Origin of the sequence: Mesorhizobium sp. M0923 (assembly GCF_040319365.1) — a bacterium.
GTDB lineage: Bacteria > Pseudomonadota > Alphaproteobacteria > Rhizobiales > Rhizobiaceae > Mesorhizobium.
The window spans coordinates 172,544-285,808 of sequence record NZ_JAMYNW010000006.1 but is presented as its reverse complement, the minus strand read 5'-3'; the positions used below and the strand labels follow the sequence as shown (position 1 = coordinate 285,808).

Here is a 113,265-nt window from a genome sequence, read left to right as displayed (position 1 = left end):
TTTTCCGTGGCTATGCGCGCACCGTCATCCGGCCAACCCTGGCCATGTATCTGCTCTACGGGATCGCCTTTGAGGCGCATCAGCAAAACAGCCTAGTATTGTTCGACCATTCCGGCCAGCCACGAAAGTTGCTGATCCGCGATTTCGGCGACGGCCGCAGTTTTGCGCCCTTGTTCGAGGAACGCGGGCACTGCCTAAAGCCCTTCACCCAGAGAGGGATTTTGCCCACGACGTTCGATGAAGACATCAGCCTCGTGCGCTCGTTCGTGATCGATGCCTGCTTCGTCTGCCACCTCCATGAGATCGCCCTCTGCTTGACGGAGCAATATGGACTGGCGGGCAACAGCCTGTGGCGCATCCTGAGGGAGGAAACCGAAGAGGCATTCGACACGCTTCGGCCGCGCGTGCCGTCCGATGAGTTCTGGCTGCGGGAACGCGCGGCCTTTCCCGAAAATCCGTGGCCGACACGCTCGGTGCTGCGAATGCATCTGGAGCGGTATCGCGACTATCGCGTCGAACACCAACTGCCCAATCCGTTGACGGACGCGGAATGACAAACGCCTCTGCCGCCCTTCGCGGTTTCGGGCCCGTTTTCGCGCTCCTGTTCGCCCTGCAATTCGTTTCCATGGGCGCGATGGAGATGAGTGGCCCTTTCTGGCCAATCCATATCAAGGCGTTGAGCCCCTCCGACAGTGTCTTCGGCCTCGCCGGAATCGGCGTCTATATCTGTCCGATGCTCGGCGTATCGCTCACCAGCGCCTTTTGGGGACGCATGGGGGATCGCCACGGCAACCGGCTGATGATGGTTCGCGCATTAGCCGGTTTGGCGATCACGCAACTGCTCATCGCCTTTGCGCAAGATGTCTGGACAATTTTGGCTCTGCGCTTTCTGCAGGGCGTCTTTGCCGGTTACATTGCCCCGGCGCAGGCTTATGGCGTGCAGGTCACCGGTGGACGCGATCGCGCCGGCCTGTTCGCGTGGCTTCAGGTGGCGACCAATGTCGGCTCGCTTGGCGGGGCGTTTTTGGGCGGGCTGATCCTGGATGAATTGCCCTTTGCCGCCATCAATCTGACGGCCGGCGTGATCTGTGCCCTGTGCGCCGCCACCGCCTGGACAAGTCTGCCCGTGCCGCCAAACGGGATTGTTCCCGTACGGTCAGCAACGGCGACATTTACTGCCCATGCGCCCTCGGGGAGTGCGCCGGTGTCGGGGCTTCTTGTGCTGATGGGCATGCTGCTCGCAAGCCGCATGGTGCTGCAGGTTCCGTTTTCTCTTTACATGACGCAAGTTTTTGGCACCCAGCACTGGGTCACCGGCTTGAGCTACGGGCTTCTCGCGCTGGGCTTTGTCGTGGGCGCGCCTTTGTGGGTGCGGTTCTTTGGGGGGCGCACGAAATCCTATGTGCTCGGCTGGAGTGTGTTGATTTCAGCCAGTTGCCTTGCAATCACCCATTTGGCCGGGATCACCGGGTCCATAGCCTTTTTCGCAACGCTGTATTTTGTCTGGGGCGCTCTCCTGGGAGGAACAACGCCGGCTCTCCTGTCACTCATTTCGACGGCAACGCAAAACGACCGGCAGGGTTCGGTTCTGGGTCTTGCGCAAACCTGCCAGCAGGGCGCCTCGATTATCGGTATCGTCGCCGGCGTTGCGGTCACTCAGTCTTTTGGTCTCGAAGCCGCGTTCCCGCTCGTCTCAACCCTCTACGCCTTATCATTTTTAGTGGCGCTCGGCATATGGCTCAAAGCGCGCCATTCACCCGGCGAAGGAGCTCAACCATGAAGTGGTATCAGTCGCTGTTGCATGCCGCGATCACAGCTCTTGCACTGATCGTGGCTGGCTCCGCGCCGGGATTTGCCGGGGAAACGGCGATGATAGAAGCGCAATCGCCGCTTACTGTCACTGATATTGCCGGACGCAAGGTAAAGCTGAAAGCGCCCGTCAAGCGCATTCTTCTTGGCGAAGGCCGCCAGCTCTATCTGATCGCCTCGCTGGCGCCCGAAGACCCGCTGGCTCATATCGTTGCGTGGCGCAACGATATGATCGAGGCCGATCCGGCCACTTACGCGCAATACCTTGAAGCCTTTCCCGAACTGGCGAAGCTGCCTGCCTTCAAGGGCCAGGAGGACAGTCTGATCGACATTGAGTCGGCCATCATCCAGAAGCCGGATGTGGTTCTGCTAAACCTCGAAGCCATGAGGGCCAATGAGGATGCCCAATATATTGAGAAGCTAGCTGAGCTGAACATCCCCGTCCTCTATATCGACTTCCGCCATCACCCCTTGGAAAATACCGAGCCCACAATTCGCCTCCTGGGCCGGATAATGGGGCGTGATGCGCGCGCACAAGAAATCATCGCGTTCCGCCGTGAAGCTATCAAGCAGGTCACCGAAATCCTTGCCGACGCCAAGCCGGAACGCCCCAAAGTGTTTATCGAGCGTATCGGTGGTTATTCCGACGATTGCTGCCTGTCTTTCGGCGCCGAGAATTTCGGCAAATATGTCGAGCTTGCCGGCGGCCAAAATGTCGGCAGCGGCATCATTCCGGCGACTTTCGGGCAGCTCAATCCCGAACAAGTGATCACCGCCAACCCCGATCACGTGGTCATTACCAGCGCCGACTGGGAGGCCTATGTCCCCGGCGGCCATTGGATTCCCCTCGGTCCCGGCGCGGACCCGCAGGTGACGCGCAAAAAGCTCGAATGGTTCCCAACCCGCAACGCCTATACCGGCATTGCAGCACAAGAGACGCGAAATTTTCACGGCATCTGGCACCAGTTCTACAACAGCCCGTATGAATTCGTAGCAATGCAGCAATTGGCGAAGTGGCTCCATCCAGACCTGTTTGACGATCTGGATCCCGACGCGACATTTGCGGAATACCACCGCCGTTTCCTGCCCATCAAATATCAGCCTGGCTACAGCGTCAGCTTGTCCGATAGCCCGTCATGACGGATGTCCGGTCCGAGACAATGTCCCCGTCGGGACGCGGCGCTTATAAATCGCTCAGCTTCAGGCGGCAGATAATTCTCCTCATGTTGGTCGCCGGGCTTTGCGCTGCCTTTGTCGGCGACATTGCAATCGGACCGGCCAGCTATGGGCTCGGAGAGGTTTTGCGCACCCTCGTTGCGCCGGTTGAAGCGGATGCGCAAATGCGAGTCATTGTCTGGTCGATCCGCCTACCGTCGGCTCTTATGGCGATCGTGGTCGGGATGGCGCTGGCCATCGGCGGCGCGCAGATGCAGACGATACTGAACAACCCGCTGGCGAGCCCTTTCACACTGGGTATTTCGTCCGGTGCAAGCTTTGGAGCCGCACTGGCGCTCGCATTCGGCGTCGCGCTGGTTCCCATGGCGGGCGACTATATCGTCGCCGCCAACGCCTTTGTGATGGCCATGGCCACCGCCTTCCTTATCCATTTGGTCAGCCTCAGACGCGGCGCCTCCGTCCAGACCATCGTGCTCTTGGGCATCGCGCTGGTTTTCAGCTTCAACACGGCACTTGCCATCACCCAATATTTCGCCGCCGAACAGGCGGTTGCCGCCATCGTCTTCTGGACGATGGGAAGTCTGACCAAGGCGACATGGCCGAAACTGGCCATCACCGCGCTCGCCGTGGGGGTGACCCTGCCGATCTTTCTGCACCGCCGGTGGCAATTGACCGCATTGCGGCTCGGCGAGGCTCGTGCAGCGAGCTTCGGCATCCCCGTGCGCCGCCTGCGGCTCGAGACCCTGATCCTCGTCTCACTTCTTTCGGCTATTCCCGTCGCCTTTGTCGGCACCATCGGCTTTATCGGCCTGGTCGGCCCGCATATCGCCCGCATGATGGTCGGCGAAGACCAGCGCTTCCTGCTGCCCGCAAGCGCGCTGACAGGTGCGTTGATCATGTCCCTGAGCTCGGTGCTTGCCAAAATTGCCGTGCCCGGCGCGGTCCTTCCCATAGGCATCGTCACCGCGGCAATCGGCCTGCCGGTTTTCCTTTATCTGATCCTGAAAAGCGGAAGAGAGATATGGTAGTGCTGAGCACCCATCGCCTCGGCGCCCGGTTCGGATCGCGCCAGGTGCTGCGCGATGTGACTCTTCCGCCATGCCATGGCGGCGAGGTGGTGGCCGTCATCGGGCCTAATGCCGCGGGCAAATCCACGCTGTTCCGCCGTATCGCCGCTATCCTTCCGGGCCCCGGCGATTGCCGGCTGGAAGGCGTGCGCGATATCGATGGAGCCATCGCCTACATGCCGCAGGACCAAATGGGCGGCGCGGTGCTGACCGTGTTCGAATCCGTTCTTCTTGCACGCAAGCAGGTCAGCGGCTGGCGTTTGGAGCAGCATGATCTGGTGGCGGTGGACCGGACGCTTACCGCGCTGGACATCGGCGGGCTTGCCAATGAGATCCTTTCTGAGCTGAGCGGCGGCCAGCGCCAGCTCGTCGGGCTTGCCCAGTGTCTCGTACGCGAACCGCAAGTACTGCTTCTGGACGAACCGACCAGCGCCCTCGACATGCACCGCCAGTTGGAGGCCATGCGCCGTGTGCGCAGCCTGGCGCGCGACAGTGGCATGCTGGTTCTGATCGCGCTGCACGACCTCAATCTGGCGCTGAAATTCGCCGACAAGGTCGCCATCCTGTCAGGTGGAACCCTGCATGATTTCGGTCCGGCGGCCAGCGTCCTGACGCCGGAGAATCTCGCCGCAACCTTCCGCATCAGGGCACGTGTCGAACCTTGCTCGCAGGGCAATCTCCATCTGATCGTCGACGATGCGATCTGAAGTCGGACGCTTCACGCGGCTCCCGGCTCAGAAATCGGTGGTCATTGAAAGCTTCACCGTCAGCGGCGCGCCCTGCGCCAGCGTGCCGTAGCTGGCGACGCCTGCCCAGTAGTCATTGTCAAAAACATTCTCGACGGCGGCCCGGAAGGTGACCGGACGATCCTGAATGTCCGTGTGATAGCGGGCACCCAGGTCGAGCCTTGTCCAGGAAGGAATCTTCTGCGTATTCGCCGTGTCGACATATTGCCTGCCCGTGTGAATGACGTTGGCCGCCAGTGTGAGCCCCTGCAGGAAGGGCGTATCCCATTCCGCGCCAAGATTGAACTGGACCGACGGCACGCCGATAGGCGTGTTGCCGAGGGTTGCCGCACTGTTTGTCTTCGTCAACTCGCCTTCGAGCAGCGTAACGCCGCCAAGCAGCCGCGCACCCGGCGTCACTTCCCCGAAGACGTTGAATTCCAGGCCGCGGTTGCGTTGCTCGCCGCCTTCTACGAACACGAGATCGCTCCCGCGGGTTTCAAGCTGCCCAAAAGGCTTTTCTATCTGGAACGCGCTGACCGTCACGGCCAGGCGGCCCAGATCGATCTTGGTTCCAATCTCGATCTGCCTGGACCTGTAAGGCGCCAACGTTTCGCCCGCATTCACGGCCGTCGTCGGCGCCGTATCGCCTATGCTCAGCCCTTCGACATAGTTGGCATAAAGCGACACGTTCTCCCACGGCTTGACGACTAGGCCGACCAGCGGTGTGAATGCGCCTTCGTCGGAGGACGATGTGACGGCGCCGGTGGTCGAGTTGAAATTTTCCGACGCGATATGCTGCCACCGCGCTCCGACGGTTAGCTGCACCCGCTCATCAAGCATCGACAAGGTGTCGGCGATGGCAAATCCGTATAACTCGCTCTCCGATACCTTCGGCACCGAAGCCGGTGCCGGTATGTCCTGCCAGGGCCGGGCGACAGGATTGTAGATATTGGTGAGTTGAGCCGTCCCCGAATTGAAGCCCCGGCCGAGACTCTGATTGAAATGACTTGCCTGGAGCGTGACGGAATGGGCGATTGCGGCAGTGTCAAAGCTGGCGCGCAGGCCCGTTTCCGCAGTGGTCCTGTCAATATCGAAGACGTAATTCTGCGGCGTTATGCTGACGTCCCCGGCCGAGTTCAAGATGACTGGCGTCCCGAAGAGTCGCTCGATGCGCGAGTTGCCCCCGCCGGCAGCGGCAAACACCGTCACCTGGTCGGTGAGATCATATTCGACGCGTCCCAGCAATGACAGATCTTCACTCTTGGACCACTCCCACGGCTGCTGGACGTTAAGCCGGCCATCTGGCGCCTCTGGTATTGCGAAACCGGAAAGCGGAAAGAACGGGCGTTGCGGCGCCTGGAAGTCTTCCCGCTGTCCGATGACGTCGAGCGTCGCCCTGAGCCTCTCGCCCTGATAATCGAGTGCCAGGGCCCCGACCGCCACGTCGCGCGTTTGGTCGTCGATCGGCGTGTCGCCGCCGTGATAGCTGCCGTTGAAGCGGACCCCGAACTGACGCTCAGCGCCGAAGCGTCGGCTCACATCGAGATGCCCGCCGCCCTGCAGGCTCGAGGCATAATCGGCCGTAAACCGTGTTAGATCGACCTCGGCCGCGCGCTTGGGAACGATATTGATGGTGCCGCCGACACTGCTGTTCGGCGCGATGCCGTAAAGCAGCGCCGCGGGTCCTTTGAGAACCTCGATACGCTCGGCATAGTCCGTGAACAGACGATAGGCCGGCGCGACTCCGAACACACCATCGAACGCGACCTCGCCAAAATTGCCTTCGTTGATCGGAAAGCCGCGAATGTAGAAGGAATCCACTATCCCGCCGGTGGAATGGGTGCTCCGCACGGAAGGATCATTGATCATCACGTCGGCCACCGTGCGTGCACCCTGATCCTCGATGGTTTGCGCCGTGTAGCTGCCTATGTTGAACGGCGTATCCATGATGTCGCGATTGCCGAGCAGGCCCAGGCGCCCGCCTCGCGCGACTTGTCCGCCCGGATACGCTTCCGGCAGATTGCCGATCGTTGCGGTCAGGGGCACACCACCCAGCCCCTCCACCACAATGGGCTCAAGCACCGTCGTCTCCTGCGCAGCGGCGTCCTGACCCACAACCACGGCCAGCGCAGCGAACAGCCCAACAGATTTCCTCATGCAAGTCCCCTCATGCCATGGACCAAGAACGTTTTGCCTTGCCTGGCGGGGAGCTGGGTGAGGGTGGTCAGGTGGTCTTGCTAAATAACATGATTATTGCTGTCAACAATGAAACGGACATTCCACGTCGCTGAGCTCAGATGCTATGGGGGGTGAGCGACGAGGGCGCGACAACCTTTGGCGCTGTTGAAAACGACCATAAGGAGTTCCCCTATGTCGCAAGACGTGAACCTACCCGCTGGTGTGTTCCGGCCACTCGGCACCCCCAATCCTGAAGATGGCTTACGTCGAGATGAAGTAGGCGGTCCCCATCCGCGGATCCCCATACCGGCCAGCGGCAACTGAAAGGCCGTATTCAAAGGCCTGACAGAAGGCCGCACTCGATCACACGTTCATAGGTCGGAAGCTCCTTGCATAACGGGCGGCAACCACAGAAGAAATGTCGCATCGGTGCTGCCGTCATCGACGTGAGCACCCGATCGGGCGTCAGCTGGTCGGGGTTGCGCAGCCGCGGGTGCGGTCCAGCGGACACCCTGGGCTTTAACTTTCTCAGCCCGTCAGCGACATGGTGGAGAACCGGAATAACCGACCCATTGCGGCCGTTGGAATCCGTCGCGAAACCGGCCTTCTGCGACGTTGCAAAAACCAGACGCAAATCCAAAATCGAAACTTTAATCGAGATTTTTACGACAGACTGCCGATGAACTATGAAGCGAAGAAAATCCGTCTGACCTGCGGCGAGAACATCGTTCGAAAGTGGGCAGCGTTCATGCTTGCTCACCTCGATGAAGTGTCATCGGCACTCCGGCAGGAAGGCGTGCGGCATGAGATGTGGTTTATGGGAGTCGATGGCACATCGCTGTTTATTATTGGCGTCATGGATGTAGACGACAAAGCCGCTTCGGTTGCCGTTTCTGAGAAGTCGCACCTTTCCGTGGATAACGTTCATAGGCAATTCAAGGCTCATTGGGATCGATCAACCATCGAAGATTTGAAGGTCGATCCGCTTCATGCCCCAACCTTTGGTGACTGCGAATTGCTCTTTGAAGCGCGCGCGAGTTGAACGGGTCGACTTGACTTATGTCGCAAAAATCCTGATTTTCCGAGCTGCCGCACCGCCTCAGTTCAATCAAGGGCTTGGCTGTCGCAAATTCACGCGCGCTAAAGTCGGCGCTGTGCGACCGATTTTTGCAACGGCCCCGAAGGCTGGTATTCAACTCGTTGCCAGATTCTGATCTTCACGGCTCGAACTCTGCTGTGGTCATCGAGGTCGTGGCAGTCAGGATGTTGCCGCATGATCTGCCGCCTGTGATGGATATGGAGGGCGGCGGATCTCGGTCAACAGTGCAAGGACATCGCCGATCCTTCCTTTGTCAAAATCCGCCCCCTTACTTCGCGCCGCGCTTCACATAGCCGTTGTCCTGGCTACGCGTCAGCTCACGTCCGGCCTGCATCTCGGCCACCATCGCAAGCGCTTCGTCCAGGCGCTTGTTCTCGACAATTTCCGGTCTTGCCTTCTTGCCGGCTAGGCTCTTCGCAAACGGGCTCGGATCGAGGATGAACAGCACCTTGTCGTATCGAAGCGTCAAGGCCTGCGACAGTGTGCGGAACTCTTTGCGGCACATGGCGCCGTCCAGGTTCTCATGATTGGCGAGGGGACGGTGCATGTCCTTCGGATTGCGCGGCTCATTGCCGAAACGGGCATTAAAGTCGGCGGCGAACTCGGCGGCATAGGCATTCGCCGCCTCGATCGTGCTGATGCTACGCAGGTGCAACTCCTTCACAAGCCGGTCCTGCAGCGTCTAGTCGGCCCGCTCGACGCGGCCCTCGGCCTGCGGGGTGTTGGGGCGCAGATGATGTCGATGTTCAGCTCGTAGAGCGCACGGCCGAACTGCGTCAGGCCGGTCGTTCGATCCTTCGTAACCGCCCGGTTGTCACCGCCTGCCGGCTATCATCGTGGTGGCCTAAGACACGTGTTTAACGACGTCGTTTGCGACCTGTCTTAGGCGAGGTTTGCGATTGCATTCTGACTCATAAGTCTGCAATCCCCGACCATTGTTTTCAGCTACTTGGCGGGTCACCGCGACTCATAAGTTGAGCCCAATTTCGACCCGTAAGCGTGCAAAAAGAGGAAATTCGACTCGTAAGTCCGACGCGGTTCAGTCCGACCTTCCGATGCCACCTCTGTGGCTATGCCCGATCACTATGGCGGCGGGCAATCCAGCCACGAGGACATCTCACGCGTCCTGCGACCGCCGGTCTCAAGAACGAGTTCCACGTCTTCCACATAAGCGCCTGGAAGTGCTTTCCTGAACATCAGGCAGGCATCCACCCTGAAGCTTCGCTCGCCCGGCCTGTGAATTTCCCAAGCCCACGCTCGAAGCAGTTCTCTGACAAGGTTCGGGTACCCATCTTGGGCGCGCACCCAATCGATCGGAAAGAACGGGTGCATCCATCGAGGGCCTCGTCGCCGGGGATCACGAGCCTGACGAGCCGGGATTCGCCGCGAGACCTGAGGACGTTCACAAGTTCCGGATGGCCGCCGAACTGCAGCAGGCGCCGATCGAACTCCGAGCCTTCGAAGAGGTAGTCTCCTCTGAGCATCTCGGCGCGCGAGATGGCGGCGTGGACCTGGTTCTCGCGATGCCGGAGTTGGCCCTTGTGCATGGCTGCTGTCACGACCGCCTCCGTGAGGGTATCCCGAAGGTCCGGGAACGTTGATCGCAGCCACCCGATGCGATCGCCAATGGACAAGGGACGCAGCCCGTCTCGCTTCAACAGCCGGGCCTCTTCGTCGGTCAGCCTCGTCCCGTGGTATATCGAGTTCGCCCTGATCCAGTCGAGAACGTCGTCGACGACCTGGCTCAGGGATGCGTCGTCGATCAAGGCGTCGAGCGCGTCCTCGTAATACGTTACGCTGGCGGATGGTAGGGATCGCCGGGCGCTCTCGGGAACCGAACAGCGCAGCGCCTCGCCGAGCGGCGCCATCCAGTTGTTGCTGTCAAAGTTGATGATCAAGATCGGCCGTCCGGCTATCACTGAGCGAAGCTTCATCCGCATTCTCGCTGGTTTCGAGCGCGGCCAACGCCCGCCCAACCAAGCTTCGCAGCTCCTCTGCCATCAATCCGTGCGGGTCTTTCAGGAGCGCGACAACGTCTTCCTTGCCGAATTTCGACAAGACGACGGCGGATTTAACTCTGCGCACGATGGTCTGCGACAGATGGCGAGATCGCACCGACACCTCAACGACCGCCATCTGTTCGTCCTGAGGGACAAACGGGACCACGAATTCTTCCTCGGTGCCGTGCTGAAACTGTTTACACAAAAAGCGCTTCGACCGTTCCGCGGACTCGTCGGATACCTCGATGAACCGATGGTCATGCGCGTGCCGAGCCGCCAGCTGTTCCGCGAGATTCGGTATAGCGATATCGAGAGGTTTAGGCGGCGAGGGCAGATCAATGCCAAAGTCGGTCAGAGCATGAAACGTCTCTGGATCGATGAATTGTGCACGCGAACGGATGTCCAGCTCGACAACTACAGCCTCGTCGGGCTTCGTACCAACGTTTTCAACGCGTAATGCGACCGTGCTAACCATAGAAAGCGTCTCCAGGAGGCGCATTAGATCGTCAACGCGCAGAGCTTCGATTTCCCGATCGAACGTCTCCAGCTCTTCAGCGTATCGATCAATTTGCCTACCAGTCACACGCCCAAAGCCGCCGATTTCGAAGTCCAGACCAAACGGCTGTCGGACGACCTGGTGCCGCTGCGCGACCTCACGAGGTGTCGGGAGGTCGTGGCACGCCAGCAAGTTCCGTTTGAGGGCTTCAAAAAAGCCAACAGCGTCAAAAGTTTCGTCGAAACCATCGAATATCCTCTGCTCCGAGATCTCATCAATCCGGGAGATGACCGTGGAAGGATGAGCGCCAAGCCTGGCCTGCAGCTCTCTATTTTCGGCTCTCAGCCGCGCTAGTTCCGGAGTGTCTGGTTCCGCCCGGTCTTGCTCCCATGCATCGGGACGAATGCCCTGCATGCCATGTTGGCGGGCAACTCTCAGTGGCCTCGCGTCGTTCGCCACAAGCGACATACTGACCCGGCGAGCCGTTGCCGCGTGCATCAGCTGCGCAACGATCCTCGAGTCATCTTCTGTCAGGTCGAAGGCTTCGCCGTCGAGTTCTGAATCCCTCGGACGATCAAGGAACACGAATTCGACCTCCGTCGCCCCGGATCGGGAACGATGGACATAACCGTCGTCGGCTTCAGCGGATCGCAGGACTTGCTGATATTGCCTTGTCCGTTTGCGCATGTAGCCTGAGGAAGTGTCTTTGTGGTTGTCCAGTTCCTTCTGGACCTGTGCGCACACATAAACGGTTACGGCCGAGACGCCGGGGAAAAGCTTCTCCCACTTCAGGTCCTCGACGTTCCCGAAATGGAGAAAGATGTTCGTATCCGTGCCGACATGTACGTGCCCCATTAAACCGCCCATTCCCGTCATAGCAACGGTGGATGGTATACACGAAACGAGCTAACACCAAGACGGGTAGGCGTATCCGACAGCTGCGGTAAGAGCGTCCGCTTCTCTGCTAGATCTGCCAACGCAGCAGGGTCAAAGTCGCCGCTGCGTCGGCATCGATGCGAATCCTCGAAAGGCCCAGCGCCTTGGGAGACGTCCCGGCCACTCGAAGGCGCCCGTCGAGGATCGCGCTGATGAGTCCCGCGACGGGAACATCGAGCTCGCGAGCGGCAATCGGCAGCGATAACGACCGCGTGCTCGCCGCCTCGCCACCGTCGAAACGTTTCAGAAGCCTCCGCATGAGCCGGTCGGCTTCGTCTGGCGAGAAGAAGCTGTATGCCGCCCCCGTCGCCTGGGGCAGCGAGCTGGCGACCGATCTCGCGGATTGGAAAGCCGGGAAGATCGACTGGGCTGACGTCGACCGCGGCGTCCTGTTGAGCGGGCCGCGGGGCACGGGCAAGACCACGTTCGCGGGGGCGTTGGCGAGGACTTGCAAGGCTCATCTCGTCCTCGGATCGCTCGGACGCTGGCAGGCGAGGGGGCATCTCGGGGATATGCTGAAGGCCATGCGTGCAGCCTTCGACGAAGCCAACAATAATGCTCCCTCGATCCTCTTTCTCGATGAGATCGACGCGGTGGGCGATCGCGAGAAATTCAGCGGTCACAACGCACAGTATTCCACCGAAGTAGTGGCAGCACTGCTCGAATGCATCAACGGGGCGGAGGGGCGCGAAGGTGTTGTGGTCGTTGGAGCCTGCAATCATCCAAGCCGGCTCGACGCGGCTATCGTCCGGGCTGGCCGCCTCGACAGGCATGTCAGGATTTCCTTGCCCGATCTGAAGGGCCGCGAGGGGATTCTTCGCTGGCATCTGCAAGGTTTGCTTGTCGGCGCCGATCTCTCCAGCGTGGTGAGAAGGACAGAGGGCTGGAGCGGCGCGGCGCTCGAGCAGCTAGTGCGTCAGGGCAGGCGACGGGCAAGGCGGGAGCGCCGGAGCCTGCTGCTCGAAATCGCGGCCGAGCTGCCTGCTCTGGTTTCTCTGCCGGAGAAAATGCGGCGCAGGTTCGCCGTCCACGAAGCCCGGGCATGCGGTGGTCTGTCTTGCCATCGGCGTGGCCGAGATCGTCCGCGTGTCGATCATCGAGACGTTCGACGTCTCAGGCGGACGGGTGCAGGACGGCGGCGGAGTTGTTTCAGCGAACCGGGCCTGCGCGAACGGACGCCGTCGCAGTTCCTTGACCGTATCGCCATGGTTCTGGGCGGGCTTGCCGCCGAGGAGGTTCTGCTCGGAGCGAAATCCGCAGGCGGAGGCGGCACGCGCGGTTCGGACTGCACAACGCAACGCTGTCCGCGCTGACGTTCGAGGCTTCGTACGGGCTTGGTGAGAGCTTGGCTTACATTGCCGCCGACAACGAGGAGGACCTGTTCACGGCCATGCGGTTCGACCGTGGGCTTCAGGAGCGTGTCGACAAGGTGCTGATGGAGCAGTTCGAGAGAGCGAAGCGCATCATCGGAGAGCATCGGAGGGAGGTCGAGGGCATCGCCGAAGCCTTGCTTGCCAAAAGGGGAACTGTCGGCGGCGGTGGTCGAGGAGATCATCGCGCAGCAGCCTCGGCTCAAGCTGGTCGACGAGCCAGACAAGAGGGCGGGTTAGTCATGGCTCGCCCTGCATCTCAGAGCGCGCAGCGGTATCCGCTCACCGCGATGCTCGGGGCCGAAGCCAACGTCCGCGTATCCGATGGTCATCGCCGGGGCGAAGCTCTGCCTCGGCGTCACGGTCACGCCGGAACAGGCGGAGTTCATCGTCGCGCAGCTGCCGGCAACTCTTCGCCTAGGGGCAAAAAACCTGACTGTCTCGAGGGCCGAATCCTTTCGGCGTCCTTCAGGAATCCTGTACACCCGTAACTCTGCCGCGCGGCGACTGTTCGCCGGAGTTCCCACCACGAGCCGAAGCGGCTTAGTCCGCTTCGGCTTTTTTCGTGCCGTTTCAAGCCACGCCAGTTTTATCGCCGCAGTTTGTGCATCGACGGCTTCCGGAGAGGTGTGCGGACTTTCGAGTCGAAATACAAGACTTATGAGTCAAGATACAGCCGGACATTTTAGAACTTAGCTGCTACATGCTAAAGTTGCATAAGATAGATTATGGAACTTAAGCTATTGATATCGCTAACTAATTCGGTTTCTGACTCTCTATCCAGTGAGTTGCCGTTGACCCAACATCCAGATACCGACCAAGCGAACGCAAATAGGCAACGATCTCCAGCTTCAGAAAATCGCGATCGCCGTAAGCTTCATCTATGCGCTGCAGCTCGATCTCCGCGTCGACCATCTCCTCGACGTCTCCGAGCACGTAGGCGTCATGTCCTACGGCACAAATGTCGCATCCGGCCTGGATGATTTCATCTACGAAGGCCGGGATCTCGCTCGCCTGCATTAGTCTCATCCTCGTCTCCTTTGGGCGCGGCCCGATCTAGGTTTCCTCGGCCAATGGATCACGCGCCTTCTCAGCGTATTCCTCGAGATAAACACGCGATGTTTTGTCGGACATTCTTTCCGACAGCTTTTGGACCATCAGATCAACGTCAGCGTTCAAGTCCGTGGCTTCGACTTCACTGGCCGCGTTGACGCTGTCGAAAATCACCTGATTAAAGGCGGCGACGTCGGAATCGAAAGCGTCGCGGATCTCCTGGCGCCGAAGGACCGGCGAACGAATGACCTGCATGTCAGGCTCACCCTCGCGCGCTATAAGCCGTTCCCGCTCTGGATCCTTTTTCTTAAGGATGCCGGCATACTTGTTCCGATCGAGCTTCTCCAGGTCGACCTCTAGATCGTCCTCGTCGGCCTTGCCCTTCTCACCAATTTTCTGGGTTGCGCGCTGTGCGGTGGCTTTATACACTTCGCGTCGATCATCGGAATTCATCTCACTAATTGATCTTTTCCGGCTTGGTTTTGCATCGGATTCCGATTCATCGTCGAGTTTAGGGCGCTCGTCGTTATGACTAAGGGATGCCCTGTTGACTTTAGCGAACTGCTGAGGCCGCTGTTCCTTCTGCCGCTCTCGCCGCAAATCCTCTTCCGTCACGCCGGCCGAACGCTTCTCATCCACATCAAGGCGATGGCGCAGCTCATCGAGGGACGAGATATACACCTGGCGCACGCCATCCTTAAACGAGAAACGAACCTCATGAGCGTTCTGCGGCCGCTCCACGGAAGCGAAATCCACCTCTCCCGTCGCTGCCTTGCCACGCCGGTCTTTGGCATTGCCTGTCGCCTCCTTCGCGGTAGGCCGAGAGCCGTTGAATTTGTCGGTATCCGCAACGGTCCATTCGACCGGTTCCATGCGCGGCTTGGGTAGAGGCTTGAATTTACGAACCTTCGAGAACATGCGCTCGCCGCCCGAATCCAGCTTCATAATCCGCATGAGCGGCATGCCGGTCACCTGCAGGATGGCTTCTTCAGGCTTCATCATCATCAGCGTGTTGACCGGGAGAAGGTCAACGGATACCGGCACCTTAGAAACCGAGCGATCGCGCCGGCCATGACGATGCGTGTATGACGACTGCTCAATCCATCCCGTCGTCTTGCCGGCTGCCGTGGAGACCGCCGTTGCGTCCTCCTGGTTCTGGAAGTTCATATAGAGCTTGATGGTTGAAGCCCCCATGAGGATCTTCTGGCCAGCTTTCTGGTACAGCCGCTCGAGCTGCGCGCCGTCCTGAAGAATAAAGACGAAGCGCGCGCCGTTTTTGCGGATCAATGGCGCAAGGGTCAGAGCCGTATCGATGCGGCCGCCATTGCCGAACTCGTCGAGCATCATCAGAACTTCATGCTCACCGTTCCGCAACTTCCCCATCTGCACCAGCTCGTCCGCCATCTGCTGGATGAAGATCGAGATCAGCCGCTCATAGATCTGGATCGCATTCCAGTCCGCCTGCACGTAGATCACCATCTTGCGCTTCCGGATGGCATCAACCGGGATCGTCGTAATAGAGGTCAAGGCCTCGACGAGAGGGTTCTGCAGGAAATTGAGTTTAGCGACGATCTCGGCCGCGATGCCCTCCCCGAGCTTTTCATGCCGGCCCGCGAATTTGGTCAGCTGCATACGGGTCTGGTCGGAGAGAACGTCTTCGTAGTTCTCGAGCAGCTGCACGATCGCCTTGCGCTCGTCCGACATCGAGTTGAGGATGCGATAGAGCTCACTCAATGATTTTCGCGTATCCGGGCATTCGAGGACGAAACCCAACATGGCTGTCATCAGGATACGGGCGCTTTCCTCCCAAAAATCCGATGAATCGGAGCGAAGACGCTCCGGAAGCAACATTTGCGTCAGCTTCTGAAGGTCGGTGATCCGCTGATTTGGGTCCTTGCTGATCAGATCGAGCGGATTGTAGCCGTCAGTGAGCTTTGAGCCTGGCGCCAGCAAATAGACATCGTACCCCTTGTCTTTCATGTAGCCGGAGGTTTCCTCGAACAGTTCGCCACTCATATCGAGAACGAACTGGGAGCCCTGAAAGCTCATCATCGTCGGGATCACGAAACTGCGCGACTTACCCTGCCCTGGCGAGCCGATGACCATGACATGCTGATCCCCGTCATTGCGCAACAACAGCCCCTGCTTCAGCCCAAGCACGATCCCGCGCTTGTCGCGCAGCCGGAAATCCGCCGCATCCTTCAACGTCGCGAGACGGGCCTTGCCCATGATCATGCGTTGACGCTTCTGCACCGCCGCTCCGATTGGAAAGCCTACAAGAGCGCCGGCCGCTGCAAGCCCCGCTAGTGCAGCCAATACCGTTTGACGCGATGGCCGCTGATAGGCGCCGGCGGCATCAATCGCGCCAAAGGGCGCCTGGTACATGGCCGCGAGATGATTGCCAAAATATTCGGCCGCGGCAGCGTTATTGCCAAACTTCGTCGCGACCAGATAAAAACCGATGCCATAGGCGATCACGCCGACATAGGCGGCCGCGAAAACTAGCGCCGTGTTGGCGATCAGGCTGAACATCGATCGCACATGCACGAGATAAAGAATCTTGCGCGAAAGCGCCCTTCCACCCTTCAGCATCCACAGGCAAAGCCACGCGAAGAGAAAGGGCGCTGCCAGCACAAACGCAAGAACCGACAAGCCAAAGGTGTTACGGATGCCGATGATCGACCAGGTGTATCGGACGCCGTCCAGAAATGGCGCTTTAGAGAGGTAGTCGTAGAAGGAGGCCGTGCCGAACGACGTCACATAGAGATCATAGATGAGCGTGAAAAAGGCAAGCCACAACAAGATCGCCGCGACGATCGCCACCGGGAAAGTGAAGAAGGAAACTTTCTGAAGGCCCGTCCACTTCGGGCGGACAATCTCCACGTCAGTGTACACGCTTGCCATCTTCGTCAACCTCATCGGCAAAATAAACTTCGCTGACGCCGCGGCCGCCGGCAGCATCGCTCTTCTTCAACTGCACTACGATCGGAATGATGGACCGGATGTAACGAATGATATCATCACGCTCCATGCGAACATTGCTGTTCAAAACCAGCGTCGACAACCGATTAAAAGCATGATGGGGCGAATTGGCGTGAATGGTCGACATCGACCCCGGATGACCAGTATTGATCGCATTCAGGAAGTCGAATGCCTCTTCGCCACGCAACTCGCCCATAAAAATCCGATCCGGCCGCAAACGCAGCGCGGTCGCCAGCAGATCCGTCATTGTCACGCGCGCTTCGCCCTGCCCCCCTTTCGAGACAAGCAGTGAGACGACATTCTCCTGGCGTGGTTCGAGCTCGGGCGTGTCCTGCATCAACACGAAGCGTTCGCTATTCGGAATCGCGGTCAGCATGGTGTTGAGAAACGTCGTTTTACCCGTTGAGGTGCCGCCGGAGATCAGCATGCTGCGATGGTTGATGGCCGCCATTTCAAGAAAGGCCCTCACCTTTCCGGCGCGCAAAAGCTTGGACAATTCGACATCGACATCATCGATGTAGTCGTCGCCTGTCACCTTGGTGAATCGGAAGGCGCCCGCCTTCTCATAGTCGTCAAGGTCGAAGTGACGGATGAACTGCTTTCTTATAGAGAAGGCATGTCCGGTCGCAGAAGTTGGGTTCAAGACAAACTGCACACGCTCTCCATCGACGAGCGTTGCCGACAACAGGGGTTTTTCAGCGTTGATGTTCTGCTTGGTGAAGGATGCGGCACGAGACGCCATATGGCGGATGGCCTCCTGTTCGAGGCCTTCAACACTGACCTTTTCCATCGCCAGCTTGCCAATACGCTCAAGCCACACTTCGTTGCGACGCTGGCACGAAATCTCGACGATGCTCGGATCATCGAGAAAAGTCTTAATTGGCTCCAGCGCCTCCGAGAGAAAGTGCTGCTCAGCCGAAATGGACGGACGCGCATTCATTTGTAGACGGGCTCATCTGGTGCGTGGATAGCGCTCTGCCGCGGTTTCTTTTTGTGCAGAAGCCGCTCGTACTCTTCCCGCACCGGGTCGGGATAGAGGTCCGCAAAGTCCAAATCACGGGTGACGAAAACAGTGATATCAGATCCTTGGGCAATATGGATCGTCGGGCGGATGTTGCGGGTGTCTTCGAACGCTTCAGAGGCCATCTGCTGAATCCCTGACGCGATCGTTTCAGCCGCGATTTCTCGCGCCCGGTCTTGGGAACTGTCGCCGTTATCCTGCGGGATGCGCGTGACTGAACCGTCCGAGTTGACGATCGTAATGTACTGCGTTTCCTGCCGGCCAAGTGAGGCAACGTATTGCGCCGCGCCGCCGATCATCGTCATCAATGCTGGCGGGCCGAAGCGTTCCCAATATTTTTTGTTCACTTTGCCCGTCATGCCCGAGCGGCCGAGCCGATCAGTACCATACGAGCCCAACTGCACAGACACGCCGTCGCCACGGATCATGCGGGTCCACACAATGAAAACCCGCTCCTGCCCGCGTTCAACGCCAGACTTGTAGTCGCCGATCAGTGACGAGCCTGCCGGGATCAGAATGCGGCGACCATCGAACGAATAGACGTCCTCACGCACGATGCCCTTCACCATGCCGGCCAGGTCCGAATTGATGGCCGTCTCAAGCGTGCCACGAATCATCGCTCCCTGCGGGATCCACGCATCGGTGCGGCGATTTTCCGTCGCCGTCGAGACTTCAACACCCTGCCCGCCCATGGCCTTCAGGAAAGCTCGATCATTGTCGACAGCGCCACCGCCACCGCCTGCAGCTTGTCCTTCAGCAGCAGACGGCTCGCCACCGCCAAAGCCACCCTGCCCGTTTGCTGTCGCCTGAGTTGCTCCGTTGGTTTGATCGGACTGATCGAAAACCATGGATGACGAACGCACACGCTCAAGCAACTTCGCTTGACGAGCAAGTTCGACGCATTTCGGATGTTCAGGATTGTTGCCGTTGGAGCAATCGACGTCTGCCGGCGTCGCTACCGGCATAGCTGCCGGAACCACGGCGGCCGGTGGAGGCGGCGGTGGCGGAGGTGGGGCCTCTGGAACCTGCACCGTCGGCAACGGTGGAGGCGCTGGCGTGGTAAACCCGTCATTCCTCGGGGCCTGGATCGGCTGAAACTCCTCTCGCGGCGTTGTATCGACGATCGGCGCTTCCTCGCCACCGGACAAAAGGAAATAAAGCACGACACCTACGCCCGCGATCGCGGCAACTACCGCAACCGGCCGCATGATGCCAATGCCAGCTTTTCTGACTGGACCGCCGATCGCTGAATCGCCTTCGATCGAATGATAGTGAGAATCGGACATCTTGCCCCCTACCTTGATCGAGTTTCCGGTTGGAGAGGGCCGCTGCGCGATCCGCCTTTGCCAATCCTCTTAGGACCCACTACGCCTTCGATAGGCGCTGGCGCGTCGGCCGGTGCGGTCCGCAAATTGAAGAGGCAAGTTTCTTCCTCCGTGCCGTAGCGCAGCGTCCATTGCCGCGAAACTGTATCAATGACGATGTAGTCCGCTTCCCTCCGGTAATTTACGAGGCTTTCGCGTCGCTTCCGGTCAACGACAAAAATCGCTGGAACGTCACCAGTGAACTTCATGAAGGTTTTCAGCCCATCATCGAACACCCACAAAGGCTTGGCTGCATCATTGCCTTTGAAACCGTAGTCGTAGTTGACCTTATCCCGGCGGATGTTCTTGATATTAGGGTTTTTTTGGGCGTCCTGTGCCTGCTTCCATAGCTCCGCCGTGCCTTTCAGTCCTGCGTCCTCGGGGTAGGTGAAGCGCAGCTTGTAAGTCTGATTGTGCATCGAGCGGGTGTCGTTAACGCGAAGATCAAAGGAGTAGGTCCGCTTGGATGTGACCACCGACAAATTCGTCGGCGCATCTTTTTCCATCGGCTTCAACGTCAGCGACCGCCGGTCTGCTGATGTCAGTATCTGCCATGACACTGTGTCGCCGGCGACGACCTGGGTGATTTCCTCATCAGCACCGAACAGGATGGTCGTCACTATCCCGTAGGTTCCCATCACCAAAAAAACCTGCTCTGACGAATAGGGCAATGTCCGCACACGCGGATCGAGGCGGCCGGGGCGAGCAACCAGTTCTGCATGAGCCATTGATGTCGTCAAAAGCAGGCTCAAGAGGATAGTGGTCGTTCTCTTCATTGACCCACCAACCCGGAAGGCATGTTTTCAGGTACCTTCACGTACTCGGTCACGACAAAACCGAGCGGGTTGTAAAGCCGCACCCTGTTGCTTGCCTGCAAATTGATCTGCTTGTAGCGAACCGTGGCAGACCACCTGTTCACCACCTCGCCATCACGCTGGCGCTCTCTCGTCTCGAAGCGCACATTCATGGTGTTGGCGTTTAGAGGATTGACTGAAAGGATCTCCGGGCGAATTTCACCGGTTGATCCCAAAGTCTTCACCGGCCCCCGCGGGTTGGATGGATTCATCGACTCCTCATAGTCCTCAAAAGCCTTCGAGCCCGGCTCGGACCAGAGAGCAATCATGTCGAAGTTGTCCGAAAGATAACGTGGGTCGTAGGTCTCACGCCGGATGACATAATTGCCAACAAAGGCGGCTCGGACAGCCTGCATTTCAGCGACGTTTGTCCGGTCCTTCTCGAGCGTCGTCACGGTTTCCATATAGCCGGTGTTCTTATCGACGATGAGGGGCACGACCTCGGTGCGCACCAATGGAAATAGCTGTGCAACCGAGAAGGACAAAATTCCCGCTACTGCCCATCCAGCCACGGAGAAGAACAGCAAAATGAGGCCGATCAGCGTCCTCAGTGATTTGTTCTTCTCGCCCCATGAAAGATGCTGACTATAAGTCTCTTGCGGACCTGGCACCTGGTCGCTTGGCCCCTCGTTCTGCCGCCTCCTAAAGAACGCCACCTTCCAACCTCATATGTCCCAATCGACGCAAACTTTGAGCGTGTGAATTAATCACAATGCACCCTAAAATTACACTCCAGTGCAAGAAAAGGTGATGCCCAACGGCAACAACGCGAATTAGCCGCCGCTGCGCCGTCTGTTTGTCAACATCCGCCCTAACGCACCCGCACCTACGCCCATGCCTCGGCCCATAGCCCCTCCGGCAGCCATTGTTGCCAAGAGGGCACCCTTTGGCCCGCCGGCCATGGCGAGCGCCGCCCCTGCGGCTTGTGCCCCTCTGCTGTTACCCTTGGAAAGTCTGCTCTGAGCACCACGATAGAGTTCTGGCACATACCCGCCGCCTGAAACGCCGCTCATAGCCGCACCAAACGCAAAGGACTTCGCGAAATCCGGCACCTGCAGAATGAAATAGGAAATGATCGCAAGATACAGAACTATGGCGATCGCGATCGCAAGTGCATTCTCCTTAGTTGCCATGCTATCGTTCACCGTCTCCATCATTCCAGCAAGAAAGCCGAAAGCCAGGCCCGCCATGATGTAAGTGAAGAGGAGCATGAACATGCCATAGGCAATTCCTCTCACCCAGGCACCAAAGACGAAATTCGTGATCTGAAAAAAGTAGCAAAGGATCGCAATAGGACCGACAGCTAACATGATAGCCGTAATCATCTTGGCGAAAAGCGTCACTCCCGTCAGGATCAGCAGCATTGGCAACAGACCAAAGCAGAACACGATAAATACAATAACAGCGCCCGTCACATTCGGCATGATGCCAGACTCGAACGAATTAAATAGCTTCATCGTGAAATTGTAGATCTTCAAACACATACTGGCGACTTGCTGCGCCAAATTCGCACCAGCTACGTCTCCTCCCATCTTAGACGATATTGCAGACCCCAACTGCTGAGGAGTTTCCAAGACAAACTGCGCGATGTTGTCGTAAAATATCGCCCACGACATGATTAACGCATATGCTAATGCAACCTTGAATCCAGTTATGGCCATGTCCTGCAAGGTCACGCTGGAAAGCCCGAGCGCTCCCCACAGAAAATACAGGATCAAGAAGAGCGCCAAGATGGCAGAGATCAAATTGCCGTTCTCGGCGAACAATCCCCAGGCTCTCTCCAGGGAGGCAACATTGATCTTGTCGAAATAGCTTAGCGCGTCGCCATAAAAATTGACTGCATAGCTGACCGCGTCCATCGGCCCCCCTTAGAATGGATTCATCGGCCTCATGGGACCGCAATCATCTTCATTTGTCACAGCCAAAAACACGTCACCAGCCTCAGTGCTCTCTTTAGCTTCCGAGACATAGGTCGTACTCGGCACGGGGTTTTCATCGGCCGAACACTTTGCCAACTGCTCATATTTGCCCGCGCAACCGCTTGTGGCCGCGTAGGCCAGTATCAAAAAACCCACAACCCTCACTGATTCTGATCCTCGAAAGCCTTCAATTGATCACGTACCGACGATCCTTGCGGCTGTTGACTGCCACCTCGGATGACACTGTCCGGAAGCGGGGCAAATACCTTCATATTCTGTGACGACGTTGCCAACCCTGCCTTGTACTGCTGATTGAGCAGCATGACTTGGTTGTTGAGCGATCCGACTGCCTCGTTGGCGGTCTGATTGCCCTGCAGCACCATTTGCGTGTTCTGCTCAAGCGCGCCCTTGAGGTCTTTCGCAGTGCCGATCTCCTGTGTTGCCTGCTGGAACGAATTCTGACGATCCTTTGATGCAGCATTCATCGCGTCTGTCAGCGCCGTCATCGTCGTTAGAGCGTTGATACTTTGCGAGTAAGCTTGATTGGCGCCTGACAGGCTCCCGCCATTCACGGTGTCGGTGACCATCTTCACCAAATTGAGCCCATTGATGAGCTTCGCCGCAGCATTCTGGAACTGGCCACCAATTCCCCCGAAAACTGCCGAATTACCCGACAGGATGCTGTCGAATCCAGGCGCCTGTCCCATGCTAAAACCGTTGCCGGTGGCAAGTGATGCGAACTGGCTGGCGTCCTGGGTACGGTCGCCGGTAATGGCCTGCAGGGTCTTTGTTGTGTTGTCCTTGACGACTGACGTATCCTGCTGGATCTGCGCCGATAGCCTCCGAATTTCTTGGTTGATTTTGATATTTGCGGCGTCCGTAACAGGGACCTGCGCATATGCCGACGACATCGTCAGAACGCTCAATGCGCCTGCTATGATGAATTTCTTCATTTTGCCTATCCTCTTTGCCAACTTGCTACTGCGCTACGGCCGGTTATCGACCACGGTTACAAGCCCCAACGCGGGATCTTCCATCACCGCGAAGGTTGCCGCTTCCCCCTTCAAACGGGCTTGCTCCTGCAAACTCGTCAACCAGCCCTGAATTTCCTTCGTAGATGCAGTCGATGGGACCACATAGCAGGCCGTACCTCCCGTATTAAAAACTGACGGCGGGCACTGCACTTGCGCCATAACCAGCGATCCGTCCTGTGCTTGGCTGTTTCCACCGCCGCTACCACGCAGAGCCGCGGAAGACGCCATCAAGCCCGCCTGCAAGCGCTGAAGGTACTGCTGATTTGCTTCCGTCGACTTCTGCACAAACTCGTTCCAGACCTGCCCACGCTCGACTTGCGCTTCTGTGTTCCGGTCGACCGCCTTTTTCAGCTGCTCTCCGCACCCCTGATTATAGCCAACGGTCTCCGGGTCGGGCGTGCTTCCACCCTGTGGTGTCCGATCGCCGTTCTGCGCTTTGTTTCGATTGTAGTAGCCAGAGACCGTTTTGACGTAGTCCTGGGTTTCAGGAATGTTCGGGACCCTGCCGTTCCTGAGCGACTGGCGATATGGTCCCGCATTATAGCCGGCGGCCACAAGATCTGTTCGGTTGCCGAACATGCCCTGCAGCTTCTTGATGTACTTCACGCCGCCGCGGATGTTGTCTCGCGTATCGTACGCGTTGACGCCCAACTCTGCGGCCGTACCCGGCATCAGCTGCATGACGCCAATGGCACCTACACCGGACCTAGCAGATTGCCTGAAACGTGATTCCTGTTCGGCAATCGCCATCGCGAAATTAGGATCGACACCCTGACGGATGGCTTCCTCCTCCACCATGCGCGCAATTTCTTGCTGACTATGCGTGCGCTTTGCTGGTGGCGCCTGTCTCGTATCGCCCGACATGCCCTCCGCCGAGCAGTCCATTGGCGAGCCAGATCCCTGTCCTGGCGCAAAGCTGTCGGTCGTGCCACCTGACGCGCCCTTCACCTTCTTGGTGTCGGCCTCATAGGTCGTATACCAGCCCATCGTCTGCGTCTGGATTTTCACTCGCGCGCCGTCGATAACCGGGACCTGTGCCAGCGCGGCCGAGGACGACAATGCAGTAGCCATTGCCAACGCAACGGCCAATGCCCTGTTCGGTGACATTGCGCTATTCATCCCCTTCTCCATCATTCCAATCACAGAATTTCGACAGCCAGTTCTTCGGATCGTCTCCATATTCGTCGCGAAGAATCTCGACCTCGCGCACGGTTTCCTCGCGACCCGACAGAACCTTGATGAATTGCGGCATGTGAGACATGTCCACTCGGGCGATCACGCTGTCCTTCGCGTGCTTGATAAGCATGAATCGCGACTTTGGATCGCCGTTCTTCACCCAATCAAATTCGGCCTGAGAAAGGCCGAAATGATTCATGTAGGAGCTTTCGTCAGCCTTTGGGTTTGCAAAGAAAATGTTGGTAGATGTCTGCTCGATAATGGTCCGGCTCACGCTCGACCGCACGACGTCGTCGGCCGACTGCGTTCCGAAGATGACAAGACCATTCCGCTTACGGATGGTCTTGAAGTAGTCCTTCATGGTGCGCTTGAATTCATCGTCGTCAAGCAGCTTCCACGCCTCGTCCATAAGGTTGATGATCGGCGATTTGCCGTCATAAATGGCATCCAGCCGATGGAACATGTACAAAAGCGCTGCCGTGCGGACTGTCGGATCATCAAGGATTGACGTCATGTCGAACCCGATCATCGGCTTCGTGACGTCCAGATTGTCCTCCGCATTGTCGAAGAGCCAGGCATACGGGCCTTGGTCAACCCACTTGTCCAGCCGGGCAATAAGGCTTCCTTCGGTGCGCTCGCTACCAGCCAGCAGAGCGCGCAGCGACGACAACCGCCGATACGACTTATCCTTGGTCTTCAAGACCGACCTGATCGCATTGCGGATGATGGACTCTTCCTGAGGCGTGAGGTTTTCGCCCTCCTTCGCCGGCTTGAGCATGAAGCTCAAAAGCCGGTATAGAAACACCCGGTTCCCCTCCGTATCCTTCAGAAGAAGCGGGTTCCAGCCCGACGGCTCACCCGGTTCCAACGTCAGATACGTCCCGCCGGCAGCGCGGACCATAATGTCAAGGCCGCGATCCTTGTCGAACACCACAGTCTTGAGCCGTGGATTGACCCGGTAGGCTTGCAGGATCATGAACGCCATGATCACCGTCTTACCGGAACCGGTAGGACCGAACACGGTCGTGTGCCCGACATCGCCCTGATGGAAGTTGAAGAAGAACGGCGTGCCTGATGTCGTTTCGAAGATCGTGATTGCCGGCCCCCAGTGGTTACCGTCCGGCTTGCCATAAGGATAGGCGTGGAAGCTGCTCAATCCGGCAAAATTGAGCGTGGAGATCAACGCCCGCCGCGCGATATAGGCCTGATTGCCCGGGAGCTGAGCCCAATAGGCCGGTTCGGCATTGAGATCCTCTCGCACGTAAGAAGCGCCAAGGGCGCCCAACTCGTTACCGACAAGTGCAACGGCATCGTCAAGTTGCGCTGTGGTCTTCGCGATCGGCATGACCGTCAAATGATGTTCAGCAAAAGCCACCCGCTTTCGCGCCAACTCATCACGGGCGATATCGAGATTTGCCTGCACACTGGACCCTCCCTCGTCCGCCTTGGAGAGCTGCCGGTCCAACCGCTCAATCCGGTAGCGTGCGGCCATGTCGTCGACGAACGACATCGACTGTGTGACAACCATCTCGAAGGGCAGCTTCAAGATGTAATCGAGCATGCCCGCGCCAGTCTCCGGAGGGTACTCCTTAAGCGAGACTATACCGGCGTACCGATCATCTTCGGGCGTGTCGCCCTGCAGATGAATTATGCGATTGCCGATCGATGTGCGCCGTGCGGGCAGCAATTCATCAATCGGAATATTGCCCAGGCGGATCGGCCTTACCCGACCGCCGTTCAGCAGTGTGTAGAAGAACTCGCACTGCTCCGAGAACCAAACCTTCCTCGCGTCCTCTTCAAGAACCATGTCCTCGGAGATATCGCGGTAAATCCGCTTGCCGTTGCCAAGATCGACCTCGACGCGCTCCACGTCGTGCAGCACCTTCGGCCCATAGGCATCTAATGACTTCTCTATCGCGCGTGTGGCCTCGACGAGCTTGTCCCGCATCAGACGGAACTGCTCTTTCCGAACGACATTGCCGCCCACGCCCATGACGCGCGAAAGCGCAGATCCCTTCTTGAAGAAAGGACGCACGACTAACGATACATAGGTGTCGTTCACAAACATTTCGTTCTTCGAAATGCTCGCCTGATAGATGTCGTCCATTCTTTTCATGAACGGATCGGCGAAATTCGACGGTAACGACGGCGCAACCTTGTGCCGAATGACATGCGTATAGAGTGAAAAATTCCCAATCGACGAGATCGCGCGGAACGCAGAATTGCGTTGCCGCTGAAGCATGTTGATCGTCTCGATATCAGCGGTCTCGAACGAAAAACCGTTCAGTCGCAGCGTCGAGACAAGGCAGTCATTTTTCAGCCGAATGATGCCGTTTTCAATCGGCACGTAGAAGGGGATGTGGGTGGAGATGCTCTTGTCGGCGAAGATCTCCCAACCCTTCGTCAAGGATCCCTTCAAGGAACGCGCCATCGTATTCATCGATCAAACCCCGTAGGTCCGAACGCCGCCCCCAAGCTTGCGGCCCAATGGGTTCACGCCGCACATGCTGAGACGACCGACAATGTCAAAAAACCAAAGATCGAGCTTCACTGTCAGCACATACAGAATGCTGTGGCAGACAATGAAAGAAACCGGGAACCATAAAATTGAACCCAGGATCATGAAAACCATCAGCGAGATGAAGCATTCCGCAAGAAAATATGTGTACGGAATGCCCATCACTGTCGGGGGTCGGGTCAGCGCCAAAATGACGGGGTAAGACTCAATATATTCGTCTTCCCCGCCGTGGCTGTTGCTTCCAGCCGCCATGGATCAGTTACCGCCACCGGCCAGGAAATCGACCAATTCAGCGGCTGCAAACATGCCAGCAAGGCAGCCTGCAACGCGAAGGAGCGCACCCCAGTTCCAGTAGCCGAAGGCGGCCGCAAGGAACATGCCGATGAAGGCGATCGCGCCGACCGAACGGCCAAACGGACCAACAAAGAACTGCACCAGACGATCCGCCGCCTGCTGCAGAGCATCAAGGTTCTGTGCAGCTGCCGGCTCGAACTGGCTAACCAGCAGGACCATGCTGGATACGACAAGCATCGCGCCGTTGACCATCCACTTGCGTCCCTTGGCCGAGTACCAGGCGGACCGGCCATATACGGCAAGCGCCTGCAACGTCCCCACAATCACACTCATTGAAGCACCTCTTCCTTTTTGATCTTCACAGGGCCACTGACGGGAACCTGTCCACTCTCCTGTTCCACACGGTCGCTTGCATCGCCCGTGCTACCAACCGAAAAGACGAGCATTGGCGACTTCGCCCGCTCTGCCCGTCCCGATCTTCCACCCGCTTTCCTTGCCGTCAGCGCAGCCCTAGCACCGCGACCGATCGTTAAAACCTCGTCCGCCGAGCTCGTATTTGCATAGAGCCCCAACACGCGCGTTGCGTAATCCGCCGTTTCCTGGATCAGCGGCAAAGACCGACGAACATCTACCCTCGGTTCACCGGCGTTATAGGCTGACGCGATCAGCACGGGATTGCGGTACTTGTCGACCAGAATGCGAAGAAACCGCGCTCCCGCTCGTATATTCTCAGAGGGCTCCGTGAGGTCCGTTGCGCCAAAGGCCTCTCCAACCTTAGGCATAACCTGCATAAGCCCAATCGCACCTGCGGAGCTGACAGCCTGCGGATCGAACCCGACATTCTCAACCCGCATGATCGACAACATCAAATTCGGATCGACGCCCTCTTCCGCGGATATCGTCGTCACCAATTTTGCATACTCGGCCGGAACGCCCTCCAGCAAATCCGGCCTTGGCTCCTTCCATGATGAAGTCACGGCGTCTTTCAACAGGGTGACTTCGTCAACGGATGGCCCGTTCGCCATTTCCTCTTGCAACGCACCATATGAGAAGACTTCTATGGAGGAGCGCACGGCCTGCTCACGCCCAATCGCCGGTTCAGCTTCCGGTGCATAGGCAACGACCATGCTGCCATCAACCGCCTCCGGCGCCTCTTTAGCTGGCGCAGTATTGTCAACTATATCGACGCTGCTCCATCCCTCGCCAAATCGCTCACTAAAGCGATCTCCCTCAAGCGGCAAAGCCGTTATATCGTCGGCTCGTGCAACCTTTCCGAGAGAGCTAGGCGCGGCTTCCTCCGGTGGAATCTTCACCTTCATCGGTTGGTAGGCAGTCGCCTTAACCGGCTTTAAAGCCTCATCGCCGCCCCGTGCAGCCAATGCCGACTCGCCGACATTCGACACTGTGGCGAAGCTTGTCAGGACAAAAGCTGAGGTAGCGGCAGCCAGCTTAGTGCTCCGCGACCATCCTTTCCCCGATCTTTCCACATGCACTAACGAGTTGCGACCCATCGACTGTGCTATCGTAAGTTCTTATAGTGTAGTAGAACAATCTGAATCTCATTCCAAGCCAAAAATCAACGAGAATCCTTCGTACCCCTAGGCTTTAATGCACTAGGCTGGTCAATGCCAACATTCTAATCTTCTAATGGATTCAGCCACGTAGGCGTGACCAGACGTCCGGTTGCCAACGATATCGAAGCTGCTCGCGGTCCCCCAGGACCTTTGCCAGACGCACGGCAGTCCTTCCCTTTATGAACACCGATCCCGCGTCCGCGCCCGACCGAACTCCATGAATTTCGCACAGATAAATCGGCAGTTGCCGCTGCACTCTTTGCATCGGCAAACACGACGACAGCTGGTATTGATAATCCCCGCTGCTCGCCACATACGGCCGCGACTTTTGCTGCACAGGCCCCAGGCGCTGCCATCCATAACTGCTCCCGTATTCCAACTGACATTCAATAATATTGCTGCCATAGGCCTTGCAGGAATCGAGCCGAAGATAGGCGTAAGGTGCAACTGGCAGTGGTCGCATATGCTGAACCCCGCTTGCGCAACCTGCCAAAAACAGTGCCGCTCCAACCCCGTTGATGAGAGTCTTTCTAATAATCAACGGAATACCACTCCCTATTCATCTTGCTGATACCCCGCGCGGCTCAACGCGCTGAGAAATAAACTTCGGGCAAGCTCGCAATACGGCGATTCGTCTTGCGCCAGATGTAATTGGGTCAACACGAGCCCCAACCCCGTCACATCAGCCACAACCTGTTCCAGATCATCGCTGAAGCCACGGCGCAGCATCTCGCGATCGCCCTGCCCCTTGATAACAACAGCGTAGTCGTTGCGCTCGACGCTGTGCCACAACTCGACCACGCCTTCCCCGCCACTCGTATTTTCAGCGTCACATAGAAGTAAGAGCGAATAGCCACCGCCCTCGATCCCGCTCTCCTGGATCCACGTGCCGCCATGAAACTGCGTCAGAACAACGTTGGACGAGAAGAACATCAGCCGCTCGTTTTTGAGGAGCCTCCGCTGTCCGAGGCGAACAAAGCTGTCCATCGCAGCGACCCGGATCAGCGCCCCCGGCAGACTGTCGCTGCAATGCTCGCACACAGCCTGCAGCCCGCCCTCCTGCATTGCGAACGCACTGTGATAGCGCTTCACAACAAAGCGTTCGACATTCTCCGTTCGCCCTCCAAGTTTCTCCACCAGACCGAACGCCTCCAATGGCTCCCATGGTTTCTCGAAGACATCATTTTCAAGGTCGAAATCGGCGGCATTGGTGAAACTGGACGGCCCGACGATAATCCCGGCCGAACGCGTCTGTGCACCACATCCGGCGCAATCGACCCAAATCGGAACCACGTACCATTCACTGGTCAGCAACGACCGATCATGCTGCGTCACAGAGTTGTCCCCGCCTGGCCGTGTATCACTCGCCTTCGTCCTCGGCCCCCGCTGGCTCCGGAAACACGCTCAGCGCACCTCTCGTTATTCCCACCGACGAGAAAGTCGGCCACGTCAACAGGCGTTCGCTCATGAGAAGCAAGCCCACGACCGGATCGCCTCCGCCGGCATTCAACCAAGCGCTGGCTAAATCAAGAATCTCTGGCGCAACGCCGTCGGCGCTGATTTGCCAGGTTTTCTCCGCACCATCCTCGGCTTCTCCCCCCGATGACTGCCTGTTGTCCTGCTCCATCAAACCGCTTCGGCTCAAAAACATATCACTGCAGTGTAATTTTCTACCGGCGAATAATTGAAAACTCAAGCTTCAAACGGATCAGAACCAACGATTGAAGATCATCTGACAGATAAGTGCCCCTACAAGTAGCGCGGCGACTGCAAGCGCCCACGCCATTCCGCGGCGGTGCGCCTCGAGCCATTGCCAGATTTTGCCCTGTCTCGTGTTTTCGTCGGTTCCAAGATGATCCTCCTGCATCCACAGGGGACTTTCACACCTGGGCCACCACTGTTCGGCAGCCTTCGCCTCCGCCATCCATTCACTGACGCGGAACGTTTCTTCCACACGGCGCAAAACTTCCTATCGCTCAATTCGATCGCACCGTAGTCACCATCTCCTCATAGATCGCGTTGACCAATTGCCCTTCGCGAAAAGATGTCAGTTCGACCCTGCACTCACCGATTGCTGTCCGCGTCACATGAACCACGCGCTCGATGAGCACCAGATTCACTTTCAGCAGCAAGGTGTTTCGCGCATTTCCTCCGGACATAGTGCTTCCGTCCTATAGCTTCTTCCCGTTAGCGACTTTATGCGTCTCCGCACGAAGAGAACGCGCCCCAAGGGGGCCTTCCCCCCTTGCCGTCGCAAAGCGCCTGCCTGGCGGCCCCGGATGCAGCAAGTCGGTCGCACCCTGAGGGGTGCAACCGCGTTGCGCACCCCGTCCGGCAACCGGGCGCTTTTTGCCATCCCCCGCGTCCCTTCGACAGGCGGGAGCAGGCCCAAGAGCCTGCCCCCTTCCTATTCTGGAGCGCAAAATGAAACCTGTCCGCTACACTGGATTCCTCATAGACCCCCTCAATGCGACCATCGGCCCGGTGTAATCGTCGACCCTGTCGATGAGCATCGGCATCAGCCGAAAACGCAATTGCGCCAGCTTCTTGGCGCACGGGCGCTGCACACCCTTGAAATCGAAATCGGAGGCCGTCGTGGCTAGCGAGGAACTGCGACTGTTTGATCTGAAACATAGCCGTCCAATATGGCTCCGTGTCCTGGGCGTCGTGCCAGACCAGATGGCGCCGTCGTGTTCGCTGACGACAACAAAGATGAGAAAGATGAGTTTGACTCTGATGCCCCTCCTTTTGGCATCGAGCCGACAATCTCCATGGCCGAACTTGCACAGTTGACGACTTGCATCAACGACCATCGTCCCCCCTATGCTCGAGGATCAGATGACCGGTCTGGATCTCGCTATCGTCCGCAAGAAACCAACTGTCATTTCCTAGAGCACGGGGAGGACCGTTATGGACGCACGTTGGTGAGCGTCCAGACCGGAAAGGGCGATGCAAGTGAGGAATTGCTGAAAGCCGGTTTGGCCGAGCGGTTCGGCCGCAAGTACGCTGCAGGCTGGTGCTCGAACTGATTAGCAAGGCAGTGCTCGCTCTGGCAACGGCGTGGATCTTCTTTCTAAGGCTGGCATTGTTGCTATGATCGCCGGAACAATCAGGCTGGGCGCGGTGGCTCTTCACTTGGCCGGACATCGACCTCTGGTCGTATGCGGTGTCGGGATCCTGTTTGCCGTGAGCCCGCTCCTGGTGACCGTTCTCGCCTATGACGCGATCACCACTTTCCTCCCCCGCCCTGGGCCTCGATATGGCAGTGGGATCAGCAGCAGCGTCAGAACTGGACCGGAAGCGCAACCGCGGTCTGCCTATCTGCACTGCCCCTCACGACACTCCTGTTCGTGATTGATCATCTTGCACAAAAAGAAGGCGCCCGCGATTACGTGGGCGGCTTTGATCGATCGGATATTTGGTTTGTTCTTCTGAGCCTCGCCATGGCTGCCCTTGCAGGATTGATCGGCTGACCCTCGCCCTCTATCTGAATCGGTTGCCCAAAAATGGCTCTACCTGAACGGCTATCGTGGCAGACCAAGCCCTTCCCGAAACCGCTGTGCCGCCAAGTCATCATTGAGTTGACGATGCCGCTCTTCTTCTTCTCTCCGCCGTCCTTCCGGTGTCCGGCCATCCTTCAAAAAGGCGAAGGGTAATCCTACGAGAAAGGCAAAAGGCGCGACCGTCGCGACGCGGAACCATAGATGTCTATCATAAAGACCTGACGCCCACGCCCACATAGCCTCCGTCCATGCATCCGGCAGGAAGATGTACGAAAACGTCAGCGCAACCCAATAAGCGACGAAGGTGCCGAGCCACAAGCAGAGCACACTGCTGATCAGGAACCCTACGACCTTCACGCTCATCCAGGCAATCCGGAATGGCAGAATCAGAAGTCTGATCGCCTTCTTTAAGGCGGACATTTCGCTGTTCTCCTTCGCTTTTTTCCAGCGCTCGATCCAGGAATATCACAATAGTAGAATTTCCGATACTTGCACTGCAGTATCATTTCGTGCAGGTTTCGCCCTGTCAACAGGTGACGATGGCAATCATGGGCTACATTGTCTGGCGGCCTCACCGCCTCTCCTCTCTGGCGCTTGCGAGCAGCCTATTCGTCCCGCCAGCCATGGCGCAGGACGATGCCGTCTCGAAATTCGTCTCCTATTACCAGAACGCCTATGCGCAAGGCCGGGATTTGGTCCCTGGGCCACAGGCAGCGCTTGACACGTCTTCGATCGCAACCCAGCTCACGTTGAAGACAGTCAAACCCGTGAGCGCTCTCACAGGCAATGCGTTTCTCGATTCCAACAGCGCGGTTATCAAACTCGCCGGTGTCCAGGGCTGCCTTTCAACTGAAATGGTCCAGTTCATGGGCAATCAGGTATCATGTGTCACTGTCTCGTTAGCGGGGCTCGCCTCCAGTCTCGACCTGGCGAAAGCCGACGCCGGCGACGCCTTCCCCTGCCACTTCGTCGGACAAAACCCTGGAAGCCCGACCGTCCGCTTTGCTGAGTGTTTTTTCACCCAGGACGACATGGTGCAATCTCTATCTGAAACCATGATCCGGAAAGGGTTTGCCTTTGCCGCCCGTGATCGCGCTGGCAAGCCGATCTTTCCGGAGTATGAGAAAGCGGAGGAGGACGCGCGGCGGTCAAAGGCTGGCATTTGGGGGAATTCCTATTTCACGCACCCTTACGGTGAACGTTATCGAACCAATCCTTCAACGAATTGATGCGGATCCGACTGTTCATGTTGATTTCCACGATTGCAGCTTCCGGCCTTTATGCAGGCATGTACGTCATGCCAGAGCTTCTTGCCGAAAAATCCTTGAGAGGGACGCCCTCCCCTCCAGTGGTTCAAGTGCAGACGTCGCCAAATCAGACACCGCCGGCTCAGACGCAAGACGGGGGCGCTCAGCAATCAAACTTTACTCCGTTTCCAGCTACAGCCCAGTTCGAGACCGGTGACACGTGGATCTCCGACGGACGTCGTTATCGCTTATATGGACTGCAAACCTGCCTCCGCGGAAGCAACGTCACCGTTTCCCCTGGTGTCGTCCGGGATTGCGGGGAGCTTAATCTGATCATGGCTCAGGCCCTAATCCGCGATACCAAACCAGTCTGCACCACCGTCAAGGATCTCGACCAGAACAATGCCGTCATCGTCTGCCAGACCACGACTGGCGAGCGGGGTTACGACTTAGCCACCTATATGATTGCCCAAGGATGGGGCTTTGCCGCCGCCGACGGCGCTGGCCAGCTGATCGTTCCCGGCTACAGGGTCGCAGAAGAAAGCGCACGCTCGGCGCGCGTCGGTTTATGGGCCTATTCAGATATGCCGCACCCGGTCTCCGTTCTGATGCAGCAACAGAAAGCGCAACACGGACAATGATGCGAACAGCTGCCATCACCTTCGCCCTTCTTGCCGGGCTCCCGACGCATTCACTGGCGCAGAGCCGGCCGGCCGACGTACCGCGACAAATCTACGGTAAAGTGCAGGTGATCGACGGCACGACGCTCGACTTCAAGGATCGCGGACAGATTGTCCGCCTTGCCGGATATGAGGCTCCTCACCTGGAGCAGACTGCCGTCAGCGACGGGATTGAATGGCCAGTAGGTCAAGTTGCCAAGGCATGGATGATCCTCCGGACCCTCAAAAGGGACGTCAACTGCGCTCCGGTCGGTCGGGACTCCAACAAGAATCTCATCGCTCACTGCTTCGTCGGCGAAACCAATCTGGCTGCCACCGCAATCGCGGAAGGCATTGGCTATGCGTTCAACTACCAGAACGAACCGCAAGTCCCGGCCTATTTCGACATAGAGAGGAAAGCCCGCGGTCTTGGTTACGGGGTCTGGTCTTCCAAGGATCTCCTTCCGCCATGGCTCTATGTTTCGGCGCGGGATAAAAAGACACCCGAGCAGGCTCCGGACACGTTCGATCCCGGTCTCCCCTTGCCCCCTCCGGTCACTCCCGACATTCCAGCATCCTCTACAGAATCCCAAGGAGGCTAACATGAACAGTTTGCTCACATACGCGCTTGGTACGGGAGCGCTGCTCCTCGCAGCGGCCCCGATCGCAGCAATGGCGCAGTCCGCCACACAAGATGGCGCCACGCAAAAGCAGGTGGAAGAGCGCGATCCCAACTATTGCGGTGCCGGCGGCGCCGGTTGCGACCCGCAGGACGTTCAGCAATGGAAAATGATCGGCAACAAGCTTGCTGATCTCTCGTCAGCCGATCTCAGCCAATACGCCTATGCCTGCGTCAAACATCCCGATTGGAAGAAGGATTGTGAGAAGGATCCCGCTATCATTCTCAAGCGGCTTGGCATTGAAGGATACTGAGAAGCATCATGCCCAATCCTTACGTTTCCGCAGGTATCGCCGCCGCAGTTGCAGCTCTCGTCGGCTTCGGCGCCGGCTACGAGGTCAACAGCATGACCACGAGCACGAAAATCACGGAGCTCGAGACGAAGGTCACTGAACTTGAGGCAAAAGCGGCCGAAGCGGCGAAACTGGAAGTTCCTACCGACAAGGAGGCCACGACGGCACTTCAAAAAACGACCTTCAAAGGGAGCTCAATGCGCATAACCGAATGTCAGAAGCACCCTATGATTCCTGGCGTGATTTGCAACGGCACAGTCTCGGATTCGTCCGGCTGGTCTATGCCTAAGTCGCTTCCATTCGCAAAAATCGATGGCACTTGGGTCTATGCAAACTGATCGTTTTAATTTCACAGGAGAGGGGAAATGAAATCTCATGGCTTGTTTTCCGCTGCATTGATCGCCACAGGCACACTATCGGCGGCAGCGCCCGCCCAGGCGCATGACGCGTCGTGGGGCTGCCAGGTTCTTCTGTGCGCAGCATCACAAAACCCATCCTGGCACGGCGTTTCCTACTGCGTTCCGCCGATGACGAAACTGATCGCGGCCATGGCGGAACCCGGCTTCAGCTGGCCAATTTGCGAGGAAGCCAAGGCCGGCAAGCCCGGGCGGGAAAATTACGAGCAATGCCCTGAAGGCACAAAGGTCGGGTACAGCGAGCACGGCCGCGACGGCAATCGCCGTGAGCCCGATCGCTGCCTAAAGACGGTCAACGTGTGCAGAGACCGTCTCAGCAATTGGCGCACAGGTAACAATCGTGATTACGGCACAGTTGGCGGCGGCCGCGACGGCGATAGCTGTATCCAAGAAATTTCATCACTGCGCCCCCGCCGCGCCGACCCGTGGTATTTCGACATCCCAAACGAGCAGGGGAAGAAGCAACGCTTCTGGTTCAATCTCAATTACTGGTGAAGTCGATCTAGAGGCTTGCCCGGGATAAAACCCGGGCAACGCTCGCTCATGCGCACTCCGCATAATGACGCTCAGTCGTCTTTTTTTTTGACTTTCGCCTCTTTTCCTCCTGCCCTGGCGGCTGGAGGTCCTCCTCGCTGACCTCGAATAGATCGCAGATCGAGACCTGGAGTTCACGGGTCATTTTATCGAGCATCGTCAGTTTGACGTCCCGCATTCCGCGGCCGACCTGCGACATATATCCTTCAGTCACATCAAGCTTCGCGGCGAGATCCTTGTTCTTCCAACCCCGCTGCGCCTTGATCCGTTCCAGGCCAAACACGAGTCGCTCCTGAAACGTCAATTCCTTCAAATCCTTGATGGTCGTCTCTTCGCCTTTGTTTTCGCCCTGGAACCGAGGCATGAGCGTATTTTCACCTTCTTAGCCCGAGAATGATTGGCGTGTGTTCTTGATTCGCCGCCGCTAACTTTGACTCCAATGATTCGAGAATTAAGAGTCCTCGTTCATGGCACGCCCCTCCGCCCGATGCACGGTATAGCTGATTGAAGTGGTTCAGCTTTTTCCGAATCCCTTACGCTAAGGCGGCTAACCACTTTGTGCAGTTACCTTATTTTAGGTAACCCGAATGCACAAGAATCTTTTACCATTTTGACATGGAACGTGCGGCTACTTGCGCTTGCCCGAACATTCCGCGGCTCGACGGGAGCCTGAATGTCATAGCCGAGCAGCGCGTACCAAAGACGCTGCGGTAAGGGCACAGTATGCGACGGACGTCGTTGGATCCCGTGTGCGTCGCCGTGTCCGCCATTGTCGACGTCATCGCCCAATGCGACGAAGCCTTTCTCAAAACCAACGGCATCAGCAAGGGTGCGATGAACCTCATCGACACAAGGCGCGCCGAACTGCTCTACAGCCGCATGGGCCCGGCGATCGAGGCCTCGGGCGGCAGCGCCGGCAACTTGGCGGCCGCGCCGCCTTCTTCGGCAAGCTTTCGAACGATGCGCTCGGCGAAATCTGCGCGCATGACATCCACGCACAGGGCGTCGCCTTCGACACCAGGCCGCTCAAGGGCCAGCCGCCGACGGCGCGCTCGATGATCTTCGTCACTCCCGACGGCGAACGCTTGATGAACACCTATCTCGGCGCCTGCGTCGAGCTCAGGCCGGAGGATGTCGAGGCCGACAAGCGCCAAGGTCACCTCTTTCGGGGGCTATCTGTGGGACCCGCCGCGCGCTAAGGAAGCGATCCGTCAGACGGCCAAGCTGGCACATGCCGCGGGCCGCGAAGTCTCGATGACGCTGTCGGATTCGTTCTGCGTCGACCGCTACCGCGACGAGTTCCTCGAGCTGATGCGCTCGGGCACCGTCGATATCGTCTTCGCCAACAGCCACGAGATCAAATCGCTCTACCAGACCTCTTCCTTCGAAGACGCGCTGGCGCGGATTCGCAAGGACTGCAAGATCGCCGCCGTGACCGCTCGGAAAGCCAAGCAAGTGCCTTTTCGTCCGCTGCACGGACCGGGTGGTTGCTTTTCACAAAGCTAAGGCAGGCTCGAAAACTTACGGCCTGAACCCAAACGTGAGTCTGGTGGGTCTTCCAAGCGCCGATTTGGCCGGTTAGGGTTTGCAGGGGCGCGAACAACCGGATGAACAAACGGGATGCTGCTGGAAAAACTGCAGGCCTGTTGGGGGTTTACCCCGACCGTCGATAGGAACGTCGCCTTGGTCGAAGGGTTTCTGAAGGGCAAGCGCTTCGCCGACCTGGCGCAGGAACATGGCTTGTCGACAACGAGAGTGCGCCAAATCATCGAGAGGGCCGATCGGCTCGTGGGCGGCGGCATCCTGACCAAGGCTCAACCGTCCAAGGCCGCGCCTCGATCCGATTTCATGGTCGACTATTCGTATGTGTGGAACCTGGCCGAGATGCACCGGCTCGGCAGCGTCACGCCGCATCATTTCTTTAAGGAGCTGGAATGCGCGGGATCCCTGGAGCGGCTGGTTGACAAGATGAAGCGGTTGCCGAGGCGCGCACGAACAACCCGTGAGCTGGCGCGCCTCGTGTGGCAAAAGGAGAGGGGCGAGAGCCCATGGCCTGCAATGAAGCGATCAAGCATTGCGATCGTGGAACCAAGCTGCCCAGTCGACCATCGGGACCGCGGCCTTCAATGCCAGCTCGCCTTGGAACCGGCCTTCCAGGAATTGGCGGATCGCGCAGCGGGATCCAGCTGGACCGACGACGAGATAGCCTACGCGCTCCTCGAGCTCGCCGACGCGCGCCTCAAGAGCAACTCTGCCAATTGCGCGACTGAGAGGGCGATTGACCGCGCGAGGAGATGAGCAGCATCTCCCGCAAAAGCAGGCCGTTGCGTTCCCAGCAGGTGGCACGTGATGATTTCGAGGATCGGCGCGAACGACAACGCCAAGGTATCGAGTAAGGCGAACGGCAGGTATGTCGGCCGACAGGCGGCATTGCCGATGCAAAGCACGTCATAATCCGGCATCAATGTCTCCACGATGAACCCGCCGGCTTTCTGCCACGCCGGCCGGGCGCGGGTCTAGCGCTTCGTTGCGATCTCGCTCACGAAGATGCGTCCATGGCAGTTCTTTCGTTTCGGAATTTTGCTAATGGATAAGTGCGAGGAGGCAGGTCGATGGAAAGTTTCAAAGTCGAAGAGATGGACGGCACAAAGATCGTCCGTAGCGTGTCAGTCGAGGCACAAAGCCATGTTCACGCAGTGGTGAAAGCGATACCGCGACCGCTCAAGCCTGGTCGCGTACCCGGTAGGCCGTGGATACGCGTTACCGACGCCAATCGTATATCCAGAGAGTTTTCTAGCGGAGACTAAACCGACTCGTGTCGCTCCCTCGCTCACGAACTTCTTGATATTGCTGCTATTGTGCTGTGGAATTCTTACGCTTGGAGGAATGCGAGGTTACGACTTGTTCGAAGATGGGAAATCTGGCCGAAACAGAGATCAGGTGTGTATGTTCTGGATCGTCATAACCGTTTTCGCGATAGGATTCGCCACTTGGTGGACAGTGTAGTATGTTTAGAAATTGCATTAGTCATTCACTTTTCTCGAACGAGATGCTTTCTCTTGTGGAACCTTTCAGGGTCTGCCAGAAAACGCTCGATTCCAGACTCTGAGAACTGTTTGGAAACTTTTGTGCCAGCCAATGCGACCTCCGAATCGGCCATCCTGCATCTGTGGATCGCAGTAAAGAGACGCGCCTGCGCAAGGCAGAGGGCAGGAGATAAATAGCAGCGCCAAGTAGATGCATTCCTGCTAATGCAATTGCCCTCGGTCTGACGACCGCTGCTGCGGCGCCTTTGTTCACCCTTGCGGCATCCGCAACAACCAAGACATACGGCCCGAAAGAGGGCAAGGAGATTGCGCCCGGTGTCAGGGTGGTTGAGGTCGGCACCGGCAATGCCGACATTCCCGCCTACAAGAGTATCGCCATTGTCGACGTGGTGTTTCAGCCCGGCGCACACGCGCCTCAGACCGTGATGGACAACGACATGGTCTGCACGATTACTTCCGGCGCATTCACGATCAAGAAGGCGGACAAGGAATTCAAGCTCAAGGTGGGTGACATGTATACCTGTTCCAAGGGCGCAAGACCGACGAGGCGACGAATACAAGCAAGGAGGTCGGCGTGCATCGCATCGCCGTCCTGATACCTGCCTAGCAGATGGGATTCGGCCGGACGATTGAGGCCGGCCGAGGCGTTGCTAATCCACGCGCCAGATACCGCACGGGTGCAGAATAGCTACAGCAAGGCCAAGGACGGGCGACGAATGACAAGCCGGTGACGACCTACATCGCGTCTGCAGGCGCGAAGAAGCAGTTTTCGTGTTCCTCGGTCGGGTGCAGGCACGTTGCACGAGCGCCAGTCGTGACGGAGCATGAAGGGTACAACTCGTCGGAACAGCAATAAGACGGATGCCGCGGACGTGGCGCGACACTGAGCCATTTACCAATGAGAAGCGGTTCTCTCTGAGGAGCGGATCTACCCCGAAGATCAATACGCGCGCGCGCTGGGCGCGTCGCTCAATTGGCAAAATACTCCTGGCGGGGCTTTATTGCTTTTAGGGATAACCGCCACTATGAAACGATATTTCGCCGACTGTGTTTCAAGCCACCCGGAGAGATTCATGATAGAAGAAGCCGACAACAACATTGACGCCATCATCGAGCTCACCGCCGATGTCGTCTCAGCCTATGTCTCCAACAATCCGGTCCCGGTGGGTGATCTCCCTGCCCTGATCGGCCAGGTGCACGCTGCACTGAAAGGCACTGCCGGCAGTGTTTCCGCAGAAAAGCCGGAGGCTCTCAAGCCTGCTGCACCGATCAAGAAGTCGGTGACGCCGGACTACATCGTCTGCCTTGAGGATGGGAAGAAATTCAAGTCGCTAAAGCGCCATCTGTCGACCCACTATGGCCTGACGCCCGACGAATACCGTGCCAAATGGGGTCTGCCGGCGGATTATCCGATGGTCGCGCCGAATTACGCCGCGGCGCGCTCGGCATTGGCCAAGACGATGGGGCTCGGCCGCAAACCGAAAGAGCCCGAAAAGCCGGCGCCGGCAAAGCAGACCCGCAAGAAGGCCGCAGCCTGACTTTATCTCTCGAGGTCTGTTCTGGCGTGCAGCCATCGGCTTAACCTGCGCGGAAGATGAAAAGGCGGGGCCCAACCCCGCTTCCATCGCGCACAGTCTGGTGGGGTGTCATATTGGCTCTCCGGAGGCTTGCAGCAATCTGCGGCCCCGGGTTGAGTATCTTCCCGCACGCTCTCATCGAGCCGCCGACATTCCGAGACTTGCCCGTCTCGGCCGTTGCCGCGGCGAAATCAACCGGCCTTGCTGAGATTGCCCGCGGAGGACTTGCCGGTGCGGCGGTCCTGTTCGATCTCATAATTGATCTTCTGGCCGTCAGCGAGGGTCGAGAGGCCGGCGCGTTCGACAGCGGAAATGTGGACGAAAACATCCTGACCGCCATTGTCGGGCTGGATAAATCCAAATCCCTTGCTGCTGTTGAACCACTTCACGGTTCCGGTCGCCATATATTCGTATTCCTCCGTAGCAATTGTAACCTGGGCAGGCCGTCAGACCGTTCCGGTTCATAGTAGAGGTGGGAGTTAAAAGCACCAAAGGCGAAATTGCAAGGCTCGGTTCGATCCCGCTGCTTCCTGAGCGGCGCAAACGTCGTGGGCGAAATTGCATCCGCCTCTGCGCCCGCCACCTTGCTCATATTCCGCGAGCCTTTGTGTTCCGTGTGGTCGCATTGACTCGAATATGCGAAGGTCAAAAGCAATTTGGTAGTATAGACAGTTGAGTTGGGCCAAGAGTAAGTGCCGGCCCTGACGTCAAAACCGCGCACCCGTTTTGCCGATCATGTGAAGCGCCTCCGTGTCCCGTGTTGACGAGATCATTGAACAGCGTTTTTCTGAATTGTCATCGTAAAGGCCATCCGCGAGAGCTGCAGTGCAGGACAGCGTTTCCTGGCGATAGACAACCAGCGGCAGCAGCGCGACGATCATAATGGGGAGTGAACGAGCCCACAACAACGATTCTTAATCGACACGGTCGCGTGATCCGTACCGAATGACCGCGGGTGGCTTACAACGGGCTGCGCCCGATCCGCCATTGATATGGTGGTGGCGTGCCATTGACTGCGTAGTCGCCGACGATGCGATCCTTATAGATGCGTGGGTTGTGTGAAGACAGGGTACGAGCATTGCGCCAATGACGATCGAGGCCAATCGGTTTCCTGGTTGAGGACGCACCCAGCGCATCGAAGATGATCGTCGACGCTTCAAGAACCAGATTCGTAACGACCGTCACCGCTTGCGACGTCTCGAGTTCGGCGATGGCGTTGGCCTTTTCCTCGGCATCGGCATCGTCGGCAAAGTGTGCCTGATAAGCGCGTTCGATGGCTTGCGCGACCTGCAGAACGATGGCGCCAGCTGCATAGGCGTTGCTGCGAATGCGGCCGACGACCTGAAGCACCTGCGGATCCTGGCTCGAGCGCGAACCGGCGGCATTGGAGTATGAGCGCTTGCGCGCGGCAACGGCGGCAGCGGTCTCGTTGGCCATCGCCCGACCGATACCGGCGAGAGTAGCAAGATGCACCAGTTGGTAGAAGGCAGCGCCATAGCGGAACTTGTCATCGTCGACGACGACATCGTCCGGGTCGACTGTGGCGTCGGTAAAGATCGTGGTGCCGCTGGCCGTGAGCGTTTGGCCAAAACCGTCCCAGTCGTCGATGACATCGACGCCCGGATCGTCGCGACGCACTTGCAAGACGATGCCTTCCCCATCGAGCCCCGTCGCACCGACATCGATCCAGTCGGCAAACAGCGAGCCGGTGGTGTAGTATTTGGTGCCGTTGAGTACCAGCTTGTCGCCCTTGTTCGAGATGCGGGTCGAGAAGACGTCCTGTTTGGCATCGCCGATCTCGGTCCAGGCATTACCGGCGATCTCACCGCGGGCTATCCGCTCTGCCCAGCGCTTGCGGCTCTCGCCGGCCGTCTTGTTGACAACATCCTCGACAAAGCCAAAATGACCGCGCAGCGCCTGCGTGATATTGGAATCGGCCGCCGAGAGCTCGATCAGGATGTTGGCGAGTTCGGGCAGCGTCGCGCCAAGACCACCTTCGGCTTCGGGTATGCGCAGCGCGCCCAGGCCCGCCTGCTTCAACGTCGCAATCTCGGCTGCCGGCAGTTCGCGGCCAAGCTCCCGCTCGACCGCGCCGGCAGCGATCTGCGCAAATATCGGCCGGAACCGTTCGGCCAGTGTCTCATAGCGAGCGCTGGGGCCTGCACCCCAGGCCGTATCGATCTGTGTCATTTTGCATTGTCCTGAAATTAACCCTCCCGCCCAGCGCGGGCGAGGCGGTCAGTGTGGTTTGGCAACATTGGCACCGCCCAGGTAAAAGTCCTGGACATCCTCACGGGCTCGCAATTCCTCTGCCGTTCCCGACAGAACGACGCGACCGTTTTCGAGGATGTAGCCGAAGTCGGCATAGCGAAGTGCGAGATTGGCGTTCTGCTCGGCAAGCAGGAAGCTGACGCCCTGCTCACTGTTCAGAATGCGGATGATCTCGAAGATTTCCTGCACGATGATCGGCGCGAGACCCATTGACGGCTCGTCCAGCAGCACAAGGCTCGGCCTGGTCATCAGCGCGCGGCCGATTGCCAACATCTGCTGTTCGCCCCCGGAGGTCAGGCCGGCCTTGACCTTGCGCTTTTCCTTGAGGCGCGGAAACCATGTGTAGATCCGTTCGACGTCGCGCTGCAGATCTGCCCTGCTCGGCTTGCGAACGAAACCACCGGAGAGGATATTTTCTTCGACCGTCAATTGCGCAAAGCAATGGCGGCCCTCCAACACCTGCACGACACCTTTGGCGACGAGCCGAGACGCCGATAGGCCGCTGACAGGCTGGCCCTGCCAGAGGATGCTGCCGCGGCTGACCTTGCCGCGCTCTGGTCCAAGCAGATTGGAAACCGCCTTCAGAGTCGTTGTCTTGCCCGCGCCATTGGCACCGAGCAGGGCAACGATCTTGCCCTGCTCGACCTTGAGCGACACGTCGCGCACAGCAAGGATCGCTTGACCATAGAGCGCTTCCATATTCTGGATCTCGAGGAAGCCTTTTCCTGCAATGGTCATGGGTCGATCCTGTCAGTGCGGTTTGGTGTCAGTTCGTTACAACGCGGGGCTCGATGCCCTTTTCCTTGGCGTAGGCGGCTGCCTTTGCCTTGATGACGTCGGCAAACAGCGAGGCGTCGGCCTTTATCCAGTCGGTCCGGGTGTCCCAGGACTGACCGTTCCACTGAATGATCTTGGCGGCGATGGTTTCGCCCTTGTGGTTGTCTATGGAGGTCTTCAGCGGGCTGATGAGGCCTTCCGCGCCAAGCTCGGCGATCCGCTTCTGATCGATGTCGAGGTGTTCGAGCGCCCACTGGCCTTCGGCGGCGGTCAATGGCCTGTTGCCGAACTTCTTATGCCCGGTGCGCAGCGCCTCGACGAAGGTGATGGCTTCGATCACGCCGTAATTGTAGTAAACCGTGCCGAACTTCGAATTGTCCTTCAGATCGGACTTGCCCTTGTCGAGGATATTTTCCTTGAGCGTCTTCAAGATGCCGTAGTTGGTGCCCGGCGGGAAGACGGAGACGGCGAGATAGCCCTTGGCGGCAGCGCCCGCCGGGCGGGCGTCGTCTTCCGAACCGCTCCAGATATCGCCGATGATCCGATCGGCGGGGAAGCCGACGCGAGCCGCTGTCTTGATCGCCACCGGCGTCATGACGCCCCAGCCGCGCAGAAAGACCCAGTCGGCGCTTGCACGACGAATTTGCTGCCACTGTGTCTGCTGCTGTTCGCCGGGATGCGGGACGGGGATCTGGATATCCTCGAATCCATATTTCTTGGCCAGGATGCCGAGCGGCTCGATCGTGTCGCGGCCATAGCCGCTATCGTGATAGAGCGTGGCGATCTTCAGCCCCTTGAGCTTGTCATGGCCGCCGGCCTGCTGGGCGATGTAATCGACGATGATCTGGGCTTCGCTCCAGTAGTCGAACACCAGCGGATACTGGTAGGGAAAGACGCGACCGTCGGTGGCGATGTTCTGGCCACCGCCAGGGCTGACGATCGGGATCTTGTCGATGCGAGCCTTGTCGGTGAGGGCCACGTCGAGGCCGCTCGAATGCGGATAGATTGCCGCCGTCAGGGCGCCGTTATAACCGTTCTTGTAGCGTTCGTAGCATTCGATGCCGCGCTCGATCGTGTAGGCCGTCTCGCATTCCTGGACCAGGATCTTGACGCCATCGACGCCGCCCTCGACCTCGTTGATGTAGCGGAGATAGTCGATGTTGCCGGCGCCGAAGGGAATGAACGATGGAGCATAGGGCCCGGTGCGGTAGGTAAACAGCGGATAGAGCTGTTGGCCAGTGCCATCTTCGGCGGAGGACGCGCTGCTCATAAGCGTGACAGCCATCGCGGCAGCGGCCGCCAGCGACATGGTCTTGGTTAACAATGACATTGTGCAACCCTTGTTTGAGTGGTTTTGAGAAAGTGACGACTGATGCTTGGGAGGAGGCGAAAGACCCGGCGTCGAGGTGTTTCGTCTGTCTGAGTTCAGTTGGGTGATCGTGCTCGCGAGCGAAGGGCTTCCACGCCGCGCCTTCTGAGACCGGACAATCCATCCGGTTCCTTGATCAGCAGCACGATGATGATCGTGCCGAAGATGATGTGCTGCAGGTTTGCCAGCGCGCCCTGATCGCCGAGAAATGACAAGTCGATGATCAGCGACAGCGGGTCGAGCAGGATTGGCGTCAGCACGATGAAGGCGGCACCGAGAAAATTGCCGAAGATGGTCGCCACGCCGCCGATGATAACGATGAACAGGATCTGGAACGATTTATCGAGATTGAACGCATGTGCATCCGAGGTGCCGAGATATCCGAAGGCCCAGAGCGCGCCGGCGATACCCAGGAAAAACGAGCTTATGCCGAAGGACAGCAGCTTGCGGCGCGCAACGCGGATGCCGATGACCGAGGCGGCGACATCCATGTCGCGGATCGCCATCCATTCGCGGCCGACGCGGCTTTTGAGACGATGGCGAAGGCCAGCGCGATGAGCAGCGCCGTGGTTGCCATCACCAGATAGTTGCGGCCGGTGGCCGACTGGAGGTCATAGTCGAGGATCTGCAGTCGAGGCGCCGAGATGGTCAGCGACTGGCTGTCATTCGAGAACCAGCTGAAATTGGTGAACAGCCATTCGAAGAAGAACTGCGCGCCGAGGGTCGAGGCGCCGAGATAGAAGCCCTTGATGCGGAGCGACGGCAGCCCGAAGATGACGCCGGCAATCGCCGCGATCAGGCCGGCAATGATCAGAACCGCCGGCAGCGGCAAGAATGGCGCGCGCAGCAGCAGATTGTAGGTCGAGAAGGCGCCTATCGACATGAAGGCAGCCGAACCAATCGAGACCAGCCCGGTGTAGCCCATCAGCAGATTCAGGCCGATGCCGGCAAGTCCCATGATCACCATCGGGATGATGATCGAGCTCAGCCAGTAGTCGTCGGCAATGGCCGGCACCGCGAAGGCGGCGATCAGGCCAGCGACGACGGCGAGGGTGCCAACCCCAAATGCAGGCTGGCGCAGCGACTTGGACGGACCGGATTCCTGCAGCGTGGTCATGATCACACCCTTTCGATCTCGCGGTCGCCGAACAGGCCGGCCGGACGCACCAGGAGGAAGCCGACAGCGAGGATGTAGGCAAACCAGGTGGAAACGCTGCCATTGACCAGCGGCCCGACGTAGATGTCGGCCAACGCCTCGGTCGCGCCGACAAGCAGGCCGCCGGCAATGGCGCCCGGGATGGAGGAGAAGCCGCCGATGATCAGTACCGGCAGCGCCTTGAGCGTCACCAGCGACAACGAATATTGCACGCCCTGGCGCGATCCCCAGACAAGACCGGCAACCAGCGCCACGATGCCGGCGACGCTCCAGACGATGCGCCAGATGACAGGCAGGCGGATGCCGATTGACTGCGCCGCAAGCGTGTCGGAAGCCACCGCCCGAAGCGAGATGCCCATGCGCGTCTTGTTGAAAGCGATGGCCAGCGTGGCGACCAGTGTTAGCGCAATCAACGAGGCAATGATGTCGAACTGGCTGACGTAGATGCCGCCGACCTGTACGGCGACATCGGGGATGTCGAGATCGAGCATGTGAACATCCATGCCCATCAGCAGTTGGGCAAGGCCCTCGATGACATAGCTCAATCCCAGAGTGGCCATGAACAGGGTCAATGGGTCGCGGTTTCGCAAGGGCCGCAGCACCAGCCACTCGATCAGCATCGCCATCACCACCATGACAAGCGCTGTGACGATGAAGGCCAGGACGAATGGCATGCCTTTCTCGGTCAGGGTGACGAACGTCAGGGCCGAAAACAGCAGCATCGCGCCTTGCGCGAAATTGAAGACTCCGGATGCCTTGTAGATGAGCACGAAGCCGATCGCGACGAGTGAGTACATCACTCCGGCAAACAGGCCGCTGACCAATGTTTCAAAGAAATAGGACATGAGTTCCTCAGTGAACCGTGCCGAGATAGGCGGCTATCACGTCGGGATTCTTGCGTACCTCGTCGGGAGCCCCGTCCGCGAGCTTGCGGCCGTAGTCGAGAACCACCACGTGGCTGGCGAGGTTGAGCACAATGCCGACATCGTGCTCGATCAGCACCACAGTCGAGCCGAAGACGCGATTGACCTCGCGTATGACGCGGCTCATCTCCTCCTTCTCTTCCTGATTCATGCCGGCCATCGGTTCGTCGAGCAGCAGCAGCTTGGGGCCGGAGACCAATGCTCGTGCAAGATCAACGCGTTTCTGCAGCCCGTAAGGAAGTGTCGAAACTATCTTGTCCGCGTGGCGGTTGAGCCCAAGGAAAGACATTGTGCGCTCAGCGTGGACATGGAAGCCGCTGCGCTCGGCGCCGTCCCTGCCCAGCCGGAAGATGTTTTCGAAAAAGCTCGCGGTGCCATGACGAGAAAGACCGGCCAGCACGTTTTCGCGCACCGACAAGCGGCGAAACAACGCATTGTGCTGGAAGGTCCGGCCGATGCCGAGGTGGGCTGCCTTCTGAGGATGAATCGCCTCGAAGCGCAACCCGTCGAAGACAACGTCGCCGGCGTCGGCGCGATAGACGCCGTTGATGACATTGAGAAGCGAGCTTTTGCCGGCGCCATTCGGGCCGATCAAGGCACAGATTTCACCCTTGGCGACGCTGAAACTCAGCGCATTCAGGGCTCGCACACCCTTGAAGGACAGCGACACGTCGTGGAGTTCCAGCAGACTGGTCATCACGCGTTCACGGATTTCAGACGGGACGCCGAGGCACGTTCGGCTTCGCGACGCTTGACGGCCTCGATATCACGGTACCCGTCAGCAGGATGCGTCCTGGGAAGATAGGGTCCGTCGCCGAACAGCTTTTCGCGCAACGTGCCGGGCTTGTAGGCGGTGGGATAGACGCCGCGCTTCTGCAATTCCGGCACCAGCAGGTCGACGGCGGCCTCGAAGCTTTCGGGCGTCACCGCATAAGCAAGGTTGAAGCCGTCTACATCAGTTTCATCGACCCATTCCTGCAGGATATCGGCGATGGTGCTGGGCGAGCCGACGAAGACAGGCCCAATACCGCCGATGCCGCCCCACTTCGCCAGTTCCTCGACGGTCCAGGCCTTGTCCTTGCCGGCGAAGTGCTCGACCATCGAAACGATGGCGTTGGTCTCGACCTTCTTGAGCGCGTCGGTCGGCGCGTACTGGCCGAAGTCGATGCCGCTCCAGCCAGACATGAACACCAGTGAGCCGTCATAGGACGCATAGCTCTGATACTCCTCGAAGCGCTTCTGGGCCTTTTCATCCGTTTCATCGATGATCAGCGTGGTGAGATTGTAGATCAGGACATTCTTCGGATTGCGGCCGGCGGCGGCGGCCTTTTGGCGGATTTCGGAAACATAGGCTTCGAGCAGCGATTTGGTCGGCGCACCGACGAAAACGCACTCGGCGTGCGCGGCAGCGAATGCCTTGCCAGGACCCGAGGCGCCCGCCTGATAGAGAACCGGGGTGCGCTGTGGCGACGGCTCTGACAGATGGTAGCCGGGCACCTCGAAGAATTTGCCCTTGTGGCCAATCTCGTGGACCTTGCTGGGATCGGTGAAGATGCCGCGAACCGTATCGCGCTGCACCGCGTCCTCCTCCCAACTGCCTTCGAACAGCTTGTAAAGTACCTCGACATATTCGGCGGCAACCTCATATCGGTTGTCATGGCTTTTCAAACCGGCCTGGCCAACGTTCTTGGCGCCACTTTCGAGATATGAGGTAACGATGTTCCAGCCGACGCGACCCTTGGTGTGGTGGTCGGCAGTCGAAAGGCGGCGGGCGAATGTGTAAGGGTGCTCGAACGAGGTCGAAGCAGTAATGCCGATGCCGAGATGTTCGGTGGCAAGCGCGATCGGCGCGGCCAACTGTAGGGGATCATTGACTGGGATCTGCGCCGCCTGCTCGATCGCGTGGTAATTCGAGCCCTTGTAAACGTCGTAGTAGCCGATGACGTCTGCGATGAATATGCCGTCGAAAATACCGCGTTCCAGAGTTCGAGCCAAATCCTGCCAGTAGTCCAGATCCTTGTATTTCCACGACTGATCGCGTGGATGCTTCCAGAGACCGGGGGATTGATGGCCAACACAATTCATGTCGAAAGCGTTGAAGCGAATATGACGACCCATCCGTCACTCCTTTGATAGCCCTGCCGGGCGACTGCGGAGGACACTACCGACAAGGCGAGCGCCGACTAAGATAGAATATATTCTCTATAGATTTTATAGAGAATTATTATTCTGTCTTTGGATTGGATCGTGGTATCGATAAGCGCGGTCTCGAAGAGGCGGTATCGCGAACATATCCACGTCGGCTGACGCTTTGCGTCCAGAATATGACGTTTTCCGCAGACACGGCCAGGATTCGCATTCAAAGCGAATGAGCATGGAGCGTTCGGTCTGGTGGAGAAGCTTGGAGGGCGAACGGAGAATTGTCGAGCGCTTTGTTGTGAAGCGCTATCACAGTGCGTTCACAATGCAGGAGGACTGGCTGAAGGCTGTGTGCGAGCATTGCAGCGACAGTCTGCCGGGGGCGCTGATCCGGGTCGCTGCGATGGACAGCTTTGTTCGCCTCGGTGCAGCGGTCGCGCTCGCAGCGATGTCGCAGTCCGCCACACAAGATGGCGTCACGCAAAAGCAGGTGGAAGAACGCGATCCCCACTATTGCGGTGCCGGCGGCGCCGGTTGCGACCCGCAGGACGTTCAGCAATGGAAAATGATCGGCAACAAGCTTGCCGATCTCTCGTCAGCCGATCTCAGCCAATACGCCTATGCCTGCGTCAAACATCCCGATCGGCAGGGCCTGTCGCTGTCGGCGATCGCCAGGAGAGCGGCATCGACCGCAAGACGGTGCGCAAATACATTGAGCGCGGGCTCGAGGCCCGGCTTACGGGCCGCGCAAGCCGCGTCAGACGGTGATCGATCCCTTCACGGCCTATCTTTGCGAACGCGTCACGCGATCCCGGACCCACCGGCAGCCGGCTTTTCCGGGAACTGAAGGACCTCGGCTATGGCGGCGGCTACACGGCCGTCACCGACTTCCTGCGCGACGTCCGTCCTGCCGCGGCGGAGCGTGGATACGAGGTTCGCTTCGAGACCCCGCCCGGCGAGCAGGCGCAGGTCGACTTCGCCCAGTTCAATGTCGTCTTTACCGATGAGCCGACCACGCCGAGAATCGTCTGGCTATTCTCCATGGTGCTTGGCTTCAGTCGCCTTATCTGGGCACGCTTCGTCGTCCACCAGGATCTGCCGACTGTCTTGCGCTGCCATGCTGGGGCTTTTCGAGGCGCTGGGCGGCGCTCCTCGCGAAGTGCTTTACGACCGTATGAAGACGGCTGTGATCGGCGAAGGCGATACCGGCGGCATCGTCTACAACCGTGCCCTCGTCGATCTTGCCCGCCACTATGGTTGCCATCCCAAGGCCTGCCGGCCTTACCGCGCCACGACCGTTCCGCTACATTCGCGAGGACTTCTTCCTGGCCCGGTCCTTTCGCAATCTCGAAGATCTGAACGCGCAGATGCGTCACTGGCTGGACACGGTCGCAAACCCGAGAGTTCACGCCACCACAAGGCGTGTCGTCAACGAAGCTTTCGCCGGGGAGCGGGCAGCGCTGCGGCCGCTGCCGTTGGCTCCGTTCCGATCGGTCCTGAAGCTCGAGCGACGCATCAGCCGGGAGGGCATGGTCAGCGTGGGCGGCAATTTCTACAGCGTGCCCGACGCCACCAGGCGCCGTGTCGTCGAGGTACACACTCTGGCCGAAGAGGTACGCATCTTCGAGGACCGCGCTGATTGCCACCCATCCCATTCTCGAAAGCCGGCATCAGCGTCATGTCGAGCCCGGTCATCGCAACATCCACGTCCACAAGCGCCGACAAAGACTGAGGAACGACGAGGTCATTCTTCATGGCTCGGGCGACAGGGTCACTCAGCGCCCGTTGGCCTTCTACGATGCCGTCGCCCAGGTGATGGCGAAGGAGCAGCGTCCATGACGAACGCGCTCGATACCACGCCATCCACGATCCACCGAATCCGGCACGACCTCGTCGGCCTGAAGATGCCGCGTCTCCCTCCGCGACAGCCTGAGCGGCGAGACTGGGGAATTTACTTCGGCACTTTTGGGGAAAATTCGAGCGGCATTGACAGGTGGCGGCAATTGCGCTCGCCTTGGGCGGCGCGGGTTGGGTCACCGCCTGGTCCGGGTTGGCGTAAGCGTGCAGCTGGCGAGCCCGCGCTGGGTCGTGGGGCGTACCATTTCTATCTATTATGCCTTGATCGATGGCGGCATCGCGCTCGGCAGCTGGGTGTGAGGCACGGTGGCCGAAAACCATTCGCTGACCTGGGCGCTGGAGGGCTCCGCTGGGCCCTGTTGCTCGTCGCCGCAGCGGGCGTTCTGTTTCCTCTTCGCGAGCGCCGCGAGTCCGAGCCCGATCCTTTGGAGGAATTCGACGCCCCGGCAGTCGCTCTCAATTTGAAGCCGAGAAGCGGCCCGATCGTGGTCAAGGTCGAATATCTGATAGCCGAGAGAAATGTCGAGGCCTTCCTCGACCTCATGCGGCAGCGGCGTCATGTACACAGCCGCGTCGGTGCTCGGAACTGGACGCTCCAGCGCAACGCTTCAGAAGCCTATGCAATGGACAGAAACGTTCCGCACGCCGACCTGGACGGACTACCTTCGGTTATCCGATCGAAATCGTGACCCGTGCTGTCTGGCTCTACTTCCGCTTCAATCTGAGCCTGCGCGATGTCGAGGAAATGCTGCGATCGCCGGATCGTCGTTTCCTACGAGACCATCCGCCGATGGTGCCGAAAGCCTGGCCCTGATTATGCGCGCCGCATACGCCGCACGGCGCCGACGAAAGACGGTGTCGGCACCTCGCCGACGGTCGAGGAAGCGTGGGATCCGGAGGCATCGCACGCATCGCCTGCAGTCAGACGGACCGGTAGAAGGAAGCGGCGGCAGGAACATGTGCCTTGCGACGAGGGGACGATGGAAGTGGCGCCTACCATGGGGTGCTGCGCCAAAGCCGGCGTGGGCGGTAGGGCCGACCGCGTCAGGATTGAAAGCTGCCCTTTGTCGAGCCGTCACATGACGGGCTAGTCATGGAGGATTCCGGCCGAACAACATTGTAGTTCGGATCGCACCCATACCGACAGACCTCCACGCCGAGTTATTCCGCCACAAATCCCAAAGTGACCTCCGGAATAAACTCTACGCGTCGGATCAAGGCGGCCGGGACAGCGAAGTGCGCAGAACTGAAAGCAGGCCCAGTCGGGTGTCATCGAGGTGACCGTCAGCGCCTGCAAGCGGGCCTTGGAACCAGCGCCGATGGCTACCCGACCCGGGCGTTTCTTTCGCCTCTCATCGCAGCTTCAAGGTCCGCGCCCAGAGGGCGCCGCGCTATCAACGGTTGACGGCGACACAGTCAATACCAGCTGCTTCTGCTTGTTGGCCACCCAAATCGCGCACAAGTTGCGCAGCATTCCCTTTTGGGCGCCACGGGCGGCAGAATCGTTGCGTTAAATCGCACCTTACGCATTCACAAAACCGCCCCCTTGGAGTACTGGGAGCGCAGAGAAATCTCCGGTCGCAGCCTTACCCGGTCAAAACAAGGACTCAAACCATGAATGCCCTCGTCATCTGCTCCGGCGGATTGGATTCTGTTTCGCTCGCTCACAAGGTGGCAACCGAGCAGAAACTCATTGGCCTGCTTTCGTTCGATTACGGCCAGAGGCACAAAAAGGAACTCGGCTTTGCCTCTATCTGCGCCAAACGGCTGGGTGTTCCGCACCAGATCGTCGATATCCGCGATGTCGGCCGCAACCTGAGCGGCTCGGCGCTGACTGATGCTGTGGACGTGCCCGACGGGCACTATGCCGAAGACTCCATGAGGATCACGGTGGTGCCGAACAGAAATGCCATCATGCTGGCTATCGCCTTCGGGGTTGCCGCCGCGCAGAAGGCCGATGCGGTGGCCACTGCCGTCCACGGCGGAGATCATTTCATCTATCCCGATTGCCGGCCCGCTTTTATCGACGCGTTTCAGACGATGCAGAACCATGCGCTCGCAGGCTACGCCGATATCCGCCTTTACGCTCCCTATGTGAATATGTCGAAGGCCGACATCGTCAGCGAGGGGGCAAAGTACGGTACGCCGTTCGAGGCGACGTGGTCCTGCTACAAGGGCGGTGAACGTCACTGCGGTCGCTGCGGCACATGCGTCGAACGGCGCGAAGCATTCGATTTGGCCGGCATTGCCGACCCGACAGACTATGAGGATGCGGACTTCTGGCTCCACGCTATCCAGATAAGGAGCGCGTGATGTTCCGCATCACCAAAGAGTTCCACTTCTCGGCCTCGCATCAGCTTACCTCTTTGCCCCTCGACCATCAGTGTGCGCGTCTGCACGGGCATAACTATATCGTCGTGGTGGAGCTTTCAGGTGGCAAACTGGACGAACATGGCTTTGTGCGCGACTATCATGACCTCGGCGCACTCAAGCATTACATCGACAAGACGCTCGACCATCGTCATCTGAACGACGTGCTGGGACATGATCATGTCACGGCGGAATGTCTCGCCAAACATTTGTACGAGTGGTGCAAGAGACTGCTACCGGAAACCTCCGCTGTGCGGGTGAGCGAGACACCGAAAACCTGGGCGGAATACCGGCCATGACCTGCACGTTGGATCCCGGAATCCGCGTGAGCGAGATCTTCGGGCCGACCATCCAGGGCGAAGGCATGCTTGTCGGCTTGCCGACGGTGTTCGTTCGAACGGGCGGATGCGATTATCGCTGTTCCTGGTGCGACAGCCTGCATGCCGTGGACAATCGCTTCCGCCATGAATGGAAGACCATGTCCACAGACGAGATCTGGCAAGAGGTCAATGCGCTTTCGGGTGGCCGACCAATAATGGTGTCGCTATCAGGCGGCAATCCGGCCATCCAGCCGCTCGGCGCGCTGATCGAACACGGACATCGTAACGGCTACCGCTTCGCATTGGAAACCCAAGGTTCCGTGGCCAGGGACTGGTTTGCCGAGCTTGATGTCCTGATTCTAAGCCCAAAGCCGCCATCGAGCGAAATGACGACCGATTGGGCTGCGTTCGAGGCGTGCGTCGAGGCGGCGAGGGATAAGCCGCAAATCGTGCTCAAGCTCGTCGTGTTCGACGAAAGAGACTACGCCTATGCCAAGGATGCCGCCGCGCGTTATCCGCAACTGCCTGTGTATCTGCAGCCCGGCAATCACACACCGCCGCGCCCTTATGACGAAGAAGCGCTCATTGACATGGACGGCATAATGAAACGCATGGAATGGCTGGTGGAAACGGTGACCCGTGACAGATGGTTTGATTGGCCGCCGATCACCGCCGCGGGCCGAATGCGCTTGACAAGATAGTCGCCAGCCCATTCAATTCGACGCATTCACCAGGGGAGTCCCGGCAAGGGGCTGAGATACTGCTGGCTTAGCGGCGCAGTGACCCGTTGAACCTGATCCAGTTCATACTGGCGTAGGGACGGTGCAAGCGCTTTGCGGGAGTTTACGCCCGAGGTCCTGTTTCGGCAGGTCGACCAGAGCGACTTTTCATCCTTCCGGCACAGAACTGGGTCTCCAATGCATGAGCAAAGGAGCCTCAAAATGGATGCCATTTCCCCCGCCGTGTCGACGGGACCGCTGCCCGCCTCAAGGAAAATCCACAGACCCGGCATGATTCACCCGCAGATCAGGGTGCCGATGCGGGAAATCGCCGTCCATCCGACGGCGGGCGAACCGCCTGTCACCGTTTACGATCCGTCCGGCCCCTATACGGACCCGACTGTCGAAACCAGCATCGAAAAGGGCCTCGCCAGGCTTCGCCATGAATGGGTGACGGCGCGCGGCGATGTCGAGGCCTATGACGGCCGTCATGTCCGGCCGGAAGACAACGGATTCGCGGTGGGCGAGCGCCTGACACCGGAATTTCCCATTCGCAACCGGCCGCTAAAGGCAAAAACGGGCAAAGCGGTGACGCAGCTTGCCTATGCGCGCGCCGGGATCATCACCCCCGAAATGGAGTTCGTCGCCATCCGCGAAAACCTCGGCCGCGAGATCCTGCGCGGCAAGCTCGAGCGCGACGGCGAAGCCTTCGGCGCGGCGATCCCCGACTTCGTCACGCCGGAATTCGTCCGCGACGAGGTGGCTCGTGGACGGGCGATCATTCCCGCCAACATCAATCATCCAGAGAGCGAGCCGATGATCATCGGCCGCAATTTCCTGGTCAAGATCAACGCCAACATCGGTAACTCGGCCGTCACCTCCTCGATGGCCGAGGAAGTCGAAAAGATGGTCTGGGCGATCCGCTGGGGCGCCGATACGGTGATGGACCTCTCGACCGGCCGCAACATCCACAATATCCGCGACTGGATCGTGCGCAATTCACCGGTGCCGATCGGTACGGTGCCGCTTTACCAGGCGCTCGAAAAGGTCGGCGGCATCGCCGAGGATCTGACCTGGGAGGTGTACCGCGACACACTGATCGAACAGGCCGAACAGGGCGTCGACTATTTTACCATCCACGCCGGCGTGCGGCTGCACTACATCCCGCTGACTGTCGACCGGGTCACGGGCATCGTCTCACGCGGTGGCTCGATCATGGCCAAATGGTGCCTGCACCATCACCGGGAAAGCTTCCTCTACGAGCATTTCGCGGAGATCTGCGACATCTGCCGCGCCTATGATGTGTCCTTCTCGCTCGGCGACGGCCTTCGTCCCGGCTCGATCGCCGATGCCAACGACGCGGCGCAATTCGCCGAGCTGGAAACGCTCGGCGAGCTGACGCAGATCGCCTGGGCGAAGGATTGCCAGGTGATGATCGAGGGGCCCGGCCACGTGCCAATGCACAAGATCAAGGAGAACATGGACAAGCAGCTCGCCGTCTGCGGCGAGGCGCCCTTCTATACGCTTGGACCGCTGACGACCGACATCGCGCCGGGTTACGACCATATCACCTCAGGCATTGGTGCTGCCATGATCGGCTGGTTCGGCACCGCCATGCTCTGCTACGTCACGCCAAAGGAGCATCTCGGCCTTCCCGATCGCAACGATGTCAAGATTGGCGTGATCACGTACAAGATCGCCGCGCATGCTGCCGACCTGGCGAAGGGTCATCCGGCGGCGAAGTTCAGGGATGACGCCCTTTCCCGCGCGCGCTTCGAGTTTCGCTGGGAGGACCAGTTCAACCTGTCGCTCGATCCCGAAACGGCGCGGTCCTTCCACGACCAGACCTTGCCCAAGGAGGCACACAAGGTGGCACATTTCTGCTCGATGTGCGGGCCGAAATTCTGCTCGATGCGCATCTCCCACGACATTCGCGCCGAAGCGCAGAAGGAGGGCATGGCTGCGATGGCGGCGAAATACCGCGAGGGTGGCGATCTCTACATGCCTGCTGACGAGACCGGAGCACCGTTCTTGCCACAGGCGCCGGAACCATCATGAAGGTTCTGGTCAAAGGGGCCGGCGTCGCCGGCCTCACCGCTGCCTTCGAACTCGCCACCCGCGGCGCGACGGTCACAGTCGCCGAGATCCGGTATGGCCTCGGTGGCAACGCGTCGTGGTTTGCCGGCGGCATGCTGGCGCCATGGTGCGAGCGTGAAAGTGCCGAGCAGCTAGTGCTGGATCTCGGACGCGACGCCGCCGACTGGTGGGACGCGGCAACTCCAGGCCAGGTGACGCGGGCCGGAACACTGGTCGTGGCCGCGCCGCGCGACGCGGGCGAGCTTGACCGGTTCGCCAGTCGCACCTCGGGCCACCGGCATGTCGATGAAGATCAAATCGCGTTGCTGGAGCCCGACCTCGCCGGTCGCTTCCGGCGCGGATTGCTCTTCCCCGGTGAGGCCCATCTCGACCCGCGCCAGGCGATGGCGGCACTTCATGAAAAGCTCGCAGCCATGGGTGTCGAGTTCCACTTCGACGTCGACGCCCGGCATGGTTCCGGTTTCGATCGTCAGATCGACTGCACGGGAATGGCAGCAGCCGATGACAGGCTGCGCGGCGTTCGCGGCGAAATGCTGATCCTGCGCACCGCTGATATCTCGCTGTCGCGACCGGTCAGGCTACTGCATCCGCGCTTTCCACTCTATGCAGTGCCGCGCACCGACCACAGTTTCATGATCGGCGCGACGATGATTGAGAGCCAGTCCGCCGGACCAGTCACGGCGCGTTCCATGATGGAGCTGCTGGGTGCCGCCTATGCCCTCCATCCGGCCTTTGGCGAGGCCGAGATCGTTGAAACCGGTGTCGGCGTCCGTCCAGCCTTCCCCGACAACCTGCCGCGCGTCGAGGCACGTGGAACTACCGTCGCGATCAATGGACTCTATCGCCATGGTTTTCTTCTGGCGCCCGCCATGGCGCGCCCGGCAGCCGAAATTCTCTTCAGTCACGACAAATCAATGGAGCTTGCCAATGAAACTGATCGTCAACGGCGAAGTGCTTGAGATTGACGCCTCAACGCTGGCGGCGCTGCTTGCCGCGCTTGATTATGAAGGCGATTGGCTGGCGACCGCCGTCAACAGCGACCTCGTGCACAAGGCCAGCCGGTCGGAGTTCCAGTTGAACGACGGCGACCGGATCGAGATCCTCTCGCCCATGCAGGGAGGCTAGCATGTTCGAACTTCTCGGGACGACGCTCCCGTCTCGCCTGCTTCTGGGCACGGCTCAATATCCCTCGCCCGCGATCCTTGCCGATGCGGTCGAGGCGTCGGGCGCGTCGATGGTGACGGTCTCCTTGCGGCGTGAGATGGCGGGCGGCAGGAGCGGCGGAAAATTCTGGACGTTGATCCGCTCGCTCGGCACGAGAGTCCTGCCCAACACGGCCGGATGCCACTCCGTCAAGGAAGCGGTCACCACCGCGAACATGGCGCGCGAAGTGTTCGGCACGAGCTGGATCAAGCTCGAAGTGATCGGCAACCAGGATACGCTGCAACCGGACGTGTTCGGCCTTGTCGAGGCCGCGCGCATCCTGTGCGAAGACGGCTTTGCAGTATTTCCCTACACCACCGATGACCTTGTCGTCGCCGAGCGGCTGCTGGATGCGGGCTGCAAGGTCTTGATGCCGTGGTGCGCGCCGATCGGTTCCGCGCTCGGGCCGGTCAACATCCCGGCGCTGCGCTCGATGCGTCGACATTTGCCTGGCGTCCCGCTGATTGTGGATGCCGGGCTCGGACGACCGTCGCACGCGGCGACCGTCATGGAACTCGGTTTTGACGCTGTGCTCCTGAATACGGCGGTCGCCAAGGCGGCCGACCCCATCGGCATGGCGCGTGCGTTCGGCAAGGCGGTCGAAGCCGGTCGCGAAGCTTTTGCTTCGGGAATGCTCGAACCGCGCGATGTCGCGGCGCCGTCGACGCCGACATTCGGCAAGGCGGTTTTCTCATGAAGCTCGATCCCTTCTACCTGATCGTCGACAGCGCTGACTGGGTCGAGCGGCTGGTGCCGCTAGGGGTCAAGCTGGTACAGTTGCGCATCAAGGATCAGGACGAGGCCACGCTGCGGACGGAAATCCGCCGCGCGAACCACGTCTGCGCTGTCCATGGTTGCCAACTGATCGTCAACGACTATTGGCGGCTCGCCATCGTGGAAGGCTGCGACTTCGTCCATCTTGGCCAGGAGGATTTGGCTGAAGCCGACTTGCTGGCGATTAAGTACGCCGGATTGAAGCTCGGACTTTCGACCCATGATCACGCCGAACTGGAAACAGCTCTCGCGGCCGAGCCGGACTATGTGGCGCTGGGGCCCATCTACCCGACCATCCTGAAGCAGATGAAATGGGCGCCGCAAGGGGTCGAACGGATCGGCGAGTGGAAGCGCCGGGTCGCACCCATTCCATTGGTCGCCATTGGCGGCCTCAACCCCGACCGGCTCGACGGTGTTTTCGCGGCTGGTGCGGACACCGCGGCGGTGGTCACCGACATCACGTTGAATGCCGATCCCGAAGCGCGCACGCGAGAATGGATCGAAAAGACAAAGCCATGGCGCTGAGGCGAGACCCTTATGTGCTCGTCGTCGGCGGATCAGACTCCAGCGGTGGGGCTGGAATTGCACGCGACATCGAGACGATCTCTTCCATTGGCGTGCGCACCTGCCTGGCTGTCACCGCGTTAACGGTGCAGACGCACGACGCCGTCATGGAAATCCATCCTTCGCAGCCCGATCTTATGGCCGATCAGATGCGCGCCGCGCTGCAGGCCAACGAGGTGACGGCCATCAAGATCGGCATGCTTGCAACGGCCGAGATCGTCGTAGCCGTCGCGGCTGTGCTACGCGAAAATCCACAGGTGCCGGCAGTACTCGACCCGGTGCTGGCCTCGACCTCAGGCCGGGCGCTGCTGGACGCAAGGGCCATTGCCGCCATGAAACGCGACCTGATGCCCCTTTGCCGCCTCGTCACACCCAATCTCATCGAGCTGGCGCTTCTTGTTGGCTTAGAGCCAGCGGTGGATGGAGACGGCGCAGTGTGGCAAGGCCAGGAATTGCTGGTGGCCGGGATGCAGGCCCTGCTGATCAAGGGCGGCCACGCGACGGGACCCCGATCGACCGATATTCTGTTGCGCTTGGATCAAGGACCAATCCGCTTTGACATGCCGCGCCTTGCCGTATCGATGCGCGGGACGGGCTGCATGCTGGCTAGCGCGATTGCAGCGCATCTGGCAAAGGCGAGATCACTTGAAGACGGCGTGCGCGAAGGCAAGCTGTTTGTCTTCAGGAGGCTGCGAAAGAATGCAGTCGGACGAAATTGACTTTGCCTCGGTCAATCTAATCGCGGCCCCCCAATCACGATATCCACGCCATGTCCGCGCATCGCAAGATGTCCGCCATCCTATGCAAAGCCTCGAGAATGGCGATATCGATCCTGTCCAGCGGCATTTTTCGTGACTCGTGCGAAAATCCTTTGGTTTCGCGCAACGATTATCGAAACACGCGATCCGGCGCAAGCGCATTCGCAAACACCTGCGCAGCGATTCGTGGTTCACTCCACCAATACAGGGAAACGAGCCCCAAGGGCCGGATCAGGAGAAGAATATGCGCGTCGGCTGCCCCAAGGAAATCAAGAACCATGAATACCGCGTCGGTCTGACGCCGGGCTCGGTCCGCGAATATGTCGCCCATGGCCACGAGGTGCTGGTCGAAACCGGCGCCGGTGCCGGCATCGGCGCCGACGACAACGCCTACCGCGCCGCCGGCGCCACCATCGCCAAGACGGCCGCCGATGTGTTCGCCAGGTCGGACATGATCGTCAAGGTCAAGGAGCCGCAGCCCAGCGAATGGGCGCAGCTGCGCGAAGGCCAGATCCTCTACACCTATCTCCATTTGGCTCCGGATCCGGAGCAGACCAAGGGCTTGCTTGCTTCCGGCGTCACCGCGATTGCCTACGAGACCGTGACCGACGACCGTGGCGGCCTGCCGCTCTTGGCGCCGATGTCGGAAGTTGCCGGCCGCCTGTCGATCCAGGCCGGCGCAACGGCGCTGCAGAAGGCCAATGGCGGCCGCGGCGTGCTGCTCGGCGGCGTGCCCGGCGTGCTGCCCGGCAAGGTCACGGTGCTCGGCGGCGGCGTCGTCGGCCTGCACGGGGCCCGCATGGCGGTCGGCCTCGGCGCCGACGTCACCATCATCGACCGCTCGATCCCTCGCCTGCGCCAGCTCGACGATATTTTCGGCGGCCGCGTTCACACCCGCTACTCGACTGTCGAGGCGCTGGAAGAGGAATGTTTTTCGGCTGACATCGTCGTCGGTGCCGTGCTGATCCCGGGTGCCGCCGCGCCGAAACTCGTTACGCGCGAAATGCTGTCGGGCATGAAGAAAGGCGCCGTGCTGGTCGACGTCGCCATCGACCAGGGCGGCTGCTTCGAGACCTCGCACGCCACAACTCATGCCGAGCCGACCTATGAGGTCGACGGCGTCATCCACTATTGCGTCGCCAACATGCCAGGCGCGGTGCCGGTGACTTCGGCTCATGCGCTCAACAATGCGACGCTGCACTATGGCTTGCAGCTCGCCGACAAGGGCCTCAAGGCGCTGGTCGACGACCACCATCTGCGCAACGGGCTGAACGTCCACAAGGGCAAGATCACCAATCGCGCAGTGGCCGAAGCACTCGGTTACGAACTGGTCGAGCCGAGGGCCGTTCTCGCCGCCTGATTCCAGTTACAACCGTTTCCTCCCGTCTCGCCCGCCGGTTCGTTCCGGCGGGCTTTTTTTGCCGACGATTGGCCAGAGGCGTGCTCCCCTTTCCGTCAATGTCCGCGGTGAAGCTCGTCGGCGCGACACCCTAGTCGACGATGAAGCTGAACGCGTCCGAAACTAGATATCGCCTGCCGAAATCCCCAGTCCCTTCCCCGTGAGCATCAGCTTTGGCGTCTCTGGGTGGTCGGTGCAATCGTTTCCGGTCTCCAGATCGTTACTGACGAAAAGGAGAACCTGCCCCCACCGGCGAGTCCGATTTCTGCTGCTTACATGGCCAGCTCTGCTCGTAAGGGCGCCATGCTTTGATGTCGACAGCCCACATAAACACAGATGAGCTGTCGCTGTGACACCAGCATGCGCGGTGCCTTTGCCGCCAATGCTTTCACGGCGGTCAAGATCCGCATGCTCGGGTCGGCGGGAGCGACCGTAGCGGTCGGCTCTGCCCTGTCGAACAGCCCCCAGGCATCGGCAGTGCTCGACCCGGTCCAGGCATCAATCTTGGGATGAGCGTTGCTGAGGGACGATACCATCGATGCCCTGCGTCGCAGTCGGCAACATTTGAACGACGCGTGCCCCAAATGAGCATTGGAGGCGAACAGCGTTTCTCTCGGGTGGCAAAGAACAGCATCCGATACTTTATCGTCTATATAATTGATAGACATACTGAACAGCGAAAGTAGGGCCATTTCCAAAATTGGAGCAAGACGATGATGTTAGCTGTGAAGAGATTTTCGAGAAGGCGGTTTGGTGTATTGGCGACCGCTTTGGCGGTAACCCTGATCGCTTCTTCCTCCCCTTTCAGTGCCGAGGCGGGCAGTCCGGACGCGGGTAAACTGCCGACCAGGATCCCGGAGGGCACCGTGCTTCGTATCGGCGATCCCGAGACGCAAAGAGCCCTGGAACTCTCGGGCCTGATCGATCAACTACCCTTCAACGTCGAATGGGCCAACATCAGCGGCGGCCCACAGACAATCGAAGCCTTTCGCGCCAATGCATTGGACGTCGGATCCGTTGCCGACATTCCGCCCATCCACGCGACCTGGACGGGGCTCAAGGTCAAGATCATTGCTGCGAAGTTCCGCAAGGATCCGGTTGAGCACCCGATTTATCAACTCGGCATTGCGCCGGGCGTCGAGGTCAAGACGCTCGCGGATTTGCGCGGCAAACGGATCGCCTTCAGCCCCGGACAGGCGCAAGGCGCGCTGGTGCTGAGGGTCCTGCAGGCCGCCGGCCTGAACAAGGAGGATGTAAATCTCATTGAACTGCCCAGCAAAGGCGATGCCTATCCGGTGGCACTTGCCAGCAAGCAAGTCGATGTCGCACCGATCTGGGGCGTCCTCGTCAAGCATTATCTGCGACAGTATGGTGCCGACGGCGCGACAATCATCCCACACGGCTTGCGCGACGATCCAGCCCATCTCTATGCCCCACAGGCCGTGCTTGACGACCCGGCCAAAGCTGCCGCTCTCGGCGAATATGTGCGCTACTGGGCACTTGCGGCCCGATGGGTGGAGGAGCATCCCAAAGAGTGGATCGAAGGCTACTACGTCGCCACCCAGGGCCTCAACAGCGAAGATGGCCAGTATCTCGTCGAGGCCGACGGACGGTTCGACATTCCGTCCGACTGGAACGATGTGATCGCGCGCCAGCAAGCGACGATCGACCTCCTGGCCAAGGAACTGAACAAGCCCCCCATCAAGGCAGAGGATCTTTTCGACAGGCGCTTCGAGAGGATTGCCACAAATGCGCTGAACGCGTCCTGACGACCTGCTTCCCAGCACTGGAGACGATGCAGATGAACGCAATCTCACATACCGCCGCAGTTGCACTCCCCATTCCCTACGCATCGGATGAAAGGGGGTTGATTGCGCCCGCTGTACAGGCCCGCAAGACCGCTCCTAGGCGTCGCCTCGCACTTGGGCGGCCGATCCCGTTTGGCGCGCTGATCGGTCCCGCACTTCTTCTCGTGATCTGGTCCATCGGCAGCATCGCCGGCCTGATCGATCCAAGAACGCTGCCGGCGCCCTGGTCGGTTGTCGGCACTGCCATCGATCTCATCGCCGCAGGGAAGCTTCAGGATCATTTGATGACGTCTGCCTGGCGGGCAGCACAGGGTCTGGTGTTTGGTATCCTGATCGGGACCGTGCTTGCTCTCATTTCAGGTTTGTCCCGGCTTGGCGAGGCAATCATTGACGGCCCCGTTCAGATCAAGCGGGCGATACCGACGCTCGCTCTGATCCCGCTGCTGATGCTCTGGTTCGGCATTGGCGAGGGCATGAAGGTGACGGCCATCGCGCTGGCCGTCCTGATCCCGATCTATATCCAGACCCACAGCAGCTTGCGCAGCATAGACAGCCGTTATGTCGAACTGGCCCAGACCTTGCGAATGGGCTACGGCGAATTCATCCGCCAGGTCATCCTGCCGGGCGCGCTTCCGGGCTTCTTCCTCGGCCTGCGTTTCGCGGTGACCTACGCCTGGCTGTCTCTGGTGGTGGTCGAACAGGTCAATGCCACGAGCGGCATTGGGTACATGGTCGACCTCGCACGCAATTACGGCCAGACCGACATCATCATCGTCGGCCTCGTCGTCTACGCGTTGCTTGGTCTCATGTCCGATGGCATTGTCCGCTTCTTCCAGGAAAGGTCCTTGTCATGGCGTCGCACCCTGGCGGATTGAGCGGCGCGCCCGCGGTGCGGGTCAAGGGCCTTGTGAGGCGTTTCGGGCCGCGAACCATCCTCGACGGCCTCAGTCTCGACATCGAGAAGGGGGAGTTCGTCGCCCTTCTCGGCCGTAGCGGGTCGGGCAAGAGTACATTGTTGCGCGCGCTCGCCGATCTCGACGACAAAGTCTCCGGATCCGGCCGACTCGATACGCCGGATAAGAAATCGGTAGTGTTCCAGGATGCCCGATTGTTGCCCTGGAAACGAGTGCTGGAGAATGTGGTTCTCGGTCTCGGCCTGCCGGACGCCGCCGAACGCGGACGGGTAGCTCTCGAAGAGGTTGGCCTGAGCGGCCGCGAGACCGCATGGCCGGTCGAACTCTCTGGTGGCGAGCAGCAGCGGGTGGCGTTGGCGCGCTCGCTTGTTCGTGATCCTGAACTGCTGCTGGCGGACGAGCCGTTCGGCGCACTCGACGCGCTGACCCGCCTGCGCATGCACGATCTGCTGCGCCAGCTCTGCACCCGTCACCAGCCGGCCGTCCTGCTGGTCACCCATGATGTCGACGAAGCTGTGACGCTGGCGGACCGGGTTTTGGTGCTCCACAATGGTGCAATCATCGCCGACATCGCGATCAGTATCCCCAGGCCACGCGATCATGGCGATCGCCGATTCGGCGAGATTCGCTCCGAACTTCTGCGTCATCTCGGCGTCGAGACAAAGCCTCTGCTGCCCGTCTGAGCGGCCGAAGACGTGCGGCTCCGTGTCACTACCCAGGAGGACCAACAGATGCCCGCCAAATCACGACAGTTGAACCTCAACCTTTTCATCTATCCTGGCGGCCATCATGAAGCCGGCTGGCGCTACAAGGATTCCGCACCTGAGAGAGTGTTGGACATCGCCTATTATCAGGAACTGGCGAAAAAGGCCGAGGCGAGCAAGTTCGACGCGCTGTTCTTTGCCGATGGCCCCGCACTTGCCGATAACATCCGCTACGCAAGCCGCTTCAGGCTAGAGCCGCTGACATGGATTTCGGCGCTCGCCGCTGTGACGGAACGCATCGGCTTCATCGCTACCGCCTCGACCACCTACAACGAACCCTACAACCTGGCCCGGCTGTTTGCTTCTGTCGATCATTTGAGTGGCGGGCGCGCCGGCTGGAACATCGTCACCACGGGCGATGCGTCCGCAGCGTTGAATTTCGGCTTTGATCGACATCCGACCCACGCCGACCGTTACGAGCGCGCAAGCGAATTCGTTGATGTGGTGACGAAGCTCTGGGACAGCTGGGAGGACGACGCGCTCGTCGCGGACCGGGAATCCGGAATTTTTGCCGACACCGACAAGATCCACCCAATCAACCACATCGGCAAATACCATCGGGTGAAGGGGCCGCTGACGCTGCCGCGCTCGCCGCAGGGGCGGCCGGTCTATGTCCAGGCGGGTTCGTCTGAAGACGGACGGTCATTCGCAAGCCGCTATGCCGAGGCGATATTCACAGCACATCAGACACTCGGCAACGCGCAGGAATTTTATGCTGACATCAAAGCGCGCGTGAAGTCGGTTGGCCGCAACCCTGACCACGTCAAGGTGTTGCCTGGTATCAGTCCCTTCATCGGTTCAACCGAGGCTGAAGCCCGCGCACTGCATGACGAGTTCAACGAGCTGACGCAGCCGGAATATTCGCTCGATCAGCTACGGCGCATCGTAGACGCCGACCTTTCCAGCTACGATCTGGACGGGCCATTTCCGCGCGAGCTCATCAGTGGCGAGGGCGAGCGCGGTGCGAGCAGCCGCTTCCACGTCGTACTCGACATCATCGAGCGCGAGAATCCGACCATCCGCCAGTTGCTCCACCGTCTCGCCGGCGCGCGCGGGCATTGGGTCCAGGCCGGGACGCCCGAACAGATCGCCGACAAGATCCAGGAATGGTTCGACAACGGTGCCGCAGATGGCTTCAATGTCATGCCGCCCTATCTTCAGGGCGGGTTCGACGTATTCGCCGACGAGGTGGTGCCGATCTTGCGCAAGCGCGGACTTTTCCGGCACGACTATGACGGGGTAACGCTGAGGGACCATTTCGGTCTGCCCCGCCCTGACAATACGTTCAGCCAGCCGCAAAAGGCGACCGCCTGAGCTACCTTCGCATCGAGCGTTCGACCTTGAAGCGATTCGATAACATCCTGCAGTCGATGTTGTTGGAACGAAATTCGAAACGGCAAGGTACGGTCGACAGTCCGGCCGAGACCGACGCCGGGCTTGTCTTCATCGGCGAATTCGCACCCGCGGACATCGCGCCTTGTCACGCAGCGCGGTCGGTATAGGCTCGTTGGCGCACTGCTCCGCAGTTCTTTTCATCCAAGCAAAAACACTATCAACAAAGTCTATCAAATTAGTAGAATATTCTTTGAGAACCCTCAGCCGGCCCGGTACGCTCATTGAGACTGGGCAATCCCCGACTGCGCTTCAGAATTCGCGGGTGCAGTGTGAGGCATGTTTCGTGCCCGCCGATTCAAAGTCCAGAGCGACCATGGGAAGAGGAGTCCGATTTGATGAATGCCTTCATACGATATGTTGCCAAGCTCGCACTCGCCGTCAGCATTGCGCTGGGCGCCGCCACGGCAACCCATGCGGAAGACAAGATCGTCCGTATCGGGTTTCAGAAGTACGGCACACTCATTCTGCTGAAGACGAAGGGGTTGCTCGAGGAAAAACTGAAGCCGCAGGGCTACACGGTCGAGTGGACCGAGTTCCCGGCGGGGCCGCAACTCCTGGAGGCGCTCAATATCGGCTCCATCGACTTCGGCACGACCGGCGAGGCGCCGCCGATCTTCGCGCAGGCTGCTGGCGCTCCCCTCGTCTATGTCGGCTACGAGCCGCCGGCGCCGGAAGCCGAAGCGATTCTGGTCCCGAAGGACAGCCCGCTCAAGACCGTCGCGGACTTGAAGGGCAAGAAGGTGGCGCTGAACAAGGGTTCGAACGTCCATTATCTGCTCGTCAAGGCGCTGGAGAAAGCCGGGCTCGCCTATACTGACGTGGAAGTCTCGTTCCTGCCGCCGGCTGACGCACGCGCCGCATTCGAGAAGCAGGCTGTCGATGCCTGGGTGATCTGGGAGCCATTTCTCGCGGCCGCGGAAGCAGCTACCGGTGCCCGCCAGTTGGCAAACGGCAGCGGCGTGGTGGACAACCACGAATTCTATCTCGCCTCGCGCGACTTCGTCGACACCCAGCCCGAAGTGGTCGACACCGTCGTGGCATCCCTCGGTGAGATCGACACCTGGATCAACGCCAACCGCGACGATGTGGCCGAACAGTTTTCGCCGGCGCTCGGCATTCCCGCGGACGTTCTCGCAGTCGCCGTCCAGCGGCGTTCCTACGGCGTGAAGCCGATCACACCGGAGGTGGTGGCCGCGCAGCAGAAGATCGCCGACGTGTTCCATGAACTCGGCCTTATCCCGACCGCAATCCGGATCGCCGATGCAGTGAAAAAGCCGCAGTCGTGACCGTCGCTGCTGAGCTTTCTCCCGACCGCGTAAGCGTGCTGTGGTTCCTGCCGACTCACGGAGACGGCAGGTACCTCGGCACTGCCGTCGGCGGCCGCGCTACCGACCTGCCGTATCTGCGCCAGATCGCCCAGGCTGCCGACCAGCTCGGCTACTACGGCGTGCTGTTGCCCACGGGAAAGAGCTGCGAGGATTCCTGGATCGTCGCCTCGGCGATGCTGACGTCCACTGAGCGGCTGAAGTTCCTGGTTGCCGTGCGGCCCGGGTTGCAGCCGCCGGCGGTGGCGGCGCGCATGACCGCGACACTCGACCGGCTGTCGAACGGCCGCCTGCTCATCAATGTGGTGACCGGCGGTGATCCGATCGAGAACAAGGGCGACGGCATTTTCGCGAGCCATGCAGACCGCTACGAGATCACCCGCGAGTTTCTCCATGCCTACAAGGCGCTGCTTGCCGGCGAGACGGTCAACACTTCGGGCAAGCACATCCGCCTGGAAGGCGGGCAGCTGCTGTTTCCACCTGTCCAGGCGCCGCATCCGCCGCTTTACTTCGGCGGGTCCTCTGAAGAAGGGATCGGGGTCGCCGCCGAGACAGTCGACAAATACCTGACCTGGGGCGAGCCGCCGGCGCTCATCGCGGAGAAGATCGCGAAGGTCAAGGCGGCAGCCCGAAAGCACGGGCGCAAGCTCAGCTTCGGCATCCGGCTCCATGTCATCGTCCGCGAGACGTCCGAAGAAGCCTGGGTGGCTGCCGACCGCCTCATAGCGCATCTCGACGACGAAACGATCGCCAAGGCGCAGTCGGTGTTCGCGCGCATGGTCTCTGTCGGGCAGAGCCGGATGAGCGCCCTGCATGGCGGCCGCCGCGATAAGCTGTTGGTCAGCCCGAACCTGTGGGCAGGCGTCGGTCTGGTCCGCGGCGGCGCCGGGACCGCGCTGGTCGGCTCGCCCGAGGAGGTCGCGGCCCGGATGGAAGAGTATCGGGCGATCGGCATCGATACCTTCATCCTCTCCGGCTATCCGCATCTCGAGGAGGCCTACCGCTTCGCCGAACTCGTTTTTCCCCTGCTTCCGCTCGCCCACGCGCCGGAGAAGGCGAACCTTTCCGTCAACACGGGCCCGTTCGGCGAGACCATCGCCAGCGAGATCCGGCCGGCGGCGCCTTGGGTATCTTGAAGATGGCGCAGCCGTCGCAGCTTCAAAACGCAGGCACAGCGGCACTCAAGCTCCTGGCGTCGTGGGCGTTGCCGATCGGCATTGTGGTCGTATGGGAAATTGCTTCGCGCAGCGGAATAATGTCGACCCGCCTGCTGCCAGCTCCGAGCGCGGTGGCCGCCGCTTTTTGGGAAAGCCTGCGCAATGGGACGCTTCTCACCCATGCCGCCATCTCGACGGAACGGGCGCTGAAGGGGCTTGCTATCGGCGGCAGTATCGGCTTCGTCCTCGGCGTACTGGCCGGAATTTCGCGGCCGGCCGAGACCGTGTTCGACTCGTCGATGCAGATGCTGCGCAACGTGCCGCACCTGGCCATGATTCCCCTCGTCATCCTCTGGTTCGGGATCGGTGAGGAGGCGAAGATCTTTCTGGTGGCGGTCGGAACCGCCTTTCCGATCTACCTGAATACGTTTCATGGCATCCGCACCGTCGACGTCAGGCTGATCGAGATGGCGCGCGTCTACGGGCTCGGCCCGCTCGCGCTGTTCTGGCGGGTGATCCTGCCGGGTGCACTGCCGTCGATCCTTGTCGGCCTGCGCTTCTCGCTCGGCATCATGTGGCTGACGCTGATCGTCGCCGAGACGATCTCGGCCTCCTCGGGCATCGGCTACATGACAATGAATGCGCGGGAATTCCTGCAGACCGACATCGTTGTCCTCGGCATCATCGTCTACGCGCTGCTCGGCAAGCTCGCCGACGCGATCACCCGGCTGATCGAGGCGCGCGCTCTCGCCTGGCATCCGGCGTACCAACCCGCCGCCACCAGGGCAGCACCATGAGAGAAGTTGCAACCGCGCTCCGGCTGCGCGAAGGCGCAGTATTCCAGGAAACCGATACAGCTCCAGACGGAGCAAACACGCTCCGCGAGGCTGTGCGACGGAAGCATGAAGAGCGCCCGGCGAATGGACAGGCTGTGTTGCTTGACGGCTTGTCCAAGTCGTTTGGCGACAGGCGGGTGTTGTCCAAGCTCGACCTTGCTATCCCTGCCGGCCAGTTGCTGGCGATTGTCGGTCGCTCCGGCTGCGGCAAGTCCACGCTCCTTCGCCTGATCGCCGGCCTCGACCGCCCGACGAGCGGGACCGTCTCGGTCGGCGGCGCGGAGGTCCAATCGCTGCAGTCGAACGTCCGGCTGCTCTTCCAGGACGCGCGGCTTCTCCCTTGGCATCGCGTTCTCAGCAATGTCGGCATCGCACGGGCGTACGGCTGGCGCGAGACCGCCACGGCAGCGCTCGCCGATGTCGGACTTGCGGATCGGGCGAATGATTGGCCCGCGGTCTTGTCGGGCGGCCAGAGTCAGCGCGTCGCCCTTGCTCGTGCCTTGGTGAGCCGGCCCGGTGTCCTTCTCCTCGATGAGCCGTTCGGGGCTCTCGACGCGCTGACGCGAATGGAGATGCACCGCCTGCTCGAGCGTATATGGCGCGAGCACGGTTTCACGACGGTTCTCATCACCCACGATGTCGCCGAGGCGGTGGCCCTTGCCGACCGGGTGATCGTGATCCGCGACGGCGCCATAGCGCTCGACATTCCTGTCGATCTTACTCGCCCTCGACGCGAGGCCGCGGACATGTCGGCCGTCGCCCTGCAAGCGCGAATTCTCGAAGAGGTATAGGGCGCGGCATTGCCTTCGATCAATGCAGCGCTTCGGCGAAACATGGAGATCGCAATGACGCACTGGGATCACGGATCAGAAGCCAAAGGCCGGACCGGCCGTGAGGCCTCCGCGCCGGATAGGGCAGATGTCCACAATGGCGGCCGCCGCCGGTTTCTTGGAGCGGCCGGAGGCGTCGCAGCGATAGCGGTTACAGGGTTACCTCCCCTCGCAGCCGTCGGCTCGGCCAGTGCGCATGCCGGCGAGGAGGAGACCGACGCCCACCTTGTTTTCCGCAAACACGCCTATGTCGCGCGGAGCGCCGCGGCGGACACCGATTTCGCGGTGGCGATCGCGCCGCATCCGGTTAATGGCGACGAAGAGAAATACCCAAACCGCATCGGTTCCGATACGCGCGGTCTGCCGCACGACGAACGCGGCGAAGTCGACCGACCAGCCTTCGACGCGACGCTGAAGGCCTACGCCTCGGGTGATCCGGCCGACTTCGAGGCGATACCGCTCGGCGGCAAGCGCAAGCAGCTCAATCCGATGGGCTCGCTTGCCGTGAACCTGACGGGCTGCGTCGGCCCGCAGTTCGCGATTCCGCCGGCACCTGCGCTTGACAGCGCGACGCGGGCTGGCGAGGCCGTCGAGCTCTATTGGCAGTCGATCCTGCGCGACGTTCCGCTGTCCGAGCTGACGGACGACACCAGCAATAAGGACGTGCTCGCCGCGGTCAACGAGTTGAGCAAGCTCGCCGCCTTCAACGGGCCGCGCACGGATGGAGGCGTTACACCGCAAACACTATTCCGCGGGACGGCGCTCTACGTCGACGCGGCCGGTCTGTCAGGAAGAACCGGTCGCTATGTGACGCCGCCCGGCACGCTCCATGGTCCCTACATCTCGCAGTTCCTGCTCAAGGATGCTCCTTACGGCAGCCAGCTCATCCCCGCCCGCATTCGCACCGCCGCGGCCGGGACCGATTTCCTCACCGGCTACGACGAGTGGCTCGCCATCCAGAACGGCAATCCGCCCGCCAAGCCGACCAGCTTCGACCCGACGCCGCGCTACATCGCGACCGGCCGCGATCTCGCGGAATACGTCCACAACAATCCGGCCGCCTTCTGGTCGGCAGCCCTGCTCCTTGGTGTAGCACCCGACAAGGCCAATCCGGACTATGGCGGTTTTGGAATCCCGTTCAGCAAATCCAATCCGTATGTGAAGTCGAAGACGCAGACCGGCGGTTACGGCACGTTTGGCCTGCCCTACGCGCAGAGCCTGCTGCCGATCACCGCCTCGCTGGCCATCCGCGTGGCTTACTGGCAGAAGTTCTATGTCCACCGCACCTTACGGCCGGAAGCGTATGGCGGGCTGATCCATCACCGGATCGCCAACAAGGTGGACGCCTATCCTGTTCACGGCGACGTCCTGAACTCAACTGCGTTGGCACGAAGCGTCGCCAAGTTCGGCAGCCATCTCCTGTCGCACGTCTACCCCGAGGGCGCGCCGATCCACTCGAGCTATCCGGGCGGAGCCGCCCAGATCGCCGCGTCCAACGTGACGATCCTCAAGGCACTGTTCGATGAGGATGCGGCTATTCCCAATCCGGTTCAGCCCGATCCGAAGGATCCGACGAAACTCATCCCCTACCAAGGCGAGCAGCTCACGGTCGGCGGCGAGCTCAACAAGCTCGCCTGGAACTACGGCGTCGGCCGCGATTGGGCCGGCATCCATTGGCGCTCGGATTTCTCGGCGTCGCTGGCGCTCGGCGAGGAGCTCGCGATCAGCATTCTCCGCAACGAGCGGCAAACATATCGCGAGCCGTTCGAGGGGTTCAGCTTCACCCGTTTCGACGGGACGAAGGCCGATGTCTAGCGAGATCCAATGCTGCCCACGGCAATTGCAGTTGCGGCACCATTCGATGTCGCGCCTCGCGTTGTCCTAGGGAACTCATGCCACACGATCCCATAGTCGAGCCCGCCGCACTGCCATCGCTTGGCGGGTTTCGTCTGCTCGACGTGCGGGAGCCTGCGGCCTTCGAGGCCGATCACCCGGCGATGGCCGTTCGCGTGCCGATCGAAGCATGGGAGGCCGCCGCGAAGTCGGGCGAGACCTCCTTTGAGAACGTCACCTACTGGGAGCAGGCGATCACCGATCTCGGCGTCGGCGGCCCACGGCCCGCTGTGATCTATGACGACGGGCGCATGACGGAGGCCGCCCGCGTCTGGTTCATCCTGCAATATTTCGGCGCGGAGGCGCTGATCGTGAACGGCGGATGGCCTGCCATCCGCGGACAGAGGGAACCGCTTGCGCAGGCAAGTGGACTTTCAGGTCCGACGACATTCAAGGCTCGACCGGGAGTGGGATCGGTCGGGTTGGTTGACCGGCAGACGCTGAAGGCCGACCTGGACGGCGTCCAACTTCTCGACGCTCGAACAACGGATGAGTTCGCCGGCACGGACCTGCGGCGCAACGCTCGGGGTGGCCATCTGCCCGGCGCGCGCCTGCTTCCGCATGCGAGCCTGCTCGACGATGGCCGCCTGAAGCCAGCGGGCGCTCTACGCAATCTTCTGTCCGCAGCCGGGTTCCGGGCCGGCGATCACGTGGTCACCCATTGCGACGGTGGTGGCCGCGCCGCACTTGCGGCCGCCGCCGCGGTCCGGGCAGGATATGATGACGTCCGCGCCTACTATCTGAGCTTCGCCGACTGGGCGAAGGACGAGAGCTGCCCGGTCGTACTGAACCCGCAAACCCGGTGACCGCCATGACAAACCCCACCGTCGTCGGCTTCTCAGGCAATCTCACGCGGCCATCCAAGACGCGCGGTTTCGTCGAGCAGTTCGTCAGGGAGATTGCGCATCGGCACGGTCTTGCGGCGGTGACCTTCGATCTGGACGATGTCGGCTCCTCGCTTGGGACGGCACGCTGGTCGCGCGATCTCGACGAAGCAGGTCAAAGGGTGCTTGACGCGGTCGTCTCGGCCGAGGTGCTCGTCGTCGGCTCGCCAACATACAAGGGCAGCTACACCGGCCTGTTCAAGCATTTCTTCGACCTCGTCGATCCGGCTGCCTTGCGCGGCAAGCCGGTACTTCTGACCGCGACCGGCGGCGGTGAGCGCCATGCGCTGATGATCGAACATCAGCTCAGGCCTCTCTTTGCCTTCTTCGAGGCGCTCGTCTTGCCGACCGCCGTTTATGCGACGGACAAGGACTTTCTGGATGGTGCGCTTGCCTCTGAGGCCATTCGCAAGCGCGGCGAACAGGCGATCGACGATGCGAGCTCTCTCCTGATCTCCCGCCGACGCAGCGTCGAACGCGCTTCTTTAACCTGACGACTATTCGAAAAATCGATTCTTGGGACGTGCCAAACCAAGATTTTCGCGGAGCGTTGACCCCTCATATTCGCGTCGGAACAGCCCGCGCCGTTGAAGTTCCGGCACCACTCTGTCGACGACCTCGTCGAGCACGGCTGGCAGAAAAGGGAACATCACGTTGAACCCGTCCGACCCCTCCTCGACAAGCCACTCTTCCATCTCATCGGCTATCGTTTTTGCTGTGCCGACAAACGCCAGGCCGGAATAGCCTCCCAGACGTTGGGCAAGCTGCCTGACGGTCAGGTTCTCCAAGCGTGCAAGCTCGACTACGCGTTCGCGCCCGCTTTTGCTGGCATTGGTCTCCGGAATGTCTGGCAGCGGCCTTTCGGGATCGAAATTGGACGCATCGTGGCCTATCGCGATAGAAAGCGAGGCGATCCCGCTTTCGTAATAAACCAGGCTGTCGAGCGTGGCGCGCTTGGCACGGGCTTCCTCGACCGTGTCCCCGACGATCACAAAGGCGCCGGGCAACATCTTGATCTGATCACGAGCGCGTCCTGCTTGTTCCGCCCGGCTTTTCACGTCTGCATAAAAACGTTGACCGGCCGCCAGATTCGCATGTGCGGCGAAAACTACCTCGGCCGTCTCGGCGGCAAGCTGCCGCCCCGCCTCCGATGCACCCGCCTGGACGATCACCGGCCAGCCTTGAGGCGGCCGGGCGATGTTGAGCGGCCCGCGCACCGCGAGTTGCGGTCCCTTGTGATCAAGGACATGAAGTCGGGATGGATCAAAATAGAGCCCGCTTTGCTGATCGCGAACAAAGGCGTCATCCGCGAAACTGTCCCATAGGCCGGTCACCACGTCGTAGAACTCACGGGCGCGGCGATAGCGTTCGCCATGTTCGACGTGATCCTCCAGCCCGAAATTCAGTGCAGCATCCGGGTTGGACGTCGTCACGATATTCCAGCCGGCCCGTCCGCCGCTGATGTGGTCCAGCGACGCAAAGCGTCGGGCGACGTGGTAGGGCGCATCGAAGGTCGTCGAAGCCGTGGCTACCAGTCCAAGGTGGTCTGTCACTGCCGCTAACGCCGACAGCAACGTGAATGGCTCGAACGAGGTGACGGTGTGGCTCCGTTTCAGGGCTTCGATGGGCATATTGAGGACGGCCAGATGGTCCGCCATGAAGAACGCATCGAACTTGGCGGCTTCAAGCGTCTGCGCGAAACGCTTTAGGTGAGCGAAGTTGAAGTTCGCATCTGGGAAAGCGCCGGGGTAACGCCAGGCACCCGTATGAAGACTGACGGGGCGCATGAACGCGCCGAGCCGCAACTGCCGTTTCTGTATCATGGAAATGAGGTCCCGGATAAACGCTCAGGTCATAGGAATGTCGGCTGAGGCAAAATTTCCATTCACGCGTTTCCGGCCGCCTCGGCGATGGCCATATCCCTCGCGCGCAGGAAGACGCTCTCCATCCGCCAGTGCTCGTTGGTGTAGCGGGGATCGGACCCCCATTCATCCCAACCGTGATTGCGGCGGAATTCGCCCAGCAGGCTGGAGGCGAGAATGTCGTCTTTATCGACCACGGTGGGGCTTTCGCAGTCCGGAGCGACATAAATCGCATCCCCACGGCAATAGAGCTCGCACATGAAGCAGGTTTGGCAGTCCTCCTGCCGGGCGATGCGCGGCGTGTCGCCGGAAACCGCTTCGAGCACGTTGGTCGGGCAGACTTCGACGCAGGCGTTGCAGCCCGTGCAACGCTCGGCGATGACGAGTTCGATCATGATGCAAGTTCCAATGCGTGGCCGTAGTCCGACCTCGTCCAGACCCTGTCCAGGCCGCCGACAATAATGCGCCGGTTATAGCGGGGATCGGTCTCCGGCCGGTCCTCGCGCTGGTGCATGCCGCGGCTTTCGTCGCGCGCCAGCGCCGACGCGGCACACCAGCGCGCCGTGGCCAGCATCGCGGCGGTTTCTCGAGTTCTCAACAGACCGCCGCCAACACCCCCTGCGTGCGCATCAAACTCCGCCCAGGCACCTTCAAGTGCCTCGGCGGAGTGCCGGAGCTTTTCCCCGCTGCGGAAGATGTTCTTGTCGTAAGCCAGCATCTCGCTCTGAATGGCGGACAGCGTCGCACCAAGGTCGACATCGCGCTGCACACTGGCAGGGCGCAGGCCCGCCTGCCCGATAGGCCTGCCCCCCACTCCGGCACGATTTTCGGCGGCATGGCGCGCCGCACCCTTCCCGGCCCATTGGCCGGACGAGACCGCCCAGGCAGAATTGATGTTGCCGCCGCCTGAAATCGCACCGGCAACCAGTTCACGCGTCGCCGCATCGCCCGCCGCGTAGAGGCCCGGAACCGAAGTCACGCAATCCTCGCCGACAATGCGCAGCCCGCCGATGCCGCGGATCGTCCCTTCCCCGTGCAAGGTCACTTCGAACCGGTCCTTGTATGGGTCGATGCCCCAGCGCCGGAACGGGAGCATGAAATTGGGCGAGATCGTCGGCACCTGCGCGCGGATATCCTCCGGCGTGCGGGCGAGATCGCAGAAGACGCGGCCCTTCAGCATTGCCCGTGCCAATGGCCGTGACGTCTCCGGCCCCGGCGGCATCGGAATGACTGCACCGTCCTCGTCGTAATAGGTGGCGAAGGCGTAGGACATCGAGCGTGTCATCGTCGAGCGCACCGGAGCGACAGTATAGTAGGTGGTGAACTCCATCCCAGAGAGTTCGGCGCCGGCTTCCGCCGCCATGAGATAGCCGTCACCCGTGTTGGTGTGCGAGCCAAGCAGGCGCGACAGGAACGAGGTGCCACCGGTGGCGATCACGACCGCGCCGGCATTGACCTGCCAATCGCCACCCGCCTGCCGCCGGATGCCGCGCGCGCCTGACACCGAGCCATCGGAACGCTGCAGCAGCTCCAGCGCCGGGCTGTGGTCGAGGATGGTCACGCCGAGACTGTCGACCAGCTTGCGCAGGGCGCGCATGTACTCCGGGCCGCGCAGGGCGCGATATTGCTTCGCGCCGTTTTCATCTTTGGAGAAGTCGTAAAAACCTTCGAGCGTCGGTAGGCTTTCCCAGGTTAGCGCCAGGATGCGCGCCATCCACCCCGGCTCGTTCAGGCCTGCCCCTGTCTTTCTCCTGTTGCAAATAGCCGTCTCACGCAATTCGGAAGGGTGCGGCGGTATCCACCAATGGCCTGGCCCGGCAGTTGCGGTGACGCCGCTGGTGCCGCAATAGCCCTTGTCGGCGAGGATGACGGAGGCACCGGTGCGCCGCGCCGCCGAAGCAGCCCAGGTTCCGGCAAGCCCGCCGCCAATGATCAGCACGTCGGCGGTCAGTTCGAGGGTTTCGCCATGCGACCTGCTCATCGTCTGATATCCTCAGGCATTGCCATGAGTGCCATGGCGCACGCCCAGCCAGTCGAGAAGACTGCCGCGTATCCTGGCGAAGACCGGATCGGCGACATCGCGCGGACGCGGCAGATCGATGCGCTCCTCATGCGCGATGACTCCGTCCTTCATGACCAGAACCCGGTCGGCGAGAAGCACCGCCTCCTCGACGTCGTGCGTGACCAGCAGGATGGCGCAGCCATGCCGCTGCCAGAGCTCGCCGACCAAATCCTGCGCCTTGATGCGGGTCAGCGCATCGAGCGCGGCAAAGGGTTCGTCGAGCAGCAGCAGGTCGGGTTCGCGCACCAGCGCCCGCGCCAGCGAGGTGCGCTGCGCCTCTCCGCCGGACAGAACCTTCGGCCACACGTCGGCCCGGTGGCCGATGCCGACCTCTTCCAGTGCGGCGAGAGCACGCGTCTTGTTGGGACGTTCCGGCAGGCCGAGGACGACATTGCGCCACACCTTCTTCCACGGCATTAGCCGCGGCGCCTGGAAGGCGACGGCACGGCGCACCGGCACGTCGACCTCGCCGACGATCTCGCGGTCGAGATCGGCGAGAATGCGCAGCAGCGTGCTCTTGCCGCAGCCGCTGGCGCCGAGTAGTGCCACGAACTCGCCCGCCGCGATGTCGACATTGAGGTTCTTCAAAACCTCGCGCTCCCCGAAGCGGCGTGTGAGCCCGCGAACCCTGACTGCAGGCAGCGGGGCTTTCGAGTGTTTCGCGACAGGCGGAGGCGCGACCGCCTCGACCACGTTCAAGTTCCGCTGAAAGCTGGCCGCCATGCGAGAAACACCTTTTCTAGAGTTCGGACGGTGAAATCGACGCCAAGGCCGAGCAATGCATAGACGACGAGACACACGACGATGACGTCGGTCTGGAACATCTCCCGCGCATTGGCCATCAGATAGCCGATGCCGGCGGTGGCGTTGATCTGCTCGCCGAAGACCAGCGCCAGCCAGGCGATACCGAGCGAATAGCGCAGACCGACCAGCGCGCTCGGCAGCGCACCCGGCAACACCACGTGGCGGATCATCGCCGTGCGTGACAGGCCGAGCGTCCGGCCGGCTTCGATCAGCGTCGAATCGACGTTGCGGATGCCGGCATAGACGTTGAGATAGAGCGGAAAGGCGGTGCCGAGCGCGATCAGCGCAATCTTCGGCGCCTCGCCGATGCCGAACCAGATGATCAGCAAGGGGATCAGCGCGATATTGGGCACGGTGCGCAGCATCTGCATCGTGGCGTCGACCAGATCCTCGCCGAGCCGAAACAGTCCGGCGAGGACAGAGAGCGTCACGCCAATTGTGCCGCCAATCGCCAGGCCCGCCAAGGCGCGGCTGAGCGAGATGACCATCGCATCCTGAAGCTCGCCGGTCTCAATGAGCTTGGCGGCGCTGCCGATCACCGTGGACGGGCCGGCAAGCACCTCGCCCGGCAGCACGCCGGTTTGCGACGCGACATGCCAAAGCAGGACCAGAAGCACGGGGCCTGACAGACGCCGCAACCAGCGCGGCATTCCCTGCCCGGCGGCCGAGGCCGGCTCGATGCGCTGCCGCGCCAGCGAACCCTGCGACTTGGGCGCATGGTCCGCGGGCTGCCTTTCGATGGCGCCCGGCGTGATGGTGATCGTGGCGATCGAACTCATCGGCTTGTTCCCTTTCGAAACCGGCGTCAGTTCGTGGGCAGCCCGCGATAGACGTAGTCGGCAAGCTTGAGGTCGCCGCTCAGCACACCGGCTTCCTTCCAGGTCTCGAAAACGTTCTGGAGTGAAGCGACGAAAGCGTCGTCGATCGGCGTGCGCTCGAAAGCAGCCTCGTCCGGATAAAGGCTCTCGACCGTCGCCTTGTCCTGTTTCGTGAAGGCCGCGTAATAGTCGAGATAAGCCTCCTTGTTCTCCTTCGACCATTTGTAGGCACGGTCGGTGCGGGCCGAGAAATCGGCAATCGCAGCCACCTTTGCCGGATCCGACAGCGCCTTGTCCGTGGCGCTAAGCACGCCATTGCCGGTATTGATGCCGGGGCCATCGATCAGCACGGTGGCCTTTAGCGTTCCGATCGAACGTGCCTTGTAGATACCCCAGGTTGCCCATGCGTCGATGCTGCCGGCCTGGAAGGCGGCGCTGGCATCGGATGGGTTGAGGAAGGCAAGCTTCACATCGTCCTGGGCAAGGCCGGCTTTCTTCAGCACGCCGAGCACGAGGTAGTGCGCGACGCTGCCGCGCGTCGTCGGCGAAATGGTCTTGCCCTTGAGGTCCTGGATGGTCTTGATCGGGCTATTGGCGGGGATTATCAGCGAACTGCCGAGACCGCCGTTCGACCAACTGGCGACGATCTTGATCTTGGAACCGCCGGCAATGGCGCTGACCGTCGGCGCATCCGCCGCCGACCCGATGTCGACGGCATCCGCCTTCAGCGCCTCATGCAGATTGACGGCGGCTGCAAAGACCGACCACTCAATCTGATAGGGGACGTCGTCGAGCAAGCCGGCCGCTTCGAATTTCGCCCTGGTGGCGCCGGTCTGGTCGCCGACGCGCAGAACGACCTTGCTGAGATCTTCGGCGGCGAGAGCTGGCAGCGCTGTGAGGCCGGCAATTGCGGCCAGCCCGCCTAAGAGGAGATTGAACATGCGGCGGGAGACGATGGTCATGGCAGGGTTCGCTTTCAGTTTGTGGGAGGGACTTGTTCGGGAATGAGTAAGTTCACTCGGCCGCCACGGCGACGGTGTTCCTGGCGTATCGGTTGGGTGGAACGGGAATGCCGAGATTGCCGCGGAAGGTCTCGCTTTCGTATCCGGTGCGGTAGATGCCGCGCTTTTGCAGGATCGGAACGACGGTCTCGGCGAAGACTTCGAGAGTTCCCTGGGCAGCGACACGTTGACCACGAAGCCGTCGGAGCCGCGTTGCTCCAGCCAGCGCTGGAACGCGTCGGCGACCTGTTCCGGCGACGAAGAGGAAATCGAACTTCGCCGCCTCGGCGAGTTGCGCCTGCTTCTTGTAGTATTCAAAGCTCGTGCTCGCAGTCGCGTCGGCATCCGGATGGCGCCAGTCGCCCCTTCCAATGCCGACGCCGTGGAGCATGAAGCCGAGTTTCAGCTTGACGTTTTTGGGACATGACGGACTCCCTGGCTGTGAACCGGAGACGACGGTCGTTCGTCTCAAGGATGTCCGTCAGAGTAATTTCTACTAATTTAGTAGACTAGGCACAGCGTGCTGAACTTTCCCCCGATTGGAGAGTCGAATTCTCCTTTTCGGCCCATGCCGGGCATGTTGTCTGGGGGTGTGGAAATCGGCTGCCAAGCTTATCGCGATACTTTACGGACGTCGAAGACCTCCATGAGCGTGACCGAACGAAAATCCGATACGAGGACCGTGACGCGAACGATCCAGAAGCCATCCAGCGGCAGCACGAAGCCATCCGCATGATAGATTCCATCGCCGGCCCGGCGCGCTTCCCGCGTGAACGGGCCGATGCCGTAGGACGGCTTGTCGAGATCGACGCTGACGCTGATCGGCTCAAACGGCTTTCCATTGAGAAGCAAATTGCCGACCTCTACCCTGACCGAGCCGACGATCGGCGGATGGATCGACAGCGCAGCACTGACACTCTCCTTCCGCGCACGGACTTCCTGTACTGCGAACAAAGCAGGGTTTGCCGCAATCGCGCGCGGAGGCGGCGTGAATCGCCATAGACCGAGCACGGCGATGACGGCGGTCGCAAGGACGATTTCAGCACCAACGCTGCGCCTCAAACGCCGCGTCGCGCTTGCGTCGCCAGCGGCTGCGGGAGCGGTCAGATAGAAGCGGTTGAGCGCCGCTAGCAGTAGCAGCGCGACGACCAATGCGAGCTTGGCCAAGAGCACACGGCCATAGTCGGTGTCCCAGAGCGCCGGAACGCTTTGCACCTGCACGATCGCCAGCAGCAGTCCGGACAGCGCCAGCACCGCCACGATCGCCGGAATGACGCGGGAGAACAGCCGCAGCACGATCGGCAACGCTGCGCCGCCGCGGACAAGCACCGCTCCGAGCGGAATCAGGGCACCGATCCATAGCACGACCGTTATGGCATGGAGAAACACTGCCGGCACCGTGAGATATCGCGACGGCGCGGTCGAGGCGTGGCCGGCAGAAGCGACCGCCACACCGACCAGAAGCGTCGCTGCGGCGGCGAGCGAGAGTCCAAGACGGGACCGGGAGCCGGCCTGCCCGGCCGCGTAGGCGATGCAGATCGCCGTCGCTGCCAGCAGCGTCGAACGGCCATAACTCGTCGCCCACAATCCGGCCTCCCAGACATCGGCCGTCGCCACATCGGAAAACGGCGCGCCCAGCGCATCGAGCCCCTGGAAGCCGACCAGCAACGGCGCAGCAATCAGGCCCGCGAACAGCGCGCTCGTCACGATGCGGGCTCCCGGCGCCGGATTGGAACGGCCAATCAAGGCGTTGAATGCCACGCCGCCGACACCGACGATAAGGCCGACGAGCAGCACGAAGCGCGCCGACCAGAGCCCGATGCCGACTATCAGGCCGGATTGCTCAACCGTCGCTGGCGCAGCCGCGCTCGGCGCGCCGACCGAAAATACCAGGCCGCCGCCGATCGGATGGCCGTCGGACGAGGCGACTCGCCAGGAAAGGACATGCGTGCCGTTTTCCAGGCCGGACGGCAAGGTCAGCACGATCACCGAACCTTTTTCACCGATCTCCTTGAGGATTTCGGTGCGCCCGCCCGGATGGATCAACCGCGCCACCAGCGGCCGGGCCGGTTCGGAGAACCGCAAGGTGACGGTTCGCGGCGCGGCTGCCACGATCGCCCCATCGGCCGGCTCGGCGGCGATCAGCGTCGCGTGGGCAAAAGCCGATCCCGTGCAAAAGCCCGACATGAAAACGGCGGTGAAGATCGCCGCCGCCAGCCGCAACAGCAAGACACGAAGCCGGATCACGACCCGGCGCGTATCTTTATCGACGGCGCCGGGAATTTGAGATCGTCGGATGAGGCGCCGGCCGGCGGGATCTCGATCCAGCGCTCCACGCCAGACTCGCATTCCTGGACGATCGGAACAAAGATCGCCGCCACCGCGATGTCTTCCGCCACCTTCGCGCGGAAGACGAACTCTTCATAATGGGCGTCTTCGAGTTTTCCGCCCGACCAGGCGATCTCCTTGATGACGGTGTCGTCATGCCCGCCATGAGCGTCGTGCCCGGCTTCGCCGGAGCCGTCGCCCTGGGCTTCGACCCTTGTGATGTCGAGCGTCCAGCCGGGCTTTGGTCGCGGCTTGGCCTCCGTCAATTCCTCCGGCAGCGCGATCCTGACCGCCGTGGTCGGAGAACCAGCGCAGCCATGCGGCACCCGAAGTACGAACTTGACCGTAGTGCCCGCCTTCACCTCCTTGTTCTCGAAAGTGATATGGGCATGGGCGGGAAGCGATACCGCAAACGCCGCCACAGCGAGGGTAGCGCGCAGGCCGTAGTTGAGGATTTTCATTTGAAGGATTCCGATCGGTTTACCACGTAGCGGCAAGGCCGAGATGGCCGAGCGCCTCGCGCCTAAGCTCTGCCAGGCGCGGATCGCCGCGGTGGCGTGGATAAGGAAGATCGACCTCGATGTCGGCGACGATGCGCGCCGGCCGCGGGCCGAAGATCAGCACGCGTTGCGTCAGGAACAGCGCTTCCTCGACATCGTGGGTGACGAGGACGGCGGTCAGTCCCGCGCGCTGCCACAGGCCGACGAGTTCGGTCTGCATGGTCAGCCGCGTCAGCGAGTCGAGCTTGCCGAGCGGCTCGTCGAGCAGCAGCAGGCGCGGCTCGTTCACCAGCGCGCGGGCCAGCGCCACGCGCTGCGCCATGCCGCCTGAGAGCTGATGCGGATAGGCCTTGTCGAAACCGTCGAGCCCGACAAGCTGGATTGCGTCGTCGACGCGCTGGCGCGCCTTTTTCAGGATTCCCCTGGCTTCGAGACCAAGCGCCACATTGTCCCATACCGTTCGCCATGGAAACAGCGTCGGGTCCTGGAAGACCATGATGCGCGAGGGATCGGGCTCGCCGACATTTTCACCATCGACCTTCAAGTCGCCTTTGGTCGGATGATCAAGACCGGCGAGCAGTCGAAGCAGCGTCGACTTCCCGCATCCCGAGGGTCCGAGCAGTGCCACGAACGATCCCGGCTCGACAGAGAAATCGATGCCGTCGAGCACCGGAAGCGGCTCACCCTCGAGTTCGAATTGATGGAAGACGTGTCTGATGTCGATCTTCTGGCCGGCAGCGGTGGATGCCGCTGCCGGGTTCGTTGCAAGAGCTACCATCTGACGAGACCCTTCTGCCAGGACAGCGTCCAGTCGCGCACCCTGAAGAGGATGGTGATCAGGCTCGAGCACATCAGCGCCATGACGAGAAGTGCAGCATACATATTGGCATAGGCCGCCCATCCTTGCGCCCATTGCAGATACCAGCCGAGGCCGGCCTTGACGCCGAGCATTTCGGCGACGACGAGCACCGCGAAGGAGGTGCCGAGACCCATGAAAAGCCCGACGAAAACATGCGGCAATGCCGCCGGTATCGCCACCTTCAGGATCAGGAAGGATGGCTTTGCGCCAAGCGTGCGGGCGATGTCGTAATAGTCCCGGTTGACGCTGGCGATGCCCGACCAGGTGAGAATGGTCACCGGGAAGGCGGTCGCAAGAGCAATCAGGAATACGCTTGCCGATCCGCTGGTCGGGAAAATGAAGAAGGCGAGCGGCAGCCAGGCCGTGGCAGGCAGCGGCCCGACCAGGCGCAGCAGCGGATGTACCCAATAGCTGGCCGCCCGCGACCAGCCGATGGTGACCCCGGTGATGAAGCCGGAGAGTGCGCCGAAAAAGTACCCCTTGGCGAGCAATGCAACGGAATACCAGACGCTGAGACCAAGCCGGCTCCAATCGTCGAAGAACACTTCCAGGATGCTCTGCGGCGAGGAGAAGAACGGCACCGGGAGCCAGCCGGTCTTCGCCGTCACCACCTCCCAGATCGCGACGACGAGCGCGGCGGCAATCGCCCAGGGCCCATAATAGCGGATGGTGGAGGCGACAGCTCCGAAGAGCCGCCCCGTTGCGGCGAAAACGATCAACCCGAGCGCGATCACCAGCGAGATGACCGCCAGTTCCCGGCCATATGGCTGCGGGATGATCTCCGGCCACAGCTCGACCAGCGCGGCGACGCCGATCCAACCGGCTGCGGCGACGAGCCCAAGTATCCAGATTCCTGCCCCGGTCGGCGCCGAAGCGCCTTCCAGGGCAGAGGTTTCAGCGTGCCGGGAAATCGCCGGGTCGATTGAAGTCATCGTCCAGCCCCTTATGCCGTCAGCACGTCGGCATAGACGCGCTCAGCGAATTCCTGCGGATCGGTCGAGTTCTTGAAGACCTGCACGTCGCGCAGTTCCTGCGCATAGAGCGCGATCTCCTGCTTGAGGTCGGCCCCTGTCGGGTTGTGGCCGTGCGTCTGGTCGAGCAGCACGCCCACCAATTGCTCGATGGTCTTGTCCTTCGGCGCGTTGGGCAAGAACGCCTTGGCGGCGATCTCCGGCTTGGCGACGGTCAGATCCTGCGCTTCCAGCAGCGCGCGGGTCAGCGCCGATGCGGTCGGCAGGTCGTCGCGGACAAGGCTGCCCGTCAGGCCGACGATGCAGCAGACGCGGTTCTCGAAGCCGTGATCGAGATTGGACGCGATCTGAAGGTATTTGGGATCCTGCAGCCAGAAATAGGCCTTGGGGTCACCATCGGCGATGGCGTGGATTTCACCCTTCTCGGCGGCAAGCTGCAGCAGCTCGCCCGGATATTGACGCCATTCGACGTCGGCGACCGGATCGAGGCCTTCCTTGTGGAGCAGGATCGAGAAGAAGTTCTTGCCGGGACTGGCGAGATCGGAAATGCCGATCGTCTTTCCCTTGAGCTGCTTGAGGTCCGTGATGCCGGCCGATTTCAGCGCCACGAGACGCGAGCAGCCGCCATGGGTGCCGGCCGTGATCTTGACATCAAAGCCCTGTTCCAGCGCCTTCAGCCAGCGCAGCGCCATGCCGACGCCGCCATCTGCCTTGCCGGTTGCGATGGCTTCGAGCAGCGCTTCGGTCGAGGCGCCGAAATTGATCAGTTCGACCTCCAGCCCGTATTTCTTGAAGATGCCCTGCTCCTGCGCGACGAACACCGGCGCGAGGCAGATCGCCGAGGCGTTGGTCGCGAACTTTATCTTCTTCAGCTCGCCGGCCGGTGCGACGGCCTGCGCCCAGAGGCTGCTTGCGGACACCGCGCCAAGCGGCAGGGCAAGCCCGAGCGCTCCCGCCGTCTTGAGGAACGAGCGGCGGTCAAGCCCGCCGATAAGGGAACTGCTGCCTGCCGGTGCAAAAGTCTTCCGGATCATGTTCGATTCTCCTTGAGGATGCCGCGCTGGGTTAACGGGGGCCGCCAACCTTGCGCCCGGGAACTATTCGGCCGCCTGGACATGCGGCGCGGCGCGGTCCCGCGCCGCGACGAGCGTCCGCACGCGCGGGATGAGATCGCGGCCATAGCGGAAAGCGTCTTCGAGCGGATCGAAGCCGCGGATCAGGAAGGTGGTGACGCCGAGGCCGTAGTAGTCGAGCATGGCGTCGGCGACCTGGTCGGGCGTGCCGACCAGCGAGGTCGAATTGCCGGCCGCGCCGGTCAGAGCAGCGATTTCCGTCCAAAGCCGCTTATCGAGCCGCGCGCCTTGCGCGGCTGCTGCCAGCAGCCTGCGCGAGCCTTCGTTCGGTGGCTGGCCAGAACCGCTTTTCGCGTTGACGCTTATCAGGCGCTCGCCAGACGCGCGCAGGGCCTTGGCCCGCTGTAGGATGCGGTCGGCCTTCGCCCACGCTTCCTCCTCGGTCTCGGCAAGGATCGGACGCAGCGACAGGCTGAAGCGTGGCGAGCGGCCATGGGAAGCCGCCGCAGCGCGGATGCGCTGGATCGTCTGCGACACCTGCGCGTAGGTCTCGCCCCACAACGCGTAGATGTCGGCATGCTTGCCGGCGACCGCGATCGCCGCGTCGGACGAGCCGCCGAAATAGATTGGAATGCCGTCCAGACCCTGCGGCTTGACCTCCGAGAAGCCGCCGGTGACACGGTAGTATTTACCGTCATAGTCGAACGGTTTTTCGCTGGTCCATTCCTGCCGCACGATGTCGAGATATTCGCTGGTGCGGGCGTAGCGTTCGTCCTTGGTCAGGTGGTCGCCGTCCTGCGCCAGTTCCTGATCGTTGCCGCCGGTGATGATGTGGACAGAGACCCGGCCGTCGCTCAGGTGGTTGAGCGTCGCCAGTTGGCGCGCGGCCAGAGTCGGTGCGGTAAATCCCGGCCGATGGGCGATCATCAGCTTCAGATTTCGCGTGATGCTGGTCACATACTGTCCGACCAGAATGCTTTCCGGCGACGTCGAATGGAAAGCGAGAAGCACCCGGTCGAAGCCGCCATTTTCATGAATGGCGGCAGCCGCCGCGATATGATTGCGGTCAACGATCGGGCCGGAGCGCGCGATCGTCTCCGAGGCGTTGAAATTTCCGATATAACCGATGAATTCGACTGGCATGAAAACCTCCGTCAATTGTTTGTCAAATGCCCAGGGCGAGACGGCCCGCACCGAGACGGACCGTGTCTTCCTGGGGGCTGTGAATGCGGCCGCACAGCACATCGCGATGATGGCGCTCGAGCGGGTTGTGGCGTGAGATGCCATGATTGCCGGTGAGCTTCAGCGCTTTTTCCACGGCCGCGATCGCGTTTTCCGTGGTGACGACCTTGATCAAGCCGGCTTCAGACAAGCTGAAAGGGCGGCCCTCGTCGACATCGCGCGCCGCCGACGAAATCAGCCGGCGGTTCACAGCGATCAATTCCTCGATCTCACCGACCGCCTGCTGGATGCGAGGAACGGTCGCCAGCGGCTGGCCAAGATTGGTCGGCACGCGCTCCTTGAGAAAACGCACCAGCCAGTCGCGCGCGGCCTCCGCGACGCCGGTGTAGAGCGCGCCAGGCAGCGTACCGAACCAAGCCGCCTGTCCCTCGCCGCGCGTGTCCCACTCGGACGGAAGTCGGATATCGGCGGCGTGATCGAGCGGAACGCGCACATTTTCCAGGACGGCGTCGTGGCTTCCGGTGGCGCGCATACCGAGCGGATTCCAGGTCTTCTCGATCCGTAGACCAGGAGCATTGGCGGGAACCAAAAAGCCGCCGACGCGCGGCTCGGCTTCGTCCGTACGCGCCCAGATAATCGCCCAACTCAGGCCTTCCGCGCCGGTCGAATAGATTTTTCGACCGCTAATCGACCAGCCGTCGGCCGTACGACGCGCAGTGGTGACGGGCAGCCCTCCCCGCACAGGGGTACCGAGCTCAGGCTCGACGCGGAACGCGTTGATCAGGGCGCCGTTTTCGACAGCGTCACTCACCACCTTGCGCACGAGATGCTCCGGCCAGCGGCTCTTGGGCAGCGTTGCAAGATTGATGTACTGCATGACCAGGATGAGCGCGGTCGACGGCTCGCCACGCGCGATTTCGCGGATCACTTCGGATGCTTCGGCGAGGCCGGCACCCGCGCCGCCGAGTTCAACCGGCGCCGTCAGGGCGATAAGGCCGGCATCATGCAACCGGAATATGTTTTCGTGCGGGAATGCCGCATCTTCGTCATAATCGCCGGCTGTTTCGGCAAAGACGCCTGCCAGTTCAGCGGCAATCTCCACAGCGCTGGGAGTAGCCGTGCTCGACTTTGGACGAAGCGGCGTGACCGTCATTTTGGCATGCCCGCTGTGAAAGAAGAGGGTCTCATTCGGCAGCCATCGCCGTATGATTCGAAATCGAGGAAAAGAAAGCCCCAAGCTCCGCAACGGCCTGTTCGGCACGGCGGCGGATGGGCTCGGAGACGAGGCGATAGTCGGCGAAATCGCGGTCGGCGGCATAGACAGCACTCGGCAGCGTATGTGCCATGAAGAAGCCGAAGAGCGGGCGCAGCTGATGCTCGACGATCAGCGCATGGCGATCGCCGCCGCCCGTCGCGGTCAGGATGACCGGCTTGCCTTGCAGGGCGAGTGGGTCGACCAGATCGAAGAAATGCTTGAACAGACCGGTGTAGCTACCCTTATAAGTCGGCGATCCGACCACAAGCACATCAGCCGAAACGATGTTCTGCACTGCCTGTCGTGCAACTCCATCGAGGTCATTGGAATGACGAGCATTACCCAGAGAAGGACCGATATCGGTCAGGTCGTGGAGCTGCGTGCGAAAGCCGTATTGCTCGGCTGCAAGGCCGGCAACCGTCTCCACCAGCGCATAAGTTTTGGAGGGGCGACTGAAATTTCCGACCAGGCCGACCAATGTTGCACCAGACATGCAAGTTCCCTTCACCGTTGAAATTCCAGCACTTTTTCAAGATCGTGGCGTGTTACGCCAATTCAAATCAGGCGTTCGATGTCTCAATGTCTACTATATTTATAGAATTTGAAGACAAGGAGTCCGGGACGTTCCGAATGTTCGCGGTCCGTTAGAAAATCATGCTTGGTACGGAGCCGTTCATGGAACCGCGGGCATCCGCTTTCCGACGCACTGCGTGCCGGACCGGAGCAGTGTTCGCCGTGCCTTGGCTTGCCGATTTCGGTTGCCTGCCGATCAAGGTTCGGCAAAACGCCGCGATCTGTCCGCTCGAATTAGACAATTCGTTGCGCGGAGAAATCTTCCGCGCAATTTTTTATCTCGCGCCGGGACATTGCAACTTTATCCTGAGTGGAACGCGATGGGCTCGCCATCGCCTGTACCGCTTCGGCGGCCAATCCTCACCGACGGAGAAGAACCGATGGCACAAGCGCAATCGCTCAACCAGACGCTCGCTAAATTCCAGGCCAAACGGGCGCTGACGATGCCCGCCGACAGACTGAAGATCAATGTCGACCAGCGGCGCCTGCTCGTCGAAACCGCTGACCGCTCGGCCTTCGTGAAGGCGGGCGACACCGTTGGGCCTTTCGAATTGACGGAAGTGGATGCCGGTCCGCTGTCGCTCTCTGAGCTTCTGAAGAACGGGCCGCTCGTCCTGATCTTCTTCCGCTTTGCCGGCTGCCCCGTCTGCAACATCGCCCTGCCCTATTACAGCCAGCATCTCGGCCCCGAACTGCGCAGGCTGGGTACGACGCTGGTTGGCGTCAGCCCGCAGGTTCCCCAAAAGCTGCGCGACATCAAGGATCGCCACCAACTCGATTTCCTGATCGCGACCGACGCGGGCAATTCACTGGGGCGCCGCTTCGGCATCCTCTATTCATTCGACGAAGCCTCGCGCCGTCTTTCGGTCGAGAGCCGAAGCCCGATCGGCGAGGTTACCGGAACGGGAACCTGGGAGCTTCCGATGCCGACTGCGATCGTTATCGATCAGGCGGGCACTGTGCGATTTGCCGATGTCAGTCCGGACTGGCTTGTGCGCACCGAACCGGCCGATATCATCGCGGCCGTCCAGGCCATCACGGCGCGCACCGCTGCCTGACCAGAGCCGGCACAGAGAAAGACGAGGTGACTTTGACCAAGGACCACGGCCGCGACGGCCATCATCACGATCACGACCATGATCACGCGCCGGTCGACTGGCGCGAGAATGGGGTAAAAGTCATCCCCGGAAATTCGCTTGACCCCAACACCGCGCAGACACCCGGCATGAATCGGGCGACGGCGATCAACAAGGCACGGGCGGGCGCCGAAAAGATCTGGGCTGGCACGGTGACCATTCACGCCAACGCCAAGACCGGCGCGCATCACCATGGTGACCTGGAAAGCATCATCTACGTCGTCAAGGGCAAGGCGCGCATGCGCTGGGGCGAGAGCCTGGAATATGTCGCGGAAGCCGGTCCCGGCGACTTCATCTACGTGCCGCCCTACGTGCCGCATCAGGAGATCAATGCCAGCCGCGACGAGACGCTGGAATGCGTTCTTGTCAGGTCGGGCCAGGCACCGGTGGTCGTCAATCTCGACATCGAACCTGTGGAAGCACCCGAGGAGGTGCTGTGGATAGATCCGATCCACCGGTGAACTGCCGAGCTACAGCGCTGATGAGTTGACTGGCGCCAGGCGAGATCGCGGCGGGCAACGACACTGATCCCGGTAGGTTCGGCGACATCGCCGCCGTGCTCGGTCTGCCCGAATAGGCGCTACTCAGTTGCTGAGGGCCTTATGGCTGCAGGCGTCGACTACACGAATGAGCGCAGACGGCGGTTCTGTAAAGCGCTCCAGACTTCGTCCCGCGAACTGCGCGGGCGCCAGACTGCGGATGGCAGCGGCATTGTGGAGGGCAAGCTATCCTCCAATTGCCTTCCGATTCGACGGTTCATGTCCGGACCTGCCTAGGTTTTAGAACGAGGCCTAATCATGCCGGATCGCAGACCTCATCTGGTGGCCATAGCCGGAAGCGTGCATCGACCGTCGAGGTCGCGCGCGTTGGCGGAACCGGTTGCGGCGACCATGCACCGAATCGACCTTCGGGTCAGCATTTTCGATCTCATCGATGCCGGCTCCGGCCTTGGCGCGGCATTCTCACGCGGCGAACAGTCGATGAGGCTCTTTCCATCATCGAGGTCGTCGAGGCCGATGCGATTTGCGAGCGATCACGAATTTGCGGACGGGTTTCCGGCCGACCCCGTGGTGAAGGAGCGCACAGACCTGGCCGGCGCACAATTGACCGCATTGTTGTTGCAGCGTCGCCCTGTCCCGTCGAATGTGCGGGAGTCCAACATCCGGGCAGCGACGGCGGGCTGAAAAACAACGAAAAATCAACGTTTGTCGGGTTGTATATAATGTCACTAGAACTTATGTGTCATGCACGGCCGGGCGCGGTGGGGACGAACCGAGGAGCCAGGCGATCTCAACAAGCGGCACTCCGCTGCCGCACGCCAGGACGACGTTCGTCAAATGCTCACCAGGAAAGGCAAGTACGGCCTCAAGGCGCTCGTGCATCTCGCACATCTGCCGACCGGACAACTCGCATTCGTCAACGACATCGCGACCAGCAACAACATTTCGAAGAAGTTTCTCGACGCCATTCTCGGCGAGCTTCGCAATGCCGGCTTCGTCGAGAGCCGGAAGGGAAAGGAAGGCGGATATCGCCTGGCGCGTCCAGCCACGGATATCAAGGTCGGCCATGTCGTGCGTGTTCTCGACGGACCTCTGGCGCCGATCCCGTGTGCGAGCCGCACGCGCTACGCGCGATGCGAAGATTGCGATGAGGCGACATGCCAAGTTCGTCATATGATGCTGGAAGTGCGGCACGCCATCGCCGAGGTTCTGGACAACCGCAGTCTCGCCGAAATGCGGGGCTCCGCGAACGACGATCTAGCAGCAACCCTGAAATATCAGGCCTGATTCCTGGGGCGCCCCGCTATAGGCGGCGCTCATGACGGAGCGCAGCCGCAACTCCATCATCATCGTCGGCGGAGGCGCGAGCGGCGTCATCCTGGCCGGACATCTTCTGCGTTCTCCGGATCCGAATCTACGGGTCACGCTGGTCGAAAAGCGCGCGTCATTCGGCCCTGGCATTGCCTATTCAACGTCGCTGCCGGATCACCTGCTCAACGTAAGCGCGATGGGCATGAGCGCGCTTGCGGACGACCCGGAGCATTTCTGGCGTTGGCTGCGGGGCAAAGGGCTGGCGAAGGAGGAAGCCTTCCCAGTCTATGCGCCGCGCAGTGTCTACGGCCTCTACCTCCAGGAGCTTCTCATGGAAATCGCCGAGCGTGAACCGGGCCGACTCCGTCTCGTTCAGGAAGAAGGCGTCTCGGTCTCGCCCACTCCCGCCGGCGTGGAGCTACGGCTGGCCAATGGAACGAGCATCGTCGGGCATGTCGCGGTACTCGCGGCCGGGCATGACGAAGAGCCTGCATCGGAGCAGGGTTTTGCAGTTCGCATCGGTTCGGCCGAAGACACACAAATCGATCTGGATTCCCGCGTGCTCATCCTCGGCACCGGGCTGAGCATGGTCGACGCCTGGCTTACTTTGGAGCATCGCGGCCATCGCGGCGAAATCGTCGCCGTGTCCCGGCGCGGACTGTTGCCTTCGCCGCACCGGAAGGGTAGCCCGATTCGGCTGGACAGCGCGGACATCCTGCTTGGCACCGAGCTTTCCTACTTTGTCGGCTGGTTCCGCGACCTCGTCCGCGCAACCGAGAAGGCCGGCGGCAACTGGCGCGATGTCGTCGACGGACTAAGGCCCTTCAATCAGCGCATCTGGCAAAGTTGGCCGGTGAGCGCAAAGCGCCGCTTTCTCAAGCACACCAAGGCGTGGTGGGACATCCACCGCCATCGGATGGCGCCGGAGATCCATGCAAGAATAAGCGAGGCGGTGCGGTCGGGCCGGCTCCGGCTCATTGCCGGCCGGGTTCTGGGTGCCCATCGGGAAGGTCGAACCCTGACGGCCAATCTGCAACTTCGGCAGTCGCAGGCTGTTGAAAACCTGGAAGTCGGCGTCGCCTACGACTGCACCGGCATCGTCAAGGACGTCTCGACCGGAGCGATCGCAGTCGTCCGCTCGCTGACCGACCGTGGGCTCGCGCGCCCGGATCCGCTTCGGCTCAGCCTCGACGTGACCCCGGACTGCGCGGTGATCGATGCGGACGGCTCGCCCTCCGACAAGCTGTTCGCCGTCGGTCCGCTCACCCGCGGCACGTTCTTCGAAATCGACGCCATCCCCGACATCCGGGTCCAGTGCGCGAGATTGGCGGAGCAACTGGCTGGATAGGCGCCTTTGAATCGCCTTGGAGCAGCGGGAGCACGCTCAAGCGCGGGACCGCCTGCCCATCGTCGATGCCCCCGACAGCCCCGGCGCGGGCAATATGGCGCGCCGTTCCTCGCGAGCGAGGGAATTGCGCAACGGCGCTACTGCCTGGCCGAATCTCCGTATCTTCTCCGAATCGTATGGACCGGTCACCATGAATTCCGAGACGCCGGCTTCGGCATAAGCGATCAGGGAAAGCGCCGACCGCGCGGGAAGACCGGGCGCGTGAACCGCGTCCGCACGGCTGACCGGCCAGTCGCGCGCGAAGCTCACAGGCATTGCGAAACGAACCTTCCCGGACCTTCCGTACTGAGCCGCTGCGGCGCGCACGCGCGCAATCAGCACCCGCACATCCTCCGGCGCGCCGGGCGCCAGTTCGAATATGTCGGCATGCCGGCCGGCGACCTTTAGGGAAGTTCCGGAAAGCCCGCTCATCCGGATCGGTATTCCGAAGCCACGCGGACCCTTGTTCGGAATGAACCCGCCACGGACGCTGTAGAACGGACCCTCATGGTCGAACGGCTTGTCGTTCGACCACAGTCTCTTCAACAGCGTCAGGTATTCGTCCGTCCGCTGCCAGGTCGCGAGATGGCTCGCGTGCGAATCTGTAGCGACGTCGTTTTCGGCAATGCCGTCGGCCAGAATCCTTAGAGCCAGACGGCCTCCGCTTGCCACACCGAGCGACGCCAGCTGCCGTGCCGCCACCGCCGGGGCGACGACCCCTGCCCAATGTGTAAGAACAATCTGAAGCGACGACGTCACCGCCGCCGCCTTGGCCGCCAGATCGAAGTTGGTCAAAAGTCCGGCGGAATCATCGATCACGACGCTTTGAAAGCCCGCTTCCTCGACTTGTGCGAGGGCTGCCGCCGATGCGTGCGTATCAAAAAAGAACGGCGCCGCGCCTGCCGCCGAAAGCTCGTTCGAATCGGTACCGGGTACGAAAGTGAACTCGATGGCCATCGCATTTCCTCCTTCGTTCAGGGGTTCCGCCACGGTCGGCGAAAAGATCAAATCCTGCCCCTCCGTGGTTATAGGGAAGCCGTTCAGGGAATGAGCCCGAGCACGATCGCGGACGCGAAGCCGAATGAGAGTGCAAAAGCCGCGTATGCGGCCACCTTGGTCGAGGCGCCCGCGGGCGCCGTCACGCCGCCTGGTCGTCTTGCCGTCCTGCGAGTGTTCTCGGTATGGATGTAAGCCATATCATCCTCCAATATCGGCATTAGTCTATAAAATCAGTAGACTTTGTCGATTGCGAATTTCGCGTGGGATGTGGGAAATGGTTCTCCGGAAGCGGCGCTCAGCGGAAACTTCCTCTACGCCGCCTGGTCCCGGAGACGCTCGACACACATTGCACGGAGGACGACCGCGGTTTCGGCGAAGGTGCTTTGACCGCCGTTGTTGATCTCCGATGCTCGCTCGCCGATGATGTCGGCCACGGTGGCGCGCAAGCGCTCTGGCACAATGTCGAAGCATGTCCGCATGCGCCCGAAAATCGAACTGATCGGAACGTTCTTCTCCTCGAACATCACGGTAGGCTCATCCATGTTCAGGCCCCAGGCTTCATAGGCGTCGAGTGCGTCGGCGAACGCCTGGTGCAGATAGATGGAGGCATGGCCCTCGTGGAGGGCAGGAAGCACACGTGTCATCACCAGTCTCCTCATCAGGTCAAAACACGATATGGACTGCCATCGTCGGCAATTCCGAACAGCGAAAGTCGGCTTAACGCATGTCTTCGCAATTGGTTGTCGCCGACGTACGGGAGCCGGGAACGACCTACCAATGGCCGTGCATACACCAGCCCCAATAAAAGCTTTCGTCATGCTCGGGCAGGCGGTCACGCTCCGCCCTGGAGAGGCTTTCGCCTGTCCAGGCTTGGGGCCGGTTTGTTGTCCTTCGGCACGGGAGAGCCCGGATAGATGTCCAGATATGGCTCAGAAATGTCTGTTTCATCGTCACCTCCTGGTCATGCGAGCACGAGTGGGTGGTAGGCGGTCAGGCATTTAGAAGGCCAGTATGACTCAACCCGGCAGAATGTCAATAATGTCTACGGTTTTTATATACATTAACGCCGCCGGGGCCGGCTGAAGCTCACCAGGCCGTTACAACGGAACCCTTGAAAGTCTGCTCGACGAACGTCGTCACCTCAGGGGAGTCCCTGGGAACGCAGGCCATCGTAAATCTCGTGGGCGGCGGCCTTGGCGTAGCGCTCGTTCCCAAAATCCAGTGTGATACGGATCGATGCGGCGTGACGTTTCGCGAGTGGACTAGGCCCGCCACGCCGATCAGCTACGAACTTGCCATGGCATATGATGCGCCTTCCCCCTTGAGAGATGCTTTCGTGTCCACAGCGCGGACAAAGGTCGAAGAACTCTAGCTTCGTGCCGGGCAAGCCAATTTCGCGAAGCCCGAGAACAGGCGCTTTTTTGGCGCGCGGCAGTTCGCTGCTTCCTCGCTCAAGCGTCATGATCGGCCGGGAATATCGCCAGTAATCCGAGATCAATCGATGCGCACCAATTGCTTGCCTATGTTTTGGCCGCGAAGGAGGCCGATCAAGGCCAAGGGTGCTTGCTCCAGCCCCGTCGCAATCGTTTCCCTGTAAATTCACCACTCCCGAGCGCACCCAGCCCTCGAGATCGGCGATTGCGTGAGGCCAGAGCGAGGCATGATCGGAAACTATGAAGCCTGAAGAAGCGTTCGATTGGCGATGGCCGTGTAGAGATTCGTTATGCCATAGGGACAATCATTGTTGTAGTCGGTAATCATTCCGCAGAGTGCTATCCTGGAGAAGGGATTTCCCAGTTTCAGCACCGCGTTTAGCACCACGCCGCCTACTGTGTCGAAGTAAACATCAATCCCAATCGGGACGGCTTGCGCAAGCTTCTCCGGGAAATCGGCAGCGCGGTGGTCCACGCATTCGTCGAATCCGAGATCGACAACAACATGCCGACACTTTTGCTCTCCACCGGCAATGGATCGACCGCGTAGAATTTGCACTGCGGGATGAATTTTGTGCGTTGCAATATCTGGCGCAATTGCTATCATGAGGTGGTCGGCTACCCACTCCTCCCGGATGCGATGCCGACGTTGAACGCGGTGCACCTCCTCCCGCGCCGTTTTCGAAATCAAGCCCGCTGCCACCTCCTCCCGGCAGCGGGCTTTTTCTTTCAGGATCCAGCATTTTCGCCGCCATGATCTGTCCGATGAACTCGAAAGAGCGCCGAGCGGGCAGCTCCGCTTGGACGAAGGGGGCGCGGAGTGCGCAACCGCGACGATGGTCTCGAGCGCACCTCGTGGGAGGCCGTCGGTCTTAAAGGCGCGTACCGACCGATGATCGAGCAAACGTGTTGAGCGTCTCGTTCCACAACATCCAGCGTTCGGAACTGCCTCCCGATATCGGCTATAAAGCGCCCGATGCACATCCCGCACGAAGCGCTCGTCGGCAAGTGGAGCATGAGCAATGCGATTCATGCGCGCTCGAGCGACAGCGCGAATGCCTTCAACAGCCGGATGGCAACGTCGGTTGCTTTAGCCTGCCAGGCAAGCACGGTCGTGCGCAGGCTTGGCTGGCGTGTCGGCCAGAGGTTCGGCCCTTGCAGACGCGTCCAGGCGGGCGTGCCGGGCCGCTGGGGAACAGCTTCACGCTCGACGCCGAAATCGAGCTGCTCGCGCCAGTCGGCAAGTCCCTGCGTGCGTTCCCCACCGACCCTTGTATAGCCGCGGAATTGCGGCGAGTTGACCATCTCGATCGCACGCTTTTCCGATTCAGGAAGCGCGAAAAAGCATTTCGCCTCGGCAAACAGCGTGTGTATGTCAGCATGGGAGATGCCATGGCCGCCAAGATAGAAGAATCCGATGTCGCGCGCGGCTGATCGCAGATCCGCAAGGAAGGCCATGTGTGCAGAACCACCCTCTTCAAAGCGGTTGAGATCGAGAATTGGCAAGATCCTTGGCATTATACACCTCGTAGCTTCTGAGACCCGCGCGCCACGTATTCCTCATCGTCGTGCGATAGTGCCGTAGTCGCCGTTTGCGACAAAGAAACACACGAGCGCAGACGGAAGGAGAAGGAGACAGTTGCTGTCCAACTCGGCGCGAGAGGGGAATGTTTTTCCTTCCCGCGCCTTTACTTTCTCTCCGATGCGTTGAGACGACTTTCGAGCCACTGGCTGTAGCGCGAACCGCCAAAGCCGAAGACGAAGTAGACCATGGCCGCCACCAGATAGGCTTCGTCATAAAAACCGAGCCAGTTTGGATCGGTTGCGGACGCCTTCGCAGCATTGAGCAGGTCGAAGATGCCGATGACCGCGAGCAAGGAGGTGGCCAGCAGGAAACCGATGGCCAGGTTGACGAGGCCAGGGATAACGACACGAAGCGCCTGCGGCAGCACGACCAACTGCATGGCGCGCCAATAGCCTAATCCGAGCGCTGAGGCCGCTTCCTCCTGTCCGGGCGGGATTGCCTGGAGGCCGCCGCGTACCACCTCGGCCGTATAGGCCGTCCAGAACAGAGCCACCATGATCATCGCCCGCAGGGTCTTGTCCATCGATTGGCCCTCCGGCAGCGCCATCGGCAAGATCAACATGGCGATATAAAGGATGGCGACCATGGGCGTGCCGCGCAGCAATTCGATGTAAATGACCGAAAGCAGGCGCAGTCCGGTCATATCCGAGCGCCGCGCGAGCGCCAGGAGGACCGCCAGCGGCAGGGACGTCGCAAAGCAAACGGTCCAGACTAGCAGCGTGACGGGTAGGCCGCCCCACTGGTTCGATGAAACCGGCGCTCCACCAAGCGCTCCCGCCATCAGCAGCCAGCACAGTACGATGACCGCCGGCCATGCAAACAGCAGTTCGCGCCGCCAGAAACGCGGGATTGCGGTTGCGCCGAGGAGTGCGAGCAGCAGCAAGATAACCAGAGCTGGCCGCCAATGCAGCTCGGGCGGATAAAAGGCGAATAGGAAGAAGCGGAATTTTGCGGCCACGAAAGCCCAGCACGCTCCATCGCGCGCCGCACAATCGGCGGAAGTGCCGCTCCAAGTGGCATCAAGAATCGTCCAGCGCAGCAGCGGCGGCACGATCCACACGAGCAGAGAAACGGTCAGGACCGTGACGATGGCATTGAACGGCGTCCCGAACAGGCCAGTCCTGAGGCGATCCCATATGGGGGCGCGCGCGATGACGAGAGGGGCGCCGACTTCGGCCACAGTCATGCCGGCCGCCCTCCCCTAAGCGCTACGCGCCTGTTGTAGACGTTCATGAGCGCCGACACAGAGAGATTGAGGATGAGGTAGATGACGATGAGGATCAGCAGGGCCTCGAATGCCTGGCCCGTGGTGTTGGCGGTCGTGTTGACGATGCTGACGAGGTCCGGATAGCCTATTGCTACCGCGAGGCTCGAATCCTTGACCAGATCGAGATAGTTGGAGGTCGTCAGCGGCGTAATCACCCGCAGCGCCTGGGGCAGGACGATGAACCGCATAATCTGCCCATCGTGCAGACCCATGGCGCGGGCCGCCTCCCATTGTCCGCGTTTGACCGACTGGATGCCGGCCCGTACGATCTCGGCGATGGAAGCGGAGAATTTCACCACCAGTCCCGTCAGCAGCGCAGCGAATTCGGGCGTGAGGCTGTAGCCGCCGCGGATGTTGAAGCCAGAGAGCGCCGGGACTTCGAGCGAGACGCTGGCTCCGGTGAGTGGGATGCCGAGAGCGACGCCCGCGACCGCGAGAACGCCGGCGAGCAGCCCGGACCGGAGCGTCAGCTTTCCCTGCCGGCGGGCTGTCCATAGGAACGTCGCCCATGCGACGAAGACGAGGCCGGCCACAAGCAGGGTGGGGAAGGACAGACCCTGAAAGATCGGGCCAGGGACGAAGACGCCGCGATTGGTCAAATAGAAGGCGTCCAGCAGCGGGAGCGCCCTGCGTGGTGCGGGAAGCGCCTGAGCCAGCGATATCCAGAAGAAGAGCTGGAGCAGCAAGGGCGTATTGCGCACGATCTCGACATACCAGCGCACAATGCCGGACAGCAGCAGATTGCCAGACAGCCGGGCGATGCCGAGCCCCACGCCAAGGATGGTGGCGAGGATACAGCCCAGAACGGCGACCTTCACCGTGTTGAGAATGCCCACCAGGATGGCGCGCGCATAGATGTCGCCGGCGCGGAAGGCGATCAGACTTTCGCCGATCTCGAAATTCGCGGAGCGCTGGAGAAAGCCGAAGCCGGGAATTACGCCGATACGGCTCATCGTCACCGACGTGTTGTGGCCTAACACGTAAAACAGCGCGACCACAGCGATGATCACCACGACCTGAGTAAAGGGGCGCGGGCCCCACCACATGCTTATTCTGCGGACAGTGCCGGGACCTTTCGGACCCGGCACAACGATGGACGTCATGGTCTTGAAACCGGTAGAAGAGCTTAGCGGAAGGGCGGCGAATAGAGCAGTCCGCCGTTGGTCCAGAGGCTGTTGTAGCCACGTTCCCATCCCAGCGGCTTCAGGTGCTTGTCGAACAGCTCGCCATAGTTGCCGACCGTCTTGATGATGTTGTAGGCGAACTTCGGATCAAGGCCGATCGCCTGGCCTAGCGATGGATCGACACCGAGGAAGCGCTGGATCGCCGGATCTTCCGACTTCAGGAACTCGTCGACATTGGCGCTGGTGATACCCCATTCCTCGGCCTGGATTGTGGCGTTCACCGTCCAGTTAACGATCTCCAGCCATTGGTCGTCGCCGCCAGCGATCGCGGGAGCCAGCGGCTCCTTGGAAAGGCGCTCTGGCAGGACGATATAGTCGTCCGGCTTCTTGAGCTGGGTCAGCTTGCCCACGAGGTCGGACGAATCTTGCGTGATCGCGTCGACGCGGCCTGATTCCAGCGCATTGAGGAACTCGCCGGTGTCCTCGATCGTCACGGGCGTGAACTTCTTGCCGGTCTTGCGGAAGAAGTCGGCAATGTTGAGCTCGCCCGTCGTGCCGCTCTGGACGCCGATGGTCGCGCCGTCGAGTTCGGCTGCGGTCGTCACGCCGATATCCTTGCGCACCAGGATGCCCTGGCCGTCATAGAAAATGGTTGGCCCGAAATGGAAGCCGAGCTGAAAGGCGCGGGTCACGGTGACGGTGACACCGGACAGCAGCACGTCGAACTCGCCGGCCTGCAACGCCGGCAGACGCTGCTGCGGCGACGAATTCGTGAACTCGACCTTTTCCGGGTCACCGAAAACGGCGATCGCCAGCGCCCGGCCGTAGTCGATGAAGAAGCCCTGCCACTTGCCGTTGCTGTCCGGCGCGAAGAAGCCCGGCGTGGTACCGACGCCGACCTTGATGGTGCCGCGTTCCTTGATCTTGTCGAGCGTCGGACCTGCGAACGTCGCAGTCGAGAAGACGCCGGCGGCAAGGACGAGCGATGTAGCCAGCACCGTCCTCCAACGGGCGCCGGATCGAATTTTGGAAGTCATATTGATTGCTCCTGAGATTGTCGTTGCAGTCGACCCTGAGGCCGGTCGTCCCCCGCCTTGATCGACTACCTCGAACATAACTCTATAAATTCTATAGACTAAGGAATCTTCGTCCATTTTTGCGATGCAATACGAAGCAAATTGCTCATGGATTGTGCAGACTGCCCACGCATTACTGGTCTGGCCAATCTGCCCGACGAATGGACGTGGTCCCGCGCTCGATCCAGTCGTCCGGCAGCGCTTCAATTGTTCTGGCGACTTGTCCTGGAGACGCCAAAGCATCCCGTCGCGGATTCCACGCTCGGCGAGACGAACGGAACTGCGGTAGAGATAGTGAGCACAGCTTCCGCCATGCCCAGCAGCTGTCGCTACCATCGATGCAACCAGGTCGAGATCGAGATCGCCAGCATAGTCCGTGGAGTCACGGTTCGCTGTGAATGCCGAGGCAGATATCCGGCCGCCCGGTGTAAAGATCTTGATCCAGCGTGGTACAGTGGCACATGGATCGTCGCTGATTTCCCTCTCCAGAAGCGCCCGCAGATCATCCTCCAGCCTGAGCGGGTTGATCCTCTAAGCGATGCCGCGGCAACTCCCGCCTCTATCCAGGGCTAGCATCAGGCCCGGACGGTCCGGCGTACCGCACCATCGCGTGAGCTGGAGGCGAAACGACCGGCGCCAACCGAATGTTACGGCCGAGCGCTCTTCGAATGCGTCGAAGGCAGGCTTCCAGATGTGAGCCGTAAGAGAAGACCCAGAAGGGCGTATCGGGCGTACGCCCCTCAAGGAGCAGTCTCAGCCAGCGCTCGCGCGTCTCCTCGGAGAGATCGAAGTTGCCGTAATGCGGCCCGGGATCGGGTTCTTTGCGCTCGACCCTCGCCACCAGCGCCGCAGTCAGCGCCATGTTCGAGATCGGCATGGATCGGAGCGCTATCGACTGTGCCATCACCCCGCAATCCTTTCAGGCGTGACCTCCCGGAGTGCGGTGTCCGTTCGCCGCCAGCCGAGCACGGGCGCGATGGCATGGACGAAGTCATGCATGACCTGCCGATAGTCCCCTTCGGGGAAGTCATAGGGGAGCTCCATCCGGAACTCGTCGACCAGCGGCAGGATGGGGTCGTCGGCCAGTTGGTCGAGGATCTCCTCCGAGGTGCCTATGATGTCGCGCGCAAACAACGTCCGTCGCTCGCCATTGGGCTGCAGCGTTCGCGCGTGGCGGCTTGCGGCATAGGCGCGGTAGCGTTCGCGCGTCTGACGATCGGCGCTGTCAAAGGGAACGATCACGCGGCCAAACCCGATGCGCGGCCGGTGCGCGATATTCCAGTTCCTACAGTAGAGTTGGAGCTGGTTGAGCTGTGCCTCGAAGAAATCATCGGTCTTCTCGCCGGTGGTGACGTTGCCGATCAAAAGATTGAAGCCGTTCTTGGCGGCCCACTCGGCCGAACGCAGCGATCCGCCGCCATACCAAAGGCGCTCGGTCAGGCCGACGGCAACCGGCTGGACGCGTGGGCGGTAATCGCCGAGGGCCGAGGACAAGACCGTTTTGTCGTCCCCGAGCAGGTCGCTGCGCAGGCTTTCAGCTAGGCGCTCCGCGCGGGCATGGGAATAGTCGACACTCGACGGATCGCCATCGAGAAACAGACGGCCGAGAAGTTTCGCATGCGGCGGAGAACCGGCGCTCAAGCCCACATTGAGCCGGCCGCCGGACAGCACGTCGACCATCGCCAGATCCTCCGCCAGCCGGAACGGGTTCTCGTACCCCATCTGGATGACGGCCGATCCAAGTTGGATATCGGTCGTTCTTTGTGTCGCGGCGGCGAGAAAGACGGGCGCGGAAGAGACGCCGCGCTCGAGATGCCTGTGCCTGATCCAGGCGCTGTCGAAACCGAGCGATTCCCCAAATTCGAACAGCTTCAGCGTGTCTTCCAGCCCGGCCAGTGGCCGGTCTTCCGGATAGTTACCAGGAGTCAGGAAGCCGATGTGATCGATCTTGAAGTGTTGAGGCATCACTTGGCCGCTTTCGGGTCGATCTTGGAAGAATGTGACGGGGGCTTCCCCCGCGGTCGCCCCCGTCACGGCCGCATCAAAACTTTGGCAGGCCGGGAGGATTCGTCTCCGACCGCTCCAGGGCTTCCTCGGTGAGATTCCAGCGCGCCAGCGCCTTGCCATAGAGACCATTCTCGATTAGCCCGTTGGTGGCGATCGTCAGCGCATCGACCAGGCCGCTGCCTTTGCGGGTGGCAATGGCAACATCCGATTTCAGCGGCCAGCCGGCGCTCAGCGTGCCGATGCGTTTGATGGTCTTGTCGCGCGCCGCGATGAAGACGAGTTGCGCATGCGGCTGGACAATGACGTCGGCCCGGCCCGCAGTCAGCGCCACCAGACGCGTGGCTTCGTCATCGAAATACTGAAGCTCCAGCGGCTTCAGCCCGGCAGCCACATTCTGCTTGTCCCACTCCAGCAGGATACGCTCCTGATTGGTGCCTGCGCCGACAATAATGCGAAGGCCGGCGGCATCCTTCGGCTCCTCGATGGAGGCGATGCCGCTATCCGATTTGACGAAGAAGCCGTGCAGGCCCTGCCTGTAGCTGGTGAAATCGAACTTCTCCTTGCGCTCTTCCGTCACGCCGACATTCGAGATCACGGCGTCGTATTTGCCAGAGACGAGGCCGAGCGGCCAATCGGCCCAGGCGACGGCAACGAGATCGAGCTGCAGGCCAAGGCTGTCGGCAACCAGTTGCGCATAGTCAGGGTCGGCGCCGACAACAGCCTTGGCGTCGGTGGCGTAGGTGCCGAGCGGCGGGCCGCCAGGACTGACGGCGACCGTCAGATGTCCTGGCTGGACGAATTTGAAGTTCGGGGGAACTGCGCGGATGGCTGCCTCAATCGGCGCGGCCCGGACACGCTCTTTCTGCTCGGGCGAGAAATCGAAACCGGCTTGCGCGGCGGCTGGACCCGTCGCGAAGAGGAGGCCGAGCAGGCTGGCGGCAAATGCAAAGGATGGGATCTTCATTTGTTTTCTCGAATGGTTGAAATTATAGGAACCGGGAGCGGCCTCCGCCCGGTCTGGATCAAGGCCCTCCGGATCAGCTCTTGGGAAGGCCCGCGGGATTGGTCTCGGATTTCGTGATCGCTTCGGAGACGAGATTCCAGCGCTCCAGCGCTTTCGTGTAGTTGCCGTTCGCGATCTGCGCGTTGAGCGCGGCGGTGATTGCGTCTGCGATACCGGACCCCTTGCGCGTTGTGACCGCAATCTGTGCCGTCAGCGGCCAGCCGCCGGAAAAGGTGCCGACAAGCTTGGTCTTGCCATCGCGGGCCTCGTAAGCTCCGAACGCGTTGGGACCGAGATAGGCGTCCGCCCTGCCCGACTGGATGGCAAGTCGCTGCACAACATCGTCATCGTAGTACTGTACTTCGACCGGCTTCAGCCCGGCCTTGACGTTCTGGTCGTTCCAGCGCAGCAAGATCTGCTCCTGGTTAGTGCTGGCCCCGACGATCACCTTGAGGCCAGCGATATCCTTCGGTTCTTTGACCTCGGTGATCGGACTGTCGGACTTGACGTAGATGCCGAGAAGGTCGTCGCGATAGGTGGAGAAGTCGAACTTTTCCTTGCGAAGTTCCGTGACGGTCACGTTCGATATGACCGCATCGTACTTGCCCGACTCCAGCCCGAGCGGCCAATCGGCCCAGGCAACGGGTATGAGATTCAGTTCGAGGCCCAAACTGTCGGCGACAAGTTGCGCGATATCCGGTTCTGACCCGACCGGCGTCTTGGTGTCGCTCGCATACGTACCGAGAGGCAAGCGCCCCGGCGCGGTTGCGACGGTGAATTTGCCTGGCTGGGCAAACTTGAAGACGGCAGAAATGAGTTTGATTGCCTCGTCGTTGCGCTCTGCGCGTACGCGGCCCGCTTGCTCAGGACTGAGATCGGGTTCCTCCGACGACGCCGGGGATGCAAACAGCCCAAGGGTGATGGCGATAGCGCCGAGGGGACGAACGAGGGAACGGATGGAAACGGTCATGTGCGAATTCCTGTCATGTTGCGTTGAGAGTCGCGGTTCCCTTTGGAAGTTGTTTTCTTCCGCGTTTTTTGATCACAGCACCTTGGCGAGGAAAGCCGCGGTACGGGGATGCGTTGGCGCGTTGAAGACCTTGTCGGGCGTGCCAGTTTCCAGCACCTGGCCTTGTTCCATAAAGACGATGGTGTCAGCGACCTCGCGCGCAAAGCCGATCTCGTGAGTGACGATCACCAGAGTGGTGCCGGAGCTGGCGAGTTCCTTGATGACGTCCAGTACCTCGTTGACAAGCTCGGGATCCAGCGCCGAAGTCGGTTCGTCGAACAGCAAAACCTTGGGCTTGAGCGCCAGCGCTCGTGCGATCGCGACCCGTTGCTGCTGGCCGCCTGAAAGCTGGCGCGGATAGGCATGGGCCTTGTCCGAAAGCCCCACGCGCGCCAACAGGTCGTAGGCCAGTTCTTCCGCGTCGGGACGAGGCAGGCCACGCACCGTGACGGGTGCTTCGACGATGTTTTCGAGAACCGTCAAATGCGGAAAAAGGTTGAAGTTCTGGAATACCATGCCGACATCCACCCGACGGCGCAGGATATCCGCTTCCTTCAGCTCATAGAGCGTCTCGCCCTCCTGGCGATAGCCGATCAGCTCGCCATCGACCGAGATGAAGCCGTCATCGACGCGCTCCAGATGGTTGATGGTACGCAGGAGCGTCGACTTGCCGGAGCCCGACTGCCCCAGGATCGCCGTCACGCTGCCGGCCGGCAATGCCAGCGTCACATCGCGCAGAACGCGCAGCTCGCCAAAGCTCTTGGAGACGTTGTGGATATTGAGCTCGCCGCCTTTGACGCCACCTTCCTTCCAGCGGCCGGACACGACCGCAGCCGGGCTAGATGATACCTCTGGCGAAACGGCGGCAGCCGCAGCCGGGCGTGCCCTGACGCGATTGAAAAGCGCGGTGAAGATCGAAGGCGGCGGATTGCGCAGCGCGCCTTTCGCATAATGCCGCTCGATCTGGTGCTGAACGGCCGACAGGACGGTGAGGATGATCAGATACCAGATCGTCGCCACCATCAGCAGCGGGATGACCTCCAGATTGCGCCTGTAGATGACCTGGATGGTATAGAAGAGTTCGGGCAGCGCGAGGATGTAGACCTGCGAGGTGCCCTTGGCCAGCATGATTATTTCGTTGAAGGCGGTGGGCAGGATCGACCGCATGGCCTGCGGCAGGACGATGCGAGAGGCCTGCCGGCGTCGCGGCAGGCCGAGGGCCGCGGCGGCTTCGAGCTGTCCCTGATCGACCGAAAGGATGCCGCCGCGAACGATTTCAGAAGAGAAGGCCGCCGCATGCAGTGTAAGGCCCAGCACCGCGGCGAAGAATGGCGTGATGAGCTGCGTTGTCGACCAGCTGTAGAAGCTGATCTCGGTATAGGGCACCCCGATCCAGATCGTCTCGTAGAGATAGCCGAGATTGTTGAGGATCAGCAGGAGCACGATCAGCGGTATCGAACGGAATATCCAGACATAGGTCCAGGAAACACCGGCAAGCAGCGGCGAACCGGACACGCGGGCCAGTGCCAGCGCGGTGCCGAGGGCAAAACCAAAGATCGTGCCAAGCGCGGTCAGCAGCAGCGTGCGGCCGAGCCCGACGAGCACCGGCTCGGCGAAGAACCACTCGGCAAAGACAGGCCAGCCCCAGCGTTCGTTGGTGAGCGTCGAATGGGCTACCGCAAGGATGATCAGGATCGCCAGGACCGTTCCGAACGTGCGCGCGGGATAACGCGCCGGGACGATCTTGAAATGGGAATAATCACCCTTTGCAACAGGTTTGGCCGGGAACACATCAGGGCGGCCGAAGTCCGTGGTAATCGTCATGAGCGAGCCCTCCGTTGCGGGTGGATCAACCGGTGCGCGCGGCGCTCCGGGCAGCGTGCGTTTCGTCACGACGCGGCAGAAAGCTCTCCACTCTCGATTTGCCGATGAACTTCTCGAAAGGGAGGTGCCGGTAGGTTTCCGGGTCGGCCGTCGTGTCGAACAGAGCCGTGTAGCCATGGCCGAGATAGAGGCCGACGGCTTCCGGCTGACGGAAACCTGTCGTCAGGTAGATGCGCCGGTAGCCCTGCCTTTCTGCCTGCGCCTCAAGTTCGACGAGCACTTTGCGAGCAAGTCCCTGTCGGCGCAGGTCCCGGCGCGTCCATACGCGCTTGAACTCCGCCGTCGTGTCGTCGTACCGCTTGAAGGCGCCACCGCCGATGGTCTCGCCGCCGCGGATGAGGAGGAGGAAGTTCCCGTGCGGCGGAGCGAACGCCTCCGGCGGATAACGGTTCAGTTCGGCTGCGGCACCTTCGCGATCGAAGATGTCGCCGTAGCGGCTGTCGTATTCGAAGATGAGCTCGTCGATCAGCGGCTTTGCACGGTCATCGAGCGGGGTGGTGTAGAGAAAAAAGTCGTCGCTCATGGGCTTGGACCTGCGCTAGGATGCGTTGAGATAAGTTTCAGCCAGCGCTACCCAGTAGGCGGCTGCGGGAGCGATGATTGCGTCGTTGAAGTCGTAGAGCGGGCTATGAAGCGGCGCGCTTTCGCCGTTGCCGACAAAAACGTAGCTGCCCGGCCGCGCCTCGAGCATGAAAGCGAAGTCCTCGCTCGCGGTTCTTGGCCGGAAATCCTCCTCCACGGCAGCGCGCCCGAAGGAGCGCTGCGCCACCTGGCGGGCGAAGCTCGTCTCGGCGGGATGATTGATGACGCTCGGAAAGCCGAGCCGATAGTGGACTTCGGCCGTGGCGCCGAAGCTTTCTGCCTGCGCCCTGGCGAGTGCCGGGATGCGCCGCTGCAGTTCGGCCCGGAGGTCGGGCCGATACGTCCGCACGGTCAGCTTGAGCTCGACGCTGTCGGGGATGACATTGGAGGCCGCTCCGCCGTGGATCGAGCCCACCGTGACGACGGCCATGTCGCGCGGGTCGACATTGCGCGCCACGACGCTCTGAAGCGCCGTCACGATATGGGCTGCCGCCAGGACCGGATCGACAGTGTTGTGCGGTTCGGCGCCGTGCCCGCCTTTGCCGACGACGCGGATGACGGCCTGATCGACGGATGCCATCGCGGCGCCTTCCACGAAACCGAATTGTGCCTCTTGCACACCGGGCCAGTTGTGGAGCCCGAAGACCGCGTCGCAGGGAAAACGCTCGAACAGCCGCTCGGAGATCATCTTCTTCGCGCCTGCTCCGATTTCTTCGGCGGGCTGGAAGATCAGGTTCAAGGTGCCGGCGATAGTGCCACGTTCGGCTAGATAGCGCGCGGCAGCCAGCAGGATCGTCGTGTGGCCGTCATGGCCGCAGGCGTGCATCACGCCGGGATGGACACTGGCATAGGAGAGCCCGGTCCGCTCGTCGATGGGCAAGGCGTCCATGTCGGCGCGGATGCCCAGGGTTTTTCCGTCACCACGCCGCAAGGTACCGATCACGCCGGTTCCTGCCAAGCCGGTGGAGACCTCGTACCCCCAGCCGGCAAGCAAGGATGCCACGCGCGAACTCGTTCGTTCCTCTTTGAAGGCCAGTTCCGGATGGCGATGGAGATCGTGGCGCAGGTCGATGAATTCGTCGACAAAATTGCCGATGCCGGCAATGATCCTGACGGCGTCCTTGACAGAGGCGTGAGTGTTCATGCGCTGCAGCTCGTCATCGGGCGAGCTGACGCAACGCGCCACCATCGCCTTGTTGGGAATAGCGGCTCTCACGGCGTGGGAGACCGAGATGATCGCGCAACGTCTTGCCTGCAAGGACGCGCTCATAACGGCCGCGCGCTTCCAAGATCGGGATGACGTGACGGATGAAATCGTCCAGTCCCTCGGCCACCACCGGGAAGCCGAGTATGAAGCCGTCAGCGGCGCCTTCTTCGATCCAGCGGATGAGTTCGGCGGCAACGTCTTCGCCGGTTCCGATGAAATGCGGCTTCGGCGTCGCAACCTCCAACGCCACTTGCCGCAGCGTCGACCCCTTTGATTTGGCGTCGGCCTTGATCCGGTCGGTGGTCGACCGGAAGCTGTTCTGGCCGATATCGCCCAGCTCCGGGAATGGTTCGTCGAGGGCATACCGGCTGAAGTCGTGATGGTCAAAGAAGCGGCCGAGATAGGCGAGCGCCTCGTCGACGTTCAGCAAGTCGCGGATGGCGGCATATTTTGCCTCGGCCTCCTCGCGCGTGGCGCCGACGATCGGCCCGATGCCGGGGAAGATTTGGACGGCGCCGGCGGAGCGGCCGTGCGCGACCGCGCTTGCCTTGACCTGGTTGCGAAAAGTCCGTGTCGCCTCGAAGGATGGGGCATTGGCGAAGACGGCGTCCGCATATTTGCCGGCGAGTTTTATCCCGTCGTCGGAGGAGCCGGCCTGAAAGATGATCGGCTGGCCCTGGGGAGAACGCTGGATGTTGAGTGGGCCCTCGACCTGGAAGAAGCGCCCCTTGTGATCGAGGCGATGGAGTTTTTCCTTCTCGAAGAACTTTCCCGTCGCACGGTCCCGCGGAAACGCGTCGTCATCCCAGGAGTCCCAGAGGCCCTGGGTAACGCTCAGGTATTCGTCGGCGATCTCGTAACGTAGCGCATGGTCGGGATGCAGCCGGCTGTAGTTCCTGCCGGAGCCCTCGAGCGGAGAGGTGACGACGTTCCAGCCGGCACGCCCGCCGCTGATCAGGTCAAGCGAACCGAACTGGCGAGCGACCGTGAAGGGATCGCTGTAGGAGGTCGAAACAGTGCCGGCGACACCGATCTTCGAGGTGACCGTGGCGAGCGCCGACAGGATAGAGATCGGCTCGAAGCGGTTGAGGAAATGCGGGATCGACTTCTCGTTGATATAGAGGCCGTCGGCGACGAAGGCGAATGCGATGCCTGCAGCTTCGGCTTTGCGCGCGGTGTCGATGTAGAATTGCAGGTTGACGCTGGCGTCGGCGGGACCGCTCGGATGTTTCCAGGCGTTCATATGCCCGCCCGCCCCGTGCAGCATGACGCCGAACCTAATGCTCTTTTCGCTCATGGCATTGCTCCTTCAGGCAGCCGCGCTCTGGTAGGCGCCGACAAGAAGTTCGATCGAGGCGAGGCGCTCGGCGTAGCCGGCGACTGGCGTGTCGATGACGAATTCCTTGACGCCGAAGCGCTGGTGAAGCCGGTCCAGCTCGCGGCGGACGTGGTCGGGCGTCCCGGCGATCACGCTCGGACGGTTCTCCTCGACGCGGTATTCGCTTACGCCTGCCTGCCTCGCAAATTCCGCGGCGGCCTCAAGCGAAGGAAGGTTGACGCTCTGGCCCGTGGCGAGATGAACCTTGAAGACGCGCAGTTCACTCACCTGGCGTTCGGCCGCCTCGGTCGTCTCCGCTACGAAAGCGAAGAGAGCCAGCAGCGGCACGCGGCCGGTGGACTTCTCATAGACTTCGAATGCGCTTTGCACCTTGGCAAGGTCGCCATTGAGGTGGGCGGCAAAGCAGAATTGCCATCCATGGCGGACAGCCAGCGCGGCGCTATTGTCGCTGGCGCCGAGCAGTATGCGTTCCGGCGGAGCGGGCGGTACAGGTGTGGCGGCAACGCCCGCGAGGGGGTGACCCTCAGGAAGCGTACCCACAAGAAAAGAATCGAGTTCGGCAAGCTGATCGGCGAAGTCTCGCTTGACGTCGGCGCCACGTCCGGCCTGGAGCGCCTTGGTCGAAAGCGGCAGCCCGCCAGGAGCCTTACCGACACCGAGGTCGACACGCCCCGGCGCCAGCGCCGACAGCACGTTGAAGACTTCCGCGACCTTGTAAGGCGCATAGTGCTGGAGCATGACGCCACCGGAGCCGATACGGATGTGGCTGGTGTTTGCAAGCAGAGAGGCAACGACCACTTCCGGCGCCGAACTGGCCAGGCCCGGCGAGCTGTGATGCTCGGCAACCCAGTACCGATTGTAGCCAAGTTGTTCGGCTTTCTGCGCCAGCGCGACCGTCCTGCTGAGCGCTTCGGTTGCGTTCGATCCCTCGGGAACGGGACTCTTGTCCAGCAAGCTCAGGAGATATGACATTCTCGACATCCAGACCGCCGCGCCGGATCGCACCAATTAATCGGCCGCTTCATGTTGATAATATCGACAGAATTTATAGACTTAAGAAATCTGATCCCTTTCTACTTTGCTGAAGCGAAAAAATCGGCTTCAAAAGGCAGTCGAATGGCTAAGGAGAAACCCTGGCAGTGCTATCTGGCGGCGGTGTAAGGTACGCGCGATGTGGCAACACTGGGTTTCACACGACGCGTCCGGCACAGGTCACGCTCGTGCGCTCTCAGCGAAGGGCCTGGTCGAAACGATCTCGTCAGTATCGGTGACACGTAGGTCGACTCGTTGCTGCCGCGGTCGTCAGTTGGAGCTTCTGCAACATCACAAAAAAGCCGGGCCGATCAGGCCCGGCAAAGTGAAGGTCGAAACCTCCAGAGGGGAACATCGGCCGGCAACAATGGGAGGAAAACTGCCGACCGACGCCACATCAATGCACACGTTCGAGACATTTCGACACGAATGGAATGTCAAAAAATCACACGTTCCGGCAAAAATCTGTTCGGTCGGCATTCACCTGCTATCCACACGTGTCGTGACGCATGTGCCCACTTGGATATCGCACGCGGCTATCAAGCTCGCATCGCACTTGCGAGGAAAACGGCGGCCCCGCACCGGGAAACGGCGGCGCTCACCTGTGAATTGGCCCCGAAGCATGACCCCATCCATCCGAATTTGGGCAAACCCGTTGATTTTTCTGCGCATGTGGGAAAAGCAGAGGGGGCACGGTCGACGCCGACGTGACCCTATCTCGTTGGACACTTTTGCACGATATCAAGAGCATAGCAGCGAATTGCGTGGGGGTCACGCTTCGGAGCGGATTCACAGCTAGGCAGACCGCCGCAGTTTCCACTCTGATCCACCTCATTCATTTTCGAATGAGCGGATACAGCTTGACGGTCTCTCTAGTCTGCCGAGACCAGTCGTCTTTCCATGCTCGGCAGCGGCCTGCTCGTTGCCTCGACGCCTAGCAGCTCTAGTACCTCGTCGCGGAGGCGAATGAAATCTACGCACGACCGGTCGAAGCGCGCCGACGAGGGGACCGGCAGCACGGCTGCAATCCGTCCGGGGTGCGGTTGCATCACCACGACCCGATGTCCGAGGTGCACCGCCTCGTCGACGTCATGCGTGACAAGAACGGCCGTCGTGCCTTCGTGCTGGACGATACGCTTGAGTTCGTCCTGAAGCCTGAGCCGTGTCAATGCGTCGAGCGCGCCCAGAGGCTCATCAAGGAGCAGAAAGCGGGGGCGGTTGACCAGTGCGCGGGCGATCGCGACGCGTTGCGCCATGCCGCCGGAAAGCTGCGCGGGATAAGCCTTGGCGAATTGTTCGAGGCCGACGAGCTCCAGATGCTCTCGGACGGCCTCCTCCTTCTTCGCCCGGCTCGACGGACTCCGTCGAAGCGCAGCAGCCACATTGGCTTCGACGGTCAGCCAGGGAAGCAGGCGGTGGTCTTGGAAGACGATCGAACGGTCGATTCCCGGGCGCTCCACGGGCCGGCCGTCGATCCGGATCTCGCCCTGATAGTCGAGGTCGAGCCCAAGAATGAGCCGCAAGAGCGTGGACTTGCCGCAACCGGAGGCCCCGACGATGCCGAGGAATTCGCCCGGGCTCACCATCAGGTCGATACCCGCAAGAACAAGGACATCTCGCCCGGCAACCCTGAAAGTCTTGTCGACACCGCGAATCTCGAGAGCCGGCGCGACATCGCCGACCAAGGCGGGAGCAGTTACGATCTTGTTCATCGGGTTCTCCGTCGAAGAAGCCAGTTTTCCAGCCAAAGGGCTAAGCTGTTGTAGAAAAGGCCAATCGCGCCAAGCACGATGATCCCGAGGAAGAGGAGGTCTGTCTCGAAGAGCTGGCTTCCTTCGTTCAATCGTCCGCCGATGCCGGGCGTGACGTTCAGGAAGAGCTCGGAACCGAGCGTCGCGAGCCATGCATAGATCAGCGCGGCATGGAGGCCAGTGAAGATCGCCGGGAGCGCGCCCGGAATGGCGACGAGCCGGGCAAAATCCACACGACTGAAAAGCAGCGCATCGGAAAGCTCGCGATAGCTCGCCGGGATGCCGCGCACGCCTTGCCACGTATTGATCACGACGGGCTGGAACGCGGCGACCGCGATGAAGGCGATCTTGCCGGCGTCCGCTCCGCCGAACCAGACCGAGATTAGCGGTACCCAAGCGAAGAGGGCGACCTGGCGCGAGGCGAGCAAGGTAGGGCCGACGACCCGCTCCACGGTGCGTGAAAAGCCGAGGACAAGGCCGAGCAGCAGGCCGGCCGAGGCACCGATCGTGAACCCCGTCAGATTGCGCCTGAGACTTTCCGCGATATCGAAGAGGAGCGTGCCCGTCGTGAACTCGGTTCGGGCCCGATCGAACACCGCGCCCGGCGATGGCACAAAGCGGAGATCGACCCAGCCAAAACGCGTCGACGCCACCCAAAGCAGAAAGACGGCGATAAACGAGATAACGGTCCGCCAATGGCGGCTCGTGGCACTATCGACGATGCGCCGGATGACTTCAGCGGCCATCGCTGGTCTCCAGTTCCCACGGCTGGACGAAGCGCTCGAGCACCTGAAGGACCGCGTTCAGCGCGAGCCCGATCGCGGCGATCACCAGCATGGCGACGATCACCAGCTCAAGCTGGAAGAGCTGCCGTCCCCAGGTCATCAGGTATCCGAGCCCTTCGAACGAGGCGAAAAGCTCGACGATGACGAGGTTCTGCCAGGCCGCCGCCAGCCCCTCGCGAAGGCCGGTGAAGAGCGACGGCAAGGACGCCGGAAGCACGATGATGCCCAGATTCTGGCGCCGGCTGAAATTCAGGACACGGCCGAGCTCGACCAGCGCGGGCGGGATATTGGCTATCCCGCGCGATGTGCCGAGGATAATCGGGATTGCCGCGGACCAGCCGATGCACACATATTTCAGTTCCTCGTCTATGCCGATGAGGAGAATGAGCAGTGGCAGCCAGGCGAGCACATTTACCTGGGTGATCGCGGTCAAGACAGGCCAGACATAGGCGCGA

General features: G+C 60.8%; 107 protein-coding genes, 8 pseudogenes and 1 riboswitch (2 of these 116 only partly in view). Of the genes and pseudogenes, 47 read left to right on the top strand and 68 right to left on the bottom strand.

Annotated elements, in window-relative coordinates:
* The 5 genes in view from NKH89_RS13390 to NKH89_RS13370 are tightly spaced (each overlapping or abutting the next) and all read left to right on the top strand, a layout consistent with a single transcriptional unit that may run on beyond the window.
* Window positions 1–554, top strand: the final stretch of a protein-coding gene (locus NKH89_RS13390; RefSeq protein ID WP_023802450.1) for an IucA/IucC family protein. It extends 1,336 nt beyond the left edge of the window; only the last 554 of its 1,890 coding nucleotides appear in the window; the start codon falls outside the window, past its left edge; its stop codon occupies window positions 552–554.
* On the top strand, window positions 551–1,780 hold the full coding sequence (locus tag NKH89_RS13385; RefSeq protein WP_352909059.1) for an MFS transporter: 1,230 nt from the start codon (window positions 551–553) through the stop codon (window positions 1,778–1,780). Before NKH89_RS13390 ends, NKH89_RS13385 begins: the two co-directional genes overlap by 4 nt.
* Window positions 1,777–2,949, top strand: a complete 1,173-nt coding sequence (locus NKH89_RS13380) for an ABC transporter substrate-binding protein (protein ID WP_023802452.1) — start codon at window positions 1,777–1,779, stop codon at window positions 2,947–2,949. The genes NKH89_RS13385 and NKH89_RS13380 overlap by 4 nt, the downstream gene beginning before the upstream one ends.
* Window positions 2,946–4,013, top strand: coding sequence for a FecCD family ABC transporter permease (locus NKH89_RS13375; protein WP_198032894.1), 1,068 nt, complete (start codon window positions 2,946–2,948; stop codon window positions 4,011–4,013). The genes NKH89_RS13380 and NKH89_RS13375 overlap by 4 nt, the downstream gene beginning before the upstream one ends.
* Complete coding sequence (locus NKH89_RS13370) at window positions 4,007–4,759, top strand: ABC transporter ATP-binding protein (protein ID WP_023802454.1); 753 nt, start codon at window positions 4,007–4,009, stop codon at window positions 4,757–4,759. The genes NKH89_RS13375 and NKH89_RS13370 overlap by 7 nt, the downstream gene beginning before the upstream one ends.
* Window positions 4,760–4,786: 27 nt before the next feature.
* Here NKH89_RS13370 and NKH89_RS13365 read toward each other — a convergent pair whose 3' ends face one another.
* Window positions 4,787–6,937, bottom strand: coding sequence for a TonB-dependent receptor (locus NKH89_RS13365; RefSeq protein ID WP_023802455.1), 2,151 nt, complete (start codon window positions 6,935–6,937; stop codon window positions 4,787–4,789).
* A gap of 700 nt (window positions 6,938–7,637) precedes the next feature.
* Between NKH89_RS13365 and NKH89_RS13360 the strand changes: the two genes are divergently transcribed.
* Complete coding sequence (locus NKH89_RS13360) at window positions 7,638–8,000, top strand: DUF6176 family protein (protein WP_023802456.1); 363 nt, start codon at window positions 7,638–7,640, stop codon at window positions 7,998–8,000.
* A 328-nt stretch (window positions 8,001–8,328) separates the two neighbouring features.
* Here NKH89_RS13360 and NKH89_RS13355 read toward each other — a convergent pair.
* The 4 genes and pseudogenes from NKH89_RS13355 to NKH89_RS13340 form a co-directional block, all read right to left on the bottom strand.
* Window positions 8,329–8,864 (bottom strand): annotated as a pseudogene (locus tag NKH89_RS13355) (transposase family protein); the annotation flags it as partial.
* Between the two features lie 389 nt (window positions 8,865–9,253).
* The gene (locus NKH89_RS13350; RefSeq protein WP_156942695.1) at window positions 9,254–9,955 is read right to left on the bottom strand and encodes a hypothetical protein; all 702 of its coding nucleotides are present in this window, start codon (window positions 9,953–9,955) and stop codon (window positions 9,254–9,256) included.
* The gene (locus NKH89_RS13345; protein WP_023802459.1) at window positions 9,939–11,408 is read right to left on the bottom strand and encodes a PIN domain-containing protein; all 1,470 of its coding nucleotides are present in this window, start codon (window positions 11,406–11,408) and stop codon (window positions 9,939–9,941) included. The genes NKH89_RS13350 and NKH89_RS13345 overlap by 17 nt, the downstream gene beginning before the upstream one ends.
* Before the next feature lie 109 nt (window positions 11,409–11,517).
* On the bottom strand, window positions 11,518–11,748 hold the full coding sequence (locus NKH89_RS13340) for a hypothetical protein (RefSeq protein ID WP_023802460.1): 231 nt from the start codon (window positions 11,746–11,748) through the stop codon (window positions 11,518–11,520).
* Here NKH89_RS13340 and NKH89_RS13335 point away from each other — a divergent pair.
* Window positions 11,747–12,802 (top strand): AAA family ATPase, encoded by a 1,056-nt coding sequence (locus tag NKH89_RS13335; RefSeq protein ID WP_023802461.1) that lies wholly within the window; start codon window positions 11,747–11,749, stop codon window positions 12,800–12,802. The two genes, NKH89_RS13340 and NKH89_RS13335, sit on opposite strands and share 2 nt — an antisense overlap.
* Before the next feature lie 813 nt (window positions 12,803–13,615).
* Here the strand turns inward: NKH89_RS13335 and NKH89_RS13330 are convergent.
* The 17 genes from NKH89_RS13330 to NKH89_RS13250 form a co-directional block, all read right to left on the bottom strand.
* The gene (locus NKH89_RS13330; protein ID WP_352909054.1) at window positions 13,616–13,879 is read right to left on the bottom strand and encodes a Y4lK-related protein; all 264 of its coding nucleotides are present in this window, start codon (window positions 13,877–13,879) and stop codon (window positions 13,616–13,618) included.
* 36 nt (window positions 13,880–13,915) lie between these two features.
* Window positions 13,916–16,873 (bottom strand): type IV secretory system conjugative DNA transfer family protein, encoded by a 2,958-nt coding sequence (locus tag NKH89_RS13325; RefSeq protein WP_352909053.1) that lies wholly within the window; start codon window positions 16,871–16,873, stop codon window positions 13,916–13,918.
* Complete coding sequence (gene virB11 / locus NKH89_RS13320; RefSeq protein WP_023802466.1) at window positions 16,797–17,834, bottom strand: P-type DNA transfer ATPase VirB11; 1,038 nt, start codon at window positions 17,832–17,834, stop codon at window positions 16,797–16,799. The genes NKH89_RS13325 and virB11 overlap by 77 nt, the downstream gene beginning before the upstream one ends.
* A complete protein-coding gene (gene virB10 / locus NKH89_RS13315) occupies window positions 17,831–19,201 on the bottom strand; it encodes a type IV secretion system protein VirB10 (protein ID WP_023802467.1) in 1,371 nt (456 codons plus the stop codon). The genes virB11 and virB10 overlap by 4 nt, the downstream gene beginning before the upstream one ends.
* An 8-nt stretch (window positions 19,202–19,209) precedes the next feature.
* Entirely contained in the window at window positions 19,210–20,055 is an 846-nt protein-coding gene (locus NKH89_RS13310) for a TrbG/VirB9 family P-type conjugative transfer protein (protein ID WP_023802468.1), read from the bottom strand.
* Window positions 20,052–20,789 (bottom strand): VirB8 family type IV secretion system protein, encoded by a 738-nt coding sequence (locus NKH89_RS13305; RefSeq protein ID WP_023802469.1) that lies wholly within the window; start codon window positions 20,787–20,789, stop codon window positions 20,052–20,054. The genes NKH89_RS13310 and NKH89_RS13305 overlap by 4 nt, the downstream gene beginning before the upstream one ends.
* A gap of 117 nt (window positions 20,790–20,906) precedes the next feature.
* Window positions 20,907–21,992, bottom strand: coding sequence for a TrbL/VirB6 family protein (locus NKH89_RS13300; RefSeq protein ID WP_023802470.1), 1,086 nt, complete (start codon window positions 21,990–21,992; stop codon window positions 20,907–20,909).
* A gap of 221 nt (window positions 21,993–22,213) precedes the next feature.
* Window positions 22,214–23,005, bottom strand: a complete 792-nt coding sequence (locus NKH89_RS13295; RefSeq protein ID WP_023802471.1) for a hypothetical protein — start codon at window positions 23,003–23,005, stop codon at window positions 22,214–22,216.
* A gap of 33 nt (window positions 23,006–23,038) precedes the next feature.
* Window positions 23,039–24,205 (bottom strand): lytic transglycosylase domain-containing protein, encoded by a 1,167-nt coding sequence (locus NKH89_RS13290; protein ID WP_023802472.1) that lies wholly within the window; start codon window positions 24,203–24,205, stop codon window positions 23,039–23,041.
* Window positions 24,198–26,702 (bottom strand): VirB4 family type IV secretion/conjugal transfer ATPase, encoded by a 2,505-nt coding sequence (locus NKH89_RS13285; RefSeq protein ID WP_031256330.1) that lies wholly within the window; start codon window positions 26,700–26,702, stop codon window positions 24,198–24,200. Before NKH89_RS13285 ends, NKH89_RS13290 begins: the two co-directional genes overlap by 8 nt.
* Window positions 26,703–26,705: 3 nt before the next feature.
* Window positions 26,706–27,032, bottom strand: coding sequence for a VirB3 family type IV secretion system protein (locus tag NKH89_RS13280; protein WP_023802474.1), 327 nt, complete (start codon window positions 27,030–27,032; stop codon window positions 26,706–26,708).
* A gap of 3 nt (window positions 27,033–27,035) precedes the next feature.
* The gene (locus NKH89_RS13275; RefSeq protein WP_245277799.1) at window positions 27,036–27,326 is read right to left on the bottom strand and encodes a TrbC/VirB2 family protein; all 291 of its coding nucleotides are present in this window, start codon (window positions 27,324–27,326) and stop codon (window positions 27,036–27,038) included.
* 77 nt (window positions 27,327–27,403) lie between these two features.
* Window positions 27,404–28,393: a lytic transglycosylase domain-containing protein gene (locus tag NKH89_RS13270; protein ID WP_084833873.1), complete on the bottom strand. Its 990-nt coding sequence runs from the start codon at window positions 28,391–28,393 to the stop codon at window positions 27,404–27,406.
* 810 nt (window positions 28,394–29,203) lie between these two features.
* On the bottom strand, window positions 29,204–29,983 hold the full coding sequence (locus tag NKH89_RS13265; RefSeq protein WP_352909046.1) for a hypothetical protein: 780 nt from the start codon (window positions 29,981–29,983) through the stop codon (window positions 29,204–29,206).
* Window positions 29,984–30,008: 25 nt separating this feature from the next.
* Window positions 30,009–30,275, bottom strand: coding sequence for a hypothetical protein (locus NKH89_RS13260; RefSeq protein ID WP_352909044.1), 267 nt, complete (start codon window positions 30,273–30,275; stop codon window positions 30,009–30,011).
* 81 nt (window positions 30,276–30,356) lie between these two features.
* The gene (locus NKH89_RS13255; protein ID WP_031256333.1) at window positions 30,357–30,602 is read right to left on the bottom strand and encodes a hypothetical protein; all 246 of its coding nucleotides are present in this window, start codon (window positions 30,600–30,602) and stop codon (window positions 30,357–30,359) included.
* 22 nt (window positions 30,603–30,624) lie between these two features.
* Window positions 30,625–30,807: a hypothetical protein gene (locus NKH89_RS13250; RefSeq protein ID WP_023802480.1), complete on the bottom strand. Its 183-nt coding sequence runs from the start codon at window positions 30,805–30,807 to the stop codon at window positions 30,625–30,627.
* A 531-nt stretch (window positions 30,808–31,338) separates the two neighbouring features.
* Between NKH89_RS13250 and NKH89_RS13245 the strand changes: the two genes are divergently transcribed.
* A complete protein-coding gene (locus tag NKH89_RS13245) occupies window positions 31,339–31,677 on the top strand; it encodes a thermonuclease family protein (protein WP_198032895.1) in 339 nt (112 codons plus the stop codon).
* A 321-nt stretch (window positions 31,678–31,998) separates the two neighbouring features.
* A complete protein-coding gene (locus NKH89_RS13240; RefSeq protein WP_280811257.1) occupies window positions 31,999–32,121 on the top strand; it encodes a hypothetical protein in 123 nt (40 codons plus the stop codon).
* Window positions 32,122–32,172: 51 nt separating this feature from the next.
* On the opposite strand, the gene NKH89_RS13235 is transcribed toward NKH89_RS13240, so the two are convergent.
* On the bottom strand, window positions 32,173–32,571 hold the full coding sequence (locus NKH89_RS13235) for a hypothetical protein (RefSeq protein ID WP_023802482.1): 399 nt from the start codon (window positions 32,569–32,571) through the stop codon (window positions 32,173–32,175).
* Between the two features lie 128 nt (window positions 32,572–32,699).
* On the opposite strand from NKH89_RS13235, the gene NKH89_RS13230 reads away from it, so the two are divergent.
* The 6 genes from NKH89_RS13230 to NKH89_RS13205 all read left to right on the top strand — a co-directional run bounded on the left by NKH89_RS13230 (window position 32,700) and on the right by NKH89_RS13205 (window position 35,940).
* Window positions 32,700–33,380, top strand: a complete 681-nt coding sequence (locus NKH89_RS13230) for a thermonuclease family protein (RefSeq protein WP_031256334.1) — start codon at window positions 32,700–32,702, stop codon at window positions 33,378–33,380.
* A 17-nt stretch (window positions 33,381–33,397) separates the two neighbouring features.
* Window positions 33,398–34,039 carry a thermonuclease family protein gene (locus tag NKH89_RS13225; protein WP_036270238.1) on the top strand — a complete coding sequence of 214 codons (642 nt, stop codon included), beginning with the start codon at window positions 33,398–33,400 and terminating at the stop codon, window positions 34,037–34,039.
* A complete protein-coding gene (locus NKH89_RS13220; RefSeq protein WP_023802485.1) occupies window positions 34,036–34,659 on the top strand; it encodes a thermonuclease family protein in 624 nt (207 codons plus the stop codon). Before NKH89_RS13225 ends, NKH89_RS13220 begins: the two co-directional genes overlap by 4 nt.
* Window positions 34,660–34,729: 70 nt before the next feature.
* The gene (locus NKH89_RS13215; protein WP_352909039.1) at window positions 34,730–34,990 is read left to right on the top strand and encodes a hypothetical protein; all 261 of its coding nucleotides are present in this window, start codon (window positions 34,730–34,732) and stop codon (window positions 34,988–34,990) included.
* An 8-nt stretch (window positions 34,991–34,998) separates the two neighbouring features.
* Entirely contained in the window at window positions 34,999–35,367 is a 369-nt protein-coding gene (locus NKH89_RS13210; RefSeq protein WP_023802487.1) for a hypothetical protein, read from the top strand.
* Between the two features lie 27 nt (window positions 35,368–35,394).
* The gene (locus NKH89_RS13205) at window positions 35,395–35,940 is read left to right on the top strand and encodes a hypothetical protein (protein WP_023802488.1); all 546 of its coding nucleotides are present in this window, start codon (window positions 35,395–35,397) and stop codon (window positions 35,938–35,940) included.
* A gap of 46 nt (window positions 35,941–35,986) precedes the next feature.
* On the opposite strand, the gene NKH89_RS13200 is transcribed toward NKH89_RS13205, so the two are convergent.
* Window positions 35,987–36,343: a helix-turn-helix domain-containing protein gene (locus NKH89_RS13200; RefSeq protein WP_023802489.1), complete on the bottom strand. Its 357-nt coding sequence runs from the start codon at window positions 36,341–36,343 to the stop codon at window positions 35,987–35,989.
* Between the two features lie 359 nt (window positions 36,344–36,702).
* Here NKH89_RS13200 and NKH89_RS13195 point away from each other — a divergent pair.
* The 4 genes and pseudogenes from NKH89_RS13195 to NKH89_RS13180 all read left to right on the top strand — a co-directional run.
* A pseudogene (locus NKH89_RS13195) lies at window positions 36,703–37,446 on the top strand (adenosine kinase); the annotation flags it as partial.
* Between the two features lie 153 nt (window positions 37,447–37,599).
* Window positions 37,600–38,277: a hypothetical protein gene (locus tag NKH89_RS13190; RefSeq protein ID WP_352909038.1), complete on the top strand. Its 678-nt coding sequence runs from the start codon at window positions 37,600–37,602 to the stop codon at window positions 38,275–38,277.
* 994 nt (window positions 38,278–39,271) lie between these two features.
* Window positions 39,272–39,622, top strand: a complete 351-nt coding sequence (locus NKH89_RS13185) for a hypothetical protein (protein ID WP_023802493.1) — start codon at window positions 39,272–39,274, stop codon at window positions 39,620–39,622.
* A 477-nt stretch (window positions 39,623–40,099) separates the two neighbouring features.
* Window positions 40,100–40,564 carry a Ros/MucR family transcriptional regulator gene (locus NKH89_RS13180; protein ID WP_023802494.1) on the top strand — a complete coding sequence of 155 codons (465 nt, stop codon included), beginning with the start codon at window positions 40,100–40,102 and terminating at the stop codon, window positions 40,562–40,564.
* 230 nt (window positions 40,565–40,794) lie between these two features.
* Here NKH89_RS13180 and NKH89_RS13175 read toward each other — a convergent pair whose 3' ends face one another.
* From NKH89_RS13175 to NKH89_RS13135, 8 genes and pseudogenes are all read right to left on the bottom strand, one after another.
* Complete coding sequence (locus NKH89_RS13175; RefSeq protein ID WP_023802495.1) at window positions 40,795–41,007, bottom strand: cold-shock protein; 213 nt, start codon at window positions 41,005–41,007, stop codon at window positions 40,795–40,797.
* 556 nt (window positions 41,008–41,563) lie between these two features.
* Window positions 41,564–42,793 carry an acyl-CoA dehydrogenase family protein gene (locus tag NKH89_RS13170; protein WP_023802497.1) on the bottom strand — a complete coding sequence of 410 codons (1,230 nt, stop codon included), beginning with the start codon at window positions 42,791–42,793 and terminating at the stop codon, window positions 41,564–41,566.
* A 48-nt stretch (window positions 42,794–42,841) separates the two neighbouring features.
* Complete coding sequence (locus NKH89_RS13165) at window positions 42,842–43,612, bottom strand: ABC transporter ATP-binding protein (protein WP_023802498.1); 771 nt, start codon at window positions 43,610–43,612, stop codon at window positions 42,842–42,844.
* Between the two features lie 28 nt (window positions 43,613–43,640).
* On the bottom strand, window positions 43,641–44,981 hold the full coding sequence (locus NKH89_RS13160) for an ABC transporter substrate-binding protein (RefSeq protein ID WP_023802499.1): 1,341 nt from the start codon (window positions 44,979–44,981) through the stop codon (window positions 43,641–43,643).
* 95 nt (window positions 44,982–45,076) lie between these two features.
* Window positions 45,077–46,137, bottom strand: a pseudogene (locus tag NKH89_RS13150) (branched-chain amino acid ABC transporter permease).
* 2 nt (window positions 46,138–46,139) lie between these two features.
* Window positions 46,140–47,021, bottom strand: coding sequence for a branched-chain amino acid ABC transporter permease (locus tag NKH89_RS13145; RefSeq protein ID WP_023802502.1), 882 nt, complete (start codon window positions 47,019–47,021; stop codon window positions 46,140–46,142).
* Window positions 47,022–47,028: 7 nt separating this feature from the next.
* The gene (locus NKH89_RS13140; RefSeq protein ID WP_023802503.1) at window positions 47,029–47,796 is read right to left on the bottom strand and encodes an ABC transporter ATP-binding protein; all 768 of its coding nucleotides are present in this window, start codon (window positions 47,794–47,796) and stop codon (window positions 47,029–47,031) included.
* The gene (locus tag NKH89_RS13135) at window positions 47,796–49,217 is read right to left on the bottom strand and encodes an LLM class flavin-dependent oxidoreductase (protein ID WP_023802504.1); all 1,422 of its coding nucleotides are present in this window, start codon (window positions 49,215–49,217) and stop codon (window positions 47,796–47,798) included. Before NKH89_RS13135 ends, NKH89_RS13140 begins: the two co-directional genes overlap by 1 nt.
* A 673-nt stretch (window positions 49,218–49,890) precedes the next feature.
* Between NKH89_RS13135 and istA the strand changes: the two are divergent.
* The 24 genes and pseudogenes from istA (at window position 49,891) to msuE (NKH89_RS13015) (ending at window position 73,599) form a co-directional block, all read left to right on the top strand.
* Window positions 49,891–51,077: pseudogene (istA, locus tag NKH89_RS13130) on the top strand (IS21 family transposase).
* 154 nt (window positions 51,078–51,231) lie between these two features.
* Window positions 51,232–51,776 (top strand): annotated as a pseudogene (locus NKH89_RS13125) (MFS transporter); the annotation flags it as partial.
* A pseudogene (locus NKH89_RS13120) lies at window positions 51,772–51,940 on the top strand (IS6 family transposase); the annotation flags it as partial. The pseudogenes NKH89_RS13125 and NKH89_RS13120, both read left to right, overlap by 5 nt.
* A 769-nt stretch (window positions 51,941–52,709) precedes the next feature.
* The gene (gene queC, locus NKH89_RS13115; protein ID WP_023802510.1) at window positions 52,710–53,408 is read left to right on the top strand and encodes a 7-cyano-7-deazaguanine synthase QueC; all 699 of its coding nucleotides are present in this window, start codon (window positions 52,710–52,712) and stop codon (window positions 53,406–53,408) included.
* A complete protein-coding gene (gene queD / locus NKH89_RS13110; protein ID WP_023802511.1) occupies window positions 53,408–53,764 on the top strand; it encodes a 6-carboxytetrahydropterin synthase QueD in 357 nt (118 codons plus the stop codon). The genes queC and queD overlap by 1 nt, the downstream gene beginning before the upstream one ends.
* Window positions 53,761–54,486: a 7-carboxy-7-deazaguanine synthase QueE gene (gene queE, locus NKH89_RS13105; protein WP_023802512.1), complete on the top strand. Its 726-nt coding sequence runs from the start codon at window positions 53,761–53,763 to the stop codon at window positions 54,484–54,486. Before queD ends, queE begins: the two co-directional genes overlap by 4 nt.
* A gap of 21 nt (window positions 54,487–54,507) precedes the next feature.
* Window positions 54,508–54,623, top strand: a riboswitch (TPP riboswitch).
* 103 nt (window positions 54,624–54,726) lie between these two features.
* Window positions 54,727–56,562 (top strand): phosphomethylpyrimidine synthase ThiC, encoded by a 1,836-nt coding sequence (gene thiC, locus NKH89_RS13100; protein ID WP_352909031.1) that lies wholly within the window; start codon window positions 54,727–54,729, stop codon window positions 56,560–56,562.
* Window positions 56,559–57,560, top strand: a complete 1,002-nt coding sequence (gene thiO, locus NKH89_RS13095; protein ID WP_023802515.1) for a glycine oxidase ThiO — start codon at window positions 56,559–56,561, stop codon at window positions 57,558–57,560. Before thiC ends, thiO begins: the two co-directional genes overlap by 4 nt.
* Window positions 57,529–57,726 (top strand): sulfur carrier protein ThiS, encoded by a 198-nt coding sequence (gene thiS, locus NKH89_RS13090; RefSeq protein ID WP_023802516.1) that lies wholly within the window; start codon window positions 57,529–57,531, stop codon window positions 57,724–57,726. The genes thiO and thiS overlap by 32 nt, the downstream gene beginning before the upstream one ends.
* A gap of 1 nt (window position 57,727) precedes the next feature.
* Entirely contained in the window at window positions 57,728–58,501 is a 774-nt protein-coding gene (locus NKH89_RS13085; protein WP_023802517.1) for a thiazole synthase, read from the top strand.
* Complete coding sequence (locus NKH89_RS13080; protein ID WP_023802518.1) at window positions 58,498–59,103, top strand: thiamine phosphate synthase; 606 nt, start codon at window positions 58,498–58,500, stop codon at window positions 59,101–59,103. The genes NKH89_RS13085 and NKH89_RS13080 overlap by 4 nt, the downstream gene beginning before the upstream one ends.
* Window positions 59,094–59,861, top strand: coding sequence for a hydroxymethylpyrimidine/phosphomethylpyrimidine kinase (locus tag NKH89_RS13075; RefSeq protein WP_023802519.1), 768 nt, complete (start codon window positions 59,094–59,096; stop codon window positions 59,859–59,861). The genes NKH89_RS13080 and NKH89_RS13075 overlap by 10 nt, the downstream gene beginning before the upstream one ends.
* Window positions 59,862–60,144: 283 nt before the next feature.
* The gene (gene ald, locus NKH89_RS13070; protein WP_352909028.1) at window positions 60,145–61,260 is read left to right on the top strand and encodes an alanine dehydrogenase; all 1,116 of its coding nucleotides are present in this window, start codon (window positions 60,145–60,147) and stop codon (window positions 61,258–61,260) included.
* Between the two features lie 755 nt (window positions 61,261–62,015).
* Window positions 62,016–63,068 (top strand): ABC transporter substrate-binding protein, encoded by a 1,053-nt coding sequence (locus NKH89_RS13065; protein WP_031256353.1) that lies wholly within the window; start codon window positions 62,016–62,018, stop codon window positions 63,066–63,068.
* Between the two features lie 32 nt (window positions 63,069–63,100).
* Window positions 63,101–63,982, top strand: coding sequence for an ABC transporter permease (locus tag NKH89_RS13060; protein WP_031256355.1), 882 nt, complete (start codon window positions 63,101–63,103; stop codon window positions 63,980–63,982).
* Window positions 63,958–64,704, top strand: coding sequence for an ABC transporter ATP-binding protein (locus tag NKH89_RS13055; RefSeq protein WP_023802525.1), 747 nt, complete (start codon window positions 63,958–63,960; stop codon window positions 64,702–64,704). Before NKH89_RS13060 ends, NKH89_RS13055 begins: the two co-directional genes overlap by 25 nt.
* 48 nt (window positions 64,705–64,752) lie before the next feature.
* Complete coding sequence (locus NKH89_RS13050; RefSeq protein WP_023802526.1) at window positions 64,753–66,099, top strand: LLM class flavin-dependent oxidoreductase; 1,347 nt, start codon at window positions 64,753–64,755, stop codon at window positions 66,097–66,099.
* Window positions 66,100–66,515: 416 nt separating this feature from the next.
* A complete protein-coding gene (locus NKH89_RS13045; RefSeq protein ID WP_352909025.1) occupies window positions 66,516–67,466 on the top strand; it encodes a sulfonate ABC transporter substrate-binding protein in 951 nt (316 codons plus the stop codon).
* Window positions 67,463–68,641, top strand: coding sequence for an FMNH2-dependent alkanesulfonate monooxygenase (gene ssuD, locus NKH89_RS13040; protein ID WP_352909024.1), 1,179 nt, complete (start codon window positions 67,463–67,465; stop codon window positions 68,639–68,641). Before NKH89_RS13045 ends, ssuD begins: the two co-directional genes overlap by 4 nt.
* A 2-nt stretch (window positions 68,642–68,643) precedes the next feature.
* A complete protein-coding gene (gene ssuC, locus NKH89_RS13035) occupies window positions 68,644–69,459 on the top strand; it encodes an aliphatic sulfonate ABC transporter permease SsuC (protein ID WP_023802531.1) in 816 nt (271 codons plus the stop codon).
* Window positions 69,456–70,289, top strand: coding sequence for an ATP-binding cassette domain-containing protein (locus NKH89_RS13030; protein WP_352909021.1), 834 nt, complete (start codon window positions 69,456–69,458; stop codon window positions 70,287–70,289). The genes ssuC and NKH89_RS13030 overlap by 4 nt, the downstream gene beginning before the upstream one ends.
* Before the next feature lie 54 nt (window positions 70,290–70,343).
* Window positions 70,344–72,143, top strand: coding sequence for a vanadium-dependent haloperoxidase (locus NKH89_RS13025; RefSeq protein WP_352909019.1), 1,800 nt, complete (start codon window positions 70,344–70,346; stop codon window positions 72,141–72,143).
* Window positions 72,144–72,220: 77 nt separating this feature from the next.
* Window positions 72,221–73,027: a sulfurtransferase gene (locus NKH89_RS13020; RefSeq protein ID WP_352909017.1), complete on the top strand. Its 807-nt coding sequence runs from the start codon at window positions 72,221–72,223 to the stop codon at window positions 73,025–73,027.
* A gap of 5 nt (window positions 73,028–73,032) precedes the next feature.
* Complete coding sequence (gene msuE / locus NKH89_RS13015; RefSeq protein WP_031257105.1) at window positions 73,033–73,599, top strand: FMN reductase; 567 nt, start codon at window positions 73,033–73,035, stop codon at window positions 73,597–73,599.
* Between the two features lie 3 nt (window positions 73,600–73,602).
* On the opposite strand, the gene NKH89_RS13010 is transcribed toward msuE (NKH89_RS13015), so the two are convergent.
* The 15 genes from NKH89_RS13010 to msuE (NKH89_RS12940) form a co-directional block, all read right to left on the bottom strand.
* Window positions 73,603–74,928, bottom strand: coding sequence for an LLM class flavin-dependent oxidoreductase (locus NKH89_RS13010; RefSeq protein WP_023804056.1), 1,326 nt, complete (start codon window positions 74,926–74,928; stop codon window positions 73,603–73,605).
* Between the two features lie 62 nt (window positions 74,929–74,990).
* The gene (locus tag NKH89_RS13005) at window positions 74,991–75,362 is read right to left on the bottom strand and encodes a 4Fe-4S dicluster domain-containing protein (protein ID WP_023804055.1); all 372 of its coding nucleotides are present in this window, start codon (window positions 75,360–75,362) and stop codon (window positions 74,991–74,993) included.
* Window positions 75,359–76,948: an FAD-binding protein gene (locus NKH89_RS13000; RefSeq protein WP_352909015.1), complete on the bottom strand. Its 1,590-nt coding sequence runs from the start codon at window positions 76,946–76,948 to the stop codon at window positions 75,359–75,361. Before NKH89_RS13000 ends, NKH89_RS13005 begins: the two co-directional genes overlap by 4 nt.
* 12 nt (window positions 76,949–76,960) lie before the next feature.
* Window positions 76,961–77,752, bottom strand: coding sequence for an ABC transporter ATP-binding protein (locus NKH89_RS12995; RefSeq protein WP_373420507.1), 792 nt, complete (start codon window positions 77,750–77,752; stop codon window positions 76,961–76,963).
* On the bottom strand, window positions 77,725–78,612 hold the full coding sequence (locus NKH89_RS12990) for an ABC transporter permease subunit (protein ID WP_352909013.1): 888 nt from the start codon (window positions 78,610–78,612) through the stop codon (window positions 77,725–77,727). The genes NKH89_RS12995 and NKH89_RS12990 overlap by 28 nt, the downstream gene beginning before the upstream one ends.
* Before the next feature lie 26 nt (window positions 78,613–78,638).
* A complete protein-coding gene (locus NKH89_RS12985; RefSeq protein ID WP_023804050.1) occupies window positions 78,639–79,613 on the bottom strand; it encodes an ABC transporter substrate-binding protein in 975 nt (324 codons plus the stop codon).
* A gap of 52 nt (window positions 79,614–79,665) precedes the next feature.
* The gene (locus tag NKH89_RS12980) at window positions 79,666–80,043 is read right to left on the bottom strand and encodes a hypothetical protein (protein ID WP_023804049.1); all 378 of its coding nucleotides are present in this window, start codon (window positions 80,041–80,043) and stop codon (window positions 79,666–79,668) included.
* A 221-nt stretch (window positions 80,044–80,264) separates the two neighbouring features.
* Window positions 80,265–81,899 (bottom strand): copper resistance CopC/CopD family protein, encoded by a 1,635-nt coding sequence (locus tag NKH89_RS12975; protein WP_023804048.1) that lies wholly within the window; start codon window positions 81,897–81,899, stop codon window positions 80,265–80,267.
* Window positions 81,896–82,441: a YcnI family copper-binding membrane protein gene (locus NKH89_RS12970; protein WP_023804047.1), complete on the bottom strand. Its 546-nt coding sequence runs from the start codon at window positions 82,439–82,441 to the stop codon at window positions 81,896–81,898. Before NKH89_RS12970 ends, NKH89_RS12975 begins: the two co-directional genes overlap by 4 nt.
* Before the next feature lie 19 nt (window positions 82,442–82,460).
* Window positions 82,461–83,258, bottom strand: a complete 798-nt coding sequence (locus NKH89_RS12965) for an ABC transporter ATP-binding protein (protein WP_023804046.1) — start codon at window positions 83,256–83,258, stop codon at window positions 82,461–82,463.
* Window positions 83,252–84,271: an ABC transporter permease gene (locus tag NKH89_RS12960; protein ID WP_352909009.1), complete on the bottom strand. Its 1,020-nt coding sequence runs from the start codon at window positions 84,269–84,271 to the stop codon at window positions 83,252–83,254. Before NKH89_RS12960 ends, NKH89_RS12965 begins: the two co-directional genes overlap by 7 nt.
* Window positions 84,272–84,282: 11 nt before the next feature.
* A complete protein-coding gene (locus NKH89_RS12955) occupies window positions 84,283–85,344 on the bottom strand; it encodes an ABC transporter substrate-binding protein (protein ID WP_023804043.1) in 1,062 nt (353 codons plus the stop codon).
* 63 nt (window positions 85,345–85,407) lie between these two features.
* Window positions 85,408–86,526: an LLM class flavin-dependent oxidoreductase gene (locus NKH89_RS12950; protein WP_031257100.1), complete on the bottom strand. Its 1,119-nt coding sequence runs from the start codon at window positions 86,524–86,526 to the stop codon at window positions 85,408–85,410.
* A 22-nt stretch (window positions 86,527–86,548) separates the two neighbouring features.
* Window positions 86,549–87,718 carry an acyl-CoA dehydrogenase family protein gene (locus NKH89_RS12945; RefSeq protein WP_031257099.1) on the bottom strand — a complete coding sequence of 390 codons (1,170 nt, stop codon included), beginning with the start codon at window positions 87,716–87,718 and terminating at the stop codon, window positions 86,549–86,551.
* A gap of 31 nt (window positions 87,719–87,749) precedes the next feature.
* A complete protein-coding gene (gene msuE / locus NKH89_RS12940) occupies window positions 87,750–88,313 on the bottom strand; it encodes an FMN reductase (RefSeq protein WP_031257098.1) in 564 nt (187 codons plus the stop codon).
* Between the two features lie 460 nt (window positions 88,314–88,773).
* On the opposite strand from msuE (NKH89_RS12940), the gene NKH89_RS12935 reads away from it, so the two are divergent.
* From NKH89_RS12935 to NKH89_RS12920, 4 genes are all read left to right on the top strand, one after another.
* Window positions 88,774–89,451 (top strand): peroxiredoxin-like family protein, encoded by a 678-nt coding sequence (locus tag NKH89_RS12935; protein ID WP_352909006.1) that lies wholly within the window; start codon window positions 88,774–88,776, stop codon window positions 89,449–89,451.
* Between the two features lie 32 nt (window positions 89,452–89,483).
* Window positions 89,484–89,990, top strand: a complete 507-nt coding sequence (locus tag NKH89_RS12930) for a cupin domain-containing protein (protein WP_031256657.1) — start codon at window positions 89,484–89,486, stop codon at window positions 89,988–89,990.
* 876 nt (window positions 89,991–90,866) lie between these two features.
* The gene (locus NKH89_RS12925; protein ID WP_023803096.1) at window positions 90,867–91,316 is read left to right on the top strand and encodes an RrF2 family transcriptional regulator; all 450 of its coding nucleotides are present in this window, start codon (window positions 90,867–90,869) and stop codon (window positions 91,314–91,316) included.
* A 31-nt stretch (window positions 91,317–91,347) separates the two neighbouring features.
* Window positions 91,348–92,688, top strand: a complete 1,341-nt coding sequence (locus NKH89_RS12920) for an FAD/NAD(P)-binding protein (protein WP_023803097.1) — start codon at window positions 91,348–91,350, stop codon at window positions 92,686–92,688.
* Window positions 92,689–92,724: 36 nt separating this feature from the next.
* On the opposite strand, the gene NKH89_RS12915 is transcribed toward NKH89_RS12920, so the two are convergent.
* The 21 genes and pseudogenes from NKH89_RS12915 to NKH89_RS12815 all read right to left on the bottom strand — a co-directional run.
* Complete coding sequence (locus tag NKH89_RS12915) at window positions 92,725–93,684, bottom strand: LLM class flavin-dependent oxidoreductase (protein WP_031256659.1); 960 nt, start codon at window positions 93,682–93,684, stop codon at window positions 92,725–92,727.
* 83 nt (window positions 93,685–93,767) lie between these two features.
* The gene (locus NKH89_RS12910) at window positions 93,768–93,923 is read right to left on the bottom strand and encodes a hypothetical protein (protein WP_023803099.1); all 156 of its coding nucleotides are present in this window, start codon (window positions 93,921–93,923) and stop codon (window positions 93,768–93,770) included.
* Between the two features lie 114 nt (window positions 93,924–94,037).
* A complete protein-coding gene (locus NKH89_RS12905; protein WP_023803100.1) occupies window positions 94,038–94,370 on the bottom strand; it encodes a BRA0787 family protein in 333 nt (110 codons plus the stop codon).
* Window positions 94,371–94,867: 497 nt separating this feature from the next.
* Window positions 94,868–95,224, bottom strand: a complete 357-nt coding sequence (locus NKH89_RS12900; RefSeq protein WP_156942719.1) for a hypothetical protein — start codon at window positions 95,222–95,224, stop codon at window positions 94,868–94,870.
* A gap of 173 nt (window positions 95,225–95,397) precedes the next feature.
* Complete coding sequence (locus NKH89_RS12895; protein WP_084833925.1) at window positions 95,398–96,192, bottom strand: zinc-binding dehydrogenase; 795 nt, start codon at window positions 96,190–96,192, stop codon at window positions 95,398–95,400.
* A 2-nt stretch (window positions 96,193–96,194) separates the two neighbouring features.
* Window positions 96,195–96,677 (bottom strand): annotated as a pseudogene (locus tag NKH89_RS12890) (2-oxoglutarate and iron-dependent oxygenase domain-containing protein); the annotation flags it as partial.
* 170 nt (window positions 96,678–96,847) lie between these two features.
* Complete coding sequence (locus tag NKH89_RS12885) at window positions 96,848–97,930, bottom strand: amino acid ABC transporter permease (RefSeq protein WP_023803103.1); 1,083 nt, start codon at window positions 97,928–97,930, stop codon at window positions 96,848–96,850.
* A complete protein-coding gene (locus NKH89_RS12880) occupies window positions 97,927–99,057 on the bottom strand; it encodes an amino acid ABC transporter permease (RefSeq protein ID WP_023803104.1) in 1,131 nt (376 codons plus the stop codon). The genes NKH89_RS12885 and NKH89_RS12880 overlap by 4 nt, the downstream gene beginning before the upstream one ends.
* Window positions 99,058–99,137: 80 nt before the next feature.
* Complete coding sequence (locus NKH89_RS12875; protein ID WP_031256690.1) at window positions 99,138–100,172, bottom strand: amino acid ABC transporter substrate-binding protein; 1,035 nt, start codon at window positions 100,170–100,172, stop codon at window positions 99,138–99,140.
* Between the two features lie 324 nt (window positions 100,173–100,496).
* Window positions 100,497–100,955: pseudogene (locus tag NKH89_RS12870) on the bottom strand (gamma-glutamylcyclotransferase); the annotation flags it as partial.
* A gap of 159 nt (window positions 100,956–101,114) precedes the next feature.
* A complete protein-coding gene (locus NKH89_RS12865) occupies window positions 101,115–102,176 on the bottom strand; it encodes an LLM class flavin-dependent oxidoreductase (protein ID WP_023803107.1) in 1,062 nt (353 codons plus the stop codon).
* Between the two features lie 76 nt (window positions 102,177–102,252).
* Window positions 102,253–103,182: an ABC transporter substrate-binding protein gene (locus NKH89_RS12860; protein WP_023803108.1), complete on the bottom strand. Its 930-nt coding sequence runs from the start codon at window positions 103,180–103,182 to the stop codon at window positions 102,253–102,255.
* 73 nt (window positions 103,183–103,255) lie between these two features.
* Window positions 103,256–104,191 (bottom strand): ABC transporter substrate-binding protein, encoded by a 936-nt coding sequence (locus tag NKH89_RS12855; protein ID WP_023803109.1) that lies wholly within the window; start codon window positions 104,189–104,191, stop codon window positions 103,256–103,258.
* Window positions 104,192–104,263: 72 nt separating this feature from the next.
* The gene (locus NKH89_RS12850; RefSeq protein ID WP_023803110.1) at window positions 104,264–106,054 is read right to left on the bottom strand and encodes an amino acid ABC transporter permease/ATP-binding protein; all 1,791 of its coding nucleotides are present in this window, start codon (window positions 106,052–106,054) and stop codon (window positions 104,264–104,266) included.
* Between the two features lie 25 nt (window positions 106,055–106,079).
* The gene (locus NKH89_RS12845; RefSeq protein WP_023803111.1) at window positions 106,080–106,637 is read right to left on the bottom strand and encodes a GNAT family N-acetyltransferase; all 558 of its coding nucleotides are present in this window, start codon (window positions 106,635–106,637) and stop codon (window positions 106,080–106,082) included.
* Between the two features lie 15 nt (window positions 106,638–106,652).
* The gene (locus NKH89_RS12840; protein WP_352909002.1) at window positions 106,653–107,840 is read right to left on the bottom strand and encodes a M20 aminoacylase family protein; all 1,188 of its coding nucleotides are present in this window, start codon (window positions 107,838–107,840) and stop codon (window positions 106,653–106,655) included.
* A 13-nt stretch (window positions 107,841–107,853) separates the two neighbouring features.
* Complete coding sequence (locus NKH89_RS12835) at window positions 107,854–109,200, bottom strand: LLM class flavin-dependent oxidoreductase (RefSeq protein WP_023803113.1); 1,347 nt, start codon at window positions 109,198–109,200, stop codon at window positions 107,854–107,856.
* 12 nt (window positions 109,201–109,212) lie between these two features.
* The gene (locus tag NKH89_RS12830) at window positions 109,213–110,214 is read right to left on the bottom strand and encodes an LLM class flavin-dependent oxidoreductase (protein WP_352909001.1); all 1,002 of its coding nucleotides are present in this window, start codon (window positions 110,212–110,214) and stop codon (window positions 109,213–109,215) included.
* 932 nt (window positions 110,215–111,146) lie between these two features.
* On the bottom strand, window positions 111,147–111,959 hold the full coding sequence (locus NKH89_RS12825) for an ABC transporter ATP-binding protein (RefSeq protein WP_031256667.1): 813 nt from the start codon (window positions 111,957–111,959) through the stop codon (window positions 111,147–111,149).
* A 23-nt stretch (window positions 111,960–111,982) separates the two neighbouring features.
* A complete protein-coding gene (locus NKH89_RS12820) occupies window positions 111,983–112,771 on the bottom strand; it encodes an ABC transporter permease (protein WP_023803116.1) in 789 nt (262 codons plus the stop codon).
* On the bottom strand, window positions 112,761–113,265 hold the 3' portion of the coding sequence (locus NKH89_RS12815; RefSeq protein WP_023803117.1) for an ABC transporter permease. 326 nt of this gene lie beyond the right edge of the window; the window shows 505 of its 831 coding nt (coding positions 327–831); its start codon lies off the right edge, out of view; it ends in the stop codon at window positions 112,761–112,763. The genes NKH89_RS12820 and NKH89_RS12815 overlap by 11 nt, the downstream gene beginning before the upstream one ends.

Excerpts from the sequence above, each read along its gene's own strand:
- NKH89_RS13005 (WP_023804055.1), bottom strand. The coding sequence starts at position 75,362 with ATGATCGAACTCGTCATCGCCGAGCGTTGCACGGGCTGCAACGCCTGC.
- NKH89_RS13175 (WP_023802495.1), bottom strand. The coding sequence starts at position 41,007 with ATGGCGACCGGAACCGTGAAGTGGTTCAACAGCAGCAAGGGATTTGGA.
- NKH89_RS13290 (WP_023802472.1), bottom strand. The coding sequence starts at position 24,205 with ATGAATAGCGCAATGTCACCGAACAGGGCATTGGCCGTTGCGTTGGCA.
- NKH89_RS13055 (WP_023802525.1), top strand. The coding sequence starts at position 63,958 with ATGGCGTCGCACCCTGGCGGATTGAGCGGCGCGCCCGCGGTGCGGGTC.
- NKH89_RS13285 (WP_031256330.1), bottom strand. The coding sequence starts at position 26,702 with ATGAATACGATGGCGCGTTCCTTGAAGGGATCCTTGACGAAGGGTTGG.
- NKH89_RS13380 (WP_023802452.1), top strand. The coding sequence starts at position 1,777 with ATGAAGTGGTATCAGTCGCTGTTGCATGCCGCGATCACAGCTCTTGCA.
- NKH89_RS12955 (WP_023804043.1), bottom strand. The coding sequence starts at position 85,344 with ATGATCCGGAAGACTTTTGCACCGGCAGGCAGCAGTTCCCTTATCGGC.
- NKH89_RS12935 (WP_352909006.1), top strand. The coding sequence starts at position 88,774 with ATGGCACAAGCGCAATCGCTCAACCAGACGCTCGCTAAATTCCAGGCC.
- NKH89_RS12920 (WP_023803097.1), top strand. The coding sequence starts at position 91,348 with ATGACGGAGCGCAGCCGCAACTCCATCATCATCGTCGGCGGAGGCGCG.
- NKH89_RS12995 (WP_373420507.1), bottom strand. The coding sequence starts at position 77,752 with ATGGCGGCCAGCTTTCAGCGGAACTTGAACGTGGTCGAGGCGGTCGCG.
- NKH89_RS13160 (WP_023802499.1), bottom strand. The coding sequence starts at position 44,981 with ATGTCATTGTTAACCAAGACCATGTCGCTGGCGGCCGCTGCCGCGATG.
- thiS (WP_023802516.1), top strand. The coding sequence starts at position 57,529 with ATGAAACTGATCGTCAACGGCGAAGTGCTTGAGATTGACGCCTCAACG.
- NKH89_RS13295 (WP_023802471.1), bottom strand. The coding sequence starts at position 23,005 with ATGAAGAAATTCATCATAGCAGGCGCATTGAGCGTTCTGACGATGTCG.
- NKH89_RS12905 (WP_023803100.1), bottom strand. The coding sequence starts at position 94,370 with ATGACACGTGTGCTTCCTGCCCTCCACGAGGGCCATGCCTCCATCTAT.
- NKH89_RS13170 (WP_023802497.1), bottom strand. The coding sequence starts at position 42,793 with ATGACACAGATCGATACGGCCTGGGGTGCAGGCCCCAGCGCTCGCTAT.
- NKH89_RS13145 (WP_023802502.1), bottom strand. The coding sequence starts at position 47,021 with ATGTCCTATTTCTTTGAAACATTGGTCAGCGGCCTGTTTGCCGGAGTG.
- NKH89_RS13000 (WP_352909015.1), bottom strand. The coding sequence starts at position 76,948 with ATGAGCAGGTCGCATGGCGAAACCCTCGAACTGACCGCCGACGTGCTG.
- NKH89_RS13230 (WP_031256334.1), top strand. The coding sequence starts at position 32,700 with ATGGGCTACATTGTCTGGCGGCCTCACCGCCTCTCCTCTCTGGCGCTT.
- NKH89_RS12865 (WP_023803107.1), bottom strand. The coding sequence starts at position 102,176 with ATGCCTCAACACTTCAAGATCGATCACATCGGCTTCCTGACTCCTGGT.
- NKH89_RS12860 (WP_023803108.1), bottom strand. The coding sequence starts at position 103,182 with ATGAAGATCCCATCCTTTGCATTTGCCGCCAGCCTGCTCGGCCTCCTC.
- ssuC (WP_023802531.1), top strand. The coding sequence starts at position 68,644 with ATGGCGCAGCCGTCGCAGCTTCAAAACGCAGGCACAGCGGCACTCAAG.
- queE (WP_023802512.1), top strand. The coding sequence starts at position 53,761 with ATGACCTGCACGTTGGATCCCGGAATCCGCGTGAGCGAGATCTTCGGG.
- NKH89_RS13365 (WP_023802455.1), bottom strand. The coding sequence starts at position 6,937 with ATGAGGAAATCTGTTGGGCTGTTCGCTGCGCTGGCCGTGGTTGTGGGT.
- NKH89_RS12915 (WP_031256659.1), bottom strand. The coding sequence starts at position 93,684 with ATGGCCATCGAGTTCACTTTCGTACCCGGTACCGATTCGAACGAGCTT.
- NKH89_RS13020 (WP_352909017.1), top strand. The coding sequence starts at position 72,221 with ATGCCACACGATCCCATAGTCGAGCCCGCCGCACTGCCATCGCTTGGC.
- NKH89_RS13280 (WP_023802474.1), bottom strand. The coding sequence starts at position 27,032 with ATGGCGGCTGGAAGCAACAGCCACGGCGGGGAAGACGAATATATTGAG.
- NKH89_RS13085 (WP_023802517.1), top strand. The coding sequence starts at position 57,728 with ATGTTCGAACTTCTCGGGACGACGCTCCCGTCTCGCCTGCTTCTGGGC.
- queC (WP_023802510.1), top strand. The coding sequence starts at position 52,710 with ATGAATGCCCTCGTCATCTGCTCCGGCGGATTGGATTCTGTTTCGCTC.
- NKH89_RS12990 (WP_352909013.1), bottom strand. The coding sequence starts at position 78,612 with ATGAGTTCGATCGCCACGATCACCATCACGCCGGGCGCCATCGAAAGG.
- NKH89_RS12885 (WP_023803103.1), bottom strand. The coding sequence starts at position 97,930 with ATGACTGTGGCCGAAGTCGGCGCCCCTCTCGTCATCGCGCGCGCCCCC.
- thiO (WP_023802515.1), top strand. The coding sequence starts at position 56,559 with ATGAAGGTTCTGGTCAAAGGGGCCGGCGTCGCCGGCCTCACCGCTGCC.
- NKH89_RS13270 (WP_084833873.1), bottom strand. The coding sequence starts at position 28,393 with ATGAAGGTGAAGATTCCACCGGAGGAAGCCGCGCCTAGCTCTCTCGGA.
- msuE (WP_031257105.1), top strand. The coding sequence starts at position 73,033 with ATGACAAACCCCACCGTCGTCGGCTTCTCAGGCAATCTCACGCGGCCA.
- NKH89_RS13215 (WP_352909039.1), top strand. The coding sequence starts at position 34,730 with ATGGCGCAGTCCGCCACACAAGATGGCGCCACGCAAAAGCAGGTGGAA.
- ald (WP_352909028.1), top strand. The coding sequence starts at position 60,145 with ATGCGCGTCGGCTGCCCCAAGGAAATCAAGAACCATGAATACCGCGTC.
- NKH89_RS13220 (WP_023802485.1), top strand. The coding sequence starts at position 34,036 with ATGATGCGAACAGCTGCCATCACCTTCGCCCTTCTTGCCGGGCTCCCG.
- NKH89_RS13065 (WP_031256353.1), top strand. The coding sequence starts at position 62,016 with ATGTTAGCTGTGAAGAGATTTTCGAGAAGGCGGTTTGGTGTATTGGCG.
- NKH89_RS13205 (WP_023802488.1), top strand. The coding sequence starts at position 35,395 with ATGAAATCTCATGGCTTGTTTTCCGCTGCATTGATCGCCACAGGCACA.
- NKH89_RS13260 (WP_352909044.1), bottom strand. The coding sequence starts at position 30,275 with ATGGAGCAGGACAACAGGCAGTCATCGGGGGGAGAAGCCGAGGATGGT.
- NKH89_RS13135 (WP_023802504.1), bottom strand. The coding sequence starts at position 49,217 with ATGGGTCGTCATATTCGCTTCAACGCTTTCGACATGAATTGTGTTGGC.
- NKH89_RS12910 (WP_023803099.1), bottom strand. The coding sequence starts at position 93,923 with ATGGCTTACATCCATACCGAGAACACTCGCAGGACGGCAAGACGACCA.
- NKH89_RS13080 (WP_023802518.1), top strand. The coding sequence starts at position 58,498 with ATGAAGCTCGATCCCTTCTACCTGATCGTCGACAGCGCTGACTGGGTC.
- NKH89_RS12840 (WP_352909002.1), bottom strand. The coding sequence starts at position 107,840 with ATGAACACTCACGCCTCTGTCAAGGACGCCGTCAGGATCATTGCCGGC.
- NKH89_RS13360 (WP_023802456.1), top strand. The coding sequence starts at position 7,638 with ATGAACTATGAAGCGAAGAAAATCCGTCTGACCTGCGGCGAGAACATC.
- NKH89_RS12965 (WP_023804046.1), bottom strand. The coding sequence starts at position 83,258 with ATGGTAGCTCTTGCAACGAACCCGGCAGCGGCATCCACCGCTGCCGGC.
- NKH89_RS12850 (WP_023803110.1), bottom strand. The coding sequence starts at position 106,054 with ATGACGATTACCACGGACTTCGGCCGCCCTGATGTGTTCCCGGCCAAA.
- NKH89_RS13200 (WP_023802489.1), bottom strand. The coding sequence starts at position 36,343 with ATGCCTCGGTTCCAGGGCGAAAACAAAGGCGAAGAGACGACCATCAAG.
- NKH89_RS13060 (WP_031256355.1), top strand. The coding sequence starts at position 63,101 with ATGAACGCAATCTCACATACCGCCGCAGTTGCACTCCCCATTCCCTAC.
- NKH89_RS13030 (WP_352909021.1), top strand. The coding sequence starts at position 69,456 with ATGAGAGAAGTTGCAACCGCGCTCCGGCTGCGCGAAGGCGCAGTATTC.
- NKH89_RS13010 (WP_023804056.1), bottom strand. The coding sequence starts at position 74,928 with ATGATACAGAAACGGCAGTTGCGGCTCGGCGCGTTCATGCGCCCCGTC.
- NKH89_RS13235 (WP_023802482.1), bottom strand. The coding sequence starts at position 32,571 with ATGTCCGCCTTAAAGAAGGCGATCAGACTTCTGATTCTGCCATTCCGG.
- NKH89_RS13180 (WP_023802494.1), top strand. The coding sequence starts at position 40,100 with ATGATAGAAGAAGCCGACAACAACATTGACGCCATCATCGAGCTCACC.
- NKH89_RS13140 (WP_023802503.1), bottom strand. The coding sequence starts at position 47,796 with ATGACCAGTCTGCTGGAACTCCACGACGTGTCGCTGTCCTTCAAGGGT.
- NKH89_RS13075 (WP_023802519.1), top strand. The coding sequence starts at position 59,094 with ATGGCGCTGAGGCGAGACCCTTATGTGCTCGTCGTCGGCGGATCAGAC.
- NKH89_RS12950 (WP_031257100.1), bottom strand. The coding sequence starts at position 86,526 with ATGCCAGTCGAATTCATCGGTTATATCGGAAATTTCAACGCCTCGGAG.
- NKH89_RS13330 (WP_352909054.1), bottom strand. The coding sequence starts at position 13,879 with ATGCAGGCGAGCGAGATCCCGGCCTTCGTAGATGAAATCATCCAGGCC.
- NKH89_RS13375 (WP_198032894.1), top strand. The coding sequence starts at position 2,946 with ATGACGGATGTCCGGTCCGAGACAATGTCCCCGTCGGGACGCGGCGCT.
- NKH89_RS13385 (WP_352909059.1), top strand. The coding sequence starts at position 551 with ATGACAAACGCCTCTGCCGCCCTTCGCGGTTTCGGGCCCGTTTTCGCG.
- NKH89_RS12970 (WP_023804047.1), bottom strand. The coding sequence starts at position 82,441 with ATGAAAATCCTCAACTACGGCCTGCGCGCTACCCTCGCTGTGGCGGCG.
- NKH89_RS13210 (WP_023802487.1), top strand. The coding sequence starts at position 34,999 with ATGCCCAATCCTTACGTTTCCGCAGGTATCGCCGCCGCAGTTGCAGCT.
- NKH89_RS12880 (WP_023803104.1), bottom strand. The coding sequence starts at position 99,057 with ATGTGGTGGGGCCCGCGCCCCTTTACTCAGGTCGTGGTGATCATCGCT.
- NKH89_RS12875 (WP_031256690.1), bottom strand. The coding sequence starts at position 100,172 with ATGACTTCCAAAATTCGATCCGGCGCCCGTTGGAGGACGGTGCTGGCT.
- NKH89_RS13190 (WP_352909038.1), top strand. The coding sequence starts at position 37,600 with ATGCTGCTGGAAAAACTGCAGGCCTGTTGGGGGTTTACCCCGACCGTC.
- NKH89_RS13275 (WP_245277799.1), bottom strand. The coding sequence starts at position 27,326 with ATGGTCAACGGCGCGATGCTTGTCGTATCCAGCATGGTCCTGCTGGTT.
- NKH89_RS12945 (WP_031257099.1), bottom strand. The coding sequence starts at position 87,718 with ATGACGGTCACGCCGCTTCGTCCAAAGTCGAGCACGGCTACTCCCAGC.
- NKH89_RS12845 (WP_023803111.1), bottom strand. The coding sequence starts at position 106,637 with ATGAGCGACGACTTTTTTCTCTACACCACCCCGCTCGATGACCGTGCA.
- NKH89_RS12855 (WP_023803109.1), bottom strand. The coding sequence starts at position 104,191 with ATGACCGTTTCCATCCGTTCCCTCGTTCGTCCCCTCGGCGCTATCGCC.
- NKH89_RS12985 (WP_023804050.1), bottom strand. The coding sequence starts at position 79,613 with ATGACCATCGTCTCCCGCCGCATGTTCAATCTCCTCTTAGGCGGGCTG.
- NKH89_RS13345 (WP_023802459.1), bottom strand. The coding sequence starts at position 11,408 with ATGGGGCACGTACATGTCGGCACGGATACGAACATCTTTCTCCATTTC.
- NKH89_RS13325 (WP_352909053.1), bottom strand. The coding sequence starts at position 16,873 with ATGCTGCCGGCGGCCGCGGCGTCAGCGAAGTTTATTTTGCCGATGAGG.
- NKH89_RS12980 (WP_023804049.1), bottom strand. The coding sequence starts at position 80,043 with ATGCTCCACGGCGTCGGCATTGGAAGGGGCGACTGGCGCCATCCGGAT.
- NKH89_RS13310 (WP_023802468.1), bottom strand. The coding sequence starts at position 20,055 with ATGAAGAGAACGACCACTATCCTCTTGAGCCTGCTTTTGACGACATCA.
- queD (WP_023802511.1), top strand. The coding sequence starts at position 53,408 with ATGTTCCGCATCACCAAAGAGTTCCACTTCTCGGCCTCGCATCAGCTT.
- NKH89_RS13340 (WP_023802460.1), bottom strand. The coding sequence starts at position 11,748 with ATGCGGAGGCTTCTGAAACGTTTCGACGGTGGCGAGGCGGCGAGCACG.
- thiC (WP_352909031.1), top strand. The coding sequence starts at position 54,727 with ATGGATGCCATTTCCCCCGCCGTGTCGACGGGACCGCTGCCCGCCTCA.
- NKH89_RS13370 (WP_023802454.1), top strand. The coding sequence starts at position 4,007 with ATGGTAGTGCTGAGCACCCATCGCCTCGGCGCCCGGTTCGGATCGCGC.
- virB10 (WP_023802467.1), bottom strand. The coding sequence starts at position 19,201 with ATGTCCGATTCTCACTATCATTCGATCGAAGGCGATTCAGCGATCGGC.
- NKH89_RS13225 (WP_036270238.1), top strand. The coding sequence starts at position 33,398 with ATGTTGATTTCCACGATTGCAGCTTCCGGCCTTTATGCAGGCATGTAC.
- NKH89_RS12820 (WP_023803116.1), bottom strand. The coding sequence starts at position 112,771 with ATGGCCGCTGAAGTCATCCGGCGCATCGTCGATAGTGCCACGAGCCGC.
- NKH89_RS13050 (WP_023802526.1), top strand. The coding sequence starts at position 64,753 with ATGCCCGCCAAATCACGACAGTTGAACCTCAACCTTTTCATCTATCCT.
- NKH89_RS12925 (WP_023803096.1), top strand. The coding sequence starts at position 90,867 with ATGCTCACCAGGAAAGGCAAGTACGGCCTCAAGGCGCTCGTGCATCTC.
- virB11 (WP_023802466.1), bottom strand. The coding sequence starts at position 17,834 with ATGAATGCGCGTCCGTCCATTTCGGCTGAGCAGCACTTTCTCTCGGAG.
- NKH89_RS13025 (WP_352909019.1), top strand. The coding sequence starts at position 70,344 with ATGACGCACTGGGATCACGGATCAGAAGCCAAAGGCCGGACCGGCCGT.
- NKH89_RS13300 (WP_023802470.1), bottom strand. The coding sequence starts at position 21,992 with ATGGACGCGGTCAGCTATGCAGTCAATTTTTATGGCGACGCGCTAAGC.
- msuE (WP_031257098.1), bottom strand. The coding sequence starts at position 88,313 with ATGTCTGGTGCAACATTGGTCGGCCTGGTCGGAAATTTCAGTCGCCCC.
- NKH89_RS13045 (WP_352909025.1), top strand. The coding sequence starts at position 66,516 with ATGAATGCCTTCATACGATATGTTGCCAAGCTCGCACTCGCCGTCAGC.
- NKH89_RS12960 (WP_352909009.1), bottom strand. The coding sequence starts at position 84,271 with ATGACTTCAATCGACCCGGCGATTTCCCGGCACGCTGAAACCTCTGCC.
- NKH89_RS12830 (WP_352909001.1), bottom strand. The coding sequence starts at position 110,214 with ATGTCATATCTCCTGAGCTTGCTGGACAAGAGTCCCGTTCCCGAGGGA.
- NKH89_RS13165 (WP_023802498.1), bottom strand. The coding sequence starts at position 43,612 with ATGACCATTGCAGGAAAAGGCTTCCTCGAGATCCAGAATATGGAAGCG.
- NKH89_RS13250 (WP_023802480.1), bottom strand. The coding sequence starts at position 30,807 with ATGTCCGGAGGAAATGCGCGAAACACCTTGCTGCTGAAAGTGAATCTG.
- NKH89_RS12835 (WP_023803113.1), bottom strand. The coding sequence starts at position 109,200 with ATGAGCGAAAAGAGCATTAGGTTCGGCGTCATGCTGCACGGGGCGGGC.
- NKH89_RS13335 (WP_023802461.1), top strand. The coding sequence starts at position 11,747 with ATGAGCCGGTCGGCTTCGTCTGGCGAGAAGAAGCTGTATGCCGCCCCC.
- NKH89_RS12895 (WP_084833925.1), bottom strand. The coding sequence starts at position 96,192 with ATGAATCGCATTGCTCATGCTCCACTTGCCGACGAGCGCTTCGTGCGG.